Source organism: Rhizobium sp. CF080 (assembly GCF_000282095.2).
GTDB lineage: Bacteria > Pseudomonadota > Alphaproteobacteria > Rhizobiales > Rhizobiaceae > Neorhizobium.
Genome location: NZ_AKKC02000009.1, coordinates 331,488 through 414,146 on the forward strand (window position 1 = coordinate 331,488; position 82,659 = coordinate 414,146).

General features: G+C 62.7%; 86 protein-coding genes and 1 pseudogene (1 of these 87 cut by a window edge). 49 read left to right on the plus strand and 38 right to left on the minus strand.

Annotation, left to right across the window (positions count from 1 at the left end; all coding sequences use genetic code 11):
* The 5 genes in view from PMI07_RS21985 to PMI07_RS22005 are tightly spaced (at most 30 nt apart) and all read left to right on the plus strand, a layout consistent with a single transcriptional unit that may run on beyond the window.
* Positions 1–378 carry the 3' end of an LLM class flavin-dependent oxidoreductase gene (locus PMI07_RS21985; protein WP_024164026.1) on the plus strand. Its footprint begins 978 nt before the window's first position, so 378 of the gene's 1,356 nt are visible here — the last part of the coding sequence; its start codon lies beyond the left edge, outside the window; the stop codon is at positions 376–378.
* A gap of 9 nt (positions 379–387) precedes the next feature.
* Entirely contained in the window at positions 388–1,224 is an 837-nt protein-coding gene (locus PMI07_RS21990) for an ABC transporter ATP-binding protein (RefSeq protein WP_024164027.1), read from the plus strand.
* A gap of 23 nt (positions 1,225–1,247) precedes the next feature.
* Complete coding sequence (locus PMI07_RS21995) at positions 1,248–2,321, plus strand: ABC transporter substrate-binding protein (RefSeq protein WP_007755496.1); 1,074 nt, start codon at positions 1,248–1,250, stop codon at positions 2,319–2,321.
* 30 nt (positions 2,322–2,351) lie between these two features.
* The gene (locus tag PMI07_RS22000; RefSeq protein ID WP_007755499.1) at positions 2,352–3,170 is read left to right on the plus strand and encodes an ABC transporter permease; all 819 of its coding nucleotides are present in this window, start codon (positions 2,352–2,354) and stop codon (positions 3,168–3,170) included.
* 1 nt (position 3,171) lies between these two features.
* Positions 3,172–3,951 carry an ABC transporter permease gene (locus PMI07_RS22005; protein ID WP_007755501.1) on the plus strand — a complete coding sequence of 260 codons (780 nt, stop codon included), beginning with the start codon at positions 3,172–3,174 and terminating at the stop codon, positions 3,949–3,951.
* 76 nt (positions 3,952–4,027) lie between these two features.
* Here the strand turns inward: PMI07_RS22005 and PMI07_RS22010 are convergent, their stop codons facing one another.
* The 3 genes from PMI07_RS22010 to PMI07_RS22020 all read right to left on the minus strand — a co-directional run bounded on the left by PMI07_RS22010 (position 4,028) and on the right by PMI07_RS22020 (position 7,545).
* Entirely contained in the window at positions 4,028–5,098 is a 1,071-nt protein-coding gene (locus tag PMI07_RS22010) for an LLM class flavin-dependent oxidoreductase (protein WP_007755504.1), read from the minus strand.
* Between the two features lie 82 nt (positions 5,099–5,180).
* Positions 5,181–5,957 (minus strand): SDR family oxidoreductase, encoded by a 777-nt coding sequence (locus tag PMI07_RS22015; protein ID WP_007755508.1) that lies wholly within the window; start codon positions 5,955–5,957, stop codon positions 5,181–5,183.
* Between the two features lie 226 nt (positions 5,958–6,183).
* A complete protein-coding gene (locus tag PMI07_RS22020) occupies positions 6,184–7,545 on the minus strand; it encodes an amidase (protein ID WP_007755518.1) in 1,362 nt (453 codons plus the stop codon).
* Positions 7,546–7,710: 165 nt separating this feature from the next.
* Here PMI07_RS22020 and PMI07_RS22025 point away from each other — a divergent pair, with 165 nt between their 5' ends.
* Positions 7,711–8,013, plus strand: a complete 303-nt coding sequence (locus PMI07_RS22025) for a hypothetical protein (protein WP_007755521.1) — start codon at positions 7,711–7,713, stop codon at positions 8,011–8,013.
* A 6-nt stretch (positions 8,014–8,019) separates the two neighbouring features.
* On the opposite strand, the gene PMI07_RS22030 is transcribed toward PMI07_RS22025, so the two are convergent.
* Positions 8,020–8,874: a glycerophosphodiester phosphodiesterase family protein gene (locus tag PMI07_RS22030; RefSeq protein WP_007755523.1), complete on the minus strand. Its 855-nt coding sequence runs from the start codon at positions 8,872–8,874 to the stop codon at positions 8,020–8,022.
* A 204-nt stretch (positions 8,875–9,078) separates the two neighbouring features.
* Between PMI07_RS22030 and PMI07_RS22035 the strand changes: the two genes are divergently transcribed.
* The 3 genes from PMI07_RS22035 (at position 9,079) to PMI07_RS22045 (ending at position 10,849) form a co-directional block, all read left to right on the plus strand.
* Positions 9,079–9,498 carry a DUF983 domain-containing protein gene (locus PMI07_RS22035; protein ID WP_024164028.1) on the plus strand — a complete coding sequence of 140 codons (420 nt, stop codon included), beginning with the start codon at positions 9,079–9,081 and terminating at the stop codon, positions 9,496–9,498.
* A gap of 99 nt (positions 9,499–9,597) precedes the next feature.
* Complete coding sequence (locus PMI07_RS22040; protein ID WP_007759388.1) at positions 9,598–9,846, plus strand: hypothetical protein; 249 nt, start codon at positions 9,598–9,600, stop codon at positions 9,844–9,846.
* Positions 9,847–9,991: 145 nt separating this feature from the next.
* Positions 9,992–10,849, plus strand: coding sequence for an SDR family oxidoreductase (locus PMI07_RS22045; RefSeq protein WP_007759389.1), 858 nt, complete (start codon positions 9,992–9,994; stop codon positions 10,847–10,849).
* Positions 10,850–10,924: 75 nt separating this feature from the next.
* Here PMI07_RS22045 and PMI07_RS22050 read toward each other — a convergent pair whose 3' ends face one another.
* The 4 genes from PMI07_RS22050 to treZ all read right to left on the minus strand — a co-directional run bounded on the left by PMI07_RS22050 (position 10,925) and on the right by treZ (position 17,334).
* Complete coding sequence (locus PMI07_RS22050; RefSeq protein WP_007759390.1) at positions 10,925–11,209, minus strand: hypothetical protein; 285 nt, start codon at positions 11,207–11,209, stop codon at positions 10,925–10,927.
* On the minus strand, positions 11,206–12,534 hold the full coding sequence (locus PMI07_RS22055) for an NAD(P)/FAD-dependent oxidoreductase (protein WP_024164029.1): 1,329 nt from the start codon (positions 12,532–12,534) through the stop codon (positions 11,206–11,208). The genes PMI07_RS22050 and PMI07_RS22055 overlap by 4 nt, the downstream gene beginning before the upstream one ends.
* Positions 12,535–12,982: 448 nt before the next feature.
* Positions 12,983–15,526: a malto-oligosyltrehalose synthase gene (gene treY, locus PMI07_RS22065; RefSeq protein WP_007759381.1), complete on the minus strand. Its 2,544-nt coding sequence runs from the start codon at positions 15,524–15,526 to the stop codon at positions 12,983–12,985.
* Entirely contained in the window at positions 15,523–17,334 is a 1,812-nt protein-coding gene (treZ, locus tag PMI07_RS22070; protein ID WP_024164030.1) for a malto-oligosyltrehalose trehalohydrolase, read from the minus strand. Before treZ ends, treY begins: the two co-directional genes overlap by 4 nt.
* Before the next feature lie 188 nt (positions 17,335–17,522).
* Here treZ and PMI07_RS22075 point away from each other — a divergent pair, with 188 nt between their 5' ends.
* From PMI07_RS22075 to PMI07_RS22105, 7 genes are all read left to right on the plus strand, one after another.
* On the plus strand, positions 17,523–18,653 hold the full coding sequence (locus tag PMI07_RS22075; protein WP_024164031.1) for an acyl-CoA dehydrogenase family protein: 1,131 nt from the start codon (positions 17,523–17,525) through the stop codon (positions 18,651–18,653).
* An 11-nt stretch (positions 18,654–18,664) separates the two neighbouring features.
* On the plus strand, positions 18,665–19,432 hold the full coding sequence (locus PMI07_RS22080; protein ID WP_007772211.1) for a 3-hydroxyacyl-CoA dehydrogenase: 768 nt from the start codon (positions 18,665–18,667) through the stop codon (positions 19,430–19,432).
* Between the two features lie 38 nt (positions 19,433–19,470).
* A complete protein-coding gene (locus PMI07_RS22085; protein WP_024164032.1) occupies positions 19,471–20,703 on the plus strand; it encodes a 3-methyl-2-oxobutanoate dehydrogenase (2-methylpropanoyl-transferring) subunit alpha in 1,233 nt (410 codons plus the stop codon).
* 217 nt (positions 20,704–20,920) lie between these two features.
* Positions 20,921–21,934 carry an alpha-ketoacid dehydrogenase subunit beta gene (locus tag PMI07_RS22090; protein ID WP_007756126.1) on the plus strand — a complete coding sequence of 338 codons (1,014 nt, stop codon included), beginning with the start codon at positions 20,921–20,923 and terminating at the stop codon, positions 21,932–21,934.
* A 3-nt stretch (positions 21,935–21,937) separates the two neighbouring features.
* Positions 21,938–23,257 carry a dihydrolipoamide acetyltransferase family protein gene (locus tag PMI07_RS22095; RefSeq protein WP_024164033.1) on the plus strand — a complete coding sequence of 440 codons (1,320 nt, stop codon included), beginning with the start codon at positions 21,938–21,940 and terminating at the stop codon, positions 23,255–23,257.
* Positions 23,258–23,272: 15 nt separating this feature from the next.
* Positions 23,273–24,691, plus strand: coding sequence for a dihydrolipoyl dehydrogenase (lpdA, locus tag PMI07_RS22100; protein WP_024164034.1), 1,419 nt, complete (start codon positions 23,273–23,275; stop codon positions 24,689–24,691).
* A gap of 71 nt (positions 24,692–24,762) precedes the next feature.
* Positions 24,763–25,113 carry a DUF4087 domain-containing protein gene (locus tag PMI07_RS22105; protein WP_007754969.1) on the plus strand — a complete coding sequence of 117 codons (351 nt, stop codon included), beginning with the start codon at positions 24,763–24,765 and terminating at the stop codon, positions 25,111–25,113.
* Between the two features lie 56 nt (positions 25,114–25,169).
* On the opposite strand, the gene PMI07_RS22110 is transcribed toward PMI07_RS22105, so the two are convergent.
* Together PMI07_RS22110 and PMI07_RS22115 are read right to left on the minus strand one after the other, a co-directional pair.
* Entirely contained in the window at positions 25,170–25,925 is a 756-nt protein-coding gene (locus PMI07_RS22110) for a metallophosphoesterase (protein WP_007754965.1), read from the minus strand.
* Positions 25,922–26,716: a nucleotidyltransferase family protein gene (locus tag PMI07_RS22115; RefSeq protein ID WP_037087934.1), complete on the minus strand. Its 795-nt coding sequence runs from the start codon at positions 26,714–26,716 to the stop codon at positions 25,922–25,924. The genes PMI07_RS22110 and PMI07_RS22115 overlap by 4 nt, the downstream gene beginning before the upstream one ends.
* A gap of 242 nt (positions 26,717–26,958) precedes the next feature.
* Between PMI07_RS22115 and PMI07_RS22120 the strand changes: the two genes are divergently transcribed.
* Together PMI07_RS22120 and PMI07_RS22125 are read left to right on the plus strand one after the other, a co-directional pair.
* Positions 26,959–27,147: a DUF3008 family protein gene (locus PMI07_RS22120; RefSeq protein ID WP_037087801.1), complete on the plus strand. Its 189-nt coding sequence runs from the start codon at positions 26,959–26,961 to the stop codon at positions 27,145–27,147.
* A gap of 113 nt (positions 27,148–27,260) precedes the next feature.
* Positions 27,261–27,491: a hypothetical protein gene (locus PMI07_RS22125; RefSeq protein ID WP_007754956.1), complete on the plus strand. Its 231-nt coding sequence runs from the start codon at positions 27,261–27,263 to the stop codon at positions 27,489–27,491.
* A 297-nt stretch (positions 27,492–27,788) separates the two neighbouring features.
* Here PMI07_RS22125 and hutX read toward each other — a convergent pair whose 3' ends face one another.
* Complete coding sequence (gene hutX / locus PMI07_RS22130) at positions 27,789–28,313, minus strand: heme utilization cystosolic carrier protein HutX (RefSeq protein ID WP_245277217.1); 525 nt, start codon at positions 28,311–28,313, stop codon at positions 27,789–27,791.
* 4 nt (positions 28,314–28,317) lie between these two features.
* The gene (locus PMI07_RS22135) at positions 28,318–28,665 is read right to left on the minus strand and encodes an antibiotic biosynthesis monooxygenase (protein ID WP_007754949.1); all 348 of its coding nucleotides are present in this window, start codon (positions 28,663–28,665) and stop codon (positions 28,318–28,320) included.
* 163 nt (positions 28,666–28,828) lie between these two features.
* On the opposite strand from PMI07_RS22135, the gene PMI07_RS22140 reads away from it, so the two are divergent.
* From PMI07_RS22140 to PMI07_RS22150, 3 genes are read left to right on the plus strand one after another with little or no spacing between them, the layout of a single operon-like run.
* The gene (locus PMI07_RS22140; RefSeq protein ID WP_024164035.1) at positions 28,829–29,713 is read left to right on the plus strand and encodes an ABC transporter substrate-binding protein; all 885 of its coding nucleotides are present in this window, start codon (positions 28,829–28,831) and stop codon (positions 29,711–29,713) included.
* Between the two features lie 2 nt (positions 29,714–29,715).
* Positions 29,716–30,801 (plus strand): iron ABC transporter permease, encoded by a 1,086-nt coding sequence (locus tag PMI07_RS22145; protein WP_155956614.1) that lies wholly within the window; start codon positions 29,716–29,718, stop codon positions 30,799–30,801.
* Positions 30,798–31,580: a heme ABC transporter ATP-binding protein gene (locus tag PMI07_RS22150; protein ID WP_024164036.1), complete on the plus strand. Its 783-nt coding sequence runs from the start codon at positions 30,798–30,800 to the stop codon at positions 31,578–31,580. Before PMI07_RS22145 ends, PMI07_RS22150 begins: the two co-directional genes overlap by 4 nt.
* Before the next feature lie 12 nt (positions 31,581–31,592).
* On the opposite strand, the gene PMI07_RS22155 is transcribed toward PMI07_RS22150, so the two are convergent.
* Positions 31,593–31,949: a YbaN family protein gene (locus PMI07_RS22155; RefSeq protein WP_007758381.1), complete on the minus strand. Its 357-nt coding sequence runs from the start codon at positions 31,947–31,949 to the stop codon at positions 31,593–31,595.
* A 142-nt stretch (positions 31,950–32,091) separates the two neighbouring features.
* Here PMI07_RS22155 and galE point away from each other — a divergent pair, with 142 nt between their 5' ends.
* From galE to PMI07_RS22175, 4 genes are all read left to right on the plus strand, one after another.
* On the plus strand, positions 32,092–33,081 hold the full coding sequence (gene galE / locus PMI07_RS22160) for a UDP-glucose 4-epimerase GalE (RefSeq protein WP_007758386.1): 990 nt from the start codon (positions 32,092–32,094) through the stop codon (positions 33,079–33,081).
* A gap of 10 nt (positions 33,082–33,091) precedes the next feature.
* The gene (ung, locus tag PMI07_RS22165) at positions 33,092–33,784 is read left to right on the plus strand and encodes a uracil-DNA glycosylase (RefSeq protein WP_007758388.1); all 693 of its coding nucleotides are present in this window, start codon (positions 33,092–33,094) and stop codon (positions 33,782–33,784) included.
* Between the two features lie 141 nt (positions 33,785–33,925).
* The gene (locus tag PMI07_RS22170; protein ID WP_007758389.1) at positions 33,926–34,858 is read left to right on the plus strand and encodes a VOC family protein; all 933 of its coding nucleotides are present in this window, start codon (positions 33,926–33,928) and stop codon (positions 34,856–34,858) included.
* Positions 34,859–34,885: 27 nt separating this feature from the next.
* Complete coding sequence (locus tag PMI07_RS22175; protein ID WP_007758391.1) at positions 34,886–35,500, plus strand: alpha/beta hydrolase; 615 nt, start codon at positions 34,886–34,888, stop codon at positions 35,498–35,500.
* Between the two features lie 69 nt (positions 35,501–35,569).
* On the opposite strand, the gene PMI07_RS22180 is transcribed toward PMI07_RS22175, so the two are convergent.
* Positions 35,570–36,490 (minus strand): DUF4344 domain-containing metallopeptidase, encoded by a 921-nt coding sequence (locus PMI07_RS22180; protein WP_007758393.1) that lies wholly within the window; start codon positions 36,488–36,490, stop codon positions 35,570–35,572.
* Between the two features lie 439 nt (positions 36,491–36,929).
* Between PMI07_RS22180 and PMI07_RS22190 the strand changes: the two genes are divergently transcribed.
* The 6 genes from PMI07_RS22190 (at position 36,930) to PMI07_RS22215 (ending at position 42,819) form a co-directional block, all read left to right on the plus strand.
* Positions 36,930–37,382 carry a MarR family transcriptional regulator gene (locus PMI07_RS22190; RefSeq protein ID WP_007758395.1) on the plus strand — a complete coding sequence of 151 codons (453 nt, stop codon included), beginning with the start codon at positions 36,930–36,932 and terminating at the stop codon, positions 37,380–37,382.
* Positions 37,383–37,395: 13 nt separating this feature from the next.
* Positions 37,396–38,553, plus strand: a complete 1,158-nt coding sequence (locus PMI07_RS22195) for an HlyD family secretion protein (RefSeq protein WP_007758397.1) — start codon at positions 37,396–37,398, stop codon at positions 38,551–38,553.
* Positions 38,546–40,090, plus strand: coding sequence for a DHA2 family efflux MFS transporter permease subunit (locus tag PMI07_RS22200; RefSeq protein ID WP_037087806.1), 1,545 nt, complete (start codon positions 38,546–38,548; stop codon positions 40,088–40,090). Before PMI07_RS22195 ends, PMI07_RS22200 begins: the two co-directional genes overlap by 8 nt.
* Before the next feature lie 285 nt (positions 40,091–40,375).
* On the plus strand, positions 40,376–41,803 hold the full coding sequence (locus PMI07_RS22205; protein WP_024164037.1) for an aldehyde dehydrogenase family protein: 1,428 nt from the start codon (positions 40,376–40,378) through the stop codon (positions 41,801–41,803).
* On the plus strand, positions 41,793–42,185 hold the full coding sequence (locus PMI07_RS22210; protein WP_007771233.1) for a RidA family protein: 393 nt from the start codon (positions 41,793–41,795) through the stop codon (positions 42,183–42,185). Before PMI07_RS22205 ends, PMI07_RS22210 begins: the two co-directional genes overlap by 11 nt.
* 205 nt (positions 42,186–42,390) lie before the next feature.
* Positions 42,391–42,819 (plus strand): L,D-transpeptidase, encoded by a 429-nt coding sequence (locus PMI07_RS22215; RefSeq protein ID WP_007771231.1) that lies wholly within the window; start codon positions 42,391–42,393, stop codon positions 42,817–42,819.
* A gap of 8 nt (positions 42,820–42,827) precedes the next feature.
* On the opposite strand, the gene PMI07_RS22220 is transcribed toward PMI07_RS22215, so the two are convergent.
* Positions 42,828–43,403 (minus strand): transglycosylase SLT domain-containing protein, encoded by a 576-nt coding sequence (locus PMI07_RS22220; RefSeq protein WP_007771229.1) that lies wholly within the window; start codon positions 43,401–43,403, stop codon positions 42,828–42,830.
* Between the two features lie 54 nt (positions 43,404–43,457).
* Positions 43,458–44,660, minus strand: a complete 1,203-nt coding sequence (locus tag PMI07_RS22225; RefSeq protein WP_007771227.1) for a low temperature requirement protein A — start codon at positions 44,658–44,660, stop codon at positions 43,458–43,460.
* A gap of 107 nt (positions 44,661–44,767) precedes the next feature.
* Here PMI07_RS22225 and PMI07_RS22230 point away from each other — a divergent pair, with 107 nt between their 5' ends.
* Complete coding sequence (locus PMI07_RS22230) at positions 44,768–45,388, plus strand: GNAT family N-acetyltransferase (protein WP_024164038.1); 621 nt, start codon at positions 44,768–44,770, stop codon at positions 45,386–45,388.
* On the opposite strand, the gene PMI07_RS22235 is transcribed toward PMI07_RS22230, so the two are convergent.
* From PMI07_RS22235 to PMI07_RS22260, 6 genes are all read right to left on the minus strand, one after another.
* A complete protein-coding gene (locus PMI07_RS22235; RefSeq protein ID WP_007758738.1) occupies positions 45,385–45,963 on the minus strand; it encodes an NAD(P)H-dependent oxidoreductase in 579 nt (192 codons plus the stop codon). The two genes, PMI07_RS22230 and PMI07_RS22235, sit on opposite strands and share 4 nt — an antisense overlap.
* On the minus strand, positions 45,963–47,369 hold the full coding sequence (locus tag PMI07_RS22240; RefSeq protein ID WP_007758730.1) for an FAD-binding oxidoreductase: 1,407 nt from the start codon (positions 47,367–47,369) through the stop codon (positions 45,963–45,965). Before PMI07_RS22240 ends, PMI07_RS22235 begins: the two co-directional genes overlap by 1 nt.
* 2 nt (positions 47,370–47,371) lie before the next feature.
* Positions 47,372–48,685 (minus strand): cytosine deaminase, encoded by a 1,314-nt coding sequence (locus PMI07_RS22245; RefSeq protein ID WP_155956607.1) that lies wholly within the window; start codon positions 48,683–48,685, stop codon positions 47,372–47,374.
* Positions 48,682–49,521, minus strand: a complete 840-nt coding sequence (locus PMI07_RS22250) for an ABC transporter permease (RefSeq protein WP_007758727.1) — start codon at positions 49,519–49,521, stop codon at positions 48,682–48,684. Before PMI07_RS22250 ends, PMI07_RS22245 begins: the two co-directional genes overlap by 4 nt.
* A complete protein-coding gene (locus tag PMI07_RS22255) occupies positions 49,521–50,345 on the minus strand; it encodes an ABC transporter ATP-binding protein (RefSeq protein WP_007758725.1) in 825 nt (274 codons plus the stop codon). The genes PMI07_RS22250 and PMI07_RS22255 overlap by 1 nt, the downstream gene beginning before the upstream one ends.
* A 291-nt stretch (positions 50,346–50,636) precedes the next feature.
* Positions 50,637–51,653 (minus strand): ABC transporter substrate-binding protein, encoded by a 1,017-nt coding sequence (locus tag PMI07_RS22260; protein ID WP_007758723.1) that lies wholly within the window; start codon positions 51,651–51,653, stop codon positions 50,637–50,639.
* A 191-nt stretch (positions 51,654–51,844) separates the two neighbouring features.
* Between PMI07_RS22260 and PMI07_RS22265 the strand changes: the two genes are divergently transcribed.
* Positions 51,845–52,816, plus strand: a complete 972-nt coding sequence (locus PMI07_RS22265; protein ID WP_007758721.1) for a LysR family transcriptional regulator — start codon at positions 51,845–51,847, stop codon at positions 52,814–52,816.
* Here the strand turns inward: PMI07_RS22265 and PMI07_RS22270 are convergent.
* Entirely contained in the window at positions 52,813–53,601 is a 789-nt protein-coding gene (locus tag PMI07_RS22270; protein ID WP_007758719.1) for a creatininase family protein, read from the minus strand. The genes PMI07_RS22265 and PMI07_RS22270 overlap by 4 nt on opposite strands.
* Before the next feature lie 250 nt (positions 53,602–53,851).
* Between PMI07_RS22270 and PMI07_RS22275 the strand changes: the two genes are divergently transcribed.
* Together PMI07_RS22275 and PMI07_RS22280 are read left to right on the plus strand one after the other, a co-directional pair.
* Positions 53,852–54,370, plus strand: coding sequence for a transglutaminase-like cysteine peptidase (locus PMI07_RS22275; RefSeq protein ID WP_007758717.1), 519 nt, complete (start codon positions 53,852–53,854; stop codon positions 54,368–54,370).
* A 291-nt stretch (positions 54,371–54,661) separates the two neighbouring features.
* Positions 54,662–56,914, plus strand: coding sequence for a methyl-accepting chemotaxis protein (locus PMI07_RS22280; RefSeq protein WP_024164039.1), 2,253 nt, complete (start codon positions 54,662–54,664; stop codon positions 56,912–56,914).
* Positions 56,915–57,035: 121 nt separating this feature from the next.
* Here PMI07_RS22280 and PMI07_RS22285 read toward each other — a convergent pair whose 3' ends face one another.
* On the minus strand, positions 57,036–57,923 hold the full coding sequence (locus tag PMI07_RS22285) for a DMT family transporter (RefSeq protein WP_024164040.1): 888 nt from the start codon (positions 57,921–57,923) through the stop codon (positions 57,036–57,038).
* Between the two features lie 289 nt (positions 57,924–58,212).
* Here PMI07_RS22285 and PMI07_RS22290 point away from each other — a divergent pair, with 289 nt between their 5' ends.
* The 4 genes from PMI07_RS22290 (at position 58,213) to PMI07_RS22305 (ending at position 62,917) form a co-directional block, all read left to right on the plus strand.
* Positions 58,213–59,511, plus strand: a complete 1,299-nt coding sequence (locus PMI07_RS22290) for an adenylosuccinate synthase (protein WP_007763546.1) — start codon at positions 58,213–58,215, stop codon at positions 59,509–59,511.
* 59 nt (positions 59,512–59,570) lie between these two features.
* Positions 59,571–62,270, plus strand: a complete 2,700-nt coding sequence (locus PMI07_RS22295; protein ID WP_024164041.1) for a hypothetical protein — start codon at positions 59,571–59,573, stop codon at positions 62,268–62,270.
* Positions 62,271–62,339: 69 nt separating this feature from the next.
* Complete coding sequence (locus tag PMI07_RS22300) at positions 62,340–62,618, plus strand: type II toxin-antitoxin system RelE/ParE family toxin (RefSeq protein ID WP_007774026.1); 279 nt, start codon at positions 62,340–62,342, stop codon at positions 62,616–62,618.
* A 14-nt stretch (positions 62,619–62,632) separates the two neighbouring features.
* Positions 62,633–62,917 carry a HigA family addiction module antitoxin gene (locus PMI07_RS22305; RefSeq protein ID WP_007774030.1) on the plus strand — a complete coding sequence of 95 codons (285 nt, stop codon included), beginning with the start codon at positions 62,633–62,635 and terminating at the stop codon, positions 62,915–62,917.
* A gap of 27 nt (positions 62,918–62,944) precedes the next feature.
* Here PMI07_RS22305 and PMI07_RS22310 read toward each other — a convergent pair whose 3' ends face one another.
* The 7 genes from PMI07_RS22310 to PMI07_RS22335 all read right to left on the minus strand — a co-directional run bounded on the left by PMI07_RS22310 (position 62,945) and on the right by PMI07_RS22335 (position 68,111).
* Complete coding sequence (locus tag PMI07_RS22310) at positions 62,945–63,328, minus strand: ACT domain-containing protein (RefSeq protein ID WP_007774032.1); 384 nt, start codon at positions 63,326–63,328, stop codon at positions 62,945–62,947.
* Between the two features lie 89 nt (positions 63,329–63,417).
* Positions 63,418–64,320 (minus strand): RNA polymerase sigma factor RpoH, encoded by a 903-nt coding sequence (rpoH, locus tag PMI07_RS22315; protein WP_007774035.1) that lies wholly within the window; start codon positions 64,318–64,320, stop codon positions 63,418–63,420.
* 194 nt (positions 64,321–64,514) lie between these two features.
* Complete coding sequence (locus PMI07_RS22320) at positions 64,515–65,300, minus strand: class I SAM-dependent methyltransferase (protein WP_007774038.1); 786 nt, start codon at positions 65,298–65,300, stop codon at positions 64,515–64,517.
* Positions 65,301–65,529: 229 nt separating this feature from the next.
* A complete protein-coding gene (locus tag PMI07_RS35795; RefSeq protein ID WP_245277218.1) occupies positions 65,530–65,709 on the minus strand; it encodes a DUF1127 domain-containing protein in 180 nt (59 codons plus the stop codon).
* A 231-nt stretch (positions 65,710–65,940) separates the two neighbouring features.
* Entirely contained in the window at positions 65,941–66,102 is a 162-nt protein-coding gene (locus tag PMI07_RS35410; protein WP_007773291.1) for a hypothetical protein, read from the minus strand.
* A gap of 92 nt (positions 66,103–66,194) precedes the next feature.
* Complete coding sequence (locus PMI07_RS22330; protein WP_024164043.1) at positions 66,195–67,028, minus strand: AraC family transcriptional regulator; 834 nt, start codon at positions 67,026–67,028, stop codon at positions 66,195–66,197.
* A gap of 60 nt (positions 67,029–67,088) precedes the next feature.
* Positions 67,089–68,111, minus strand: a complete 1,023-nt coding sequence (locus PMI07_RS22335) for an RluA family pseudouridine synthase (RefSeq protein WP_007774772.1) — start codon at positions 68,109–68,111, stop codon at positions 67,089–67,091.
* Positions 68,112–68,157: 46 nt separating this feature from the next.
* On the opposite strand from PMI07_RS22335, the gene PMI07_RS22340 reads away from it, so the two are divergent.
* Positions 68,158–68,544, plus strand: coding sequence for a hypothetical protein (locus PMI07_RS22340; protein ID WP_024164044.1), 387 nt, complete (start codon positions 68,158–68,160; stop codon positions 68,542–68,544).
* Positions 68,544–69,365 (plus strand): RNA methyltransferase, encoded by an 822-nt coding sequence (locus PMI07_RS22345; protein ID WP_007769211.1) that lies wholly within the window; start codon positions 68,544–68,546, stop codon positions 69,363–69,365. Before PMI07_RS22340 ends, PMI07_RS22345 begins: the two co-directional genes overlap by 1 nt.
* 4 nt (positions 69,366–69,369) lie before the next feature.
* On the opposite strand, the gene PMI07_RS22350 is transcribed toward PMI07_RS22345, so the two are convergent.
* Positions 69,370–70,575, minus strand: coding sequence for a hypothetical protein (locus PMI07_RS22350; RefSeq protein WP_024164045.1), 1,206 nt, complete (start codon positions 70,573–70,575; stop codon positions 69,370–69,372).
* 158 nt (positions 70,576–70,733) lie between these two features.
* Positions 70,734–71,324 carry an EipA family protein gene (locus PMI07_RS22355; protein WP_110120859.1) on the minus strand — a complete coding sequence of 197 codons (591 nt, stop codon included), beginning with the start codon at positions 71,322–71,324 and terminating at the stop codon, positions 70,734–70,736.
* Between the two features lie 197 nt (positions 71,325–71,521).
* Here PMI07_RS22355 and PMI07_RS22360 point away from each other — a divergent pair, with 197 nt between their 5' ends.
* Together PMI07_RS22360 and PMI07_RS22365 are read left to right on the plus strand one after the other, a co-directional pair.
* Positions 71,522–72,169 carry a histidine phosphotransferase family protein gene (locus PMI07_RS22360; protein ID WP_007769457.1) on the plus strand — a complete coding sequence of 216 codons (648 nt, stop codon included), beginning with the start codon at positions 71,522–71,524 and terminating at the stop codon, positions 72,167–72,169.
* Between the two features lie 102 nt (positions 72,170–72,271).
* Entirely contained in the window at positions 72,272–72,634 is a 363-nt protein-coding gene (locus PMI07_RS22365; RefSeq protein WP_007769463.1) for a response regulator, read from the plus strand.
* A gap of 155 nt (positions 72,635–72,789) precedes the next feature.
* Here the strand turns inward: PMI07_RS22365 and ctrA are convergent, their stop codons facing one another.
* Complete coding sequence (gene ctrA, locus PMI07_RS22370) at positions 72,790–73,488, minus strand: cell cycle two-component system response regulator CtrA (protein ID WP_007769464.1); 699 nt, start codon at positions 73,486–73,488, stop codon at positions 72,790–72,792.
* 423 nt (positions 73,489–73,911) lie between these two features.
* On the opposite strand from ctrA, the gene PMI07_RS22375 reads away from it, so the two are divergent.
* The gene (locus PMI07_RS22375; protein WP_007769465.1) at positions 73,912–74,262 is read left to right on the plus strand and encodes a hypothetical protein; all 351 of its coding nucleotides are present in this window, start codon (positions 73,912–73,914) and stop codon (positions 74,260–74,262) included.
* A gap of 118 nt (positions 74,263–74,380) precedes the next feature.
* On the opposite strand, the gene PMI07_RS22380 is transcribed toward PMI07_RS22375, so the two are convergent.
* Positions 74,381–74,659, minus strand: coding sequence for a GNAT family N-acetyltransferase (locus tag PMI07_RS22380; protein ID WP_007769466.1), 279 nt, complete (start codon positions 74,657–74,659; stop codon positions 74,381–74,383).
* Positions 74,660–74,765: 106 nt separating this feature from the next.
* Here PMI07_RS22380 and PMI07_RS22385 point away from each other — a divergent pair, with 106 nt between their 5' ends.
* Positions 74,766–75,218: a paraquat-inducible protein A gene (locus tag PMI07_RS22385; RefSeq protein ID WP_007769467.1), complete on the plus strand. Its 453-nt coding sequence runs from the start codon at positions 74,766–74,768 to the stop codon at positions 75,216–75,218.
* Positions 75,219–75,307: 89 nt separating this feature from the next.
* Here the strand turns inward: PMI07_RS22385 and PMI07_RS22390 are convergent, their stop codons facing one another.
* The 3 genes from PMI07_RS22390 to PMI07_RS22400 all read right to left on the minus strand — a co-directional run bounded on the left by PMI07_RS22390 (position 75,308) and on the right by PMI07_RS22400 (position 77,676).
* A complete protein-coding gene (locus PMI07_RS22390) occupies positions 75,308–75,583 on the minus strand; it encodes a DUF1153 domain-containing protein (RefSeq protein WP_007769470.1) in 276 nt (91 codons plus the stop codon).
* 194 nt (positions 75,584–75,777) lie between these two features.
* Complete coding sequence (locus PMI07_RS22395) at positions 75,778–76,437, minus strand: sugar transferase (protein WP_245277219.1); 660 nt, start codon at positions 76,435–76,437, stop codon at positions 75,778–75,780.
* A 207-nt stretch (positions 76,438–76,644) separates the two neighbouring features.
* On the minus strand, positions 76,645–77,676 hold the full coding sequence (locus PMI07_RS22400) for a DUF2793 domain-containing protein (RefSeq protein WP_024164046.1): 1,032 nt from the start codon (positions 77,674–77,676) through the stop codon (positions 76,645–76,647).
* A gap of 251 nt (positions 77,677–77,927) precedes the next feature.
* On the opposite strand from PMI07_RS22400, the gene PMI07_RS22405 reads away from it, so the two are divergent.
* The 4 genes and pseudogenes from PMI07_RS22405 to PMI07_RS22420 form a co-directional block, all read left to right on the plus strand.
* On the plus strand, positions 77,928–79,178 hold the full coding sequence (locus tag PMI07_RS22405; RefSeq protein ID WP_007772769.1) for a sarcosine oxidase subunit beta family protein: 1,251 nt from the start codon (positions 77,928–77,930) through the stop codon (positions 79,176–79,178).
* Positions 79,179–79,190: 12 nt separating this feature from the next.
* Positions 79,191–79,472: a sarcosine oxidase subunit delta gene (locus PMI07_RS22410; protein ID WP_007772771.1), complete on the plus strand. Its 282-nt coding sequence runs from the start codon at positions 79,191–79,193 to the stop codon at positions 79,470–79,472.
* Entirely contained in the window at positions 79,469–82,426 is a 2,958-nt protein-coding gene (locus PMI07_RS22415; RefSeq protein ID WP_024164047.1) for a sarcosine oxidase subunit alpha family protein, read from the plus strand. Before PMI07_RS22410 ends, PMI07_RS22415 begins: the two co-directional genes overlap by 4 nt.
* Positions 82,427–82,436: 10 nt before the next feature.
* Positions 82,437–82,659, plus strand: a pseudogene (locus tag PMI07_RS22420) (sarcosine oxidase subunit gamma); the annotation flags it as partial.

Consider the following 82,659-nt stretch of genomic DNA (forward strand, 5'->3'; position numbering starts at 1 on the left):
CCGGTTCCGGACGTGCCGGAAACCAACAATTCGAAGAGCCGGCAGAGGCTGCTGCTTGATCTCGCCCGGCGCGAGAACCTGACGATACGCCAGCTCTATCTGCGCATCGCCGGTGCGCGTGGCCACTGGCAGATCGTCGGCACGCCGACCCAGATCGCCGACCAGATGGAGGCGTGGTTCCACGAGGAAGCCGCCGACGGGTTCAACGTCATGCCGCCGCATCTGCCCGTCGGACTTACCGATTTCATCGAACTGGTCCTGCCGGAACTGCGCCGCCGCGGCCTGTTCCGCAACGAATACGAGGGGGGCACGCTGCGTGAAAACCTCGGCCTCCGGATACCGCGTCATCCGGCCCGCACCCAGATTGCCGCAGAATAGGAAGAGACGATGAGCAAAGGCCCGCATATCCAGATCCGCAACGTCACACGGCAATTCCAGGTGAACGGCGGAAGCCTGACCGCGCTCGACGATGTCAGCCTCGACGTTGCGGAGGGCGAATTCGTGACGATCGTCGGCGCCAGCGGCTGCGGAAAGTCGACGCTGCTGCGTCTCGGCGCGGGACTCGACACGACCTACAAGGGCGCGATCAACCATGCGGGCGAGCCGGTGGACGGGCCGAGCCTCGACAGGGGCATGGTGTTCCAGGAACCACGGCTTTTCCCCTGGCTGACAATCGAGCGCAATATTGCTCTGGGACTGGAAAACTCCGGCCTTCCGAAGGGCGAGAAGAAGGCCCTTGTCGAGCAGCATCTGGAACTCGTCGGCCTGACCGGTTTTGCGAAAGCCTATCCGCACCAGCTCTCCGGCGGCATGGCGCAGCGGGCCGGCATCGCCCGCGGTCTCGTCAACCGGCCGAACGTGCTTTTCCTCGACGAGCCCTTCGGCGCGCTCGACGCGATCACCAAGACCCGCCTGCAGGACGAGTTGCAGGAAATCTGGGCCAAGGAGCGCATCACCATGGTGCTGGTGACGCATGATGTGGACGAGGCCGTCTATCTCGGTGACCGCGTGGTGATCATGTCGCCGCGGCCGGGCCGCATCCGTGAGATCGTTCCGGTCGGATTGCCGCGGCCGCGGGTTCGCACATCCGCGGCGCTGGTCCAGGTGCGCAACCGTGTCCTCGACAGCCTCAACAACACCACCCAGCCCGTTCCGCAACAGGCGGCCCGCAATATCGGCGAATCCTCGCCGGCGCTCAGGCCCGTCATCGCAGCCGTCGGCTGATCGCATCAACTATGGAGAAACCCATGAAACTGACATCCATTTTGCGTCTGGCCGCGGGCATTGCCTTTGCCGGATTGCTCACCATCTCGGCCCGCGCCGAAGATCCGCTGGTCATCCATGTCGGTTATGCGGCGATCGGCGTCGACAACCGCCCGTTCTCGGAAGGCACCTCGGCCGCCACCGCCCGCGCCGGCGAGTTTCTCGAAAAGGAATTCGCCAATGATCCGAACGTCAAGATCGAGTGGACCTTCTTCAAGGGTGCCGGTCCGGCGGTGAACGAAGGTTTCGCCAACGATCAGCTCGATTTCGCCTATCAGGGCGACCTGCCGTCGCTGATCGGCCGCGCGACTGGGCTGAAGACCAAGTATCTGCTGGCCAGCGGGGCCCGCAAGCCGCTCTATCTCGCTGTCGCCAAGGATAGCGGCATCCAGAAAATCGAGGATCTGAAGGGCCGCAAGATCGCCCTGCAGCGCGGCACCAACGGCCATCTCGCCGCCATCAAGATTCTGGAAGCCCACGGGCTGAAGGAGCGTGACGTCCAGGTCGTCAACCTCGACAGCGCTGCGACCGTTGCAGCCCTCACCAGCAAGGATATCGACGCTGCCTTTGGCGATACGCAGCTTATCAACCTTGCTGCAAAAGGCTCCGCCGACGTCATCTACACGACCAAGGGCGACGATCCCCGCTTCGGCCGCAATGCCGGCATCATCGGGCGTCAGGCGTTCATCGACGCACATCCGGAGATCACCCAGCGCGTCGTCGATGCTTTCGTGAAGGCGGCCCAGTGGTCGTCAGACGAGCCGAACCGCGCTGCACTCTTCGAACTGTGGCACAAGTCCGGAACGCCGGTCCCGATCCTGGAAGAATATTTCAGCAAGGACACGCTGGCCTATCGCAACTCGCCGCTGATCGACGACCTGCTGACCTCGCAATACGCGGAGCAGGCGGTGAAGAGCAAGGAATTCGAGCTGGTCCGCCGCGACATCGATCTTCAGGGATGGTTCGAACCGAAATATCTCAACAGCGCCCTGCAGCGGCTTGGCCTCCAGAAATTCTGGCAGCCCTATGGCGCCGACGGCAAGCCCGCTGCGTCGTAATCCGACCAAGAGTGATACGAGGAAGCGGGCATGGCCGCGATTTCTGAGACCTCCGGCCATGCCGGCCCCCGTTTCTCCTGGCCGTCGCGCAAGCGCATCGGTATCGGGCTGACGGCCTTCATCCTGCCGGTCGCACTCCTGGTGCTCTGGTGGGTCGCCTCCGACAGGGGCTGGCTGGCGGAGCAGATCCTGCCGTCGCCGGTTTTCGTCTACGAGACGGCGCGCGACATGATCGCCAGCGGCGAGATCCTCTACCATACGGCGGTCAGCCTGCGCCGTGTCGTCATCGGCTTTGCGATCGGGGCGGCGCTGGGCCTGAGCCTGGGCGTCGCCATGGGGCTTTCCGAAAGGGTCGAGGACTACGTCAAGCCGCTCTTCCTTGCCTTCGCGCAGATCCCGACGCTCGGCTGGATCCCGCTTCTGATGCTGCTCGTCGGCATCGACGAAACGCTGAAGATCATCGTCATTGCCAAGGGTGCCCTGGTGCCCATGGCGCTGAACACCTTCACCGGCATCCGCAACGTCTCACCGCGCTATCTGGAAGTCGGGCACGCGCTTCGCTTCAGCCGCTGGCAGCGGCTGCGGTTGATCGTCCTGCCGGGCGCCGTCCCCTCGATCTTCACCGGCATCCGCTACGGCCTGACCCATTCCTGGACGTCGCTCGTCGGCGTCGAGTTGCTCGCCTCGTCTGAGGGGCTTGGCTACCTGCTCGTCTGGGGTCGGCAGATGTTCTGGCTGGATACCGTGATCGTCGCGATGATCGCCATCGGTCTCGTCGGTTTCATCATGGACAAGAGCCTGAACAACACCGAAACGCTGATCCAGCGTTGGAAGAAGGGGGAGGCCTGATATGGTGACCACCACATCGCAAGCCGTCCGGTTCCGCCGCGGCATCACGCTGCCGATCCTGCTCCTCGTCGTCTGGGAAGTGTCAAACCGGACGGGCATCGTCGATCCCCGCTTCCTTCCGTCGCTGGAAGAGGTGGTGCGGGCGGCAAAACGCGAGCTGATCGACAATGACCTCCTCGGGGACCTCAGTTTCAGCTTGATGCGCAACATTGCCGGTTTCCTGATCGGTGGCGTCGTCGGCATCGGTTTCGCGACCGTTCTCGCCCTGTCGCGGATTGCCGACCGGCTGGTCATGCCGACGTTCAATGCGCTGAAACAGATCTCGCTGCTGGCCTGGATCCCCCTGATCTCGGTATGGTTCGGCTTCGGCGAACAGGCGAAGATCGTATTCGTGGCGCTCGCGGCGTTCATCCCGATCGTGCTCAATACGTATGACGGCATGCGGGCGGCCCCCGACGACCTGATCGAGGTCGGCCGCGCCCTGAAATTCAACGGGCGGCAACGCGCGCTTCGCATCTACCTGCCGTCGGCCATGCCGTCGATCGCGACCGGCGTGCATCTCGGCCTGATCTATTCCTGGCTTGCAACCGTCGGCGCGGAATATTTCCTGGCGGTCGGCCCAGGCATCGGCGGTCTGGTGATTGCCGGCCGCGAGCGCTTCGACATGGCCATGGTCATGGTCGGCGTCATCATCCTCGGCCTCGTCGGTTTTACGCTGAACCGTCTGGCCTATTCGCTCGAATCCTATCTGCTCCGCTGGCGACCGAAGCAGAATGCTTGATCTTCTTTCACCCTGAAACGCAAAAGCCGCCGGTTCGTCACCGGCGGCTTTGGCTTTGAGGAACGGCTGTTTCGCCTCAGCGGCGCAGAAGCGGAAGCAACTGATCGCCCTGCCGTTCGATCTCTCGGAGATAGGGCGTGTCGGAGAGCACGAAATGGGTGATGCCAAGATCCTCATATTTGCGCAGCGAACGGGCGACGTCCTCGGCCGAGCCGACAAGCCAGGTCGTGCCGGCGCCGCCGCCGCCGAATTTTCCGGGCGCGGTGTAGAGGTTGTCGTCGAGAACATCGCCGCGCTCGTGCAGTTCGAGCAGTCGCCGCTGCCCGATGGCGACCGGCTTTCCATGGTCGTTCCAGTTGCCGCTCTTGCCCTTGGCCATCTCGGCGACCCTCGCCTCGGCATCGGCCCAGGCCTGTTCGGTCGTATCGCGGACAAGCGTGGTAATGCGCAAGCCGAATTCCAGCGGAGGAAGATCACGGTCGAGCTGCCGGCTCAACGTCTTGAGATTTTCGATCCTCTCGCGCACGCCGTCCAGAGGTTCGCCCCAGAAGAGCTGAACATCGGCCTCCGTCGCAGCCACCCGTTCGGCGGCCTCCGACGCGCCGCCGAAATAAAGCTTGGGGTGCTTGCGATCGCCGCGGACCTGGATGCGGGGCTCGATGGTAGACCCGGCCACCTGGAAATGATCGCCGGCACAGGTGACGTTTTCTTCGGTCCACAGCCTGCGAACGAGCCGCATGAATTCCTTGGTGCGGGCATAACGGTGAGCCTGATCGCCCTCGCTATCGCCGTAGGCAGCCAGATTGTCCTGGCCGGAGACGATATTGACCCGCACGCGGCCGCCGCTGAGGTGGTCCAGCGTCGCTGCGGCGGAGGCGAAATTCGCCGGGCGCCAATAGCCCGGGCGGATCGCGATCAGTGGCTCGAACGTGGTGGTGCGGGCGACAAGGGCGGTCGCGATGGTGAACGTATCCGGCCGGCCCCAGCCGGTGCCGACGAGCGCGCCTTTCCAGCCATGCTGCTCCAGCGCCCTGGCGTGGCTGGTCAGCGTGTCCAGGCTGTTGTGGTTCTCGACGGCGGCGTCTCCGCGATGGCCGGCTTTGACGTCGTTCGGGATGTACCAGAGAAACTCGGAATTGCTGCTCATGTGATCGGCCTGCACTTATAAAGGTTGAAATGAGGGAATGGCGAAGAGGTGGCGAAAGCCGGTCGGGTCCGAGACGGAGCCATCAGACGACGATCGGATTGAGGGCGCCATCCATGCCGATCACCACGCCGGTGACATAACTTGCCTTCGACGAGCTCAGGAATGTTACCACGTTGGCGATTTCCTCAGGCGTTGCCATGCGGCCGAGGGGGATGCGCTGGACCATCTTTTCGAGCGCCGCCTGTTCGCTGATGCCGTGGAGAGCCGCTTCCGCCCGGAGACCTTCGGTCACCCGTTCGGTTTCGGTATTGCCGGGATTGATGCCGATGATCCGCAGGCCGCTGGCGGCATAGGCGTTTGCAAGGCCGACTGTCGCCAGCATCAGCGCCGCATTGGCAGCCCCGCCCGGAAGGTGGATCGGCGAGGCGACCTTGCCGCCGCCGCCGATGACGTTGACGATCACGCCCGTCCGGCGGGCAGCCATCCGTTTGACGACGGGGTCGATGACGTTGATGTAGGAGAAATACTTGGCGTCCATTGCGGAGCGCCAGTGTGCCGGACTGAGGTCCTGCGGCGGCGTGCGCCGTGCAGCGCCGGCGCAGTTGACGAGGATATCGAGCGCCCCGACTTCGGCTTCGATCTTGTCGACGAGGGCAAGTGCCTCTTTTTCCGATGTCAGGTCGGCGGCAAAGCCGAGGGCGCCGGGAAGCTCAGCCAGGGCAGCATCGACATTCACTTTGGCGCGCGAACAGATGACGACCCGGGCTCCTTCGGACAGGAGAGATTGCGCACAGGCGAGGCCGATGCCTTTGGAGCCGCCGGTGATCAGTGCCGTCTTGCCGTTCAAATCGAGTTGCATAGGTACGCCGCTTCCCTGAAAATACAGGCAAGAAGCTAGGTCTTCGGGGATTTCCGGACAAGCAATAGGCAACTGCCGTGATCCCGGTTACGGGGAAACGGTTCCTTAGTTAGCCCCGTGGAGAGACAACTCTTCTATGCGATGAGCCTGCGCGCACTTTCGCGGCTTTGCCGGCAGGCGATGTCTGCCGGAAGATGATCCGGCGCCATTGCTCGCCCTGCCATTCCTACCCGCGAATGGTCTCCTCATATGCCATCGCGGCCTGCAGCAGCGCTTCGTCACGGTTGGCATTGGCCGACAGAAGGAAGCCGACCGGCATGTCGGCATCGCCGGTGCCGCAGGGGATGGAGACGCCGCACCAGTCGAGGAAATTGCCGAAGCCGGTATTGCGCAGTGTCTTGCCGTTGGTGGCAAAGAACAGTTCGTCATCCTTTTCGAGCGGCGCGATCGGGGGTGCCACGTGCGCGACCGAGGGCATGGCGACAAACCGGTCGCCGACCAGGGCCTCGGTTTCGGCGATCATCCGGGCGCGGTTTTCGACGATGGCGATATAGTCCGGCAGGCTGGTCTTTTCGCCAAGGCGCGTGCGGGCCACCACCCGGTGGTCCATCTCGTCGGCATCCGGGCCTGCCAGTTTTTCCCGATGCAGGACGAAGGCTTCGGCGGTGACCATCGGACCGTATTTGACCATCAGCTTCGGGAGTTCGTCGAAGGTCGGGAAGGCGAGGCGGGTGATCTTGGCTCCCGCCTTGGCAAGCCGCTCGATCGCAGCTTCGAAGGCAGCCATGACGCCCGGCTCGGCGCCGTCGAGGACGATGTTGGTCGGGATGACGATATCGAGGGGTTGGGCCGGCCGGCGTTCCGTCGGCGGTGACGCGAGCCCGCGCATGGCCGCATCCACCCACACCGCGTCCTGCACCGTGCGGCAGAGGGGGCCGAGCGAATCGAGGCTGGTCGCCAGCGGATAGACGCCGTCCATGAGGTAGCGTCCGCGGGTCGCCTTGTAGCCGACGATGCCGTTGAAGCCGGCGGGAATACGGATCGAGCCGCCCGTATCGGTGCCCATGGCGACCGGCACCAGACCTGCCGCGACCGCGACGCCGGAACCGGAGGAGGAGCCGCCGGGAATGCGGGGCGCATCCTTGCCATGGGGATTATGGGGCGTGCCGTAATGCGGATTGATGCCGATGCCGGAAAAGGCGAATTCGCTCATATTGGTGCGACCGATGGCGATCATGCCGGCCTGTTTCAGCAGATCGACGATCGCGGCGTCCCTGGTTGCGGGGGCGGCCTTCTTCAGCACTTTCGAGCCGGCGGTGGTCGGCAGGCCTTCGATGTCGAACAGGTCCTTCCAGGCGATCGGAATGCCGTCGAGCAGGCCAAGCGAGCGGCCTTCCTTGAGGCGCTTGGAGGCGGCATGGGCTTCCGCAACGGCGCGGTCTTCGAGCAGCGATATGAACACGGCCCTGTCCGGATAGGCCTTGATGCCTGATAGCACCGATTCCGTCACCTCGATCGGGTCGATCTTGCCCATCTGGATGAGCGCGGAAAGCTCGGCGATCGACATCGCTCCAAAGGATTTCGTCACGGCAGTCATTCTCCTCATTCCGTTACTGGCGGGTCACAGATGTATCGGATATTTTGGCGATGGGTAGAGGATTTATCGGCTCCGCTTGCGGCATGGAACTTCCCGCATATCCGCGAAGTTCAGTGAGTCCACCGCGTCAGCGGGACATCGGGAAGGATCAGCCCCATGAGAAACATCATCGCCATCGCCGGTCTCGTGATCGCGCTTGCCGGCTGCAGCACGGACGGCGGCGGCACCACCGGAGCAATCGACATCGGGCCGGGCATCCGGCCGATCCCCGGCAGCATCACCTATGGCGGCCAGCCGCGCACCAAGCTCACCAAGGCGCCGATCGGCAGCGTCGTGCCGCACGAGTTCCGCAACGAACTCGGCCAGCGGGTCGAGGAAAACTACCTCATCCAGCCGGACCGCAGCCTCAAGCTGGTCAACCGGCGGATCTATCGCGATCCGTTCGGGATCGACGATTGACCTGCTTCAGCTGCCGATCCGTGCCCAGGCGCGCTCGGTGGCGACCGGCTCGTCGGTGGTGACCTGATCCGGCTTTAGCGCCATCAGGGCCGCGAAGTTGCTCGCCTCGGCTTCGTCGAAACCGGCATCCGGGTTCTTGAGATTGAAGGTCCAGGCATCGACGAGCTTGCCGGCATCGTGGCAGAGGCCGATCAGGTCGAGTCCGTCCTTGGCGGCCTGCAGCACCAGTTGCCAGGCGAGATAGATCGTGTCCGGCTCGGTCGGGCCCGCGATATCTGCGCGCAGATCGGTTTCCACGGCCTTGAGGCCCCGGTGCCGATAGATCTCGACGAGCTTGTCGGTCGGATCGATGCCGCGCTTGAGGCCCGGCAGCCTTTGCCTGACGGCGACGATGAGATCGAGATCGGCGCCGCTGACGATGATCGAGGAGCCGGCGCCGGTGAAATGGTCGGCGAGATGGTCCATGCCGTGCGCGCCGATCACCGCAAGTTCGTCCTTCATGTCGAACTGCAGCAGGGCATCCGGATGGGCGGTCCGAAGCATTGTCGCAAGATCCTCGCTGAGAATCGGCGGATGGCCGCCCTCCAGCAGCGTCAGGCTGCGGATAACTTCGGGCGGAGCCTCGCGGATGAGGCCATGGCCGGTGGTTTCGCCTTCAAGCTCCTCGTCGTGCAGGACGACGAAACCGCCATCGGCGCGGACGCGCAGGTCGAGTTCGGTCGAGGCGCCGAGACGGAAACCCTCCGCAATGACGCCCGCCGAAAACAAGGGGTCTTTGAAGCTGCGGCGCAGGCGATGCCACTTCAGCCGGGTGAAATGGCCCTGATGGGCGATACCGAGGCCTGAAAATTCTGAAGCCATGAAATTCCGTCTCATGTGGATGGCGGCGATTCGATCGATGCCAGACTATTGTTTTGGAGCGGCCTGCCATAGATCGATGACAGAAGTTTCGCGCCGAGCCTCAAAAGCGGAGATTGCCGCCCGTCAGGGAACGGCTTGTTATAGAGACTTGCCGGATAGTATTCCGAAAACGCATCTTGTCTCCTGTCACGAAAGGCAGATTCCATGTCCTATGACGCGAATTGGGCGCCGCTTTCTCCCATCAGCACCGGCCTGCGCGGCCGTTGCCCGCGCTGCGGCCAGGGGCATCTGTTCAATGGGTTCCTGTCGATGCGGCCGGCTTGCGAGGTCTGCGGCCTTGATTATTCCTTCGCCGACCCGGGAGACGGTCCCGCCTTCTTCGTCATGTGCTTCGGCTGCATCCCGAGCATCGCGCTTGCCGTGTGGATCGAGACCAGCTTCCAGCCTCCGTTCTGGGTGCATCTCCTGATCTCGCTTCCCTTCCTGCTCCTCACGTGCCTTGCGCCGATGCGGCCGCTGAAGGGCTGGCTGGTGGCGAGCCAGTATTTCTACAAGGCGGGGCCAGGCAAGGTCGACAAGGACCAGGGCCCAACGCCCCCCGGCGACAGCCGGGACGGCGGCTGACCGGCACCAAAAAGTCCGGGTTCCGGAAAGGCTTTGCCCGCTGGCGAGGAACAATTTTCTCCCAGAACCATTCGGCAGGTGACAATTAAGGAGCCTGCAATGTCCAATGCCGATGAAATCGAAATGGAAGTGCGCCGAAGGTCGCTCGCGGTCGAAGGTGTCATGCTCATGCTGATCGATGGTCTGGCCGCCCGCGGCACCATTTCGGTGGACGAGGCCGAAGACATGCTGCGGATCCTGTCGAAGAGCTCGGACACCTCTGCGGCAAGGGCTTCCAGTTCGCTCCGGATCGTCGGCCAGCTGAAACGCTTGCGCCGCGGCGATGGAGCCGTGACTCCCGGGGTGTGAATTCAAGCAAGTGCGATGCAACCACGGAAGGCGCGGTTCGACGCGCCTTCTCTTTTTTCGGTTATGCCTTTTTTGACCGGGAACATCTCCAGTCGGGGCCAGTTGGGGAGCTTCGTCAAGAACTTTCGAGAACAAGGAATTCTCCGTGGCTCAGTATCCCAGTCCGCCGTTTCCCGAACAGCAGCAGCCGATGCCGGGCTTTACCGGACGCATGGATCCGGTGCCGGATCATGGCGAGTTATCCTATCGCGGTTCCGGCCGGCTGGCCGGCAAGAGGGCGGTGATTACCGGTGGCGACAGCGGTATCGGCCGGGCTGTCGCGATCGCCTATGCGCGTGAGGGTGCCGATGTGCTGATTTCCTATCTCGACGAACACGAGGATGCCGAAGACACCAGGCGCGTTGTCGAAGAGGCCGGCCGCAAGGCGGTGCTGGTGCCGGGCGACATCAAGACCGCGGCGCATTGCCGGTCGATCATCGACAAGGCTGTCCAGGCGTTTGGCGGCATCGATATTCTCGTCAACAATGCCGCCCATCAGGCCACGTTTTCCGACATTGGAGACATCAGCGACGAGGAATGGGAGCTGACCTTCCAGGTCAATATCCATGCGATGTTCTATCTCACCAAGGCGGCGGTTCCCCACATGAAGCCGGGCAGTGCCATCATCAACACCGCCTCGATCAATTCCGACAGTCCGAACCCGACGCTGCTCGCCTATGCGACCACCAAGGGCGCGATCCAGAATTTCACGGCCGGCCTGGCTCAGCTGCTGGCCGAAAAGGGCATCCGCGCCAATACGGTCGCGCCGGGACCGATCTGGACGCCGCTGATCCCCTCCACCATGACGGAAGACCGGGTGAAGAATTTCGGCAAGCAGGTGCCGATGAAACGCCCGGGCCAGCCTGCCGAGCTCGCGACGGCCTATGTGATGCTCGCCGATCCGCTTTCCAGCTACGTTTCCGGCGCGACGATCGCCGTCACCGGCGGCAAGCCGATCCTGTAGTTCTGCTCTCCTCCCGCGAAAACAGCGGCGGCGTGGCTCACGCCGCCGTTCCTGTTTGGCGAGATGCCTCTTTTGTCAGGTGCGGCGGCCGACTTCCCGCGCCAGATCCTCGAAACAGCATTTCGTGCCCTGTTCGCTCGCCTCGTTGGCCAGAAGCAGGAGCCGGATCGGGAAGGCGATCGCCTTCTGGTGGGAAGTCGAGACGGCGAGGGGCTTGTCGTCGGCAAGCACCGTGCGTTCGGCCGCCTGCAGGGCGCCCTGGATTTCTTCATGGGAGAGGACGCCTTTTTCAACCAGAAGCCGGTTGATCGCGGCAACGGCGAGATAGAGGCCTTCGAGCTGCGGATTGGCGGTGTTCATGTCTCGGTCCTTTGCGTGGAAGACGGCACGGAGGTGGCGGCATTTTCGTCGATCAGCCGGGCGCCGCGCTGCTGGGTCAGGTAACGCCAGATCCATTGGACGCTGACGAGCAGGCGTTTTTCGAAATTGACCAGCAGGTAGACGTGGACGAGCGCCCAGAGGAACCAGGCGAGCCGGCCCTTCAGCGTCCACTTGCCGAAGTCGAAGATCGCCGCATCGCGGCCGATGACGGCGGTGTTGCCCCGATTGTGGAAGTGGAACGGCTCGGCCGGCTTGCCGTCAAGGAGTTTCGCCCGCAGCGCCTTGCCGAGGTACTGGCCCTGCTGCTTGGCGACCTGGGCTAGGGCCGGCAGCGGCTTGCCGTCCTCGGCAAGGCCCAGCGCCGTATCGCCGATCGCAAAAATATCCGGAAAGCCGGTGATGGAGAGGTCCGGTTCGACCGGAATGCGCCCGCCTGCCTTGCCTTCGATGCCGAGCCATCTGGCCGAGGGCGAGGCTTTGACGCCCGCACCCCAGATGACGCAGCTGGTGCGGAAACGCTGCGAGCCGGCGATGACCTCGTCCTTGGTGACAGATTCCACGGCCAGATTGGTCATCACCTCGACGCCGGCCTTTTCCAGGGCCTTCATGGCATATTGGGTGAGGTTGTCGGGAAAGGTGGCGAGAATCTTCGGGCCGGCCTCGATGAGGATGACCCGCATGTGATCCGGCTCCAGCTTGCGGAAGTCGCGGGCGATCATGAAATGACCGAGCTCGGCGATCGCGCCCGCCATTTCCACGCCGGTTGGACCGCCACCGATGATGACGCTGGTGAGGAGCGCCTTTTTCTCCTCCGGATCGTGGGAAAGCTCGGCCTTCTCGAAGGCGAGCAGCAGGCGCTGGCGGATCAGCCGTGCCTCGTGAATGGTCTTCAGCCCCGGAGCCCAGGCGCGCCAGTCGTCGTGGCCGAAATAGTTGTAATCCGAGCCGGTGGCGATGACGAGGCGGTCGTAGGGGACGGTGGAGCCGTTATCGAGCGTCACGGTTTTGCCCACCGCGTCGACGCCGGTGACTTCCGCCAGCATCACGTTGATGTTCTTGAAGCGCCCGAGCGTGCGGCGGATCGGCTCCGATATGTCGGCGGGAGACAGCGCGGCGGTCGCGACCTGATAGAGAAGCGGCTGGAAGAGATTGTGGTTGCGCCGGTCGATGACCGTCACGTCGATGGCGCTGTTGCCGAGCGCGCCGGCAGTCGCAAGCCCGCCGAAACCGGCGCCGACGATGACGATGTGTGGTGGTTTGGTTTCGCCGCCCGCCATGCCGTTCTGAGAATTCTCACCCGCCATTATGTCCCACCCTGTTGGCGGAGCAGAACTCCGCTGGACGCTCGTTCAACACACGCCAGGCCTGTTTGTTCCGGGCATGTTTCACCGGAACCTTTTACGCCTGTCGCCGTTCAATTTCACGACATCAAAAGGAGAACGTCATGAACAGCATCGTTTGGTTGGTCGGCGCGGTCGTCATTGTCATCGCCGTGCTGAATCTCGTCGGGTTTGCTTGATTTATTGAATGAATCCAATCGGAAGCCTTGCTTCCACCTGGTGTGAACTGAAAAGGAGACAGTCATGAACAGCATCGTATGGCTCGTTGGAGCCGTCGTCATCGTTCTCGCCGTTCTGTCCTTCATCGGCATAGCCTGATCGGTGAGAAGCAAAGCTGGAGAATCAATAAGGCGCCGTCCCCTAAGGATCGGCGCCTTATTTTTGTGGGCGGCTCTTTCGACGTGTCGGCGGATCATTCCGCCAGCAGAAGCGCGAAGGGGTGATCGGCGAACACCCCGTTGATCGTGATGTGGTCCTTGGGGTCGATCACCTTGCCGGTGCAGACGTCGCGGTAGCGGCGATGGCCCAGCTGTTCGGGCAGGGCGATCTCGGTTTCCGCCCAGCGTTCGGAGCGTGAGGGGGCAAACCCAGTGTGGAGCGCGCTGAACACCAGCCGCGGGACGATGACGATGAAGGCATCGTCCATGTCGGCGCGGGCGAAGGCAATGACGTTGTCGGCGCGCTTGCCCGATGCCGCGAGGGGGAGGTATTCGCCCCTGCGAAACAGTGTCGGTGCCTCTTGGCGAACGCGCAGCAGGGTGGCGATGACATGCTGTTTCAGCCGGCCGCTCAGCCATTCTTCCTCCTGCGTGGAGGTCAGTTTTTCCCTCTCCGACAGCCGTTGCTGTAGCATGTCGAAATCCGGTTCGCGGCGGTTGTCCGGGTCGACGAGGCTCAAGTCGAGGCTTTCGCTGCCCTGGTAGATATCCGGCACGCCGGGGGCCGCCAGCTTGATGATCGTCTGGGCGATGCCGTTTACCAGGCCGGCGCGGATGAACGGGCCGAGCGTGTCGGCGAAGTCCGTGAGAAAAGCCTGGTTGTCAGGGGAGAGGAGCGTGCGGGCATAGTCCATGACCGCCTTCTCGTAGGCTTCGTTGGGATCGCCCCAGTTGGTACGCAGTTTTGCCTCACGCAGCGCCTTTTCGACATAGGCGAGGAAACGTGTCTCCAGCGCTTTCAGGCCTGCCGCGTCTTCCCCGTAGAGATCGTTCGGCCATGCGCCGGCCAGCGCCTGGTAGAGCATCCATTCGACAGCCGGCTCCGGCGCCGGGCCGTCATCAAGTACCTGTACAGAGTGGCCGTTGATCTTGCGCCAGCGGGTCACGGCATCGGCCCAGAGCTCGGGTGCCTCGGTGATCGCGTAGAGCCGGGCGCGGGCATCCTCGCCGCGCTTGGTGTCATGGGTCGAGGTGCCGGACAGCGCATCGGGCTGCTTTTCCAGCCGCGTCCGCATTTCCGTGTGGAAACGGTCGAGAGAGAAGGGGCGGGGCAGGGGCTCGGCTCCGACCTCGTTCAGCGCCAGCGCCATGTGCTGCCGGAAGAACAGCGTGTCCTCCACCGATTTTGCCATCAGCGGACCGGTGAGCTGCTGGAACCGGGTGCGGAAGATCGACGCCTTGCCGCCCGCCGCTTGTTCGACATCGCCGACCAGGATGCGTTCGAGGAAGGCGAGCGCCGTATCCTCCGGCGGGTTCGGGCCGTTGCGCACCTTGTCGAGAACCTTTGCCAGCATCTCCCGGCCCTCGGGCGGAATGCCCTCCCGCGTGCCATAGGTGCGGTAGACCGGGAAGGTGACCAGCAGCTCCCGCAGCGCCGACTTCACAGCCGCTTCCGAGAGGGCGGATTCGCGGTCCTCGGTGGGCTGGATCTGCATCGCGATATTCAAGAGCGTCGAGACCTCGCCGGCGAAATTGTTGTCGGCCATCAAGAGTTTCGCGGCCCGCAGCTCGGCTTCCATATCGACCGGCCGGCCGGCAACCTTTTCATACGCGCCTCGAAGGTCGTCCAGCTTTCGGCCATCGACCAGCGCGTCACTCACGGCTGCGATGAACTCGTAACCCGTCGTGCCGGAGATCGGCCAGTCGGCCGGGATCTGCTCGCCCTCGCCAAGGATCTTTTCGACGGTGATGTAGCAGTCCGGCCCGGCCTCGTGCCGCAGGCGCTCAAGATAACCCTTCGGGTCGGCAAGGCCGTCGACATGATCGACGCGCAGCCCATCGACCTTGCCGCTATGGACGAGTTCGAGGATCAGCCGGTGGGTATCGTCGAACACGGTGCCGTCCTCCACCCGCATGCCGGCAAGCCCGGTGATCTCGAAGAAACGGCGGTAAGAGAGTTCGCGGGGCGCATCCCGCCAGGACATCAGCCGGTAGGGCTGCTGGTCGTGCAGTTTGGCAATCGCGGCGCGATCGGTAACTTTCAGCACCTCTTCCTGGCGGCCGGCGTAACTCGCCGGTGCCAGCGGATAAAGCGTGTCGTAGTAGGCGAGCGCGGGCTTGCCGGTCTTCGGATCAGCCTTGAGGGAAATCTCCCCGGCTTCCACTACCTTCTCAAACGTATCGCCGAGGAAGGGCAGGGTCAGGGATCTGGTCCAGTCGATATCGAAATGGCGGGCATATCTGCTCTTCTCGCCATTCTCGACGACATCGCGCCACCAGGGATTTTCGAGCGATGCGGCCATGTGGTTCGGGACGATGTCGAGGATCAGGCCAAGGCCTTCGGCCTTCAATGCCTTCACCATCCGCTCGAAACCGTCGCGGCCGCCGATCGCTGGGTCGATCTCGTTGGCGTCGGTCACGTCGTAGCCGTGGGTGGAACCGGTCGTGGCGGTGAAGATCGGCGAGGCGTAGAGGTGGCTGATGCCGAGCCGCTTCAGATAGGGCACCAGGCTGCTTGCCCGATCGAAGGTCATGCCGTTGCGGAACTGGATGCGATAGGTGGCGGTCGGAATCATCATGCGGCGTCTCCCGCGGTTCCGGCGCGGACGAGGACGGAATTGGGCGGCAGGTCCTTCACCTGTTCAGGCCATGCAAAGATCACCTTGCCGGGCATGTCCGGCAGCGCCTGCGCCTTCTCGCCGATATTGATCGCCATCGAGAGCGTGCCTTTCGGAAAATTCCACGATACGGCAAGGAAACCCCTGTCGGTCCTCAGCACCTTGCCGGAGCGACCGCCCGCGGAGCCGAGCAGGGGGACGACGATCTCCCGCCGCAGCTTCAGCAGCGTCCTCGTCAATTCCAGCCAGTCCTTGCCATTAGCCGATTCCAGCTTCTTCCAGTCGAGCCTCGATACATCGAAGGTCTTTCTGGCGTTCGGGTCGGGAACGGTCTCACCCTCGTGGCCGGCATGGCCTTCAAACTCCCGGCGGCGGCCATCGCGCACCGCTTTCGCGAGATCGCCATGGAAATCGGTGAAGAACAGGAAGGGGTTGGTCTCGCCATATTCCTCGCCCATGAAGAGGAGCGGGATATGCGGCGAGAGGAGAAGCATGGCGAGCAGCGACTTCACCTTGTCGGGGCCGGCGAGTTCGATCAGCCTTTCGCCCTCGGCGCGGTTGCCGACCTGGTCGTGGTTCTGGATGAAATCGACGAAGGCGACCGGCGGCTGATCGAGGCTCGAAACGCCTCGCTTTTTGCGGCTCTGGTGCGAGACCTCGCCCTGATAGGCAAAACCTTCGGCGAGCGCCCGCGCCACCAGCTTCTCAGGTTCCTTTGCGAAGTCCCTGTAGTAGCCATGCGTTTCGCCGGTCGCAAAAACGTGCGCTGCGTTGTGGAGGTCGTCGTTCCATTCGGCGGTGAAGAGCGGCGCCTTGCCGTCCTCGTCGCGGGGATGCAGGAAAGTGACGTTGCGGGCGTCCTCGGTCGTCAGATGGATGGCGCGTTCGGGGATCTCGGCGCGGATGCGTTCGGCGATCTCGACCAGTACATGTTTTTCCGATGAATCCTCGATCTGGTCGATGGCGTCGAAACGCAGCCCGTCTAGGTGGAATTCTTCCAGCCAGTAGAGCGCGCATTCGGTGATGTAACGCCGCACCGGCTCGACGTCATACGCGATCGCAGCGCCCCAGGGCGTCATCTTTTGCCTGTGGAAGAAGTCGGGCGCCAGAAGCGGCAGATAATTGCCTTCCGGGCCGAAATGGTTGAGCACGAGGTCAAGCACCACCGTCAGCCCATGACCATGGGCGGCGTCGATAAACGCCTTGAAATCCTCCGGCGCGCCGTAGGCGGCATGTGGCGCATAGAGGAGAACGCCGTCATAACCCCAGCCGCGATTGCCGCCGAAATGGGCGACCGGCATGACCTCGATCATGGTGACGCCCATTTCGGCGAGATGGGGCAGCTTGTCGATCGCGGCGCGGAACGTGCCTTGCTCGGTAAAGGTGCCGATATGGATTTCGTAGACGACCGTTTCCTCCCAGGGTTGGCCCTGCCATTCGGGATGCTGCCATGTGTAGCTGGTCGGATCGATCACCAGCGAGGGACCGTTGACGCTGTCCTTCTGGCCGCGCGAGGCAGGATCGGGCACCACCATGCCGTCGGCGAGCACATAGGCATATTCCGCTCCGGGAGCGATGCCGGTGGCGAGCAGCTCGAACCAGCCGTCGTCGGTGCGGGTCATTTCCGTATCGTCGCCGTTCAGCCTCAGCGTTACGCTCTTCTGGCCCGGTGCCCAGAGCCGGAACCGCACCTCGCCGGCAGCGACATATTCGGCTCCCCATGTCTTTGGAAACGCCCGATACTCGGTGACGGCATTGAGTTCCGACATGCTGGTCAGCCCCTGGTTGAGAGAGACCGGCAAACGGTCGAAGTCGCTTCCGGTTCCATTGTGGGGCACGGGCGCAATAAAATTGCGCGGGGGAGCAACAAATAACAAGTTCCAGGGAGTGGTCGGCGGCCCGGTTCAGTCCTAATTTAGTAAGTATATGCAGGCGGTTTCGGGGAGGAGATCAGTGCATGCTGACTGAGGAGGAAGAGCTTATCCGCTCGACTGCCGCGGAGTTTTCCCGGGAGGTCTTGAAACCGGGCGCGGCCGCGCGTGACAAGTCGCACGCGATCGAGCCGGACGTGCTGAAACAGCTCGGCGAGCTCGGTTTCCTCGGCATGCGGACGGCGGAGGAATGGGGCGGCGTCGGCTGTTCCTATGTCGCCTATGCGAGCGCGCTGATGGAGATCGCGGCGGGCGACGGCGCGGTCTCGACGCTGGTCAGCGTCCACAATTCTCCGGTCTGCTCCCTCCTCGACATGCATGCTTCCGACGACCAGAAGGAACGGTTCCTCAGGCCGCTCGCCGAAGGCCGCCATATCGGCGCCTTTGCGCTGACCGAGGCCGATACCGGCTCGGATGCCGCCGCCATCCGCACCCGCGCGGTGAGGGACGGCAGCGACTATGTCATCAACGGCTCGAAGATGTTCATTACCTCCGGCAAGATCGCCGGCACGGTGATCATCTTCGCGGTTACCGATCCCAGCGCCGGCAAGCGCGGCATCTCCGCCTTCGTCACCGCGACGGATGTGCCTGGATTTTCGATCTCCAAGGTCGAGGACAAGCTCGGCCAGAAGGCTTCGGACACCGCGGCCCTGATGTTCGACAATATGCGCGTTCCCGAAAGCCAGCGGATCGGTGCCGAAGGCGCCGGTTTGAAGATCGCGCTGTCGGGGCTGGAGGCGGGCCGGATCGGCATCGCAGCCCAATGCGTCGGCATGGCGCAGGCCGCCTTCGACGTGGCGCTCACCTATGCCAAGGAGCGCAAGACTTTTGGAAAGCTGCTTCTCGACCACCAGGCGGTCGCCTTTCGGCTGGCGGATGCAAAAACCCAGATCGAGGCGGCGCGGCAGCTCGTGCTGCATGCGGCAAGGCTGAAGGATCGCGGCGAGCCCTGCCTGGACGAGGCCTGCATGGCAAAACTGTTTGCCTCCGAAATGGCGGAAAAGGTCTGTTCGGCGGCGATCCAGACGCTCGGCGGCTACGGCTATATTTCCGATTTCCCGGTCGAGCGCATCTATCGCGATGTCCGCGTCTGCCAGATCTACGAGGGCACGTCCGACATCCAGAAGATCATCATCGCCCGCGGCCTGGCGAACTGAGGAGGACGGGCATGCGCATAGACGGCGGAAACTTTCTGGTGACCGGCGCCGCTTCCGGCCTTGGTCTCGCGACAGCTAAAATGCTTGTCGAAGCTGGCGGTTGCGTGGCTTTGCTCGACCTTGATGAAACGAGCGGTCGGGCAAAAGCCGAGGAGCTCGGCAAGGGCACGATCTTCGTGAAGACGGATGTCCGCAGCGGCGAAGCGGTCGAGAATGCGGTCGCCCGCGCGGAGGCCGCCAACGGCCCGATCCACGGGGCCATCTGCTGCGCCGGCATCGCGCCGTCGGAAAAGGTGCTCGGCAAACAGGGCGTCCATGCGCTGGAAAGCTTTGCCCGGGCGCTGGAGATCAACACGATCGGCACGTTCAACGTGATCCGGCTGGCGGCGCAGGCGATCACGAGAACCGAGCCGAACGAGGAGGGCGAGCGCGGCGTGCTGGTCGCCACCGCCTCGGTCGCCGCCTATGACGGGCAGATCGGGCAGGCGGCCTATTCTGCGTCCAAGGCGGCGGTGGCCGGCATGACGCTGCCGATCGCCCGGGAACTGGCCCGCGACGGCATCCGCATGATGACGATCGCGCCCGGCATATTCGAGACGCCGATGATGGCCGGATTTTCCGACGAGGTGCGTGCCTCGTTGGCCAAATCGGTGCCGTTTCCGCCGCGGCTCGGGCGTCCGGCCGAATTCGCGCGGCTGGTGCGCGACATTATCGAAAACCCGATGCTGAACGGCGAAGTGATCCGCCTCGACGGAGCGCTGCGGATGGCGCCGCGTTGAACGACTGATTTTGATCGGTTCTTTGGGAGGAGAAACGAATGACGGACGGACAGAGACTGAGCCTGCATGTGCCCGAGCCGGAAGTGCGGCCGGGCGGCAAGCCGGATTTCTCCAATGTGCCGATCCCGAAGGCGGGCTCGGTGCGGCGGCCGGAGGTGGACGTCGATCCGAAGGAGATCCGCGACCTTGCCTATTCGATCATCCGCGTGCTCGACCGCGAGGGCGAGGCGGTCGGTCCCTGGGCCGGGTCGCTGACCGCGGAGGAACTGATGGAGGGCCTCAAGCACATGATGCTGCTGCGGGTCTTCGACAGCCGCATGCTGATGGCGCAGCGGCAGGGCAAGACGTCCTTCTACATGCAGCATCTCGGCGAGGAGGCGGTCTCCTGCGCCTTCCGCAAGGCGCTTCTCCCCGGAGACATGAACTTTCCGACCTATCGCCAGGCCGGCCTGCTGATCGCCGGCGGCTATCCGATGGTCGAGATGATGAACCAGATCTATTCCAACGATGCCGATCCCCTGAAGGGCCGCCAGTTGCCGATCATGTATTCGGCGAAGGACTATGGCTTCTTCACCATCTCCGGCAATCTCGCCACGCAATATGTGCAGGCCGTCGGCTGGGCCATGGCGTCGGCGATCAAGAACGATACCAAGATCGCTGCTGCCTGGATCGGCGACGGATCGACGGCGGAGTCGGACTTTCATTCGGCGCTGGTCTTCGCATCCACCTACCGGGCGCCTGTTGTCCTCAATGTCGTCAACAACCAGTGGGCCATCTCGACCTTCCAGGGTGTGGCCCGCGGCGGCTCGGGCACCTTTGCCGCCCGCGGCCTCGGTTACGGCTTGCCGGCGCTGCGCGTCGACGGCAACGACTATCTCGCCGTGCATGCGGTCGCCAAATGGGCGGCGGAGCGGGCGCGGCGCAATATCGGCCCGACGCTGGTCGAATACGTCACCTACCGCGTCGGCGCGCATTCCACCTCCGACGATCCGTCCGCCTATCGCCCGAAGGAGGAGTCCGAAGCATGGCCGCTCGGCGATCCCGTCATTCGGCTGAAGAACCACCTGATCCGCATCGGCACCTGGAGCGAGGAACGGCACAAGCAGATGGAGGCGGAAATCCGCGACACCGTCGTCACTGCCCAGAAGGAGGCGGAGCGCCACGGGACGCTGCATTCCGGCGGCCGGCCGTCGATGCGGGACATGTTCGAAGGCGTTTATGCGGAGATGCCGCCGCATCTGAAGCGGCAGCGGCAGCAGGCGGGGGTGTGAGGATGGCTGTTCTTAGATGTCTTCGCCCTTGGCTCCCCCTCATCCGCCTGCCGGCACCTTCTCCCCGCTGGGGAGAAGAGGATATGCCGCGCGGCCTCCGATCCTCCTCTCCCCAGCGGGGAGAGGGTGGCCGAGCAAAGCGGAGGCCGGGTGAGGGGGCTGCTTGCTCCGGCCTTGAGATCGCTTGTTCCGGCGTTTCAGCATCGGAGGCCCTCCCATGCCGCGCATGACGATGATTGAGGCGATCCGCAGTGCCATGGACGTCTCCATGGAGCGCGACGACGACGTGGTCGTGTTCGGTGAGGATGTCGGCTATTTCGGCGGCGTCTTCCGCGGCACGCAGGGCCTGCAGCAGAAATACGGCAAGACGCGCTGCTTCGATGCGCCGATCAACGAATCCGGCATCGTGGGTGCCGCGATCGGCATGGCGGCCTATGGGCTGAAACCCTGCGTCGAGATTCAGTTCGCCGATTACATGTATCCGGCCTACGACCAGCTCACCCAGGAAGCGGCGCGGCTGCGCTATCGCTCCAACGGCGATTTCACCTGTGGCATCACCGTGCGGATGCCAACCGGCGGCGGCATCTTTGGCGGGCAGACGCACAGCCAGAGCCCGGAGGCGCTGTTCACCCATGTCTGCGGATTGCAGGTGGTGGTGCCCTCCAATCCCTATGATGCCAAGGGCCTGCTGATCGCCTCGATCGAGAACCCGGATCCGGTGATTTTTCTCGAACCGAAGCGGCTCTATAACGGCCCGTTCGATGGCCATCACGACCGGCCGGTGACATCCTGGGCCGGGCATCCGCTCGGCGAGGTGCCGGCAGAGCACTATGTCGTGCCGCTGGGCAAGGCCGTGGTGCGGCGGCCTGGTTCGGCGGTCACCGTGCTCGCCTACGGCACGATGGTGCATGTGGCCGAAGCGACTGCTGAGGAGACCGGCATCGATGCCGAGGTGATCGACCTGCGCACCCTGATGCCGCTCGATCTCGACACCATTGTCACCTCGGTGAAGAAGACCGGTCGGTGCCTGGTGGTGCACGAGGCGACGCTCACCTCCGGCTTTGGCGCGGAGCTGGCGGCGCTGGTGCAGGAGCATTGCTTCTACCATCTCGAAGCGCCGGTCATCCGGGTTGCCGGCTGGGACACACCTTATCCGCATGCGCAGGAGTGGGATTATTTTCCCGGGCCGGCCCGCGTCGGCCGGGCGCTGCGCGACATGATGGAGGCCTGAGACATGGCGGAAAAGCTCATCAAGCTGCCGGATGTCGGCGAAGGTGTCGCGGAAGCCGAACTGGTGGAATGGCACGTCAACGTCGGCGATCTTGTGCGTGAGGACATGGTGCTCGCCGCGGTGATGACCGGCAAGGCGACTGTCGAGATCCCGTCGCCTGTGGATGGCGAGGTAACCTTCCGGTACGGCGAGATCGGCGACGTGATCGCCACCGGCACCGTCATCCTCAAGATCAGGATCGCGGGCGAGGGCGCTGGCGACGAAGAAGAGATCGAGGGCGGCGATAGCGGGGAGGAGCCACGGGTCAAGCCGGCTATTCCGCCCGTTGCAGCTCTCGAACAGGCATCTGAGAAAAAGGTTGAACCTCTTAAACCAAAAGCTGAGATCGCCGCATCACCACCCGTCGCCAAGGCTCTGCCCCATGCCGCCGGTGCACCCCGCGCCGAAGGTGAGAAGCCGCTGGCGCCGCCGGCCGTGCGTCTCCGGGCGAAAGAGGCAGGCATCGATCTTCGGCAGGTCCCGGGCACAGGTCCGGCGGGCCGCATCACCCATGAGGATCTGGATGCTTTCCTGAACAGCCAGCCCGGCAGCGGGGCAATCGCTGCCGGGCTGCAGCCGAACAAGGCGGTGCAGGAGGTCAAGGTCGTCGGCCTGCGCCGTCGCATCGCCGAGAAGATGGCGCTGTCGAAATCCCGCATTCCCCACATCACCTATGTGGAGGAGATCGACATGACCGCGCTCGAAGAGCTGCGGACCCGGATGAACGGCACCCAGAAGCCGGGCCGCCCGAAACTCACCATCCTGCCCTTCCTGATGCGGGCGATGGTGAAGGCGATCGCCGAGCAGCCGGGCATCAACGCGCTTTACGACGACGAGGCCGGCATCATCCGCCACTATGGCGGGGTGCATATCGGCATCGCGGCGCAGACGCCATCGGGCCTCGTCGTGCCGGTAGTCAAGCACGCCGAGGCGCGCGACATCTTCGACTGCGCCCACGAGGTGGCCCGGCTCAGCGATGCCGCCAAGAACGGCACGGCCCTGCGCGAGGAACTGTCGGGCTCGACGATCACCATCAGTTCGCTTGGCGCCATGGGCGGCATCGTCTCGACGCCGGTCATCAACCATCCGGAAGTGGCGATCATCGGCGTCAACAAGCTCGCCGTCCGGCCCCATTGGGACGGGGCGCAGTTCGTGCCGCGCAAGATGATGAACCTGTCCTCCAGCTTCGATCACCGGGTGATCGACGGCTGGGATGCCGCGACTTTCGTGCAGCGCCTGAAGGCGCTGATGGAAACGCCGGCGCTAATCTTCGTCGAGGAGTGAGGTGAGAGAAAAACAATGAAAGAGATCACCTGCAAGCTCCTCGTCATCGGGGCCGGTCCGGGAGGCTATGTCTGCGCCATCCGGGCCGGCCAGTTGGGGGTCGACACCGTCATCGTCGAAATGGCGAAGCCGGGCGGCACCTGCCTCAATATCGGCTGCATTCCCTCCAAGGCGATCATCCATGCGGCCGACGATTTCGCGAAGACCGTCGCTATGGCGGCCGGCAAAAATGCCATGGGCATCAAGGCCGACAATCCGGCCATCGACCTTGCCAAAACCATGGCCTGGAAGGACGGCATTACCGGCCGGCTGACGCTCGGTGTTGCGGGCCTGCTGAAGAAGGCCGGCGTCAAGATCGTCGTCGGTCGGGCAAAATTCCGGGACGGCAAGACGGTCGCGGTGGAGACCGAAACCGGCGAACAGGTCATCCGCGCCGAAAATATCGTTATCGCCACGGGGTCGGCGCCGGTCGAGCTGCCGATGCTACCGTTCGGGGGCTTGGCATCGCCTTCCGGGGCTAAGGTGATTTCCTCGACCGGTGCGCTGTCCCTGACCGAGGTGCCCGCGAGGCTGGCTGTGGTTGGCGCCGGTTATATCGGTCTGGAGCTCGGGCTTGCATTCGCCAAACTCGGAGCGAAGGTGACGATCGTCGAGGCGCTCGACCGCATCCTGCCGCTCTACGATACGCAGCTCACCCAGCCGGTCGCCAAACGGTTGGCGGCCTTGGGCGTCGAGGTTTTGCTCGGCACCAAGGTCAAGGGCATGTCCTCGAACGGCGAGGCGCTGCTGGCGGAGACCGGCTCGGGCGAGGAAAGGCGCATCGCCGCCGACAAGATCCTCGTCACGGTTGGGCGCAAGCCGGTCACCGAAGGCTGGGGTCGGGAGGAACTGGAACTCGACATGGACGGTCGGTTCCTTCGGATCGACGAACAGTGCCGCACCTCGATGCGCGGCATCTATGCGGTCGGCGACGTGACCGGCGAGCCGATGCTGGCGCACCGGGCGATGGTGCAGGGCGAGATGGTGGCGGAGATCGTTTCCGGCAAACGCCGCGCCTGGGACAAACGGGCCATTCCCGCCGTCTGCTTCACCGACCCGGAAATCGTCTCGGTGGGCCTGTCCCCGGACGAGGCGAAGGCGGCGGGCCGCGAGATCAAGATCGGGCAGTTCCCGTTTTCCGCCAATGGCCGGGCGATGACGCTGTCGGCGGAGGAGGGCTTCGTGCGGGTCGTGGCGCGGGCCGACAATCACCTGGTGCTCGGCATCCAAGGTGTCGGGGCGGGGATTTCCGAACTCTCGGCGGCGTTCTCGCTGGCGATCGAGATGGGGGCGAGGTTGGAAGATATCGCGGGGACGATCCATGCCCACCCGACGCAGTCGGAGGCGTTTGCTGAGGCGGCGCTGAAGGCGCTGGGGCATGCGCTGCATATCTGAGCGGTTCGGCGTCAAGTCGCCGTGGACACCCGGATCACCGCGGGGTACTCGTGTGAGAAACGGGGGCGATGATGAAGAAACTGCTTGCGATATGCTTCTCGTGCATGCTCGTGCCGGCAGCGGCGCTTGCCGAAACGCGTTGCGGCTGGCTGATCAATCCGACGCCCCGCAACTGGACGCTGATCGATGCCCAGAACGAATGGCTGAGCATGCTTCAGGGCGGCTACGAAGCCAAAGGCATGGACAAGATCAAGGACATGGCCGAGGGCGAGCATGTGACGATAAACTACAGTCACGGCTACGCCTGCTTCTGCATGAACGTTTCGAGCGACAAGGACGGAAGCATCAAGCAGATTTTCTCCACCCGTCAGCTGCCCCTTTCAAAATGCCGACGCGATCCTGCACTCAGCGAGCCTAGATGAACAATTAGGCCTCTCGCCCGGTGTCCTGTCCAGAGGCGTTTGGTCGCGATAACGGACTAAAGCTCGAGCAGCGCATACGGCTTCCCGCTCGGCTTCTCGATATGCGAGGCGACGTTGTAGACAGGGGCGCCGCCCGGCGTCCTGCCTTCGTAGGTACCGCGATGCGCGTGGCCATGAACCACGGCTTTCACCGGAAACCGGTCGATAGTCTCGGCCAGCCGCGACGAGCCGAGAAACGGATAGATTTCCTCCGGCTCGCCGACCACGGTTTCGCGGATCGGCGCGTAGTGCAGAATGACCATGGCCCGCTCCGAGCGGACCTGACGCAGCGCGTTTTCGAGCCGCATCGTTTCCTCGACGCTTTCGGTCACCATCGCCTTGATCGCCGGCTCGCCGAAGGAGCCGAGCATGTGCCGCCCGAAACCGCCCGCGAAACCCTTGGCGCCGGCGAAACCGACGCCATTGATCTCCACCGCCTGGCCCTCCAACAGGTTGATGCCGGCCTCCTTGAGGATATGGGTGACTTCTTCGACGCAGCCGCATTCGTAATCGTGATTGCCGAGAACGCCGACGATCGGGATGGAGCAGGCGCGCAGGTCGGAAGCCAGGATTTCCGCTTCCTTGACCTTGCCGAGGTCGGTGAGATCGCCGGTCAGGACGAGGATGTCGGCAGCCTGGGAAATCTCGGTGAACAGCTCCTTGTAGGATACCGTGCCGTGTTCCTTGACATGCAGGTCGCCCATGGCGGCGATCCTGAGTTTGCCGTTTACTTTCCTGGCAGCGTCGTTCTTCGCGTCGGTCGCTTTGCTCACGCCAAGCCTCCCTGGGCCATTTCCTCTTCGACGCCGTCACGAAGGTCGCCTTCGCCGCCCACGTCGGCAAAACCCCATTCCTTGACGTCGATCTCGAAATCCACCCGGCTGAACATGCGGCCGCGGCAGATCTTCATCTGCGGCAGCGGCAGTTCGCGCTGCGCCTTCAACCGGTCGAGCAGTTCGTCCAGCAGCCAGTCCGGCACCTTGTCGCGTTCGGTCGGGTAGATCCAGCGGAAGTTCAGGAGGTGGATCAGCAGCACCTCCCAATGCACTTCCATATGGTTCAGCAGTCGCTCCCAATCGATCTGGTCGTGGGCGCGCAGGATCATATGGACGATATCGCCGCCGTCGTAGCGGTGGCGGAGCTGCACGAAACATTTCGACCAGATGAGTTCGGTCGGCGCGATGATGCGCACCTTGTGGCCGTTCATCTCGATCTGGCGGGCGTTTTCGAACCAGGCGTCGCTGATCGGCATGGTGCCGTTCGAGGCGGCGAAGATGACGTCGAAGAAATGCCGGCCCTTCTTCACCTTGCCGAGCCAGCGGTCGTCCTCCACCTCGATATGATAACCCTTGTCCTTGAAGTGCGCGAGGATGCGGGCGTAGTCGCCGGCCTTGCAGAAGATGTCGAGATCCTTCGTCTGGCGGGTGATGCCCGTATAGGCGCTGATGGCGAACGTGCCGGCCAGCAGGAACGGGATATGGCAGTTGGCGAGATCCTCAACCGCCTCGGCGACAAAGGCTTCGGAATCCGCGTCGGCAAGCGTCGGCGCGGCCTTCACCTCCATCCCCGGCATGGTGTCGACCGGATGGGTGGCCTTCTCCCTCGGCAGGCTCTGCGCGGCATTCGCTTCGGCATTCATTACGGGATCTCCGAATTTGGCTTCGCGCAGAGGAACACCCGGGCATGCCCGGAGGTTCCGCTTTGCGTCGTTTTCGAGATATGGGCTGTGTCAGCGCCTGGGGATTGTCGGGGAACCAAAGCCGCGATTGGCTGTTGGATTTGGTGTGCAAACTCGAGGAGGCAGACATGCCAGCGAAATCCAAGGCACAGCAGAAGGCGGCCGGCGCAGCACTTGCCGCCAAACGCGGGGACATCAAGAAGGGCGAACTTAAGGGCGCTTCGAAGGGCATGGAAAAGTCCATGAGCGAAAAGCAGCTCGAAGATTTCGCCTCGACCAAGCGCAAGGGCAAACCGGATCACGTCGCCCATCACTGACGAGATGCCCGATTTGCCGAGACGCACTGATCGGCTTCCGGTCCGAGACCGGAACTTCGCGCAAAGATAGGCGTTTTTCGGAGCGCTCGTCTTTGCGTGGAGGAGGAAAAGTTATGCCGCCTGAAGAACTCGATGCGACGCTGACGGCTTTGCCGCTGAGAATCGGCGTCTATGTTCCCGACGATCTGATGGAAGACTGGTTTGCGCCCGGCACGGGCATGAAGCCGGTGAGTGATGCCGCCCTGAAGGCCGCCGAGGCCTATGGGCGCCGCTTCGAATGCGAGTTCAAATATTATCCGGAGCGCATGGAAGGCGTTTTCTGGAAATGGGTTCCGGCCCTTTAGCCCTTTTCAGGCCTCGACGAGACTTGAAAGTCGATGAGGCGCGCCGCGCCGCTAAAGATCGCTCTCCTCTCACCGAGGCCAAGCGGTCGGTCCGCCTATGGGCGCGGCGGCGCCTCATTCAATGACAATCGCCTCAAGGGGCGGCACGTGGCTAAAACGATCGGGACGCCGCCGCCAGCCAGCTTCGCAAGGCCTGCCATCACGGTGAAATGCACGAGAAAATGAAAGGTTCCTGGAAATGATTCGGACGCGTTATTTTTCGTCCGAATCACCAAAACTCATGGGATCGCCGGCGGGTCAGGCGGCGAAGCTGTCGCGCAGGGCCTCGAACTTCTGCAGCTGTCCGGCGATCAGTTCGCGTGCGGCATCCCGCTTTACGAAGACCTTGAACATTGCCGAACCCTTGGCATTCATGAACCATACGGAGCAGGAACGGCGGCCGTGGAAGGCACGGTCGACGAAGGTCACCGAGGCGCAGTTATCCTTCTTGATGTGACCGCCGATCGGACTGTCGCCGTGAATATTGAACCAGCCATGGCCTTCGGAGCCGCCGGGCAGGGTGCCTTCGGCCTCCAGCACGATATCGTCGGTATGGACGATGAACAGGACTTCGCCCCAGGTCGTCATCTCGGCCCAGATATCCGCGAACTTCTCCTTGTCGGCGATGACCGCCGCGCCCTTGGGCAGGATTTCGAGGATCTCGGCGGGCGTCACGTCGGCATTGGCGGCGATCGCCTCGACGACGCCGTCGGGCTTCTCCGCAAGGGCGGCGAGAGCCCGTTCGCGACGGTCCGGCTTGATTTCGGAAACGGCGTTCATCAGGACCTCAGGCGGCAGCGTCGGCGCGCACGCCGTTCTTGTCTTCGTGGATGATCACTTCGAAACCTTCGAAATGCGGACCGGAGAGATATTCAACCTTGGCACGGTTGTTGCCGGCATTCGCATGGGCGGCGCGGAACTGTTCCGACTTCGTCCAGGCCTGGAAGTCCTCGAAGGTTTCCCAGACGGTATGGGATGCGTAGAGGGTGTGATCCTCGGCCTTCGGGCCCTTGAGCATGTGGAATTCCACATAACCGGGCAGCTCGGCGAGGCGGCCCTGGCGGCCGCGCCAGATGGCTTCGAACGCTTCTTCATAACCCGGCACGACGCGGAATCGGTTCATGGCGATATACATGGATAGTCCCTCACTTAAAGTTTCACTTTCGGCTCAAGATATCTGCGGCCGGTCCCCTTGAAAAGCCTAAAAAACTTGCGTAGTCAACTCAAGTTATCGCCGCAGGCCAGGCGGAACCGGGGCATATTGCGCGCCGGCTCGGGCAGACAAGGAGTAGAGCATCATGGGGTCTTCCTTCACCGTGAGGGGGCTTTTCGCAGCCGTCCTCCTGGGCACCGGTCTCGTAGCGGGCGTTGCCTCTGCATCCGACAAGGGCAATCCGGAGGCCAAGCGGATCGTCTCCATCGGCGGTACGATTACCGAGATCCTCTATGCGCTGGGCGCCGAGGATCGGATCGTAGCACGGGACTCGACGAGCTTCTATCCGGCTGCGGCCAATTCCAAGCCGGATGTCGGCTATATGCGCGCCTTGTCTGCGGAAGGCATCCTCGGCCAGAAGCCCGATCTGATCCTGATGGAACAGGATTCCGGCCCGCCGCCAGTCATCGAAATCCTCAAAGCCAGCGAAGTGCCGATGGTGGTCATCCCGACGCCGCCGAAGGCGGATGCGATCGGCAGGAAGATCCGTGACGTGGGCGCGGCCGTCGGGCTTTCCGAGAAGGCCGAAGCGCTTGCCGTCAAGACGGAAGACGGGCTGAAGAAGCTCGCCGCCGACGTCGCCAGGATTCCCGGGCCGAAGAAGAAGGTTCTGTTTGTGCTATCGCTGGCGAATGGCCGCGTCATGGCCGGCGGCGCGGATACGGAAGCAGGCGCGGTGATCGAAATAGCCGGCGGCGTCAATGCCGCGCCGACGATCAACGGCTACAAGCCGCTCGCCGACGAGGCGGTGATTGCCGCCCAGCCCGATGTCGTGCTTGCCATGTCCCGCGGCGACCATTCGATGACGCCGGCCCAGGTTTTTGCGGTTCCCTCGATGCAGACGACGCCGGCTGCCGCCAACAAGGCGCTGGTCACCATGGACGGCCTGCTGCTGCTCGGCTTTGGCCCGCGCACGCCGGAGGCTGCCCGTTCGCTTGCCGCGCAGATTTATCCCGGGGCGATCAACTGATGATGAAGGCGCTGGCGATGCCCTTCCGGCCGGCGGAGGATGGAGACCGGACGCGCCAGGGCGTCGTCGTGCTTCTTCTGCTGGCGGTGATGCTGTTTGTCGCATGCCTGCTTTCGCTCGGCATCGGCCCGACAGGTGTCGGCCTGCGCGATCTCTGGACCTACGCGACCGGCAACAGCGCCAGCCTCTCGACCCAGGAGCGGGTGATCCTCGAGGCGGTCCGTCTGCCGCGCACCGCGCTCGGCCTTCTGGTCGGCGCGGGCCTTGCCGTCTCCGGCGCGATGATGCAGGGCCTGTTCCGCAATCCGCTCGCCGATCCCGGCATTGTCGGCGTCACGTCCGGCGCGGGACTTGCCGCGGTCGCGGCGATCGTGCTCGGCAACGGCATTCTGGCGCCGGTCGCCATGGTGCTCGGCAATCAGTTCCTGCCGCTGATGGCCTTTTTCGGCGGCCTGTTTAACACCTGGATGCTCTACCTCATCGCCACCCGCGACGGACGGACGTCGACGACGTCGCTGATCCTGTCGGGCATCGCGATCGGCGCGCTGTCGGCGGCACTGATGGGCCTGATGATCGTCATGGCCGACGACCGGCAGCTGCGCGACATCACCTTCTGGAGCCTCGGCTCGCTCGGCGGCGCCACGTTCGGCCGCGTATTGTCGATCCTGCCCTTCATCGGCGCGGTGATGATCATCATGCCCTTCGTGGCACGGGGTCTCGATGCGCTGGTGCTCGGCGACGCCGCCGCCTTTCACATGGGCATACCGGTGCAGCGGCTGAAGAAGATCGTCATCGTCGCGGTGGCCGCCGCCTGCGGCTCGACGGTTGCGGTCGCCGGCTCGATCGGTTTCGTCGGCATCGTCGTGCCGCATCTGCTGCGCCTCGTCATGGGGCCGTCGCATCGTTTCCTGCTGCCCGGCTCGGCGCTCGGCGGAGGGGCACTGCTGCTGATTGCCGACAGCGTCGCGCGCACCGTGGCCGCTCCCGCGGAACTGCCGATCGGCGTCATTACCGCTCTGTTCGGCGCTCCGGTCTTCCTCTTCCTGCTGCTCGGCAAGAACGGCATCACCATGCGGGACATGCCATGATTTCCGCAGAACACGTCACCGTCGCCCGCTCGGGCCGCAAACTGCTCGACAATGTCGGCATCGATCTAGAGCCGGGCAAGTTCACCGTCGTCATCGGCCCGAACGGCGCCGGAAAATCGACGCTGATGAAGGTGATCTCCGGCGAGATGAAGCCGGATATCGGCTTCGTCAGCTACCACGGCACCAGCGTCGATCTCTGCCAGCCGGTCGAGCTTGCCAAACGCCGGGCGGTGCTGCCGCAGGCGACGCAGCTCGCCTTCCCCTTCACCGCGCTCGAAATCGTCCGCATGGGGGCGGTGGCGCAAGGCGCGCTCAATCCGACCGAGCAGGCCCGCCAAGCCTTGTCACGCGTGGGCCTGCGCGGTTTCGAAAGCCGGCCCTATCCGTCGCTGTCGGGCGGCGAGCAGCAGCGGGTGCAATTCGCCCGTGCACTCGCGCAGGTGCCACAGCCGGTCACTGAGGGCGTGCCGCGAGCGCTGTTCCTCGACGAACCGACCGCCAGCCTCGACCTCGGACACCAGATCTCGGTGCTGGAAATCGCTCGCGATTTCGCCGCGGCCGGTGGTATCGTCCTCGCCATCCTGCACGACCTCAACCTGGCAGCGGAATTCGCCGACCATCTGGTGGTGCTCAACCACGGCCGGGTGGTGGCGGAAGGCGGCTGCATGGAAACCGTGAACGACGAGATCATCGCCAGCGTCTATGGCATCGCCGGCGCCGTTGGCCGCCTGCCGGCAGCCCACATCCCCTACGTCCTGCCGCAATCGCGGCACCGCTGAACGTTCAGATGCTCATGTATCCGGCCGGGTGACGATGAAGGTCGCCGAACCGAGCATCACCGCGGCCACCAGTGCCGCCCGCCACAGCGGCGGCGAGGTGCCGAACCAGAAGACCGCGTAACTGGCCGCCATCAACGAAATGGCGGCGATCTTCGCCTTCCTGGCGATCGCACCCTTTTCCCGCCAGTTGCGCAGTGACGGCCCGAATTTCGGGTGGTCGAGCAGCCACGCTTCCAGCCGCGGCGAGGAGCGGGCGAAACAGGCGACGGCGAGAAGCAGGAATGGCGTGGTGGGCAGGACAGGCAGGAAAGCCCCGACAATGCCGATTGCGACGAACAGCCATCCGAGGGCGAGAAAGAGGAGACGCATGAAATGACCTATGGAATATCCTGAGTAGGATAGACAAGTTCGGAAGCGACGTCTCCACCCAAATTTCTCGAGGTCGTCCGCCCTTCCCATTTAAGCGCCGCCGGTTATAGTGCCGCCGGCTTCAATAACCGCAGGGAAAATGATGTCGCAGAAGAAAGTGCTCGTTGTCGGCGGGGCCGGCTATATCGGCTCCCATACATGCCTGGTGCTCGCCGAGCGGGGGTATCAGCCGATCGTCTTCGACAATCTCTCCAACGGGCATGCGGAATTCGTGCGCTGGGGTGAGCTGGAACAGGGCGATATCCGCGACCGCGCCCGGCTCGACGAGGTTTTTGCCAAGCACAAGCCGGATGCGGTTCTGCATTTCGCAGCGCTGATCGAGGTGGGGGAATCGGTCAAGAACCCGGTCGCCTTCTACGACAACAATGTCATCGGGGCGCTGACGCTCTTGTCGGCGGCGATCGATGCGGGCGTCAAGGCCTTCGTGTTTTCCTCGACCTGCGCCACCTACGGCCTGCCGGACCGCGTGCCGATGGACGAGACGCACAAACAGGCGCCGATCAATCCATACGGCCGCACCAAGTTCATCATCGAGCAGGCGCTGAAGGATTACGGCACCTACAAGAATTTGAAGTCGGTGATGCTGCGCTATTTCAATGCCGCCGGCGCCGATTTCGAGGGCCGGATCGGCGAATGGCACACGCCGGAAACCCACGCCATTCCGCTCGCCATAGAGGCCGCGCTCGGCCGCCGTCAGGGGTTCAAGGTGTTCGGTGACGATTACGACACCCGCGACGGTACCTGCGTGCGCGATTATATCCACGTGCTTGACCTTGCCGACGCGCATGTGCGTGCAGTCGACTACCTTCTCGCCGGCGGCGAGACGGTCGAACTCAACCTCGGCACCGGCACCGGCACCACCGTGAAGGAACTGCTTGCAGCGATTTCGGAGGTTTCCGGAAAACCCTTCCCAGTGGACTATGTCGGCCGGCGCGAAGGTGATTCCACCTCGCTGGTTGCCAATAACGACAAGGCGCGGGCGGTGCTTGGCTGGGAGCCGAAATACAGCCTGAACGATATCATCCGTTCGGCCTGGGACTGGCATTCCCGCTCGAACCACCACGTCATCTAAGGAACGGGACATGGCGGAAGGCGAGGTCAAGCTCGAGGAAAGCTGGAAGCTCGTGCTCGGGCAGGAATTCTCCGATCCCTATATGAGCGAGCTCAAGCACTTTCTCGTCGCCGAAAGGCAAGCGGGCAAGCGCATCTTCCCGAAAGGCTCGGAATATTTTCGCGCGCTCGACCTGACGCCGCTCGACGAGGTCAAGGTCGTCATCCTCGGCCAGGATCCGTATCACGGTTTCGGACAGGCGCATGGGCTTTGCTTTTCCGTCAAGCCCGGCGTGCGCATCCCGCCGTCGCTCGTCAACATCTACAAGGAGATGGAGACGGATCTCGGCATTCCGCCGGCCAAACACGGGTTCCTTGAACACTGGGCGGAGCAGGGCGTGCTGTTGCTGAACAGCGTGCTGACGGTCGAGGAAGGCAAGGCTGCTGCCCATCAAGGCAGGGGCTGGGAACGGTTTACCGACGCGGTGATCCGCGCTGTCAATGATGAATGCGACGGCGTCGTCTTCATCCTCTGGGGCTCCTATGCCCAGAAGAAAGCGGCCTTCGTCGATCAGCAGCGGCATCTGGTGCTGAAATCGGCGCATCCGTCGCCGCTGTCGGCGCATAACGGGTTTCTGGGCTCGCGTCCCTTCTCCAAGGCGAATGCCTATCTGCAGTCGATCGGCAAGGATCCGGTCGACTGGCGCCTGCCGGAACAAGCCTAATTCTGTGAACGATTAACCAACGGTCGTCTACGCAGAGTGAACAATGCGTTCGGATCGTCGCGTCTATCCAATTCCCGGTCGTTCCACCATCTTTACCTCAGAAAGCGGGCCGCACAGGCGGCTCCCAGAAAGGGGTTTAAAATGCTCGACCAGATCAAAGGCCTCCACCACGTCACGTCGATGGCTGCCAGTGCCAGCACCAACAACAAGTTCTTTACCGATACGCTCGGCCTTCGCCGGGTCAAGAAGACCGTCAATTTCGACGCTCCGGATGTCTACCATCTCTATTACGGCGATGAAGTCGGTTCGCCCGGCTCCGTCATGACCTATTTCCCGTTCCCGCATATCGCCCGCGGCCGTCAGGGCACCGGCGAAGTGGGCACCACGCTGTTCTCGGTTCCGGAAGGTTCGTTCGGTTTCTGGACCGACCGCCTGACCAAAGCCGGCGCCGAAGGCATCAAGGCCGATACCGCATTCGGTGAAAACCGCCTGCATTTCGCCGGTCCCGATGGTGACGGTTTCGCGCTCGTCGAAGTCAAGGATGACGCCCGCAAGCAGTTCATCGGCAACGGCATTACCGAAGACCACGCGATCCGCGGTTTCCATTCCGCTTCGCTTCGTCTTCGCGACGAAGGGGCGACCGCTGAGCTCCTGAAGTTCATGGGTTACAGCCAAGCCGACGCACAGGATGGCGTGACCCGCCTGGTCATGCCGGGCGGCAACGGCGCCGATGTCATCGACATCGAAACGATGCCGAACATTGCCCGCGCCAATCTCGGTGCTGGCTCGGTCCACCACATCGCCTTTGCCGTCGAGAACCGCGCAAAGCAGCTCGAAGTCCGCAAGGCGCTGATGGATACCGGCTACCAGGTCACTCCGGTCATCGACCGCGATTACTTCTGGGCGATCTATTTCCGCACGCCGGGTGGCGTGCTGTTCGAAATCGCCACCAACGAACCCGGCTTCGATCGCGACGAGGATACCGCTCATCTCGGTGAAGCCCTGAAGCTTCCCGCACAGCACGCCCATCTGCGGGCAACGCTCGAACAACATCTCGAACCGCTGGACGCCTGACCAGACGACGCGTCCAAGGAGACCATCATGAGTTACGACAGTTATGTGCACCGGGCGCGCCCCGGTGCACCCGGAGCGCCGATCCTGTTCGTCTTCCACGGCACCGGCGGCGATGAAAACCAGTTCTTCGATTTCGGTGGCCGGCTGTTGCCGGGCGCCACGGTGATCTCGCCGCGCGGCGACATTTCCGAACACGGCGCGGCACGCTTTTTTAGGCGCAAGGCGGAAGGTGTCTACGATTGCGAGGATCTGGCACGGGCGACCGAGCGGATGAGCGAATTCGTCGCCGCCAACCGCGAACGCTACGAATCTTCGACCGTGCTTGGCCTCGGTTTCTCGAACGGCGCGAACATTCTCGCCAATATCATGATCGAGAAGCCGGGCCTGTTCGATGCGGGCGTGCTGATGCATCCGCTGATCCCGTTCAAGCCGAAGGACCGCAAGCTCGAAGAGAAGGCGCATGTGTTGATTACGGCCGGCCAGCACGACCCGATCAGTTCCGTCGAGCAGACCACCGACCTCGCCGACTATTTCAGGAAGCAGGGTGACACGGTCACTCTCGAATGGCATGGCGGCGGGCATGAGATCCGTCCGAACGAGATCGAAGCCGCCAAGAAATTCTTCGCGCCCTACGGCGCTTGACGCTCGAAATGAAAATGCCCGGCTCCTCGATCGAGGGTCGGGCTTTTCTGTTCCCTATTGGCCGGCTTCTTATTGGCGGGCGGTCGCCGTGCCGAACACGCGTGTCAGGGCCGGCTTTGCCTCGGAGGTTTTCTCCTCCGCGTCGTCGTCGTCGCTGCTGTCCTCGCCGTTGCGGAAATAGTTGGCGACCGTCTGCGTGTGCCACTGCATCAGCTCGTAGCAGTAGGTCACTTCCCGTTCGCTCGGCGACCAATAGGCATTCGGCTCGCCACATTCGGCGGCCGTCAGCTTGATGCCGTCGTCGAGCTTGTAGAGCCCGGAAAGAAGCTCGGCGAGGATATCCAGAACCTTCGCCGTCTTCGTCAGGTCCGCATAGTCCTCCAGCTCCTTGTCGTTCGGCTTCTTGTAGGTGATCGTGAATTTGTTGTTCTGTCCGTCGGTCCGCTGATGCGGCTTCAGGACGCCGAACCAGCTGTCATGGGCTTTCAGGTATTCACCGACGCACTGCTTCCGGCGTTCCGCCGGAAATTCCAGGTTGTCGGCCGATTCCTTGAACTTCTCCGCATCCTTGCCGACCATCATGCAGACCATGCTGAAGGCGCGCTGGCGGTCCAGCGCGTGTACATCCCAAAGGGCCTGCTCCTCTTCAGCCGCCTCGCTGGCCTCGGCGGAAAACGTCCAGCCATCGACGGAGTCGGTCAGCGCCGTATCGAAAACCTCGTCGTCCGCCTCCAGCAGGAGTAGTGTGGAGAGCGTGTCCACGGCATCCTCCTCACGGCCAAGAACCGGCAGATTGAATTCCGAAACCAGCATGTGTCCGGCTTCATGGAACAGGAAAAACAGTGCATTACCGAATGCGAACTCGACACTATCCTCGACCTGCTGCTTGGAAAGCCCTTGAAGGTCATCGGTGAGGGCTGTCGCTTGTGCGCCGGGCATCGGCAGCGCAAAAAAACCGAGAAGGGCGAAAGGGAGAAAGCTGCGTCGCATCGGGCCTGTATGCCTTCTGAAATCGATGTTGATCTGTTGCGTCGATGATCCAGGCGCTCAGGAGCTTCCCAAACCTTCTCGAGGTTGATTTACTCTATAACATCGAGCTTTTAAGGTGGGATGAAGCAGTATTGTTGCTGATCTATTTCGACAGGTTTTGCGAACATTTAAGGCTTGTTGGAATTTCCTTACTTTCGTTGGTAATCGAACTCCTAATGTTACATCAGGATAGTCTCACGGAGCCAGGGTTGCCCGATCTATGGTGAGGCCTTCAGGAGGCTTCACCTCTCCGATAAATCCGATCTTCCACAATGCGGGTTGCCCAGCGATTGCACACGCAAGCGTGATGACCTGAGTGACAGAACGTCGCAGGTAGAGCGATTGTTGGTCGGCGCCAGAATATATACATGCCTATCATCAGCACACTAGTTGTCCGGCCATGCCCAACACAAACCCGACTCTCGGCTTTCTTTTGAATGACGTCGCCCGTCTGTTTCGAAAGCGCTTCGAACAGCGCGCGAAGCATATCGGCCTGACGCGCGCCCAGTGGCAGACGATCGCCTATCTCGCCCGCTGTGAAGGCATTCACCAGAAGGCGCTTGCCGAGCTTCTGGAGATCTCGCCGATCTCATTGATGCGGGTGCTCGACAACCTTGCGGAACGCGGCCTTATCGAGCGGCGCCCACACGAGACCGACCGGCGGATCACGCTGCTCTATACGACCGAGAGTTCCAGGGCACTGCTGGACGACGGTCGCGAGCTTGGCGATGCGACGCGCAAGGATGCGCTCCAGAACATTTCGGACGCCGACCGCGCCCGTCTCTTTGAAATACTCGAACACATGAAATCCAACCTCGTAACAGCCTGCCGCGCGCCGGCCGACAAAGCTTAAAAGAAGTCCTCCCATGACTGAGACCACCGCCCGTTCGCCTGAAACCAGCAATGTCACCGTTCTCGAAACGCCCGCTCCGGCAGCGCCCGAGCACAGCAAGGCGCGCAAGCGGCGCAGCCTGACGCGGCCAGTGCTTTTCGCGATGCTGCCGATCGCGCTCGTCGTCGGCGGTTATTATTATGTCGAGGGCGGTCAGATCATGTCGACCGACAATGCCTATCTGCAGGCGGACATGATCGGCGTTTCGACCGATGTCGCCGGCACCGTTGCGTCCGTGGATGTGCACGAGAACCAGGAGGTAAGCCAGGGTCAGGTGCTCTTCACGCTGAAGCAGGACAGTTTCCGTATTGCGCTCGACGGCGCCAAGGCAAAACTCGGTGCGGCGCGCAACCAGCTCCTCAACCTGCAGGCCTCCTACAAGGAGTCGCTTGCCCAGATCGCCCAGGCGGAAGCCGACATTCCCTATTATCAGACCGTGCTCGAACGCCAGGAGCGTCTGATCTCCGGTTCGGCCGCCTCGCAGACGGCCTTAGACGACGCTAAACACAATCTCGACGCCGCCCACCAGAAGGTCGCGGTCGCCAAGGCGCAGGCTGATGCGACGCTCGCCCAGCTCGGCGGCAATGCCGACCAGCCGATCGAGCAGAACCCGACCTATCTCGAAGCCCGGTCGGCGGTCGACGATGCGCAGCGCCAGTTCGACGACACGGTGGTGCGCGCGCCTTTCGATGGCATCGTCACCAATGTCAGCGCGCTTCAGGTCGGCAGCTATCTCGAAGCCGCCCAGCAGGGCTTCTCGCTGGTCTCGACGAAGAACATGTGGATTGCCGCCAATCCGAAGGAAACCGAGCTCACCTATATCAAGCCCGGTCAGCCGGTGACGATCAGCGTCGATACCTATCCGGGCGTCCAATGGACGGGCAAGGTCGCGAGCGTCAGCCCGGCCTCCGGCTCCAGCTTCGCGCTGCTTCCGGCGCAGAACACGTCCGGCAACTGGGTCAAGGTCGTGCAGCGCATTCCGATGCGTGTGTCGATCGATGACACGGCCGGCAAGCCGCCGCTGCGCGCCGGCATGAGCACGGTGGTCGATGTCGATACCGGCCACAAACGCGGCCTGCCGGAATTTGCCCAGAAGCTTCTCGATCATTCGTCGGCCTACGCCCATGAGTAGCGCGGCTTCACCAGCAGCGTCAGCTGTGGTGGCCAATCGCGGTGCGATCACAGCTTGCGTCATCCTGGCCGTCATCATGCAGGCGCTCGACACGACGATCGCCAACGTCGCGCTGCCCTATATCCAGGGCAGTGTTTCGGCCTCCGCCGACCAGATCAACTGGGTGCTGACCTCCTATATCGTCGCCGCGGCAATCATGACGCCGCCGTCTGGCTTCCTCGCTGCCAAGTTCGGCCGCAAGCGGGTGCTGCTCGTCGCCATCTTCGGCTTCGTCGCCGCCTCCGTCCTTTGCGGGCTTGCCCAGTCGCTGCCGCAGATCGTCGGCTTCCGCCTGCTGCAGGGCTTTTTTGGCGCGGCCCTCGTGCCGCTGTCGCAGGGCATCCTGCTCGATATCTATTCGGTCGAGGAACGCGGTTCGGCGATGGCGCTGTTCGGCGTCTCGGTCATGGTCGGGCCGGTGCTCGGCCCGGTCATCGGCGGCTGGCTCACCGACAATATCAGCTGGCGCTGGGTGTTCTACATCAACGTGCCGATCGGCATCCTGGCCTTGATGGGCATCAGCGTCTTCGTCAAGGAGACCAGGATCGACGCGCAGGCGAAGCTCGACTGGTTCGGCTTCGGCATGCTCAGTCTCGCGATCGCCTCGCTGCAGCTCTTCCTCGACCGCGGCCAGCAGCTCGACTGGTTCTCGTCGAGCGAGATCGTCGTCGAAGCCATGGTCTGCGCGGCCGCCTTCTATCTGCTGCTCGTCCACACGTTCACGACGGAAAAGTCGTTCATCAACCCGCGCCTGTTCCTCGACCAGAATTTCACGGTCAGCATGATCTTCATCTTCGTGATCGGGGTGACCTATCTCGCCTCGCTCGCGCTGATGACGCCCTATCTGCAGTCGCTGATGGGCTATCCGGTGATCACCGCCGGTATCGTCATGGGGCCGCGCGGTCTCGGCACGATGGTCTGCATGTTCATGGTCGGGCGGCTGATCGGCAAGGTGGATACCCGCATCCTGCTGTTCTTCGGCCTCGCGATCACCGCCTGGGCGATGTATGACATGATGAGCTGGACGCCGGACGTCTCGCAATGGACGATCGTCTATGTCGGTTTCATCCAGGGCGCCGGCCTTGGCTTCCTCTTCGTGCCGCTGACGACGATCGCCTTCGCGACGCTGCCCGCGCATATGCGCGGCGACGGGACCGGTCTTTACAACCTGTCGCGCAATATCGGCTCCAGCGTCGGCATTGCTGTCGTCTCGGCGCTGCTGGTGGAGAATGTCCAGCGCAACCATGCGGACCTCGTCAGCTACGTGACGCCGTTCAACCATGCTTTCCAGGCAAAGGCGGCGGCGGGCCTCGACCCGACGACAGTTGCCGGCGCCTCGGCACTCGACGGCATCATTACGCTGCAGTCGACGATCATCGCCTATATGGACGATTTCAAGCTGCTGATGATCATGTCGCTTGCGGTGATGCCGCTGCTGCTCGTGCTGCGCAAGCCTGCCAAGGCGCCGGCTGTGGATCACAGCGTGGCGATGGAATAGGCCTTTTCTCGACCTCGTGGCTGCCCCTCATCCCCCTGCCGGGACCTTCTCCCCGTTTTAACGGGGAGAAGGACGCAAGCGGCATGCTCCCATTTCTCTCCGGGCAGTGTTTAGGCTGCGCAAGGTGGTGCGGCATATCTCTTCTCCCCGTCCATACGGGGAGAAGGTGGCGGCAGCCGGATGAGGGGCAAAGCTCCACATGCAAACGCCTCCTTCGGGCTTGCGAGGCAAATGACGATGGCTGATAGTGGTGCGATCACGTCTCTGGCTCTCCGGAGGTTTCCCATGAGCAACCACCTGAAATTCTTCATCGACGGCGCCTGGGTGGAGCCTGCCATCCCGGTCGCGCTCGACGTCATCGACCCGTCCACCGAAGAGGCGTATACGCGGATCGCACTCGGCTCCAAGGCGGATGTGGACAAGGCCGTCGCAGCCGCCAGGGCGGCGTTTCCCGCCTTCTCGCAATGGTCGAAGGAGGAGCGCCTGGCGCTGCTTCGCCGCATCCTTGCCGAATACGAAAAGCGTTATGAGGATATCGCTCAGGCCGTCTCCCAGGAAATGGGCGCGCCGATCGCCTTTGCCCGCGATGCCCAGGCCGCGGCCGGCAAGGGGCATATGATCGCCACCATCGAGGCGCTGGAAGCCTACGAGTTCACCGAGGCGCGCGGTACGACCATGGTGGTCAAGGAGCCGATCGGCGTCTGCGCGCTGATTACACCCTGGAACTGGCCGCTCAACCAGATCGTCTGCAAGGTGGCGCCGGCGATTGCCGCCGGCTGCACCATGGTGCTCAAACCCTCCGAGATCGCGCCGATCAGCGGTATCATCTTCGCCGAGGTGATGGAGGCAGCAGGCACGCCGAAGGGCGTCTTCAATCTCGTCAACGGCACCGGGCCGGACGTGGGCCAGGTGATGGCCGGCCATCCGGATGTCGACATGGTCTCCTTCACCGGCTCGACCCGCGCCGGCGTGATCGTCGCCAAGACCGCCGCCGACACGGTGAAGCGGGTGGCCCAAGAACTCGGCGGCAAGTCGCCGAATATCATCCTGGCTGACGCGGAGTTCGAAAAGGCGGTGGCGGACGGCGTGACTGCCTGCTTTGGCAATTCCGGCCAGTCCTGCGATGCGCCGACCCGCATGCTGGTGCCGGCCGGGCGTCACGACGAGGCGCTTCAGGTCGCCAAGGCTGCGGCCGAAAAACTCAAGACTGGCGATCCGTGTGAGGACGGTATCGATCTCGGCCCGGTGGTGAGCCGAGTCCAGTTCGACAAGATCCAGCGGCTGATTGAGGCGGGCATCGCCGAAGGTGCGACGCTGGTCACCGGCGGCCCCGGTCGGCCGGAAAATCTCAACCGCGGCTACTACATCCGCCCGACCGTGTTCGGAAACGTCACCAACGACATGACCATCGCGCGAGAAGAAATCTTCGGGCCGGTCCTGTCGATCCTCTCTTACGAGACGGAGGAAGAGGCGATCGAGATCGCCAACGACACGCCCTATGGGCTTGCGGCCTATGTCCAGTCCGGTGATATCGGCCATGCCCGCAAGGTGGCGGCACGGTTGCGCGCCGGCTCGGTCTTCATCAACTATCCCGAATGGGATCTCTTCGCGCCCTTCGGCGGCTTCAAGCAGTCCGGCAACGGCCGCGAATATGCCGACTGGGCCATTCACGACTTCCTCGAAATCAAGGGTATCGTCGGTTATGGCGTTTAAGACCTTCAACCCGCCGTCCGTCCGCAAGCCGTTCGGCGGCTACAATCACGGCCTGTTGGTGCCGCCGGGTGCGAGCCTGCTCGTTACCTCCGGCCAGCTCGGTATCTCGCCCGAGGACAAGATCCCGCCGGATGTGGCGGGCCAGGCCGAGCTCTGCTTCAAGGCGATCGGCGCCATTCTCGAAGAAGCGGACATGACTTACGCGGACGTCATCCGCATTTCCGGCTTCGTCACCAGCCGTGAGGATTTTCCCGCCTATATGGCGGCGCGTGACCGTTTCACACTCGACCCGAAACCGGTCTCGACCCTGATCGTCGTCGGCGGCTTTACCCGTGCCGAATTCCTGGTCGAAGTGGAAGTGACGGCGGCGAAGGTGTTTTGAAGCAACGCCGAATAGAAATTTTACTCCGGCGCGAGTCGCATCAGGAAAATTCCTCGGTATTCAGTGTTTATTGATCACATAATTGTTTTATTGGGGCGACAGCTGCCGTATTCGTGATTTGCGTTGAATATCGTCCTCGATTTTAAATATTCCTTGAGCTGAATGGGGTATCGCTTGCTCTAGGGTTTTTTATCGGGGATTTTCTATGCGTCGTATCGTAATGGGAGCCATGGCGCTCTTCTGTGCGCAATTTCTCGCGCCCGCTGCTTTTTCTGCAAGCCTTGTTGCCAGCGTCAGCCTGTCGTCGCAGACCATGACCGTCGAGAGGGATGGTATCGTGGTTTACGAATGGAAGGTCTCGACCGCGCGGCCCGGTTATTCGACGCCGACGGGAAGCTGGGGTGCCAAGTGGCTGTCTAGAGACCATCGTTCGCGCAAATACGATGACGCGCCGATGCCGTTTGCGGTGTTCTACAATGGCGGCTACGCCGTTCATGCGACCTTCGAGACGAAGCGGCTCGGCCGCCCGGCCTCGCATGGCTGCATCCGGCTGCATCCTCAAAACGCAGCGACATTCTTTGGGCTTGCCAGCCAGTACGGCCTGTCGAACACGCGAATCGTCGTCAGCCGCTAGGTTTCGGCTCAGTAGCCGCAGCCTCTCAGCTGGGCTTCGTATTTGGCGGCCATGCCGGCGGATTTCTGCGCTGTCTGCTTGACGCCGTTGCTGAACTGTCCCCGGTCATATCCCGCCTGGCCGGTATAATAGGCGAGGTAGAGATTGTAGCTGTCGGTGAGCGGAATGCCGTTCTTGAGATGGCTCTGGTTGTGATACCAGCCGACGAAATGGATGGCATCGCCGAAATCGGTGCGGCTGGCGTTCCAGCGGCCGGTGTCTTTCTTGTAGCTCAGCCAGGTGCCGTCGAGCGCCTGGGCGTAGCCATAGGCCGTTGAGGCGCGTGTCCACGGGATGAAGCCGAGCAGTTTGGTGCGCGGCGGCCGGGCATAGGGCTGGAAGCCGGATTCCACGTAGATGGTCGCCATCAGGATCGGCACCGGAACGCCGAATTCCTGCTCGGCCTTCTTGGCGTCACGCGCCCAGTTGTTGAACAGCCCGTCGCGCTGCTCGAAGATCGCGCAGGCATTGGTAACCCTGCTCGGCGCCGAGGCGCAGGCAGACAGGGACACCGTCAGGAGGGCGATGAAAAACGCAATACGCATCGCTTAATCTCTCGGTTTCCAGAGATTAATAACCGGTAAAATTTAAGGAAAAGTTTAGTGGCCGGGATGAGATGTCGGTGACGCTAAATAGGCGCGCCCGGCAAACAGGTTGCGTACGATGACGCCGAGCGCGGTCGTGGCCGCAATGCCTTCGAGACCGAGCCCCGTTGCCGTCACGACGAGGCCGAGCAGACCGAAGACGAGAAGCGCATACCGGCCGAAGCCGGTGCAGGCAAAACGGTCGCGCACGAACCAGAGGCTTGCGAAATAGACCGCGACCGGGATCGCCACGGCATAATCGCCGACGATCAGCGGTACTTCCGCATGATGGGTGATGATGTCGACGAGCGCGGCAAAGCCTGCCCCGACAGCGGCCCCGGACGCGAAGATGAAGAAGTGGCCGTAACCCCATTGCAAAGCGCGGCTGAGCCTATGGCTGCCGAGGTGTTCCTGCCGGGAGAAATAAGCCCACCAGAGCGCAAAGACGATGACCAGCGCCGAAAGTGCGGTATGGACCAGCATGAGGTTGAATTCGCCGGCAAACTGGCGCAACGCGATGGAGCCGGCAAGCAGGGTTTCGCCGAGCACGATGATGTTGAGCAGGCCGTAACGTTCCATGATGTGGTGCCGGTGCCAGGGCGTATTGCCGCTGAGCGGCTCGGCAATTGCCGGGACGGCGAGTTCAAGCAAGGCGCCGAAGATCCACAGCGCCAGACCGAGGCCGGTCGATACCGACTGCGTCATCACGTAGATCACCCAGTAGATTTGCACCAGGAAGATACCGACTGCATAAGCGATGTTCGTCCTGCGGCGGGCGGGGTCATGGTAGGCGGCGCGCAGCCAGAGCAACACCATGGCGAGACGCATGACGACATAGCCAAAAACGACCATGGTCAGATCCGGAGCCGCCGTAAAGAGGAACTGGATGCCGGCCGCCATGGTCAGCGATCCGCCCATCAGGACCATCGTCAAAAGCCGGTAGACGACGTCGTCATTGTCATAGGCGGATGAGAACCAGGTGAAATTCATCCACGCCCACCAGATGCAAAAAAACGCGATCAGAAAGGTAACGACACCTTGGCCGGCATGGTTCTCCGCGATCGCATGGTGCAGCCCGCCGGCCGCGGAAGCGATCGCGATCACCGACACGAGATCGAACAGCAGTTCGAGCGGCGTTGCGACCCGGTGATGTTCGTCCGGATCACGGGGATGCAAGGGGCGCAGGATACTGGCGAGTGGTGAAACCTGGTTCGTCATCGTCTGTCGGCCCCTGAACATGAAGATTCGCGATGGGGGAAATAGCGCAAAAAAGCGTGTTCAAGTAAAGAGTGGCGGGGCGATATGGCGATGATCGAGGGCGTCGGATGCGTGAGGTTCTTGAGACGGAAAGGCTGACCTTGAGGGAGATCACCAAAGCCGATCTGCCGACCTTGTACCGCATCTTCGGCGATGCCGAGAGCATGCGCTTCTATCCGCGCGCCAAGAGCTTCGAAGAGACCGAAGCCTGGTTTCAAAAGCTTGCCTTCCGGAGTTATGAGGAAAGCGGTTTCGGCCTCTGGGGTGTCGTCGAGAAGGCGACCGGCGAGCTGATCGGTGATTGCGGCGTTACGCTTCAGGCGACGCCCAGGGGTTTGGAGCCGGAAATCGGCTATCATCTCCGGCGCGAATGGCTCGGCCGCGGTTATGCCGCCGAGGCCGCCGCTGCCTGCCGTGATTTTGGCCTCGGCAGTCTCGGTTTCGAGCGGATCGTCTCGATCGTCAGCCCGGAAAATATTCCGTCGCTCCGGGTTGCGGCGAGGATCCATCAGCGATGGGAAACCTACCGGACGGTGACGACGGCAGGGGCTGAGGTGGATCGGTTTCTGTTCATATCGGACCGCAATGCCGGTGAGCCAGTCGGTTCCATGCCGAGCGCTCAGACCCGTGCCGCCATGGTGGAGGCCGACGCTTTGCTGTTGATGCGCCGCCGCGAGATGGGGAGCTAGAACCGCTCCATCTCCCGCTTCACCTTGTCCAGAAATGCCGCGCGCGTCTGCGGCGTGCAGTTGTTCATGTCGTAATGGGCGAGAAACGTTACCGGCCGGGCCGGGTTGGTCTGCACCCGCAGCACGCGTTTCGACAGCTTTCGCGGCGGGTCGCCGGCGAGGAAGGCGCGCCAGCGGGTGGCGCCGTAGGTGGTGACCACCGCCACCTTGTCGATATGCAGTTTTCGCGTCAGCTTGCCGTCCTTCAGTTCGAAGGTGATGCCCGGCAGCCAGACGCGGTCGAAATAACCCTTCAGCATCGCCGGCCAGCCGAAATTCCAGACCGGCGTGACGATCACCAGTCCCTCGGCTGCCTGCAGCCGGTCGACATAGGGTTTCACCAGCGACAGGTTGTTGGGATAGTCGTGATAGATCATCCGGTCATGGCGCGACATGACCGGATCGAAACCTTCGGCATAGAGGTTGCAGTCATCCACCTCGTGCCCGGCCCTGATCAGGCTTTCACGCGCCTGCTTGTGCAGCGCTGCGCCATAACTTTCCTCGACCGGATGCGAATGGATGAGCAGGACCCGCATCAGCCACCCGCTGCGGCAAGGCCCGGAAAGAGGTAGTTCTTGCCGGCGGAGAAATCGAAGTCGGGATTGTCCCAGGCGATCATCTTGCCGGGGTTGAGGAGACCCTTCGGATCGGTCTCCTTCTTGAAGGCGAGTTGGACGGTGTCCGTCTGCTTCATTCCGCCTTCCTCCAGCGTGTAGCGGTGCGGATTGAAGATTGGGCAGCCGTTGTCGCGGTGGATCTGCATGATTTCCTCCAGCCGCTCCCGGGTCGTGTAGCGCACCAGCGGCAGGCCGGAGCACTGCATGCGGCCATCGAACTTGATGAATTCCAGATGGCCAGGCACTTCGTCGCCGAAGAGTTTCACCATCTTCTCGACCTTGGCGACGTGGTCCGGTCCCGGATACTGGACCTGCAGGTAGGTGAAGCCGGGATCGACCTTGAGCGCCCGCAGCGTCGTGTGGTTCCAGGCGAGCTCATAGGCATGCGGAATGCCCTTCATGCTCTCCACCTTGTCGGAGCGGAACAGGATTTCGCCCTTCTGGCGCTCGGCAAAGGCAGTGAAGGCATCCATCGAATGCGGCGCGATCATCAGCACGACGATCGACTGGTTGCGGTCGCGCAGGAACGGCTTGTGGCGCGGGAAATAGTCGTAGGGGATGGGTGCTGCGATCGGGGCGATCTCCTTCACCAGCAGGCCGTTCTTGTGGGCCAGCGCATCGCCGAAGCGCACCGCATCCATGAAGTCGTCGTAACCGACCAGCACGTCCACCCAGTCATAGGCAGGTGCCAGCGGCATCTCGACTTCGACGATGATGCCGTTGGTGCCGTAGGCGTGGGTGACCTTCTGGAGGTCCCAGGCGGTCAGGTCGAGGACGCGCGGCTCGGCTTCCATGGTGACGACGCGCAGGCGCAGGATGTTGCCGAGGTCGCGCAGGCCGCCCCAGTGGATCGAGCCGACGCCGCCCGAACCGCCGGCGACGAAGCCGCCGATCGTCGCCGTCTGGGCGGTGGAGGGATGGAAGCGCAGTTCCTGGCCGGAATGGGCTCTGGTCTGGCGGTCGAGTTCGGCGATCACGATGCCGGGTTCGGCGATGACGCGGCCCGGATGGATTTCCTTGACCTTGTTCATGTTGATGAGGTTGAGCACGATTCCGCCGGAAAGCGGCATGGCCTGGCCGTAATTGCCGGTGCCGGCGCCGCGCGGGGTGACCGGCACGCCATGCGCATAGGCGACTTTCAGCACCCGGATCACGTCTTCCTCGCTTTTCGGCGAGACGACGAGATCGGCGGTGACGTTTTCGAGCTCTTCCTTCAGGATCGGCGAGTACCAGTAGAAATCGCGGCTCTTCTGGCGCACCAGCGCCGGATTGTCCTCGAGTGCGAGGCCTTCGAGCTCTTTCTTGATCTGTGCGTAGTCCGGCATGTTCACTTGTCCAAAATCGGGTCCAGGTCACGGTAATCCGGCAGGCGACGGTCGATGCCCATGCCATTCCGCATCACGATGCGGTCGGCCTGCGGACGGGAAAGGAATTCGCTCCAGCGGCGCGCGCTGAACAGCACGAGGTCGGCGGGGCCGCCTTCAGCGATCACGCCGATATCCGGCCGGCCGAGGATTTCGGCGGGTGTCGAGGTGACGACGCGGGCGGAGGTATCGAGCGGGTGGTCGAGATGCAGGATGCGGACCGCCTCGCGGAACACTTCGACCGGATCCATGTCGCCATAGGCGTAGAACGGATCGCGGGTATTGTCGGAGGAGACGGCGGTTTTCACGCCGGCGGCTGTCAGTTCGTGGAACAGCGTCACGCCTCGCCAGCGGGGGGTGCGACCCGCATGTCGGTCCTGCAGGTACATGTTGCACATCGGCAGCGAGACGACGGAGAGGCCGGCATTCGCGACCTTGTCGACAACCCGCTTGGCGACCTCATCGTCCTGCCGCGCCAACGAGCAGCAATGGCCGACGGTGACCGAACCTTCGAAACGGTTGCGGATTTTCGCCTCGGCGACCTTTTCCAGTGCCAGAACCTGCTTGTCCTCGGTTTCATCGACGTGCAGGTCGATATCGAGCCCCTTGTCGGCGGCGGTGCGCATCAGAAGATCGAGGCGGGCGTCGAGGTCCGGCCACATCTGCGGCACGCCACCCAGCAGGCCGCCGTGTTCGGCGACCACGGAGACGAGGTCGGCGAAGAAGGCTTCGTCCCAGATATTGTCCATCGGGAAAAGCGCGACGGCCTGAAGCTCGATCCTGCCTTTCCATTCGGCGCGCATTTCCGAGAAAACGGGGAAAGAGATGCGCGGCTGCGGCGGGATCGAGTCCAGATGGGTGCGGATCAGCTTGGTGCCGTGCGCATAGGCGGTCTTCAGCGAGAATTCCATGCGGGCGCGCACGTCGTCTGCCGACCAGTTCGCCTCGCGGTCCGCGCGGACATTCAGGAGCGCGCTCATGAAGGAGCCGTCCTGGTTGCGGCGGCGGTCCCAGATGTGGCCCTTGTCGAGATGAGTGTGCATATCGGCGAAGCAGGGCCAGACCATGCCACCCAGCATATCGGCTTTCGAGAGGTCGGCGGGCGCGGTGCCGGCTGGCAGGATCTTTTCGATCTTGCCATCGGCGATGATGATATCCGCATAGATCAGCCCTTCGCGGTCGCGGGCGGCAAAACCCTTGACCAGCGCCGCGGGCAGGGTCGCATCGGTGAGCGCGAAGCGCGGAGCATCGGGAAGCGTCATGAAGGCGGTCATCAGTTTTCTCTCTTCAGGCTGCTTTCATGCCAGCGATGCAGGAAGAACCAGGAAATGAACGAGGTGATCGCAAAGATCACCACGCCGAGCAATGACAACAGGACCAGCGCCGCAAACAGGCGCGGGATGTTGAGGCGATACTGGGATTCCAGCAGGCGGAAGGCAAGGCCGGAGCCGGCGCCGGCGGAGCCTGCCGCGAACTCCGCCACGACAGCGGCGATCAGCGCCAGGCCGCCGCCGATCCGCAGGCCCGTCATGAAATAGGGCAGCGAGGAGGGGAGCTTCAGGTAAAGCAGCGTCTGCCAGCGGGAGGCGCCATAGAGGTCGTAGAGATTGAGCAGGTTGTGGTCGACGCTCTTCAGGCCCTGCACCATGTTCGAGAGAATCGGAAAGAAAGCGACGAGGAAGGCGCAGATCAAGAGCGCAACTTGCGTCGTCGGCGCGTAGATCAGGATGAGCGGGGCGATCGCCACGATCGGGGTCACCTGCAGGATGACGGTGATCGGGTAGAAGGCCGTCTCGATCCATTTCGACTGGACGAGGAAGATGGCGATGCCGACGCCGCCGATCAATGCCAGGGCCAGTGCCTGCATGGTGATCTGCGTCGTTACCCAGAGCGCTGGGGAAAGCGTGCCCCAGTCGTTGTAGAGCGAGTTTGCGACCGCCAGCGGTCCCGGCAGGATGTATTGCGGGATGCTGTTGACGGTGATGATGAACTGCCAGAGGAGGACGAGGAAGATCACCACGCAGATCGGGATCAGGGTGCGCAGCAGCGTATCGCGGTTGCGGGCGAAAAAGCCGGTCTTCGGCGGGACGAAGGCGGATGCGTGGTCGCTCATCAATGTTCCTCCCCACCGATCGCATCGATGAGCATGTTCGATACCTTTTCGCAGGCCTGGCGGTAGTCTTCGGACGTGCGGTAGTGAGCGTCGCGGCTCATGCTCGTTTTCAGCGGGAAATCCGCGTGCACCCGGCCGGGCCGTGCCTTCATCACCACGATGCGGTTCGAGAGGTAAGCGGATTCGAACACGGAATGGGTGACGAAGATCACCGTGATACCTGTCTCTCGCCATAGCCGCAGCACGTCGTCGTTGAGCTTCTGGCGGGTGATTTCGTCGAGTGCAGCAAACGGCTCGTCCATCAGCAGCAGTTTCGGCTTGGTCACCAGCGCGCGGGCGATCGAGACGCGCATCTTCATGCCGCCCGACAGTTCGCGTGGATAGGCGTCGGCGAAATCGGCGAGGCCGACGGTCGCCAGCGTGTTCATGATCTCTTCGCGAGCAGCGGATTTGGAGACGCCGCGCAGTTTCAAAGGCAGGTAGACATTGCCGAACACCGTCTGCCACGGCATCAGCGTCGGCTCCTGGAAGACGAAGGAAATGTCGCCTTCCGGCAGGCCTTTTGAATTGATGCGGGAGCTGGGCCAGTCGATCGTTCCGGTCGAGACGTCGCCGAGGCCGGCAATGATGCGCAGTGCCGTCGACTTGCCGCAGCCGGAAGGGCCGAGCAGGCTCACGAACTCGCCGCCCTCAACGGTCAGCGACATGTCGGAGAGCGCAAGCGTGCCGCTCGAGAACATTTTCGACACGGAGCGCATGACGACGAGGGGACGTCTGCGAGTGTCTCCGGGCGCGGGTATCAGCGGGGCTTGGGATGTGCTCATTACGGGCCTTGACTTAAATCCGAAGGGAAGATGCCCCTCATCCTAACCTTATCGGGGGTGAGCCACGTGTCTCAACCCGTCCTTGCGGACCCTCGCGGGCGGGGGGACTTGCCACACTCGGCGCTTGTGATCGTGAAAGCCGTTGCGGCAAGTACCTTCTCCCCGTTTTGACAGGGAGAAGGCGGCGGCCTGATGAGGGGCAATTGCGCCGGCCCTTCGCTTTGGCTCAGGGCAGTTTGGAGCTGCAATCGATCCACCGGATCGATTGCTCGGGCTTTGCCCGATCGCTCCTCACTTCTTCAGCGCCATTCCGACGCCCTTGCAGACGAACTTGGTCGAATAGGCCTTCTTGTAGTCGAGGTCGGCCGGTTCGACGCCGATCGAGACCATCGAGTCGAAGAACTTCTTGTAGCGTTCGTCGGTGATGCAGCCGATACCCTTGGTCTCGGCGTCGCCGGACACCACGATGCCGTATTCCTTCATCTTGGCGATGGAATAGGCGATCTGGCCATCCGTCATTTCCGGATTGTCTTTCTTGATCAGATCATTGGCGGCCTTGTTGTCACCATAGAGGTAGGTGTACCAGCCCTCGAGGGAGGCGTCGACGAAACGCTGCACGACATCCGGCTTCTTGTCGATCATCGGCTGCGTGGTGGTGATCATCGTCGAATAGGGACCGTAGCCGGCATCGGCGATCAGGAACACTTTCGGCGTCCAGCCGGCCTGCTTGGCGATCTCATAGGGTTCGGAGGTCAGGTAACCCTGCTGGACCGACTTCTTGTCGGCGATGAAGGGTGCCGGATTGAACGTGTAGGGCTTGAACTGGGCGTCGCTGAAGCCTTTGAAGTTCTTCTTCATCCACTCGAAATAGGTGACGTAGCCGTCCTTGCCCATGAAAATGGTGCTGGCCTTGGCGAGATCCTCGAACTTTTCGATGCCCGCATCCGGATGCGCCATCAGGATCTGCGGGTCCTTCTGGAAGATGGAGGCGACGCTGACCATTGGAATGCCCTGCTTGACGGCATCCATGTCGCCGAGCGGTCCGCCCATGTAGAAATCCACCTTGCCGGCGATCAGCAGCGCGCGGTTGGCGGCGTTCGGGCCACCCTGCACGATCTTCACCTTCAGGCCATGCTTTTCATAGGTACCGTCGGCGACGGCCTGGTAGAAGCCGCCGTGCTCGGCCTGGGCGAGCCAGTTGGTGCCATAGGAGACATCGTCGAGGGCTGCGGCCGGCTGGGCGGCGAGCACTGCGGCCGAAAGGCCGAGCGCGGCCAGAAAACTCTTCATCGTCAATGATTTGGACATGTCGCTTTGTTCCCCTGTTAAACCGTGCGGCATCGTGAGAGCAGCTTATGTTGAGCATTTGTACGGTTGCGTTGCTCTTTGAAAAGCATCAAAATTCGTCCACATTGATGCCTTTAGGGCAGCAGTCGAATTTTGATCTGCCAAATTGTGGTGCATGATCAAAAAACATGCAATGAGGGGCTTCGGAGAAAATGCTGCACTCGCGAAAACTTCAATATATCGACGAGATCGCCCGTTGCGGCTCGATCCGCAAGGCCGCCGCCCGGCTCAATGTTGCATCGTCTGCGATCAACCGGCAGATCCTGGCGCTGGAGGAGGAGCTGGGCGCGCAAATCTTCGAGCGCATGCCGCGAGGGCTGAAGCTGACGGCGGCCGGTGAGCTCTGCATCGAGCATATCCGCGAGGTGCTGAAGACCTATGAGCGGATGGAAGCCCGCATCCGCGGCCTCAAGATGCCGCAGGCCGGCAAGGTGACGCTGGTTTCGACCGTCGGGCTTGCGGCCGGTCCGCTCCCCGAAATCATCGCGCGTTTCGTGGCGCAGCATCCGCGCGTGCGGGTGCACTTACGCAATGACGGGCCGTCGAACACGATGCAGCCGGTCATCACCGGGGAGGTGGATTTCGGGCTCGGCTTCAACATTCCGGCGACGCCCGGCATCCGCACGCTCGCCAATTTCGACATCCCGATCGGGGTGGTGATGCCTCCGGGGCATCGGCTGGCGGTGGAGGAAGGGCCGGTCGACCTTGCGGATGTCGTGCAGGAGCCGCTGGTGCTCGCGCAGCCCGGCACCAGCCTGCGCAACGTCATCAACTTGGCGCTTTCGCCGCTGTCGATCGCGGTGGAGCCGCTGGTGGAAAGCAATGCCTCGGAAATGCTGAAGAAGCTGGTCAAGGCGGGTACGGGGCTGACGCTGCTCAATCCGCTCGACGTGCTGCCGGAATGCCGGCGCGGCGAGCTGATTTTCCGGCCGATCGCCAACCTGCATGCCCGCCACCAGCCGATGAAGCTTTTCGCCCGCGCGCGGACGACGCTCGATACGGCGACCAGCCTGTTCGTGGAATTCCTGCTGTCGGAACTGGCAGCGATGGTGGCCGAATTGCAGGCCAAGGGCCACCTGCCGCCCCAGCCGCATGGCCGGGAAGCGCAACGCGACGAAGGTTAGCCGGAGTAGAGCTCGCTGAGCGGGAACGTTTCGAATTCCCGCAGCATCTCGATGAAGCCCGCGACCTGATGGCGGCAGATGACCGCGCCCTTTTCGGCAGTGCCCTTTGACGCATCGCCGACGACGCCGTTCGGGTTGAGGTCGTGCGCCACCCAGGACAGCACGTGCGGCGGGGCAGGCTGCATGTATTTCGAGCGGCTTTCCGCCTTGGAGACGAAATTCTGCGCCTTGTCCATCCGCACCAGTTCGGGGCGGAAATGCAGCATCAGCGAGGTTTCCACTTCGCCGCCATGGATGCCGTATTTCTGCTCGTGCTCGCTGATCAGGCCCTGCGGGTGGCCGAAGCGGCCCCACTGGGTGCCGATCACGGCCATCTTGTAACGGACGCGCAGTTCGCGGCCGACAATGCTCATGATGTCGACATTGCCGCCATGCGAATTGACGAAAACGAGCTTGCGCACGCCGGCTTCCGCCACCTTGGCGCCGATCGCGGTCCAGGCGGGGATGAGGATTTCCGGGCCGAAGGACAGCGAGCCGGGGCCGTAGACATGTTCGTTCGCCTTGCCGATCTCCTGGGTCGGGAGCACGAGGAAATCGAGGTCTTCGGGGCGCTGCGTCTTCAATTCGGCCAGCATGCCGTTGGCGATCGCCACGTCGGTTGCGATCGGCAGGTGCGGACCGTGCTGTTCGGTCGAGGCGATCGGCAGGATGGCGATGGTCTTGTCGGGCGAAAGGCCGGCGAAATCGAGTGTGTTGAGTTCGTTCCAGTAAAATGGCTTGCCCATGCTGTCCTGCCTTTTCTGCATCTCGTTTTTGAGGGTTAGGAGATCGGGCACGTCTCGAAAAGCATCAATTTCCGCCTGCGCCGCTGCCTTTTTGAGTGCGCATCGGATGCCCTTGCGTGTCAAGTCGAGAAAAAAGCTGATTTCATTAAAATTGCATCGATCGGTTTAAGCGCCCCGAAATGCCGTTCGGATAGGGTCACGCTGTTCAAGAAACGGCACCAAGCCGTCCGAAGAAACAGGGTGCAGAGCCATGATCAAGAAGCTCATCCTTTCCGCCATTGTCCTGACGGCGCTGATTGTCAGCAAGGAATCCCGCGCAGACGGCGTTGGCGGTTTTGCGCGCGTGTTGTCCGAGAACACGGCGATCGTGCGCGATCAAGTCGTCCGGAATGATACAGTTCTGACATTGGCCGAGCGCGGCGAATTGCTGCGGGTCAATTCTGCGGTCAACAGCACGATGTCCGAACTCGACAGTTATTTCGACACGGTGACCGGCGTGCCCTTTGCGAAAATCCGCGCCAATGCCTGCCTAGATTGCGCCGACCTCAAGCGCGATCATCTGATTTCGCTCGGCTGGTCGCCGGAGGTTCTGCGGATCGAATATGCGATCGGCGGCGAAGGCCGCATCGAACGGGTACTGGCGATTGCGACCGGCCGCGGCGACATGATCCTCGGCCATGACAGAGCGATGATCGACATGTCCGGCGATCAGGCGCCGCGCCCGATCGGCGAGCGTGGTATGATGATTCCGACCTATCATCCTATCTGATCCGGAGCGGCTCTCCTCGCTCCCGTCCGTTGCAGCACGACGGACCGGCCCGTCTCCCTCTTACGGGGAGGCGGGTTTTCGCCATTCTGTGAGGTGATGCCTAAAGTTGCGAAAACGATTCTACAGGCTTCCGGAATGCCTTGTATTTAATTGAATATTTAACGTTTTATACGAGGTTGTATTATCTCTCCCGTCCAAGTCGGGAAAAGCCGCCGGGTGGTTCAGCGATTATCCGAATTGCTGATTCCCCGCCAACCGAGCGGCGAGTGTTTTAAATAAGGAGTGATGCAGATGCGGATTTCAATCAAGCATACTTTGATACTGGCTTTTGTTGTCTTGAGCCTGGGCATATTGGGTCTCATGGGCAGAATGCTGTCGCAGGAGATCGAGCGCTACCAAAATTCCACCCGGCTCTCGGAACTGGCACAGCTTGACGAAGCGCTTTTCAATGCGCTGATCGGGATGCGCGGCGAGCGCGGCGGCATATCCTCGGCCATCAAGCTGGAGCCTGCCGAGGTGGCGTCCAGCCGCCAGAACATGGATACCGGCCGGGCGTCGATGGATAAGGCCTTCTCGGCGGTGAAGGCCGTGGCGGCCGAGGTCGAACCGGCGAGCCTGCGCAATGCGATCTCTCCCGTTCTCAACTCCTATACGCAGTGGACGGGGTATCGGGCAAATATCGACACGGCTCTGACGCAGGCGGTCAAGGACCGCGATCCGGCACTCGGCAAATCCGTGCTCGCACTTGCCGATACGATGTTGGCCGATCTCGAAAAGGCCGCCAATCAGGTCGAAGCCACCATCAACGCGCGCGGACCCGGGATGATCATGCTCACCCAGATACGCTCGCTTGCCTGGACTGCGCGCACGCAGCTCGGCACCGCCAACTCCACGTTCGTCAATGCCCTGATCGCCAAGCAGCCGCTTGCCGCGGACAAGCTGACGGAAATTGCGGTTCAGGATGCGCGCGTTGCTACGGCATGGGATGTCATCACCCAGCTTTCCACCGCGGAGACCACTCCGGAGAAGATCAAGACGCTTTACCGGACAGCGCAAACGACCTATTTCGCCGGACCTTATGCCGATCAGCGCAATGGTGCGCTCAAGGCGTTTCAAGCCGGCAAGGCCTTCGATATGGCGGTCGACGACTGGCGCAAGCCCGCCGCGCCGGCACAGGCTTCGATAGCCGATATGGCCTCCGCCTCGCTCGAAGAGATGACGCGGATGACGGCCGAGGAGGTCGCTTCCGCGACGCAGTCCATCACCATCTATAGTGTTGCGACCGTCATCTCCTTTGCGCTTTCGCTTCTCGGCATCTATACGGTCATCGTGCGGATCGCCAATCCGATCAGCCGGTTGACCGGTGTGATGCGCACACTCGCCGGCGGCGATCTTTCCGTCGAGATCCCGGGTGCTGCCCGCACGGACGAGATCGGCGACATGGCGCGCGCGGTGGAAATCTTCCGCGAGGCAGCGCAACAGAACCGCCAGCTCGAGGCGGATGCCGAACACTCCCGCAAGGCGGCCGAGGCCGAACGCATCGAATTCCAGCGCAGGGCAGAGTCCGAAGCCGAGGAACGGTTGACCCAGGCCACCTCCGAGCTCGCCTATGGTCTGCAGCGCCTTGCTGCCGGCGATCTGCTGTGTGAGATCGACAGGGAATTCTCCGAGCAGTTCGAATCCCTGCGCCATGACTTCAACAGCTCGGTCCGCCAGTTGCGGACCGCGCTCGAAGGCGTGAACCGGACCGCCCAGGGCGTTCGCAGCGGCAGCGACGAGATCTCGACCGCTTCCGACCAACTTTCCAAGCGGACGGAACAGCAGGCTGCATCGCTGGAACAGACGGCGGCGGCCTTGGAAGAGGTCACGACCAATGTGAAGCAGACCTCCGAAAGAGCGAGCGAAGCACGCGAAATCGTCCGCGATGCGAGCTCCCGCGCGCAAAACTCCAGCACGGTCGTTTCCAACGCGGTCAACGCGATGCAGAAGATCGAGATGGCGTCGAACCAGATCAGCCAGATCATTGGCGTCATCGACGAGATCGCGTTCCAGACCAACCTGCTTGCCCTCAATGCAGGCGTAGAAGCCGCCCGCGCAGGGGAGGCGGGCAAGGGGTTTGCGGTCGTCGCCCAGGAAGTCCGCGAACTGGCACAGCGCTCGGCACAGGCCGCCAAGGAAATCAAGACGCTGATCGGCAATTCCGAAGCCGCCGTCAACCAGGGCGTCGTTCTCGTCAATGATACCGGCGACGGCCTCAGGGAGATCGCCAAGCTTGTTGCGGCGGTCAACCAGCATATGGAGGCAATTGCCATCGCCGCCAGCGAGCAGGCATCAGGTCTCTCGGAAATCAATACGTCCGTGAACCACATGGACCAGATGACCCAGCAGAATGCGGCCATGGTCGAGGAAATGAATGCGGCCGGCGCTTCCCTGGCGCAGGAAAGCATCCGCCTGTCGGAACTGCTGGCGCGCTTCGAAACGAGCCGACAGAACGTGCGCGAGCAGCGGTCGTTCGCCCCGGCAAGGCTGGCGATGGCCGGCTGAGGACGCGCCTTCCGACCGGCCATCCCGCCGATATGCCAGGCGGCGGGATTTCATCGGGCGAGGATTTCAGTACCGCCGGTTCGTTTGCACGAGCCGGCGGTTTCCGTTTTCAGGAGGCCTGTCAGTGCGCGCGGGGCTTTCCCCATTCGGCGATGGCGATGCCGCCGAGTGCCAGTGCCAGCGCGATGATATGGAAGAGCTGCAGGCTCTCGCCGATGATGGCGACCGACAGCAGCGTGCCGAACACCGGCACGAGATTGATGAACAGCCCGGCCCGGTTGGCGCCGATCTCCTCGACGCCCTTGATGTAGAGCACCTGGGCGATCAGCGAGGCGAAGATGGCCGTATAGAGGACCACGATCCAGCCTTCCGTATCGGGCCAGATCAGCCGGTCGCTCGAATATTCCCAGAATGCCAGCGGCAGCGAGAAGATCATCGCGAAGAAGGCGGGGATGGCCATCAGCGTGCGCCAGTCGACCTTCGGGCGCCATCTGAGCGCCACCGTGTAGATCGCGTAGGCGACGATCGCGATCATCATGATCGCATCGCCGGAATTGACGGTCAGCGTCACCAGCGCGCTCAAGTCGCCGTGGACGGCGGTGAGGGCGCCGCCGAGAAGCGTCAGGGTGAAGCCGAGGATCTGGGCCCAGGACACTTTCATCCTGAACAGGACGAAATTGATGACGAAGATCAGCATCGGGATGACCGCCTGCTCGACCGTCACGTTGATCGCCGTCGTGTAGTTGACGGCGGTATAGAGCGCGGCGTTGAAGACGACATAACCGACGACACCGAGGAAAAGGAGAATCGGCAGGTTTTTCCTGACGACTGGCCAGTCCTTGACGAGCTGCGGCAAGGAGATGGCGAAGATGATGGCGACGGCGAGGAACCAGCGCCAGAAGGTCAGCATCATCGGGCTGACATGACCGACGGCGAGCTTGCCCGCTACCGCATTGCCGCCCCATGCCAGGGTTGCAATGATGAGCGAGAGATAGGCCTTTTTATGCAAGATGGTCTCCGGCGCCCGAAGATGGCGGCGATTTCAGGGATGGCGGGCGGGAAATAGCGTGCGATCCACGCTTTTGTCACGTAAAAACCACGCCCGAGTGACAAACAGGTCGCTTTCCATCGGCCGAGGCTTTATAGATGCGGCCGTTTGCAATGCCCTTGAACGAGTTCCCTCCGCCAAAGGCAGTGCATGTAAAATCAAATTGGCGCATCGACCGTATATCAATATTGATCTACGGAAGGTGCGCGTGTGGTCGCGTGGGGCTTTGCCCGCAATACAGGAAACGCAGATGACGAACGTAGTCGTGGTTGGTTCGCAATGGGGTGACGAAGGCAAGGGCAAGATTGTCGATTGGCTTTCCGAACGTGCCGATATCGTGGTGCGTTTCCAGGGCGGTCACAATGCGGGCCATACGCTCGTCATCGACGGCGTCAGCTATAAGCTTTCACTGCTGCCCTCGGGCATCGTCCGTCCCGGCAAGATCGCGGTGATCGGCAACGGCGTCGTGCTCGATCCGCATGCGCTGCTCGCCGAAATCGAAAAGCTCGGCGCGCAAGGCGTCAAGGTCACGCCCGAGAACCTGCGCGTTGCCGACAACGCCACGCTGATTCTGTCGCTGCACCGAGAGCTTGACGGCATGCGCGAAGACGCCGCCTCCAACAGCGGTACCAAGATCGGCACCACCCGCCGCGGCATCGGCCCGGCTTATGAAGACAAGGTCGGCCGCCGTGCGATCCGCGTGATGGACCTTGCCGACCTGGAAACGCTGCCGGGCAAGGTCGACCGCATTCTCACCCACCACAACGCGCTGCGCCGCGGTCTCGGCGAGAAGGAAGTCTCCCACGCGGCGATCATGCAGGAACTGACCTCGATCGCCGACCGCGTGCTGCCGTTCCGCGAGACGGTCTGGGAACTGCTCGACAAGCAGCGCCGCAAGGGCGCGCGCATCCTGTTCGAAGGCGCGCAAGGGTCCCTGCTCGATATCGACCACGGCACCTATCCGTTCGTCACGTCGTCGAACACGGTTGCCGGCCAGGCGTCTGCCGGTTCCGGTATGGGGCCGGGCTCGCTCGGCTATATCCTCGGCATCACCAAGGCCTATACGACCCGCGTCGGCGAAGGCCCGTTCCCGACCGAACTCAAGGACGAGATCGGCCAGTTCCTCGGCGAGAAGGGCCATGAATTCGGCACGGTCACGGGCCGCAAGCGCCGCTGCGGCTGGTTCGACGCGGCGCTCGTGCGCCAGTCGGTCGCCACCAACGGCATTACCGGCATCGCGCTCACCAAGCTCGACGTGCTCGACGGCCTCGACGAACTGAAGATCTGCGTCGGCTACATGCTCGATGGCCAGCAGATCGACCACCTTCCCGCAAGCCAGGGCGCCCAGGCTCGCGTGGAGCCGATCTACGTCACCCTCGAAGGCTGGAAGGAATCGACCGTCGGGGCACGTTCCTGGGCGGACCTGCCGGCCCAGGCGATCAAATATGTCCGCCAGGTGGAGGAGTTGATCGGCGCGCCGGTTGCCCTACTTTCCACCAGCCCTGAGCGGGACGACACCATACTTGTGACCGACCCGTTTGAAGATTAAAGTCAAGAATTGATTACCATTCGGCCGGCCTTCGGGCCGGCTTACATGAGAAAGTGCTGATGGCTGATTTTGTAGCGGTGATCCGCCGCGCCGTTGACGGTCTGGCGAACAATACGCCGGAGATGCGCGCGAAGGTGTATGACAAGGCTCGTGGCGCCGTACAGCGGCAACTCGAGAACATGAAGCCGCGTCCGCCAGAAGACATGCTGCGGCGGCAGCTCGATAAGCTCGAAGCAGCCATTCTCGATGTCGAAGGTGAACATGCCGAAGCGCTGGAGCCGGTAGCTGCCGAAGCGGCCGTTTTTGATACTCAGTCGGCCGAGGAGGCTCCCGTCGAGGAGGCGCCCGCCGAACACTATCGCGAGGAATCAGCCGCCGAACAGCCGGCGGAACAGGTCTCCGAATACCAGGATGACGGGCAGCCCGCAGCCGAGCCGGTTGAGACGCCGGAGGCTCATGAGCCCGCAGCCGCCCCGGTCGAAGCCGAATCGGCCCCCGCCGTTCACGCGGAGCGGCCCGTCTTTTACGAGGACGGCTATGAAGAGCCGGCACCGGCCGTCGTTCCTGCGGAACCTGCCGAGCCGGAGCCTGCCCATGCGGAGCCTCAGGCCTCCGAGCCCGTTGTCCTCCATGAGGAGGAAGAGGTCGCGGTAGCTCCCGGCCACGAGGAGCCCGCAGCCCAGCAATATGGCGATTGGCGGGACGACGTGCCGTCGGAAGAGCCGGCACCTGGCGATCATTCCGAACAGGCGCCCGAGCCTCCGCACGCTTTCGACGAGAGCGCGATCGAATTTCCGACGGCGGCCCCCCTGCCGGCATCCGAGCCGGTTGTGCCGGAATCGGCCAATGTCGAGCCCGTGGCTGCCGAGCCTGCTGCCGCCGAGCCGGTCGAGAGCGAGCCGGTCGAGGACGATTTCCCGTATCCGACGCGCGGCGAACAGACCGCCCAGGAGGCCGCTCCCGAATTCGTGGAAGAGTGGCGCGACGAACCGCATCCTTTCGAAGGGCAGCATCCGGCCGAGGAGCGGTTCGAGGTCGAACACCCGGTCGATGCCTATCAGCCGCCGGAGCCCCCCACTGCGAGCGAGCCGGCCAAGCCGGTGGAAGAGGATTGGGGCTGGGAAGTGCCGGCGCAGGCTGAGCCTGCGGCGCCGAACCAGGATGCGGTCGCAGCCGCGGCATGGGACGATGTGCCCGAACTCGCGACAGTCGGCCCTGTCGTACCGATCGATCACGGGCACGGCGCCCCGGTCGATGCCCATTTCGATGCAGAGACCCATGCGGCGGCCGATACGGTCCGCATGCCTTCTGTCGGCGATCTTCCGGAGCTCGGACAGCCGTCCGGCGCAGCGGCAGCGGCAGGGGCGGCAGCCGCCAGTGTCGATCCGTTCGCCGAATATCTCGATCAGCAGCAGCCCAAGAAATCCGCCGACGCGCCCGCAAAACCGGCCGAGAACGATCCATGGGGCGATCTCGAGGAGCTGATCGGCTTCAACAAGGATGCTCCGTCCTCTTCGGGCGGTGGCGCGCGCAGCACGCTTCACACCGATGCGGATGCGGACGACCTCATGCATGCGCCGGCGAGGCCCTACCGGGTCACTCCGGTGCGCAAGCGCAATTATGCCGGGATCGTGCTGGCGATCGTCGGCCTCCTGCTGGTCGGCGGCGGCGGTTATGCGATTTGGATGAACCGCGACTCGTTGAACGACATGGTTGACGGCCTCATCCAGTCGAGCCTGCCCGGAGGCCAGACGGCGCAGCAGACACCTGCACCCGCCACCCCGCAGCCCAACCGCACCCCTTCGACGCCTTCCACCCCGGCCACACCGCCGAACGGTGCGGCCAACACGCCGGCGCCTGCTGCGCCCCGCACGGCGGACGGATCGACGGCCGGGACCAAGTTCACACAGCGGCTGATGGCCGACGGCAGCGAGGTCGATTCAGGACCGGGTGTCACCGCTGGCCTGGCGCAGAATGCGGAAGGCCAGTCGGTAGCGCAGCTCAACGCTCCGCCCGCCACGCCTCCGGCGCAACCGGTGCCGGCACCCGGCGCACCGGCCGCAGCCCCGCGGGCTCCGAACGGCAGCGCCAATGCGGCGCCGGTGCCGGCTCAGACCCCACCGGCCGTGCCGGCTCCGAATGCTGCCACGCCGCCCGCCAGTGCGCCTTCTGCAAGCCCGGCGGATGCTCCGGCGGTCGCAGGCCAGAAGATCTTCCTCTATGAGGAGCGGATCGGCCAGACCGCGCCGACGGCCATCGATGGCACGGTCTCCTGGTCGCTGCAGCGCGAGGCGGGCGCGAACGGCCGGCAGGAACCGGTTGTCCAGGGTCGCATCAACGTGCCCGGCAGGGGTTTGACGGCGCTGATGACCTTCAAGCGCAATACCGACCCATCGCTGCCGGCAAGCCATCTGGTCGAGATCGTCTTCGCCGTGCCGCCGGATTTCGAAGGTGGCGCAATCGAAAGCGTGCAGCGCATCGCCATGAAGGCGAGCGAGCAGGATCGCGGCAACGCGCTGATCGCCGTGCCCGCCAAGATCACCGACGACTTCCACATGATCGCGCTCAACGATTTCCCGGACGCACGCACGACCAATCTGGAACTCCTGCGTAACCGCAACTGGATCGACATCCCGATCGCCTATCGCAACGGTCGCCGCGCGCTCCTGACCCTCCAGAAGGGCCCGGAAGGCGAACGCGCCTTCAACGACGCGATCCGCGAATGGGGCACGCTCGGCGCGACCGCCAGCGGGCAGTGAACCGAGGCGGGTGCTTGGAGGCGCGCCGACAATAATTGACGTACTACGCGCGGCGTAGTACGCTCTGCCATGATCAAGTCGTGGGCGAATAGTTCTACCCGTCGCTTTGCCGAGGAAGGCAAAGCCAAGTTTTCGGGCATGGATGAAGAAGCCGCGATCGAATTGCTGGCGGCGCTCCACGCGGCGTCGTCCCTTAACGACCTCAGCCCACTAAAATCCGTCGGCCTTCACAAGGTTTCCGGAAATCGGGCGGGGCAGTGGGCGATGACGATCAACGGGCCGCGGCGAATCTGCTTCACGTTCAGGGACGGAAATGCCTGGGACGTAGAGATCTTCGATTATCATTAGGGAAGGATATGCAGATGATGGCAGTTCATCCTGGTCGCATTTTGAAACGCGAATTGACCGCGCGCAGTCTGTCGGCCAATCAGCTCGCCCTTTCACTCCGCCTGCCGTCAGGGCGGATCACCGACATTCTCAACGGAAAGCGCGGCGTCTCTCCCGATACGGCCCTGAGACTGGCACGGTATTTTGGAAACACCGCTCGTTTCTGGCTCGATCTGCAGACCGCCTATGAGCTTGCTCTTGCCGAACGGGAAAATGGCGCCCGGATCGCGGAAGAGGTCAAGCCGTCCGAAGCCGCCTGACGTTCCAGACAGTGTCGTCACCGGCTTCTAGAGAAGCGCGTGACCTGCCGCCTGCAGCAACTCGCGGCTCTTCGGTTTGTCGGCCGTCTTGATCAGCAGGTGGTCGCCGTCGAAGGTGGAGACCACGAAAATGCCGATGCCGTTTTCCGACAGCGGTCGGATCACCGAGAGCACGATGCCGGTTTCGTCGAACGCGAACGGTCCCTGGAACTTGTAGCAGGTCCAGCCGCCATCCTGCTTGATGTCGGACGGCACGCGTTCCTCGCGGCAGGTGATCGAGAGTTCGTCCCCGGAGCGGCTGATGCTGACGAAACCATCGCCATCCGCCCATGCGGGAACGGGGTCGGCGGCTCCAAGCCGCGCGATGGCATAGCTGCCGGCAAGTTCCCTGAGCGTGATATGCGGTGCCATCCCTGCTTCTCCGTCCGAGTTCACGGATGCCAGATAAAGAAAAGGGGCCGCCGAAGCAGCCCCTATTTTATCGTCGCGTCGAGCCGGATTTACGCGTCGACGACGCGCAGGGCGTTCGCCTGGGCGAGCGCTTCCTTCTGAACCGCCTCCTGCACCTTTTCGAAGGCGCGGACTTCGATCTGACGGACGCGTTCGCGGCTGATGTCGAACTCGGCCGAGAGTTCTTCAAGCGTCACCGGATCGTCGGACAGGCGACGGGCCTCGAAGATGCGGCGTTCGCGTTCGTTCAGAACGCTCAGCGCCTTGGCCAGCATGCGGCGGCGCGTATCGAGCTCATCCTGCTCGATCAGCACGGCTTCCTGGCTTTCGTGGTCGTCTACCAGCCAATCCTGCCACTGGCCTGCTTCGCCTTCGGTGGCGCGGATCGGCGCGTTCAGCGAAGCGTCGCCCGAAAGGCGGCGGTTCATGGAAACCACTTCCTCCTCGGAGACGTTCAGCTTGGTGGCGATTTCGGCCACCTGGTCCGGCTTCAGATCACCTTCGTCGATCGCCTGGATCTTGCCCTTCAACCGGCGCAGGTTGAAGAACAGGCGCTTCTGGTTGGCGGTGGTGCCCATTTTCACGAGTGACCACGAGCGCAGGATATATTCCTGGATCGAGGCCTTGATCCACCACATGGCATAGGTTGCCAGGCGGAAACCGCGTTCCGGGTCGAATTTCTTGACGGCCTGCATCAGGCCGACATTGCCTTCGGAGACGACTTCGCCGATCGGCAGGCCATAACCGCGATAACCCATGGCGATCTTCGCCACGAGACGCAGATGGCTGGTGACCAGCTTGTGGGCCGCATCCCGGTCGGCATGTTCGGCATACCGTTTCGCCAGCATGTATTCCTGCTGCGGCTCCAGCATGGGAAACTTGCGGATTTCATCGAGATAACGGTTGAGGCCGGCTTCGCCGGCGGTAATGGAAGGCAGATTATTGCGGGCCATAAAGCACCCCTTTCCGATCTATATATCGGCTCCCTTTTTGATCTAGCTGTGCATGCTGAAGGCGAGCCAAGCGGCGCGGGTCATTTTCGACCCCGCACCGACCCAAGTGACAGATAAGTACGGCAGAACAGTGATTCAAGTCATCACAGAAGCGTTATATCATTACAATATCGTAATATACGCCGCTGCTGATTTCAGCGATAGACGCGTTCCGAAAAGGCCCGCATGCCCGACCGCACCATCAGTTCATAGACCATGCGACGGCTCATCGGATTGTGCAATCGCGCCACTTTCGAGCCGAGGAATTCCGTTTCCACATGGTCGAAGGCGAGGAGGTCCGGGGCCTCGGTGATCGCCTTCAGATAGAACTCGTGGAATTCGTTGCGGCAGACATAGGTCTTGTACTTGGTCATGCAGAAGGTCGAGAACATATCCTTGCGCTCCCGCAGGAAGTCCGCGACACCGACGGTCACCTCCGGCCAGGCGGGATTGAATGTATCGTCGAAGGCAATGATGCCGTGGTCGGCGAGCGTGTCCGTGGCAAGCCGGCTGTCGGCCGCGATATGCTGCAGCGTATGGCCGCCGTCGATGCTGAAGAAGCGGGTGCGGCCGACCTTGCTGGTGATTTCGTCGGCCTGCATCAGGGTGCTGTCGCCCCTGATGATCAGCTCCTCGTCCACGTCCAAACCCAGCCGGCGGCCATTGGCAAGGAACTGGCCGTATTGCGTCGGCGCCCCGTCCGACGCCTGGCCGATATCGAAGAGATCGATCGCCAGGATCTTGTCCTCGCCGTTGCCGACCTTCTTCAGAAGGAAATAGGAGCGCCCGTAGAAGACGCCTATTTCAGCAATGCCTCCATCCAGCCCGTTGTTCTTCTGCACCTGAAGAAGAGACAGGAAAACCAGCGCGTCGGGAGGATCGATATATCCCTCGATCGTCGGCAGGTCACGAAAGATGAACTTCCGCAGGCCCGAATTCATATCCAACCTGCCTCCGGTCATCTGGCGGATTTTCAAATGCATCGTGCGCGATGCACAAGTTGTCCCCATGGTTGAGCTTGGTTCCGCCGCTATTTCATTCGCATCGAAGAAATAGAGGCAAATAAAGCAAAACTTTGACGATCCTTTGACTTGGCTTTAGGTGGTATAATTCCGACCATGACTCGGAATTATTTAGGCGTGCCTTGACCCTGCCTATTTCTGCAGGATTTCAAAGGCATTTGCGTTCGACCGCATGCGCGTTGCCGCGGCGGTAGCGGCTGACACCGCCATAGGCCTGGCTGCGCGAAACGCCGATATCCTTCAACTGATCATCGGTCAGCTCGAGCAGCGCCAGCCGGTTCCGGTGCTGGCGAAGTTTTGCGGCGATGACGGCGATCAGGCGGCGCAGAAGTGATGTCTCGACGGCGGCCGTATCGTCGGTTTCTGCTGGCTTGGCCGCCGCCACCGGCAACAGTTCCAAGGCAAGGTGGTAGCGTTCCGATGCGCGGTCAAAGACCGCCCGGTTCTCGTTCTTCATGATCTTTCTCCTGAAGGGATGCCGGCCGATCCGCGGCCGGCGTTCAGGAGGCGGGCGACTGCCGCCCGCCTCGATGTCGGTTGTTGGGGTGTTGGCTGCCGTCTACTTGCCGGCTGCCCGGGCCGTGCGGGTCGCGACTTCCGCTTCCCGCAATGCTTCGGCGCATTCCTCGCAGCAGACTTCGACCGTCTTGCCGCTGATCTTCACCGCGATCCGGGTCGAATCGAGTTCGCAGTCGCAGGCGGCGCAGGTGTTCTCTTTCATGGTGGCATCTCCCGATGTGGATGTTACGGGAGAAGAAAAGCACTTTGGCGGGGTCTTGCGCTGTCAGAATCTTTAGCGACTTTGCGGCCGTGCTATCTCAAGCCGGCAAATCTCTGGAATTCCGCCGGTGTGCGGCCATAGGCCTGGCGGAATGCGGAGGAGAAGTGGCTGTGGCTCGAAAAGCCGAGCTCGAAGCCAAGGTCGGTCAGGTCGTCATAGGTGCCGAGCAGATCGAGGGCTCGCGCCAGCCGCAGGCGAAGCTGGTAGCGGTAGAGCGGTGTGCCCTCCACCTGCTGGAAGACCTGGGTCAGGTAGACCGGCGAGACGCCGGTTTCTCCGGCGATCTCGGCGAGCGTCCAGCGGCGCGCGAGATCGGAGGAGAGGGCGAGCTTGGCGCGATCCACCAGCTTCTGGCGTCCGGCGCTGGCGGTCGCGGCGCGGGCGGTGCGCACGCCGACGGAGCGGCGCACCAGCGTCATGGCCAGTGTTTCCGCCTCCAGCGTCTCGGCGGCGCCGCGCATCAGGCTGTGGCGCAGCAGCGCCACCAGCGCCTGGGCTCGTTCGTCGATCCTCAGCCGCTGCTTGTTGAAGACGAAGCGAGAGCCCTTGGGATTGCGGTGCTCGGCCGGCACCAGTTCCTCCAGCATCGCTTCGGGCACGTCCATGCTCAGGCAGGAATCGCCGCCTTCGACCGGATGGCTGATCTGGTAGGCCTCGTCGCAGTTGAAGAACAGGACCTGGTTGGCTTCCGCCACCGTGTCGTCGCCGCCGACATGACGCATGAACACGCCGCGATAGGGGAAGACCAGGCTCGTCGCATGCGAGCATTCCTCGCCGCTGCGATGCCGGCAATCGCCGTTGCACACGACGTCGCGGACCTGGATCAGGTCGGTGTCGAGGAGCTTTGTGACGGCGAACTGGCTCATGGGGGCCTCGTGGATGACGAGAAGCTATATACTCCCCGACAACTCCTCAAACCACCCGTTTCATGCCTTCAGCGCTTCGATCAGCTCCGCCATGTCCTCCGGCATCGGCGCTTCGAATTCCATCACCTCGCCGGTGCGGGGATGTTCGAAGGCGAGCAGGAAGGCGTGCAGCGCCTGGCGCGGAAAGCGGTTGACGACGCCCTTGGCGAAATCCGGCAGCAGGTTCGCCTTTGTCTTGAAGCCGGCGGAATAGTCCTGGTCGCCGATCAGCGGGTGGCCGATATGGGCCATGTGGACGCGGATCTGGTGGGTGCGGCCGGTTTCCAGCCGACATTCGATCAGCGCGGCAAGTGCCGTCGCATCCGGTTTCTCGTGGAAACGCTCGATCACCTGGTAATGGGTGATGGCCTCGCGGGCGTCGCTGCTGTCTTCCTTCTGCACGGCGCGCTTGGTACGGTCGCCGGCGCGGCCGAGCGGCGCGTCGATCGTGCCCTTGAGGCCCCGCGGACGGCCCCAGACGACCGCCTGATAGGCGCGCTCCAGAGGCCCCGAGCGGCCATGATCGGCGAACTGGTCGGCGAGGTGGCGGTGGGCGATATCGTTCTTGGCGGCGACCATGACGCCGCTGGTATCCTTGTCGAGGCGGTGGACGATGCCGGGGCGCTTGACGCCGCCGATACCCGAAAGGCTGGCGCCGCAGTGATAAATCAGCGCGTTGACCAGCGTGCCGGTCCAGTTGCCGGCGCCGGGATGGACAACGAGGCCAGCCGGCTTGGCGATGACGATCAGGTCGTCATCCTCGTAAAGCACTTCAAGCGGGATATCCTCGCCCTTCGGTTCCGGGTCCTCGGGCTCGGGAAGGTCGATCTCGACGGCGTCGCCGGCGGTGATCTTCTTCTTCGGCTCGGTGATGACCTTGCCATTCAGCCTGACGGCACCCTGTTCGATCAGCGCCTTGATGCGGTTTCGTGAAAACTCGCCGTCGAGAACGGATGTCAGCCAGGCATCCAGCCGCCCTTCGGCCTCTTCGGAGGCGGTGAGGACTTTCCTTGGGCGCTCGGCTTCTTTAAAGGGATCGTTCATTCAATCATTCCGATAGCATTCGACAAGAAACAAGGACGCCGCCCTCATGCCCCAACCCGAAATCGAGGAAAAGGAAGAGCCGCTTGATCCGGCAATGGAGAGAATCCGCCGGAAAATGGTGCTTCTGATACTCGTTTCGGGCGGGATCTTGTTCGTCTGCTTTATGGCGGTCCTTGGCGCCATTGTCTACAAGGTCGCGCAGCGGCCGGCCAAGCCGGAGGCGATCGCCTCGACGGGCGGCTTCTCGGTACCGGCCGGCCAGCCGCTTGCGGCAACCGCGGAACTGCCGCCCGGCTTTGTCGTGCAGGGCGTATCGCTCTCCGGCAGCCAGATCCTGTTCTACGGGCTGCTGACCGGCGACCAGAAGGTGTTGATCTACGATATCGCTGCCGGCCGCATCGTCGCCGATGTGACGGTGGCGATACCGCAATAATGGCGCCGGTCCGCATCGAGGACGCGGACGATCCGCGGATCGCCGAGTTCCGCTCGATCCGCGAGCGGGACCTCACCGGGCGGGAGGGGCGGTTCATCGCGGAAGGCACCGTGGTGCTCAGGATGCTCGCCACCGCGCATGGTTCGGGCGGTGATTTTGTAACCGAAAAGATCCTGCTGCTTGAAAACCGGGTTGCCGGGCTTTCGGACATCCTCGCCAGCTTTCCCGCGGATGTTCCGGTCTATGTCGCCTCGGCCGCGGTGCTTGATCAGATTGCCGGTTTCCACCTGCATCGCGGCGTGCTAGCGCTGGGGCGCCGGCGGCAGGAGAGGACGGCTTCGGAACTGGTCGCCACGCTGCCGGAAAAGGCGCTGGTGGTTGCCGCCTTCGGCATTGCCAATCACGACAATATAGGCTCGATCTTCCGCAATGCCGCAGCCTTCGGCGCCGATGCGGTACTGCTCGATGAGGGCTGCTGTGATCCGCTCTACCGCAAGGCGCTGCGCGTCTCGGTCGGAGCGGTGCTGTCGGTGCCCTATGCGCGACACGGCACGATGTCGGACATTCTGGCGGCGCTGATGGAGAGCGGTTTTGCCGTGTGGGGGCTCTCGCCGGCGGGTTCGGTGGAAATCCGCAACGTGCCGGCCTCCGATCGCATGGTGCTGATCACCGGAACGGAAGGCGAGGGGCTGCCGGCGCAGGTGCTAACCCGCATCCAGTCGGCGCGGATTGCCCAGGCACCGGGCCTCGACAGCCTCAATGCGGCAACGGCGACCGGCATCGCGCTCTACGAGATCGCCATGGCGCAGGGCAGGTTATAGAGGTTCAGCTGTTCGCGTCCCGGGCGGACGCGAGCGTCTTTTTCGACTTCGCGGCCAGGCTCTCCCGGTTGCCGTTTCCGGACTTGCCGGACAGGATCTTGTGGATCGGCGAGGCCGAACCTTCGGATGCCGCCGTTATGGCCACCATGCTGGCGGCGATCGAGGCGAGTTCCTGGCGGATCGCTTCGTCGTTGCCGCTGCCCTTCTGCAGGCGTTCGGAAAGCGCGGTTGCCCTGTTGCGGGCATCGTCGGCCATCTTGGCCACCACCGGATCGACGTCCTGCTGCCCGGCAATCCGGGCCTGCCTCGGAGGCGGCGCATGCGGAATTTCGCGCAGGTTGATGTCCTCCGGAGTGATCTTCTTCTTCGGCGTAGTTTTTACCACCGGGCGGACGAGAACCGAATCGCGAAGGGCGCGACTGGCATCCCGCGCCTCGGCATTGGCGCCTTTCAGTTTATCGCGCAGCCGGCCGATCTCGGCAAGACGGCGCTCCAGCGTTGTCTCCCTGTCGGCGCGGTCGGCGATTTCCCGCGCAAGCTTGTCCTCGAGCCGCTGGACGCGGTTTTCCTCCTGGGCGAGCCTTGTCTCAGCATCCTTGGCGCGGGCCGTCTGCAGCCGCACGTCGTTGCGCAGCGTGTCCCGTTCGTCGCGCAGGGCGGTGACCCGGAATTTCAGGTTCTCCACCTCGGTGTCGCGGGTGGAAAGGTCGATCCGGAAATTGTCGGCGTCGGCCATCATCAGAAGCTGGCGCTGCTGCAGGCTGTCGATTTCCAGCTCCTTGGCAGCGATGGTTTCCTCGGCGGTTTCGAGGGCTGCCTTCAACTGCTGGATATAGCTGTCTTCCTGGCGCAGGCGCGAGCGGGCGTCGGCGGCCTCGACATCCATGGTGTCGATCTGGGCGCGCAGGTCGGTGATTTCGGAGAGAAGCTGCCTGGCTTCCTCGGCAAGGCTGTCGCTCTTGATCTGCAGCGCAACGGCCTTGTCCCTTTCCTGGACGAGTTCCTGCTTGGTGCGGGCATTCTCTGCCGCATAAACGGCGCGCGCCATGTCCCGCTGGGCACGGACTTCCTGCGGGCTGATCGGCAGCGTCGCCTTGATGCGGTTTTCGGTATAGCGGACGATGCGATTGTGAACCGCCGGGGCAATCAGCATCACTGCAAGTGCGGCGCTCAGGAAACCCAAGCCGAACAGAAGAGCAAATTGGATCACGATGCGGCCGTTTCGCGGTCTGGATGGGAATGCGCAGGCTGTTTAAGCATGGTCGCATTCAACCGACAAGCGCTCTTCAGACAGAAGGCCGGATTACCGGCCGCTGCGGTGAAAAACATGAAATCCCCTCCGTTATCCGGGGAGGATAATGGCGAATTTCAGAAAGGGTTCCAGGTCGGCGACTGGGTGAGTTTCAGATAACCGACGTTGATGCCGAGGCGAGCGCCGAGGCCGGTGCGAATCGGCACCAGAATCACATTGTTGTTGCGCAGCACCGTCATGCCGACGCCGGCGACCACGAAGGCGGAGCCGGACACGCCGCCGAAGCGGGCATAAAGGCTGTTCACCGAGGGAAGGTCATAGACCAGCATCATCGCGCGGGTGCCCTGGCCGCCATAGTCGATGCCGAGCGAGGGGCCCTGCCAGAAAACCGGATGCTGGCCGGCATTCTTGGTGTAGAGTTCGCCCTCGCCATAGGTCAGGCCGGCGATGAAGGCGCCCGAACCTTCCTGGCCGAGGATATAGCCGTTCGGCAGGCCGTATTGCGCAAAGGCGTTTTCGACGACCTTGGCAAGCCCGCCGCTGGTGGAGCCGAAGAAGCCGTGGCCGGCGTCGACGATTTCCTGGGCAGAATATTGGTTGGAGCCCTGCTGGGCCGATGCCGGGCCTGCGAAGACCGCCACGGCTGCGATCACGGCAAACACCGTCGCTGCGAAACGGGCGAGGGCGGAAGGAGTGTGGATGCGCATTGTCAGATCCATGATTGTATCATCCAGGGGCACGCCTTTTGCATCATGCTTAAGGCTCATCCATTTTGGGGCCATCATCTTAATAATCGGTTTACCAAATATGGTGTCATTATGACCGGGAACATTGCTCCATCCCCGCGCAACCTTCAAATGGCAAGGCGGACAAGGGGGAAGCATTTCCCAAACAGGAGACCTACATGCCGAAGAATCCGAATCTTACCCTTGCCGGGCCAGATCTCGCGGCACTTCTGTGCAGCCGTGTCTGCCATGACGTGATCTCCCCCGTCGGCGCGATCAACAACGGCCTCGAACTCCTCGACGAAGGTGCTGCCGACAGCGACGCGCTCGACCTTATCCGCACTTCGGCCCTCAATGCCTCGGTACGCCTCAAGTTTGCGCGTCTCGCTTTCGGCGCCTCCGGTTCCGTCGGCGCGTCGATCGATACGGGCGAGGCCGAAAAGGCCGCCAAGGACTTCGCCATCGCCGAAAAGAAGACCGAGGTCACCTGGAACGGACCGCGGGCGATCATCGCCAAGAACCGGGTCAAGCTGCTCCTCAACCTCTTCCTCGTCGCCTATGCCGGCATTCCCCGCGGCGGCTCGGTCGACGTGACGCTGGAAAATCCGGAATACGACGCGAAGTTCATCCTCACCATCAAGGGACGGATGATGCGCGTGCCGGCCAAATTCGTCGAGATCGCCAGCGGTACGCTCGAAGAGCCGATCGATGCCCATTCGATCCAGCCCTATTACACGGTGCTGCTTGCGGAAGAGTCCGGCATGGAGCTGAGGCACGTGGTTTCGGAAGACAAGATCGTCTTCATCGCCGAAACCGTGGCTGCTTGAGACGATCTGCAGTTGATTCGCGCCCAAGGGTAACCATTCATTAGTGCCATCCTCCTTATGATCAAGGCTCGGAACGAGAGCGGGTCAGGTCAGGGGAATAGGATGCAGCGTTTGATGATTGCCGATGGATCGGACATTGTGCGAACGGTCGGCAAGCGCATCCTGTCGGAACTGGGCTTCCTCGTCGTCGAGGCCGGCACGGCGCGAGAGGCGGTGACGCGCTGCAATGCCGAGCTTCCCAATTTCCTGATCGTCGACGCGGGGCTGGAAGGCGCGCTCGACCTCATCGGCACCATCCGGGCGATGCCGAACGGCAAGAACATCCGTATCTTCTATTGCGTCATCGAGGCCGACCTGAAGAAGATGATGGCCGGCAAGCGCGCCGGTGCGGACGACTTCCTGCTGAAGCCCTTTGATCGCAAGATCCTGACGTCCGTCTTCTCGGCGCTGGCGCAGGCCGCCTGATTCTCACACAGCGACATCCACTCGCCCAGCGGTGGCCCGCCCGGCGGCCGCTTTTCCGTTTTCGTCACGTTTCGTTTCGGGTCCGCAGGCGGCTCAAAACAAAACGTCCGCCGGGCAGACCAGGCGGACGTTTCGAAAGGGGACTATCAGGCAGCTCAGGCGGTTTCGGCGTATTCCGCCTCCGGTTCGCGCAGCACGTAGCCACGGCCCCAGACTGTTTCGATGTAGTTGGCGCCGCCGGCAGCATTGGCGAGCTTCTTGCGCAGCTTGCAGATGAAGACGTCGATGATCTTCAGTTCCGGCTCGTCCATGCCACCGTAGAGGTGGTTCAGGAACATTTCCTTGGTGAGCGTGGTACCCTTGCGGAGCGAGAGGAGCTCCAGCATCTGGTATTCCTTGCCCGTCAGGTGAACGCGCTGGCCGCCGACTTCGACGGTTTTGGCGTCGAGGTTAACGATCAGTTCGCCGGTAACGATGATCGACTGTGCATGACCCTTGGAACGGCGGACGATCGCGTGGATGCGAGCGACCAGTTCATCCTTGTGGAAGGGCTTGGTCATGTAGTCGTCGGCGCCGAAGCCGAGACCACGGACCTTGTCCTCGATGCCGGCCATGCCGGACAGGATGAGGATCGGTGTTTTGACCTTCGAAAGCCTCAGAGTGCGAAGCACTTCGTAGCCCGACATGTCGGGCAGGTTAAGGTCGAGGAGAATGATATCATAGTCGTAGAGCTTGCCGAGATCGACGCCTTCCTCTCCGAGGTCGGTCGTATAAACGTTAAAGCTCTCCGATTTCAGCATTAGCTCGATGCTCTGGGCAGTCGCGCTGTCATCTTCGATGAGTAGAACCCGCATATTTTTCCCCTTTACCGCCGCGTAAGGTCTCGTTGCCCCCTTACTCGATACGGATCCAGACTGAGCCTGATTTGGAAGCTGCCACTAAATGGTTAACAAATTATGATTTAACCTGGCAAGGTTCATCATTTCGTTAAGCAAAATTAGTAGCAACCTGATTTCCCTTGAGGATTGGTCATCACCAGGTTTGAATCAGCGGCTGAGGAAATTCCGCTAAGTGATTCATTCGACTCATACATTGTCGCGGCCAATTTAGGCCCTGGCATTTACCGACCCTTAAACGATCCGGTTTATCATTAATGATGCCCGTAAACGAAAGGTTAACGCGAAGCCCAATTTATTAACGTCGCGAAAATTTTTTGATCCGGAGTGTACCAATCCGGATACACGGGCCTGGGTCTCGCTATCCACGGAGTATTGCGTATGAAGTCGCGTGACAGCCTGGTTCGCCTGAAAAGTTTTCAGGTCACCGAAAAGCGTCGTCAACTGCAGCAATTGCAGATGATGATGGCCGAATTCGAGAGAATGTCCAAAGAACTCGAGCATCAGATCACTCTGGAAGAGAAGAAATCCGGGATTACCGACCGGAATCACTTCGCTTATCCGACCTTCGCAAAGGCAGCCCGCCAGCGCGCGGACAATCTTCAGGTCTCGATTCGCGAGCTGAAGGTCCAGGAAGAAAGTGCCGAACTGGCGCTTGAGGAAGCAGAAGCCGAATTTGCCAAGGCTTCGGCGCTCGAAGAGCGCGATGGCGGAATGCGCGCCCGGGCTTAGCAAAGTCGGGCGGCATCAACGACGGAAATGTCATAATCTGGGGCGGTGCCGCGGTGCCGGGCCCCATTTCCGTTTTTAATTTTCGTTAATCCCTGTGATTCGGGGTCCGGCCTCTGCGTTAACGAAGAATATCCTGCCACTCGGGGTGGCGTTCCACCTGGGCCTTGAAGAACGGGCAGAGCGGAATGATCTTCCAGCCGCCCTTGCGGGCTTCTTCGACCGCATGCAATGCGAGAGCCTGGCCGACCCCCTTGCCACGGAGCTCGTCGGGAACGCCGGTATGATCGACGATGACAAGTTCCGGCGATGCGCGCGAATAGGTCATTTCGGCAAAATGACCTTCGACCTCGGCCAGATAACGGCCGCCCGATCGCGATTCTTCGTGGGTGATATTCATGATGACCCCGCTTTTGTGCTTCCGTCGATGATGTAATACGGGAAGGGCCGAAGGGAAATAGCCGCTCGGCCGACCCAAGCGTGACACATCGTCAACGGAGAAAGCGATGAACTGGCTACGGCCACTTCTTCTGGTGCTGGCTGCAATCTTCCTGGCGCTCGGGCTGTTCCTGCCGATCATCCGATTCGAGCGACTCTATTTCTTCAGCGAGACGCCGTCTCTGCTGGAACTCGTCGCGGCGCTTTTCCGGGAGGGGGATGTGGCGCTGTCGCTGGTGGTCGGCCTGTTTTCGATCGTCTTTCCGATCGTCAAGCTCGCCGGGCTGGCGGTGCAGCTCTCCGGCCGGACAGCGGAGGCCGGACTTTTCCGCCGTGCGATGCCGCATCTTTCGAAATGGTCGATGATGGACGTGATGCTGGTGGCGATCGTCGTCTTTGCGGCAAAGAGCAGCGGCCTGGCTGTTGCGGTCTCACAGCCCGGCCTCTGGTTCTACGCCGCCTCGGCCATCATCGCCGGGCTGCTGCCGTCACTGTCCCGGATCGGATCGGGGCAGAATTGACCGATTCCTAGAAACCGAAAGGTGCCGTTGCGTTCGTGGCAGCGGCACCTTTTGTTTTCCGGTGCGGGTCCGAGCCCGCGAATTCGGCGTCAGTGACGATATTGCTGAATGCGCGTGGTGCGCAGGCCGGCGAGGCCATGGTCGTTGATGGAGGACTGCCAGGACAGGAATTCCTCGACGGTGAGCGTGTAACGCTCGCAGGCTTCTTCCAAGCTCAACAGGCCGCCGCGAACCGCGGCTACCACCTCTGCCTTTCGCCGGATGACCCAGCGGCGCGTATTGGCCGGGGGAAGATCGGCGATCGTCAAGGGGCTGCCATCGGGGCCGATGACATATTTTACTCGGGGACGTATCAATTCGGTCATTGAACTCTCTACACAACGCAAGACCACGTCGGTGAGCCTAGCCGCCCAGTTTTAATATTTGACTAAATAGGCCGCAGCATTTGTTCCGACTGTGGCAACAATCGCATTGCGTGTCCCAAGGCAGGACGAAAAAGGCTGTTTGGCCTGGAAAATACGGCGTTTCGGTGCGTCAGGCTGCCTGCGAAAAAGCGAGATCAGAAGCCTTCGCCGCCGCGGAATTCGGCAAGCAGCGTGCCGAACATGATGCGCAGGTCGAGGAAAATGGAGAAATTGTCGATGTAATGGAGGTCGCAGGCGATGCGGGCGCGCGCCTTGCCGGCGCGATCCGTCGGCCCGCGCAGGCCGCGCATCTGTGCCAGCCCGGTCATGCCCGGCCGCATCGAATGGCGGCGATGATAGTCGGGAACCAGGTCCTCATAGGGGATGCCGGCTGCCAGCATGTCTATCGCGTGGCACCGCGGGCCGACCAGCGACATGTCGCCTTTCAGAACGTTCAGCAACTGCGGCAGTTCGTCGACATTGGCCTTGCGGATGAGGGCGCCGACGCGGGTGACGCGTGGGTCGTTGCGCACGGTCTGCGCGATCCCTCGTTGATCACCGAGATCGGTGCGCATCGAGCGGAACTTGTAGACCCGGAACCTGCGGCCGTCCTTGCCCCAGCGCATCTGGGTGAAGAGGATCGATCCCTCACTGTCGAGGCGGATTGCGAGCGCGACTGCCAGCATCACGGGCAGGAGCATGATCAGCGCCGAAAGCGAGACGCCGATGTCGATCGCCCGCTTGGCGGCGAGCTGCATTCGGAGGCTGCCGCTGGATCCGAGGCCGGATTTAACGGATGAGGCCGATTGTCGGATGCGGGCTGGCGGCGGCGCGATATGCCGCCCGCCGCGCGACCTGTCGGCGGTGTCGTCATGCAGATCAGGAACACTCAAAACCAGCCACCCGTACTCGACGCCCGAAGCCCTAGAGGCAGCGGTGGTCCGTAATAGAACACCTCCATCACGGAGTCATCCGTCAATTTAACGGGTTGTTAAGCATGAATAGATGTTTCCGCCGCGCCTTCATGACAGCATTGCCAAAGAGAGTTCCGTCTTTCCGGCGCCCAGTTCCAGTTGTGCCGTTCCCGCATGACCGAGCGTCAGGTAGTCCCCGGCGGAAAAGGAATAAATTCCCGTCGCGGATTGTATCTGTGCTCCACCGGCGATGCCGTTCATCAGAATAAGCGTCTGCGTTGCATTGAGCATCAGGCTGGTCGCATGGCCGGACGACGACAGGACCGAGACATTGAGGGCGACGAGATAGAGGCCGGTCGCCGGGGCCACGACCCGGTTGCCGCCGCCGGCGACCGCGGCGCCTAGAGAAAAACCGCCGTGGGCGAGGGCGAGCGTGGTGAAACCGCTCTGCTGGCCGGCCGTTGGGGTGAAGCTCGTACCGCTGCGAAAGGCACGGGCAGCCGGCTGGTTCGGTTGCGAGACATGGCCGGCGGCCGAGATCGACAGCCCCGTTCTCCAGGTCGTCCCGTCGCTGACCTTGACGGAAAACTCGGTATTGCCGGCAAGGCCCATTTCCGCATAGCCCGTCCAGTTTGACTGGAAGAGCAGCGAGGCCGTGTCGGCGGAGGCGGCCTTGTTGACCTTGATCTGGTGGCCGTTGCCCGCGTGGCTGAACAGGCTTGCCGGCGAGGCAAGCGCCAGCCGGTTGGTGCTGTCGGGCGTCGCATTGATGCCGAGTTCGTCGACGCGGCCGGTGGCGGGCAGGGGAATGTCCTGCCAGAGCGTGCCGGAAAACACTTTCAGCTTTTCGACAGCGAGGAACCAGGCGCGCCAGCCTATACGCGGTTCTGCGAATGCCCAGTAGCCGTCCTGCCACGAGGCGATACGTCCCGTCTTGCCGGTCCAGGCGCCGGTGGGCGCGGTCGCGACCAGGTAGCAAGCACCCTCCGCGGGGGCGCCGGGCGGGGTTGCGAGTTCCGCGACGACGGTCAGATGCACCAGCGTATCGAGCCGCAGCAGCGCCTCGTTGTGGGTCACGTGTTTCTGCGCCTGCGAGGGCAGGATGAAAGGCATGTTCAGGTTTACGGTCGTGTCAGCCATGGTTCTCTCCGTTCGGTTGCCACCAAGTCTAAGGCAGGTGGCGAAGGCGGGGAGAGCGGAGCGGCCAAGCCTTTGAAAAGGCTGGGGCGGCACTCCAGAAACATGCTCACCTTCAAGGGCGGCGTGACCGGAAAGCAACGGCGGCGGACAGGGTGGGCGTTTCGTCGCATCCGGGCTCTTCAGTGTCCTGATTGCGCTTGTCCTTTCTCTCGCATATGCGAATGTGAGCGCGGCGAGAGACAGGGAAAAGCATGCGTTATTCGGCCTATTCGATCTTCAAGGAAGCGCTGTCCGGCAACCGGATGTGGAAGCCCGCCTGGCGCGAACCGCAGCCGAAGCCGCATTATGACGTGATCATCGTCGGTGGCGGCGGGCACGGGCTGGCAACGGCCTATTACCTCGCCAAGGAATTCGGCATCACCAATGTCGCGGTGCTCGAAAAAGGCTATCTCGGCTCCGGCAATGTCGGGCGCAACACGACGATCATCCGTTCCAACTACCTGCTCGAAGGCAACAACCCGTTCTACGAATTTTCGCTGAAGCTCTGGGAAGGGCTGGAGCGGGATTTCAACTACAACGCCATGGTCTCGCAGCGCGGCATGCTCAACCTCTTCCATTCCGACGGCCAGCGGGATCACTACGCGCGAAAGGGCAACGGCATGCGCCTGCATGGCGTCGATGCCGAACTGCTCGACCGCGAGCAGGTGCGCCGGAAAGCGCCCTATCTCAATTTCGACCACGCCCGTTTCCCGATCATGGGCGCGCTCTACCAGAAGCGGGCCGGGACTGTGCGGCATGACGCGGTCGCCTGGGGTTACGGCCGCGGTGCCGATGCCCACGGCGTCGACCTGATCCAGCATTGCGAGGTGACCGGCATCCGCCGCGAGAACGGCCTTGTCGTCGGGGTCGAGACGACCAGGGGCTTCATCGGCTGCAACAAGCTGGCGCTTGCGGCGGCCGGCAATACGACCACCGTCGGGCGGATGGCCGATCTCGAACTGCCGATCGAGACGCATGTGCTGCAGGCCTTCGTCTCGGAAGGATTGAAGCCCGTCGTCGACCACGTGATCACCTATGGCGCCGGCCATTTCTACATATCGCAGTCGGACAAGGGCGGGCTGGTGTTCGGCGCCGAGATCGACTTCTATTCGTCCTATGCGCAGCGCGGCAACCTGCAGACCGTCGAGCACACGATGGAGGAGGGGGTGTCGCTGATCCCCGGCCTGTCGCGCGCGAAAGTGCTCAGGAGCTGGGGCGGGGTGATGGACATGTCGATGGACGGATCGCCGATCATCGACCGCACGCCGATCGACAATCTCTATCTCAACTGCGGCTGGTGTTACGGCGGCTTCAAGGCGACGCCTGCCTCCGGCTTCTGTTTCGCCCACCTGATCGCCAAAAACGAGACGCATCACGTCTCGCGCTTCATGCGGCTCGACCGGTTCGAGCGCGGCTACACGATCGACGAAGCGGGCCGCGGCCCTCAGCCGAACCTCCACTGAGCAAGATCCCCCATGGCAAGCCTGATCACCTGTCCGCATTGCGGCACCAGACCCAAGGAAGAGTTTTCGATCCGCGGCGCCGCCGCGCCGAAACGCCCTTCGCCGACGGCCAAGGACGAGACCTGGCACGCTTATGTCTATGTCCGCGACAATCCGAAGGGGCGGTACAAAGAGTACTGGCACCACGTCGCCGGCTGCCGCCGCTTTCTGGTGGTTGAGCGCGACAACCTCACCCATGAGGTCTTCGGCGTGACCGACGCTTCGGAATTCAAGCGGGCGGGAGCTGCCGAATGACCTCCTATCGTCTCGGATCGGGCGGCGCGATCGATCGCGGCCAGTCGCTCAACTTCACCCTTGATGGCCGGACCTACAAGGGTTTCGAGGGCGATACGCTCGCCTCGGCGCTGCTTGCCAACGACCAGATGCTGATGGCCCGCAGCTTCAAATATCATCGTCCGCGCGGGGTGCTGACGGCCGGGTCCGCCGAGCCCAATGCGCTGATGACGATCGGGTCCGGGGCGCGCGCCGAGCCGAATGCCCGGGCGACGGTGGTCGAGCTCTACAATGGCCTCGCTGCGGCTAGCCAAAACCGCTGGCCGTCGCTGAAGCACGATTTCGGCGCGGTGAACGATCTCTTCTCGCCGTTCCTCGGCGCCGGGTTCTACTACAAGACCTTCATGTGGCCGGGCGTACTCTGGGAGAAGCTCTACGAGCCGCTGATCCGCCGCGCCGCCGGGCTCGGCAAGGTCACCATGCAGGCCGATCCGGACCGCTACGAAAAGTCCTGGGCGCATTGCGACCTGCTGGTGATCGGCGCAGGCCCGACCGGCCTGATGGCGGCGCTTGCGGCCGGCCGGGCCGGGATCCGGGTCATTCTGGCCGACGAGGGGTTCAGGTTCGGCGGTTCGCTGCTGTCGGAAAGCGCTGCGGTCGGCGGCCAGCCGGCTGCGGAATTCGCGGCTGAGGTCGTCGAGGAACTGGCGACGTTGCCGAATGTCACTCTGATGCCGCGCACGACCGTGTTCGGTTGGTATGACGACATGGTGTTCGGTGCGGTCGAGCGGGTGCAGAAACATGTGGCCTCGCCATCGTCGGACCTGCCGATGGAGCGGCTGTGGCGGGTCGTTGCCAAGCGCGCGATCCTCGCCACCGGGGCGGAGGAGCGGCCGCTCGTCTTCGGCGGCAACGACAAGCCGGGCGTGATGACGGCGGGGGCCGCGCGCACCTATCTCAACCGCTACGGCGTCGCTGTCGGCGGCAAGGTCGCGGTCTTCACCAATGGCGGCTCCGGGTATCGCACCGCGGCCGATCTCCTCGCGCAGGGCGTCGATGTCACCGCGATCATCGATGCGCGGCCGCAATCGGCCGATCCGGTGCCGGACGGCATCCGCATCATCCGCAACGGCTCGGTGATCGCCACCAAAGGGCGCCACCGCATCGAGGGGCTGATCGCCGAGCGTTCAGGCTTCGAGGAAGTGATCGGATGCGATGCGCTTGCCGTGTCCGGCGGCTGGTCGCCGATCGTGCATCTTATGTGCCAGCGCGGCGCCAAGCCCGTGTGGTCGGACGGGAAACAGGCATTCCTGGCGCCCGACGTCGGCGGCGCTTTCGTGGCGGCCGGTTCGGCTGCCGGCCAGGCGTCGCTCGGGGATTGCCTGAAGGACGGTTCGGCCAAGGCGCATGCGGCGCTCGATGCGCTGGGCAGGCTGGTGAGGTCCCTCGAAACACCCGAGGTCGAGGGCGAATACGACCCGTCCTTCGCCCCGCTCTGGTATGTGCCGGGCGCCCGGGACAAGGCTTTCGTCGATTTCCAGAACGACGTGCATGTCGGCGACCTCGGCCTCGCTCAGCGCGAGGGTTTTCGCCATATCGAGCACACCAAGCGTTATACGACCGCCGGCATGGCGACCGACCAGGGCAAGCTCGGCAATGTCAACACGGCCGGCATCGTCGCCGGCATGCGCGGGGTATCGCCCGCCGAGATCGGCACCACGACCTTCCGGCCGTTCTACACACCGGTCTCTTTCGGCGCTCTCGCCGGCACGGCGCGGGCCGAACATGCCGCTCCGGTGCGTACCTCGCCGCTGCATAGCTGGGCGCGGAAGAACGGCGCGACCTTTGTCGAATCCGGCCTCTGGTACCGTTCCGCCTGGTTCCCCCGGGAGGGCGAAAAGACCTGGCGTGAGAGCGTCGATCGCGAGGTGCTCAACGTTCGCGCCAATGCGGGGCTCTGCGATGTCTCCACCCTCGGCAAGATCGAGATCTTCGGGCGAGGTGCTGCGGAGTTCCTCGACCGTATCTATTCGAACAGCTTTCTGAAACTGCCGGTCGGAAGTGCGCGTTACGGGCTGATGCTGCGCGAGGACGGTATCGTCTTCGACGACGGCACCGCGAGCCGGCTTTCCGAGACCCACTATGTGATGACCACGACGACGGCCTTTGCCGCCGAAGTCCTCGCTCATCTCGAGTTTTCGGCCCAGACCTTCTGGCCGGAGCTCGACGTGCGGTTCGTCTCGTCGACGGATCAGTGGGCGCAGATGTCGCTTGCCGGGCCGAAGGCGCGAATCATCATGAGCCGGGTCGTGCAGGACGATATTTCCGACGCGGCCTTTCCGTTCCTCGCCGCCAGGGAGGTCACGCTACGCGGCGGGCTGAAGGCGCGGCTCTTCCGCATCTCCTTCTCGGGCGAGCTCGCCTACGAGCTCGCGGTGCCCGCCGGTTACGGCGAGGCGGTTGCCGACGCGATCATGGATGCGGGCCATGAAGAGGGGATCTGCGCCTATGGCGTCGAGGCTCTAAACGTGCTGCGCGTCGAAAAGGGGCATGTCACCCACAACGAGCTCGACGGCCGCACCACGGCGGACGATGTCGGGCTTGGCCGGATGATGGCGATGCAGAAGCCGGATTTCATCGGCAAGCGTCTCTCGACTCGATTCGGCCTGACGGCCGCAGACCGGCTGCAGCTCGTAGGCCTCAAACCGATCGAGGCCGACAAGGAGATCAAGGCCGGCGCGCATCTGCTGAAGGACGGCGCCAAACCGTCGCTCGCCAACGACCAGGGTTTCGTCTCCTCGGCCTGTTTCTCGCCGACATCGGGGCATTTCATCGCGCTCGCCATGCTGAAATCCGGCCGTGAACGGCTCGGCGAACGGATCATGGTCTGGGACGGGTTGCGCGGCTCGGACGTGCTTTGCGAAGTCTGCCCGTCGGTCTTCGTCGATCCCGAAAACAGCAAACTGCATCTCTGAGGGCAGCTTAATGTCGATCAACCTTCTCCACCGGCATGTCCTCGAGGATCATATTTCCGGCTTCGAGACGGATCCCAATCCGAACCACCTCTTAGTCATGCGCCGGCCGGTGATCTTCTCGGTTCTCGCCCGTGCCGGCCGCGAGGCCGAGGTCGCCGAGGCCTTGTGGAATGCCGAGGATGTCGCGCCGCGCTTCTGCAGCCCGTCCGAATGGCTCGCGGTATCGCAGACGG

Coding starts and splice junctions, on each gene's coding strand:
- PMI07_RS22225 (WP_007771227.1), bottom strand. CDS start 44,660: ATGACGAACCAGGTTTCACCACTCGCCAGTATCCTGCGCCCCTTGCAT.
- ctrA (WP_007769464.1), bottom strand. CDS start 73,488: ATGCGGGTTCTACTCATCGAAGATGACAGCGCGACTGCCCAGAGCATC.
- PMI07_RS21990 (WP_024164027.1), top strand. CDS start 388: ATGAGCAAAGGCCCGCATATCCAGATCCGCAACGTCACACGGCAATTC.
- galE (WP_007758386.1), top strand. CDS start 32,092: ATGTCGCAGAAGAAAGTGCTCGTTGTCGGCGGGGCCGGCTATATCGGC.
- PMI07_RS22005 (WP_007755501.1), top strand. CDS start 3,172: ATGGTGACCACCACATCGCAAGCCGTCCGGTTCCGCCGCGGCATCACG.
- PMI07_RS22120 (WP_037087801.1), top strand. CDS start 26,959: ATGCCAGCGAAATCCAAGGCACAGCAGAAGGCGGCCGGCGCAGCACTT.
- PMI07_RS22335 (WP_007774772.1), bottom strand. CDS start 68,111: ATGAACGATCCCTTTAAAGAAGCCGAGCGCCCAAGGAAAGTCCTCACC.
- PMI07_RS22380 (WP_007769466.1), bottom strand. CDS start 74,659: ATGAATATCACCCACGAAGAATCGCGATCGGGCGGCCGTTATCTGGCC.
- PMI07_RS22000 (WP_007755499.1), top strand. CDS start 2,352: ATGGCCGCGATTTCTGAGACCTCCGGCCATGCCGGCCCCCGTTTCTCC.
- PMI07_RS22040 (WP_007759388.1), top strand. CDS start 9,598: ATGTCCAATGCCGATGAAATCGAAATGGAAGTGCGCCGAAGGTCGCTC.
- PMI07_RS22150 (WP_024164036.1), top strand. CDS start 30,798: ATGATTTCCGCAGAACACGTCACCGTCGCCCGCTCGGGCCGCAAACTG.
- PMI07_RS22145 (WP_155956614.1), top strand. CDS start 29,716: ATGAAGGCGCTGGCGATGCCCTTCCGGCCGGCGGAGGATGGAGACCGG.
- PMI07_RS22300 (WP_007774026.1), top strand. CDS start 62,340: ATGATCAAGTCGTGGGCGAATAGTTCTACCCGTCGCTTTGCCGAGGAA.
- PMI07_RS22175 (WP_007758391.1), top strand. CDS start 34,886: ATGAGTTACGACAGTTATGTGCACCGGGCGCGCCCCGGTGCACCCGGA.
- PMI07_RS22195 (WP_007758397.1), top strand. CDS start 37,396: ATGACTGAGACCACCGCCCGTTCGCCTGAAACCAGCAATGTCACCGTT.
- PMI07_RS22090 (WP_007756126.1), top strand. CDS start 20,921: ATGCCGCGCATGACGATGATTGAGGCGATCCGCAGTGCCATGGACGTC.
- treY (WP_007759381.1), bottom strand. CDS start 15,526: ATGATGATTCCGACCGCCACCTATCGCATCCAGTTCCGCAACGGCATG.
- PMI07_RS22115 (WP_037087934.1), bottom strand. CDS start 26,716: ATGGAGGTGAAGGCCGCGCCGACGCTTGCCGACGCGGATTCCGAAGCC.
- PMI07_RS22155 (WP_007758381.1), bottom strand. CDS start 31,949: ATGCGTCTCCTCTTTCTCGCCCTCGGATGGCTGTTCGTCGCAATCGGC.
- PMI07_RS22290 (WP_007763546.1), top strand. CDS start 58,213: ATGACGAACGTAGTCGTGGTTGGTTCGCAATGGGGTGACGAAGGCAAG.
- lpdA (WP_024164034.1), top strand. CDS start 23,273: ATGAAAGAGATCACCTGCAAGCTCCTCGTCATCGGGGCCGGTCCGGGA.
- PMI07_RS22210 (WP_007771233.1), top strand. CDS start 41,793: ATGGCGTTTAAGACCTTCAACCCGCCGTCCGTCCGCAAGCCGTTCGGC.
- PMI07_RS22360 (WP_007769457.1), top strand. CDS start 71,522: ATGCCGAAGAATCCGAATCTTACCCTTGCCGGGCCAGATCTCGCGGCA.
- PMI07_RS22200 (WP_037087806.1), top strand. CDS start 38,546: ATGAGTAGCGCGGCTTCACCAGCAGCGTCAGCTGTGGTGGCCAATCGC.
- PMI07_RS22415 (WP_024164047.1), top strand. CDS start 79,469: ATGACCTCCTATCGTCTCGGATCGGGCGGCGCGATCGATCGCGGCCAG.
- PMI07_RS22260 (WP_007758723.1), bottom strand. CDS start 51,653: ATGTCCAAATCATTGACGATGAAGAGTTTTCTGGCCGCGCTCGGCCTT.
- PMI07_RS22255 (WP_007758725.1), bottom strand. CDS start 50,345: ATGAGCACATCCCAAGCCCCGCTGATACCCGCGCCCGGAGACACTCGC.
- PMI07_RS22180 (WP_007758393.1), bottom strand. CDS start 36,490: ATGCGACGCAGCTTTCTCCCTTTCGCCCTTCTCGGTTTTTTTGCGCTG.
- PMI07_RS22075 (WP_024164031.1), top strand. CDS start 17,523: ATGCTGACTGAGGAGGAAGAGCTTATCCGCTCGACTGCCGCGGAGTTT.
- PMI07_RS22250 (WP_007758727.1), bottom strand. CDS start 49,521: ATGAGCGACCACGCATCCGCCTTCGTCCCGCCGAAGACCGGCTTTTTC.
- treZ (WP_024164030.1), bottom strand. CDS start 17,334: ATGTCGGAACTCAATGCCGTCACCGAGTATCGGGCGTTTCCAAAGACA.
- PMI07_RS22355 (WP_110120859.1), bottom strand. CDS start 71,324: ATGCGCATCCACACTCCTTCCGCCCTCGCCCGTTTCGCAGCGACGGTG.
- PMI07_RS22305 (WP_007774030.1), top strand. CDS start 62,633: ATGATGGCAGTTCATCCTGGTCGCATTTTGAAACGCGAATTGACCGCG.
- rpoH (WP_007774035.1), bottom strand. CDS start 64,320: ATGGCCCGCAATAATCTGCCTTCCATTACCGCCGGCGAAGCCGGCCTC.
- PMI07_RS22275 (WP_007758717.1), top strand. CDS start 53,852: ATGATCAAGAAGCTCATCCTTTCCGCCATTGTCCTGACGGCGCTGATT.
- PMI07_RS22410 (WP_007772771.1), top strand. CDS start 79,191: ATGGCAAGCCTGATCACCTGTCCGCATTGCGGCACCAGACCCAAGGAA.
- PMI07_RS22365 (WP_007769463.1), top strand. CDS start 72,272: ATGCAGCGTTTGATGATTGCCGATGGATCGGACATTGTGCGAACGGTC.
- PMI07_RS22190 (WP_007758395.1), top strand. CDS start 36,930: ATGCCCAACACAAACCCGACTCTCGGCTTTCTTTTGAATGACGTCGCC.
- PMI07_RS22400 (WP_024164046.1), bottom strand. CDS start 77,676: ATGGCTGACACGACCGTAAACCTGAACATGCCTTTCATCCTGCCCTCG.
- PMI07_RS35410 (WP_007773291.1), bottom strand. CDS start 66,102: ATGAAAGAGAACACCTGCGCCGCCTGCGACTGCGAACTCGATTCGACC.
- PMI07_RS22385 (WP_007769467.1), top strand. CDS start 74,766: ATGAACTGGCTACGGCCACTTCTTCTGGTGCTGGCTGCAATCTTCCTG.
- PMI07_RS22320 (WP_007774038.1), bottom strand. CDS start 65,300: ATGAATTCGGGCCTGCGGAAGTTCATCTTTCGTGACCTGCCGACGATC.
- PMI07_RS22235 (WP_007758738.1), bottom strand. CDS start 45,963: ATGCGGGTCCTGCTCATCCATTCGCATCCGGTCGAGGAAAGTTATGGC.
- PMI07_RS22345 (WP_007769211.1), top strand. CDS start 68,544: ATGGCGCCGGTCCGCATCGAGGACGCGGACGATCCGCGGATCGCCGAG.
- PMI07_RS22025 (WP_007755521.1), top strand. CDS start 7,711: ATGAGAAACATCATCGCCATCGCCGGTCTCGTGATCGCGCTTGCCGGC.
- PMI07_RS22170 (WP_007758389.1), top strand. CDS start 33,926: ATGCTCGACCAGATCAAAGGCCTCCACCACGTCACGTCGATGGCTGCC.
- PMI07_RS21995 (WP_007755496.1), top strand. CDS start 1,248: ATGAAACTGACATCCATTTTGCGTCTGGCCGCGGGCATTGCCTTTGCC.
- PMI07_RS22375 (WP_007769465.1), top strand. CDS start 73,912: ATGAAGTCGCGTGACAGCCTGGTTCGCCTGAAAAGTTTTCAGGTCACC.
- PMI07_RS22390 (WP_007769470.1), bottom strand. CDS start 75,583: ATGACCGAATTGATACGTCCCCGAGTAAAATATGTCATCGGCCCCGAT.
- PMI07_RS22080 (WP_007772211.1), top strand. CDS start 18,665: ATGCGCATAGACGGCGGAAACTTTCTGGTGACCGGCGCCGCTTCCGGC.
- PMI07_RS22295 (WP_024164041.1), top strand. CDS start 59,571: ATGGCTGATTTTGTAGCGGTGATCCGCCGCGCCGTTGACGGTCTGGCG.
- PMI07_RS22330 (WP_024164043.1), bottom strand. CDS start 67,028: ATGAGCCAGTTCGCCGTCACAAAGCTCCTCGACACCGACCTGATCCAG.
- PMI07_RS22010 (WP_007755504.1), bottom strand. CDS start 5,098: ATGAGCAGCAATTCCGAGTTTCTCTGGTACATCCCGAACGACGTCAAA.
- PMI07_RS22340 (WP_024164044.1), top strand. CDS start 68,158: ATGCCCCAACCCGAAATCGAGGAAAAGGAAGAGCCGCTTGATCCGGCA.
- PMI07_RS22030 (WP_007755523.1), bottom strand. CDS start 8,874: ATGGCTTCAGAATTTTCAGGCCTCGGTATCGCCCATCAGGGCCATTTC.
- PMI07_RS22105 (WP_007754969.1), top strand. CDS start 24,763: ATGAAGAAACTGCTTGCGATATGCTTCTCGTGCATGCTCGTGCCGGCA.
- PMI07_RS22055 (WP_024164029.1), bottom strand. CDS start 12,534: ATGGCGGGTGAGAATTCTCAGAACGGCATGGCGGGCGGCGAAACCAAA.
- PMI07_RS22280 (WP_024164039.1), top strand. CDS start 54,662: ATGCGGATTTCAATCAAGCATACTTTGATACTGGCTTTTGTTGTCTTG.
- PMI07_RS22270 (WP_007758719.1), bottom strand. CDS start 53,601: ATGGGCAAGCCATTTTACTGGAACGAACTCAACACACTCGATTTCGCC.
- PMI07_RS22215 (WP_007771231.1), top strand. CDS start 42,391: ATGCGTCGTATCGTAATGGGAGCCATGGCGCTCTTCTGTGCGCAATTT.
- PMI07_RS22125 (WP_007754956.1), top strand. CDS start 27,261: ATGCCGCCTGAAGAACTCGATGCGACGCTGACGGCTTTGCCGCTGAGA.
- PMI07_RS22015 (WP_007755508.1), bottom strand. CDS start 5,957: ATGCAACTCGATTTGAACGGCAAGACGGCACTGATCACCGGCGGCTCC.
- PMI07_RS22220 (WP_007771229.1), bottom strand. CDS start 43,403: ATGCGTATTGCGTTTTTCATCGCCCTCCTGACGGTGTCCCTGTCTGCC.
- PMI07_RS22035 (WP_024164028.1), top strand. CDS start 9,079: ATGTCCTATGACGCGAATTGGGCGCCGCTTTCTCCCATCAGCACCGGC.
- PMI07_RS22310 (WP_007774032.1), bottom strand. CDS start 63,328: ATGGCACCGCATATCACGCTCAGGGAACTTGCCGGCAGCTATGCCATC.
- PMI07_RS22230 (WP_024164038.1), top strand. CDS start 44,768: ATGCGTGAGGTTCTTGAGACGGAAAGGCTGACCTTGAGGGAGATCACC.
- PMI07_RS22265 (WP_007758721.1), top strand. CDS start 51,845: ATGCTGCACTCGCGAAAACTTCAATATATCGACGAGATCGCCCGTTGC.
- PMI07_RS22095 (WP_024164033.1), top strand. CDS start 21,938: ATGGCGGAAAAGCTCATCAAGCTGCCGGATGTCGGCGAAGGTGTCGCG.
- PMI07_RS22140 (WP_024164035.1), top strand. CDS start 28,829: ATGGGGTCTTCCTTCACCGTGAGGGGGCTTTTCGCAGCCGTCCTCCTG.
- PMI07_RS22085 (WP_024164032.1), top strand. CDS start 19,471: ATGACGGACGGACAGAGACTGAGCCTGCATGTGCCCGAGCCGGAAGTG.
- PMI07_RS22050 (WP_007759390.1), bottom strand. CDS start 11,209: ATGAACACCGCCAATCCGCAGCTCGAAGGCCTCTATCTCGCCGTTGCC.
- PMI07_RS22405 (WP_007772769.1), top strand. CDS start 77,928: ATGCGTTATTCGGCCTATTCGATCTTCAAGGAAGCGCTGTCCGGCAAC.
- PMI07_RS22135 (WP_007754949.1), bottom strand. CDS start 28,665: ATGTATATCGCCATGAACCGATTCCGCGTCGTGCCGGGTTATGAAGAA.
- PMI07_RS22240 (WP_007758730.1), bottom strand. CDS start 47,369: ATGCCGGACTACGCACAGATCAAGAAAGAGCTCGAAGGCCTCGCACTC.
- ung (WP_007758388.1), top strand. CDS start 33,092: ATGGCGGAAGGCGAGGTCAAGCTCGAGGAAAGCTGGAAGCTCGTGCTC.
- PMI07_RS22205 (WP_024164037.1), top strand. CDS start 40,376: ATGAGCAACCACCTGAAATTCTTCATCGACGGCGCCTGGGTGGAGCCT.